The organism is Mesomycoplasma molare (genome assembly GCF_024918955.1).
Lineage (GTDB): Bacteria > Bacillota_I > Bacilli_A > Mycoplasmatales > Metamycoplasmataceae > Mesomycoplasma_A > Mesomycoplasma_A molare.
On record NZ_CP103423.1, the window covers coordinates 576,715 to 692,057 of the forward strand.

Here is a 115,343-nt window from a genome sequence, read left to right on the forward strand (position 1 = left end):
TCCATTACATAATCCAGGAGCATTGCAAGCAATTAATGCTATGTTAGATATTTTACCAAACGCTAAAATGAGCGCTACTTTTGACACAGCATTTCACACTACAATTCCTAGCATAAATTCTCAATATGGAATTAATAGAGAATTTGCTCAAAAATGAGGAATCAAAAAATACGGAATGCACGGAATTAGCCATAAATTCATTACACTTAAATTACAAGAAATCTTAAATAAAAACTCTGTTAACTTTGTTAATTTACACATCGGAAATGGTGCATCTCTTTGTGCGGTAAAAGATTCAAAATCATTTGATACTTCAATGGGATTTACTCCTTTAGCAGGAATAATGATGGGAACTAGAAGTGGTGATATCGATCCTGCAATACACGAATATGCTACTGAAGTTGCAGGAATGTCTTTAAAAGAATTCACTAATTTACTAAATAAAAACTCTGGATTATTAGGAGTTTCTGGTATTTCTTCTGACATGAGAGACTTAGTTAAAAGATATAAAGAAAATGATGAAAATGCAATTTTTACTTTAAATTTATATGCTCAAAAAATTGTTGATTATTTAGCTAACTATATAAATAAAGTTGGTAAAAAAATAGATGCATTAGTATTTACTGCAGGTATTGGTGAAAACTCTAGTTTTATTAGAGAATTAGTGATTGAAAAATTAGATTTACCTAATTTAAATATTGAATTAGATCAAAATAAGAACAATATTTCTCCTTCTGAAATAAAAGATTATTTATTAATTTCTTCTAATAATTCACAGATTCCCGTTTATGTAATTAGAACAAATGAAGAATTATTAATTGCACAAGATGCAGTCAAACTATATGAATAAAGCTATTTTCCCCGGAAGTTTTGACCCTTTTCATAGAGGACATTTATCAATTTTAGAAAAGGCTTTAAAATTATTTGATTTTGTATATTTAGTAATAACTTTAAATCCAGATAAAAATCAACGCTCTTCTTTTGAAAGTAAAAGAAAAATCGTTGAACAACAAATTAAGCACTTAAAAAATGTAGAAATTCTTATTAATCAAGACAAATTAACTGCTGAATTAGCTAAAGAATTAAATGTTAATTTTCTAATTAGATCTGCAAGAAATGATATTGATTTTAATTATGAAATAGAATTAGCTGTAGGTAATAAAGCAATTAATAATAGCTTAGAAACAATTTTATTCTTTCCTGATGAAAATAATATAAAAATTAGCTCAACTTTAGAAAGACATAAAAATTTCTACAAAAATAAAGGAAAATAATGTGAAAATTTTTAATTTCATCTTCTAATAAAGCTAATTGATTAAAACATGATAATAAAGAAATTTGTTTTATAGGACGTTCTAATGTTGGTAAATCTTCACTTATTAATGCTTTAGCAAATAATAAAATTGCCAAAACTTCTAATACACCCGGAAGAACACAACTCATTAATTTTTTTCAAAATCAAAATACAAATATTATAGTTGATTTACCAGGTTATGGATATGCCAAGATGTCTAAAAGCTTATCAGCTAAAATGTTTGATATGATTGAAGAATATTTTAGCTTACGAGAAAATTTATTAACTACTTTTTTACTTTTTGATTCAAGAATCGGTTTAACAGAGAAAGATTATCAAATGTTAGAATTTTTAGAATCTATAAATAGAAATGTGATTTTAGTTGCCACTAAAATCGATAAACTTAATCAGTCACAAATTTATAAAGTTAAAAAAGAAATAGAAATATTAAATAAATATGAATGTTTTTTTGTCTCCTCTGCAAAGAAAAAAAATATAAATATATTAAATCAAAAAATTAATGAATTATTTTTAAATGGTAAATAAAAAATCAAGATATTAAATAGGTACAATAAATTTAAGCCCTATTTAGTTCTTGATTTTTTTTATTATTTTATTTACCAAATTTAAATAAACAAATATCTCCGTCATTCATTTGATATGTTTTACCTTCTAGACGCATTTTGCCCATTTCACGGGCATTTTTTTCACCTTGGCTCTCAACGTAATCTTGATAACTTATAACTTCTGCCTTTATAAATTTCTTTTCAAAATCGCTATGAATAATTCCGGCACATTCTGGTGCGAACATTCCTTTTTTAAACGTTCAAGCTCTAACTTCTTTTACTCCAGCGGTAAAATAAGTAGCTAAATTTAATAAACTGAAAGCTTCTCTAGTTAATATTTCTAGACCAGAATACTCTAAGTTATATTCTTTTAAAAATAATTCTTTATCTTCTTCATCTAATTGACTTATTTCGTATTCTAAATGAATAGAAATAGGTAATAACAAATTATTATAAGAAGTCACTAATTCTTTTAAAGAATTATAATGTTTATTTTTATCTAAATTATTAATATCTTCTTGAGAAATATTTGCAACATATAAAATTGGTTTTAATGTTAGCAACTGATATCCTTTAACAATTTTAAGTTCTTCTTCACTTAAATCTACTTCTCTAGCGGCTTGATTGTTTTCGAAAGCTTTTTTTAGTTTTAATGCAACTTGATATTCTGCCTTTATATCTTTATCGTTAGTATTTAAAGCTTTTTTTTCAACTCTTTTAATAACATTTTCTATAACTTGTAAATCTGCTAATAATAATTCTAAATTTATAACTTCCACATCATTAACTGGATTTATTTCGTTTGAAACGTGTAAAATATCTTTATTTTCAAAACATCTAACAACCTGAATAATAGCATCTACTTCTCTTATATTTGATAAAAATTTATTTCCTAATCCTTCACCTTTAGATGCCCCAGATACTAAACCGGCTATATCTACAAATGTAAATGTAGCTGGAAGTATTCTTTCTGGTTTTACAAATTCTGCAATTTTTTCTAGTCTTTTATCTTTTAATTCTACAATTGAAATATTTGGTTCTATTGTAGTAAATGCATAGTTTGCTGATTCCGCTTGTGTTTTAGTTAAGGCTGAAAAAAGTGTTGATTTTCCAACATTAGGTAATCCAACTATTCCTGCTTTTAATGACATTTTTTCCTTTGTAATAATAAAAATCTTTAGAGAAATAATATATATCTCTAAAGATTAATTTTATTTTCTAATTCTTTCTGAAACGAATGGTAATAAAGCAATAATTCTTGCTCTTTTAATTGCAGTTGATAGTAATCTTTGATGTCTTGAACATGTTCCTGTCAATCTGGAAGGATTTATTTTTCCATGACTACTTGTAAATTTCTTCAATAATTCTGTTTCTTTATAATCAATATAATTCATTGATTCTAAACAAAAATAACATGGTCTCTTTTTAAATGGTTTTTTAACTTTACGATTATTCATTTTTCTCCTCTTATAAAAAACTTTCTATATTTCAATCAACTTCTTCATCTTCAGAAAGATCATCTTCATTTTCTTTCAAAGGTGAATCATTAATTTGATTTTTACTTACTGAAAAAGTCGGTGATGAATCATTATTTTCCATAATGTTTTTTTGAAAATGGGAAGAATTTGAATTATTTTTTCTTTTTTCAATTTCTGATTTTGATTCTAATATTGAAACATTATCAGCAGATACTTCATTAGATGAAATATTTTGTCCTTGACTATTAACAAAATTATTTGTAACAAAAGAACCTTCAACTGAAATTCTAGTTCCTTTAATAGCATTTTTAGCGAGGAATTCAGCAGTTCCTCTTCAACAAACTACAGGGATAAAATCAGTAACTTCACTACCATCATTTGAAGTGTATTTTCTTGTAACGGCAAGTGTTAATCTTAAAAAACTAATATTTGATTTAGTTTTATTTAATACTAAATCATTAGCAATTCTTCCTATTAATAAAACTTTATTCATCTTTACTTACCACCAATTATTTTTCTGTTTCAGTTTTTTTAACTCTAGGTTTTCTTACCTTAGACTCTTCTGTATTTTGTATTTTTTCAGAATTATTTAAATTATTTTCTTTTACAAATTGATTACTTTTAAATGAGTTAAGTTTACGTCTCTTAGGTTTAGTTTTTCTATTTAAACCTCTTTCAGAATCTAAATTAACTACTAAACTTCTTCATATTGTTTTTTCAATATTTGTTCTTCTTGTAAATTCCGCAACTATACTTTTTTCAGATTCAACATTAATTAAAACAAAAGTACCTGTTTTTGATTTATTTATTGGGTAAGCTAATTCTGTTCTTTCTAATTTTTCAACAGTTTTAACACCATCTTTAAATACTTCTTTAGCGATTTTTTCTGCTAAAGATACTTCTTCTGTTGGTGCTAAAATTAGCATAATTTCATATTTTGCCATTTTGGCTCCTTTCGGTCATCAGGATCTATTTAAAGATCAAGGAGTATATATTAAAAATTACTCTTTTGAATTATACAATATTTTTAAAATATTATTAGTTGATTTTTATTTTAAATTAAAACTTAGATAAATATTCTAACTTTAATTCTTTTTATTATTCTATCTCTTAAAATTCTGAAAATGAATGTTTCTATTTTAAAATTTTGCTTTATAAAATTGCAAACTTATTTGAATATTGAAAAACTTTTTTTAATATTTATCTTATTTTTAGTTATTTTCATTAAATTTATGGCTTAAATTTTTAGTTTCAAAATCAAAAAAGTTAAAAAAATGAATTTTTTTATTCTAAAATCTATTTTTTTAACTTTTTTTAATTTTAAATTTTATAATTAAAAACAAAAAGGAGGAAAAATGAAAAAATATGATGTAGTAGTTTTAGGAGGAGGACCGGGTGGTTACTCTCTTGCAGGAATACTTGCAAATAATGGCAAAAGTGTTGCTCTAATTGAAGAAAGGGATTTAGGCGGTACTTGTGTAAATAGAGGATGTATTTCTACTAAAACCTTAATAAAATCTGCTAAAGTATACGAAACAATAAAAAAATCTAACGAATTTGGTATTTATTCTAAAAATAAACACTTTCATCTACCTGAAATTCAAAAAAGAAGAAAAGATAATAAATCTTTATTAAATACAAATATAGAAAATTCTTTATTATCTAGTAATGTTACTATTTATAAAGAACATGGTGAAGTAATTGAAAGTAATACTATTCAATTAGAAAATGAACAAATAAAATTTGAAAAACTTGTATTAGCTACCGGTTCTAGAAATAGAAAATTAGATTTACCCGGTTTTGAAAAAGGAATTAGTGAAGGAAAAATTATTGATTCTGATAAAGCTTTAGAATTAGAAAAATTACCGGAAAGCATGACTATAATTGGTTCAGGTCCTATTTCGTTAGAATTTGCTTATTTTTACTCAACTTTAGGAGTTAAAATAACAATTTTAGAAGCTAGAAATTTCATGGGAAATTTTGATCTTGACTTACAAAAAAATGTAAAACAATATTTAATTGATAGAAATATCACTATTCATGAAAATGCTAGAATATTAGAGTATAAAAATAATGAATTATTAGTTGAAATAGATAATAAAATTCAATCATTTGATGATGAAATTATTTTAGTAGCAATAGGAAGAATAGCTAACAATGAATCATTTAAAAATTTAAATGTAGAATTAAATCAAAATGGATTTGTTAAAGTAAATGATAAAATGGAAACTAATGTCAAAAACGTTTATGCTTTAGGTGATTTAACTGGAATTATGTTATTATCTACTGTTGCATATAAAACAGGAGATATCGTCGCAAAAAATATCTTAAATAAAGAAATAAACGAAAAAATTAATCCTAAATTTGTTCCTTGATCTACTTACTTAAATCCGGAGTTTTCAGGAGTTGGTTATACAGAACAAGAATTAATTAATAATAAAATTGAATATAACGCTTTAATTATACCTGCTAAAGCTTTACCAAGAGCTCACGCTGATGGTTTAGATCTAAAAAACGGTTTTGTTAAATTCTTAATTGAAAAAAACACTAATAAAATTTTAGGTTCATTTATGTTTTTAAAAGGTTCACATTTAATTATTAATGAAATTGCTCATGCTATGCAAAATAACATTAGTTTTGATCAATTACAACAAAACTCTTATACGCATCCAACAATCATTGAATCAATTTATTATGCAACTAGAAATTTAGTGTTTAAAAAATAATAAATTTAAATTAAAAATATCATAATTACAAAATCACAAGAGCGAACTTGTGATTTTATTTATAAACCAATTTTTCTAATTTTCTTTTTACTTCTCTTTCTTTTTCGGAAGCTCTTTTATCAATTTTATTTTTTCCTTTAGCTAGTGCGATCTCTACTTTAATTTTACTTTTTTCATTTCAATAAATCATAGTAGGAATCAAAGTGTATCCTTGTTGTTTTTGTTTTAATGCAATTTTTAATAACTGATTTTTATGTAATAAAAGTTTTCTTTCTCTTAATTCATCGCCTTTTACTGCCATATATTGAGAAATTTGAAAGTTAGTTAAATAAAGCTCATTAGTCTTAAATGTAGCATAGGAATTTTTTAAATTACAATTATTTGCTCTTATTGATTTTACTTCTCATCCTTGTAATGAAATTCCACATTCATATTTTTCAAAAAGTTCATAATTAAAATTAGCAATTTTATTTTTTTGAATTATTTTCATTCGATTCCTTTAAAGTATAATAATAAAATTTTAACAAGTTTTTAAATAAAAAAATAGTAAAAATTTCTTTTTTTGTTAAAATTTATATATCTTATTATTATAGTTAATAAACTATATATATTTAATATTATTAGGAGGAGAAATGCCAAGAGAAGGTATCACTTTAAGATGTAGTGAGTGCAAAATGGAAAATTACATTACAACTAAAAACAAAAAAACTCAAACTGAAAAATTAGAAATGTCAAAACATTGTCATAGATGCAATAAACATACATCTCATAAAGAGAAAAAATAATATCTTTATTTTTTTATATTTTTTTTACTATACAAAAAGGAATAACATGAATAGAAAATATCTTGATTTAACACTAGAGAAAAATAATTTAGATGCAATTATTACTTTTTCACCACAAACTAGAATATGATTATCTTCCATCCAATCAACTGATGGTATAAGCATAATAGAAAAAAGTAATTCATATGTTTTTTTAGATATGCGTTATTACGAATATGCTCAAAAAGAAATTAAAAATGCAGAATTAATATTACTAAATCAAAGCAACTTAAAAAAATTTGCTCAAAACAAAATTTATAAAAGAATTGGTGTAGAAGCCGACTATACTACTTTAAGTGAATTGGAAAGAATTAAAAAAATGTTTCCAAATGCTGAAATAATTCAAATTTCAGGGCAAGAACTTAGAATTTTAAAAGATAAAAATGAAATAGAATTATTACAAAAAGCAATCGATATTTCTTTAGAAGCATATGAAGAATTAATTAAAGAACTTAAAGAAGGACAAACTGAAAGAGAATTAGATAGAAGACTAAATTTTTTAATGAAAGAAAAAGGTGCACAAATGGAATGTTTTGATTCTATTATAGCAACTGGTTCTAACTCAGCTATTCCTCATCATCATCCTACCGATAGAAAGATAAAATCAGGTGATTTATTAAAAATTGATTTTGGTGCAACATACAAAGGATATGGAGCTGATATTACTAGAACTTTTATTTTTAATCCTAAAAATGAAATTGTTGATCCTAAAAAAGAAGAAATTTTACAAATAGTAAAAGAAGCAGCGCAATTAGGTAGACAATTCATAAAACCAGGGATTAAAGCTTCAGATGTGGATAAAGTATGTAGAGATTATATTGCTTCAAAAGGGTATGGAGAATACTTTACTCACTCAACAGGTCATGGACTAGGTATTGATGTTCATGAATTACCAACTGTTTCCACAAATGGAAATACAATTTTAGAGCCAGGAATGGTCATTACAGTTGAACCAGGAATATACATAGAAGGTTTTGGTGGTGCCAGAATTGAAGATGATTTATTAGTAACAGAAACAGGTTCAATAACTCTTTCAAGAAAAAATGAAGTTAATGGAATTAAAAAATAAAAAGGAACTCTTAAAAATAAGAAGTTCCTTTTTTATTATATTTTTTTTGCATCTTAAATAATACCGGAATTAAAGAATAAAGCATTATAGTATATATAGGAATAGTTATTAAACCTTTTAGAATTATAGGAGTTAAATAAAAATAAAAGTATTGTTGAATTTCTCTGGTTTTATTAGTTTTTGAACCAATAAAACGATTGTAATATTGAATAAACGCAAAAGGTCCTCATAATCAACGTACTAATATTAAAATAATACAAATTGTAGCAAAAATAAATGCTAATAAGTAGTATATTTCTTTTTTACTTTTATAATAAAATATCAAAAATGTAGTGAAGACGATAGAACTAATAATAGAAAAAGTTATAATGATATACAACACTAATTGCTTTGTAAAATATTGTCTAATATCCTTACTTAAATTATCTATTCTTATAGTATTTTTATCATTACTAAATACTTCCATCACATATATTCCTATTAAGGTAAAAAATACGATTAGAAAAACTGCAGAAATAATTAATGTACTTAAATTATTTTTGAGTTTATACAAATAAAAGAATAATCAAGCAATAATAGCAGTTATGGGTGGTATTATAGCATATTCTCACATTCAGGTAGCTATTGAAGAAGTTATTAAAAGATTTAACGTATCTGCTATTAAAGCAATTAAGGCACCTTTAAAAGGACCTAATAATAGTCCAAAAATTATATTAAAAGGAATTTCAAAGCTAACATTTAATTTATTTGTTAAAAAAGTTAATCTTAACAAAAAACTTAGCCCTAGATATATAGCTAAAAATAGCGCGCTTAACGTAATATCATATGTAGTAATTTTAAATATTTTACTTTCTTTTATATAAGTAATAAAAGAAAATTTGCTTTTAGTTTTAAAATATGTTGTTGGAATAACACCTATTTATTTAATTTAAAGTGTTTTACTACATATTTTTTAACTGAATTATAATCTAATTTTATTTTTTCATAAACCAAATCACCTGGTCCTGAATATCCAAAGTCATCATGACCTATATTATGTCTTGCTACTTTTGATCATCCAAATGTAGAAGCAGCTTCTATTGAAATAGTTTTGGCTGGATGTCATAAAATTTTCGAATCTCAATTAGAAGCAGAAATTACATTTAAGTTTAATTCTTTACCAATTTTAAAAGCATTCGCTAATTCACTTCCTGTTGCTATTAAAGCAAATTCAGAATCAGTTTTATGAATAAAATAACTTCCTTTTTTAAATTTTTCTTTATCTGTAGTTTCTAAACTAGTAATATTTTGTCTTGTTAAAACTATTGCATGCGGTTTATTTTTAGAATTAATTGCTAATTCATAAGAACCCATCACTTCTTTTTCATCAGCTGGTCTTAAAACTGTTAATCCTGGTAATGATCTTAACATTGCAAGTTGTTCAATTGGTTGATGTGTAGGTCCATCTTCTCCCACAAAAACTGAATCATGTGTAAAAATATATGTTACTGGTAGTTTCATTAAAGCTGATAATCTCATAGCAGGTTTTACGTAGTCTGAGAAAACAAAAAATGTTGATACAAAAGGTTTTAAAACGGAATGCAATGCTAATCCATTAGCGATTGCTCCCATAGCAAATTCTCTAACACCGAATAAAATATTTCTACCTGAGCGATTTTTAACAGAATATACACCATCAGCTCCCCCGGCTTTTGTAGAAGCGACTAAATCAGCAGATCCTCCTATTCAATTAAAAGTATTTTCATTTAAATATTTTATTACAGAACCTGAAGAATTTCTTGTTGCATCATCTTTTTTAAGTTCTAAATTAATTTCAATTTTTTTTGTAGAACTTTCTAAATAAGATCTTAATTCTTCTGAAATAACAAAATTATCTTCAGCTTCTTGTCCTCTCTTGAATAAAGTATCTTGATAATATTGAATAACTTCTTCAGGTAATTCAAAATCATCATATGTTCAATTTAATTTCTCTTTTAAATTCTCAAAATCTTTACCCAAAGGAGATCCATGAACGTCGCTTGTCCCTTCTTTCGTAGCACCTTCTCCAATAACTGTTTTAACTTCTATAAATGAAGGCTTATTAGATTTTTTAGCTTTTGAAATTGCTTTCGAAATTTTTTCAAGATCATTTTTTACTAGTTGATAATAAAAGCCCATAGATTCCATTTTTAATCTTAAATCTTCTGAATTAACTTCATTTACTGGTGTATCTAATTGAATATCATTGGAATCGTGAATAACAATTAATTTACTTAATTGTCATTTACCAGCTAATGATAAAGCTTCGTTAGCTACTCCTTCTTGTAAATCCCCATCTCCACATAGAACATATGTAAAATGATTTACTTCTGGAAATTTAGCATTTAAGTGGCTTTCAGCTACAGCTAAACCAACTCCCATACCTATTCCTTGCCCTAAAGGACCAGTAGTAGCCTCTACTCCGATTGTATGACCAAATTCTGGATGACCCGGTGTTAAAGAACCTAATTGTCTAAAGTTTTTTAAGTCCTCTTCTTTAATTAAACCTAAAATTCTCAATTGCGCATACAATAGTGCTGATCCATGTCCTGCTGAGAGAATAAATCTATCACGATTAATTCATTCAGGTGACACAGGATTAAAAACTAAATGTCTTGTAAACAAAGTATGCATAATAGTAGAAGCTCCTAAAACAATACCAGGATGTCCTGAATTAGCTTTATTAATAGCTGCAACTCCATTTATCTTTAATGTATTAATAGAAAGTTTATCTAATTCTCTGTTATAATTCATATTTTTCCTTATTTAATTCTTTTTATTTGCGATCTTTCCTTTATATAGTAAAGAAATATTTTCCGGTTCTGTACCAATTAATAAATTTATAGTTTCCTTTAGTGAATTAATCAAATTATTAAAAATGGTTGTAAAGTCTTTTTTATTTTCTATTGTAAAAAAAGATAATATCATACTTATATTTGTGTTAGTACTATTAAATTTAATTTCAATATTATTTTCTAATTTAACATTAGGATTTTTCGAAAACACAGCCTTTATAGTTTGAATAAACGCTTGTTTATAAACTGTATAAACTTGATTTAATCCATAATTAACAATTACATAATTCACTTTTATTTACCAGCTCTTCCAACATATTTTCCAGTTTCGCTTGAAACTATAATAATTTCTCCTTCTTTTATAAACATAGGAGTTTCAACTTCAAATCCTGTTTCGACAATTACTTTTTTCTGTGGATTTGTTGTCGTATTTCCTTTAACAGCATCAGGAGCCTCTGTTACTTTTAATTCTATATTTATAGGTAATTCAATATCCAATATTTCTTCCTCAAATTTTCTTACCTTAACTTTTAGGCCATCTTTTAAAAAGTTTAATTCTCATTCTAACTTAGAAACATCAATTCCTATTTGTTCATAAGTTTCTTCGTCCATTAAAACTATTTGTGTTCCATCATTATATAAAAAGTTCATACCTACTGTTTCTATATGAGCTTTTTCAACTTTATCTCCACCTGTATAAGATTTTATAGTGGTTGCTCCAGTTCTTAAATTTTTAACTTTAGCTTTAACAGTAGCTTGACCTCTTCCTTGTTTAGAATGTTGTGATTCTAATACTACAAATAATTCACCATTCTCTTGAAAAGTTATCCCTGGTTTAAATTCATTAACATTAACCACATTTACCTCCTTTATTTTATATTAAATTATATATGATATTTCAAATATAAATAAAAAATGACATTAAAATTAAATGCCATTTTTTAAAATATTAACTATTAGTTATTTTAAATGTTATATTAACATTAGCACTGTCTACTACAGTTGAAAAAATTGGTATAACAGCTCCATTATTGACATCTAATTGAGTTCAAACACCTATAAATTTTAATTCTTTATTTAAAGGTGCATGCTCACCAGAATCTACTGACATAGGATTTATTTTATACTTAATTTCACGATTATTAGTTACTATATTTTTTGGATTACCGTCATCATCACCAGCAAAATATAAATTACCTTCATCGTCTTGAAATACAGCATAAGAAGCTATATTGGAATTTATTTCTCCATTATTTCTAAAATGTACTGTTAATTCCTTATTGTCATTGTTATATGAAGTACTATCTATCGCTATATGATTTCTAATTCATGAGGAATTAGTATTTATTCTAGGGATTGTTTTATTATTGAATGCTTGACTTGATACACCCACATCCTTACTTATAACGGAATTATATCTTCAATCAAATTGTGGAAATGAATAAGTAGAGGCAGTAGTACTAATGTCCTTTCTTAAAATAGTTGTTCCATCATTAACATCAGTTATGGCTTGATTTCCGGTAAGAGCATCAAAATTATTATTTCCACCTGTTAAATTTGAGTCTGCTACTGCTATTTTTAATAATGCAAATACACCATTTTCTTTTAATCTAACATTTTTTCTATACATTTTTGTTATATTGAAAGACTCTGAATTTGAATCTGATGCAGGTTTTGCTAAACCTAAATATGAAACTAATACATAATTACGATTATTAGAATCTCTTTTAGAATGAATAGCAACATTTCTTGGTTTAAACTCTGTTCAATTACCATTTTGATATTTTGAATATGATTGTTTTAATTTAAATCCTGATTGACTTTTTGTAATACCAGGAGTTATAAATTTACCATTATTTATTACAGAGTCATCAGAATTTTTATTTCATGCTTCATAAGCATCACTACCAAAACCATCTTGATATTCAAAGGTAGCAACACCAGGATATGGAGAATAAATAGATTCTCATACTCATTTAAAATCATAACCGCTTGACTCTTCAGATTCTCTTAATGAACGTTTTGGGTCAAAAACTCTAAATGAAAAACCTACTATAGGTGATGTATTATCACTATCACTACTATACATTACCGGAGATTGAATTCTTTCTATAAATAATTGAGAAATCGGAGAAGAGACTATTTCATTTCCTATAGAAGTTTCACTTATAGAATTTACAGTAACTAAATCACTTTTATCTAAACGGGAAGAATAAGATAAATTATTTATAACAAAAGTTAATTCTCTAGCTACTATTTCTCTAATATCATCGGATTTTATTTTAACAACTAAAACACTTTCTTCATTTTTTCTTGATAATTCTATTTTTGACGTGTCTATAGATGAATTACTTTCATCAGAATTTCTAGCCTTTCCAGAGATACTTACATTTCAATCAGAAAGATTATTTCATTTTATTGAGTTTTTAGGATCGATAAATTTTATTTCAAAGCTTGTGTCATATTTATATAATTCGTTTGTATTAGCATTAGATGGAATTTCTGATTTTAAAGCTGTAATGCTTTCTACTTTTGGTTGTTCTATTAAAGTTTCAAAATATATATCTCCATCTCAAGAAAAATTAATTCTTTCTGATGCTGGTGATAAATCGTTTATTTCTTTTATTTTATATTTAGTTCCTGGTTTTATATTATTAGCATTATCTGTAAAATTAAATGTTATTTGCCCAGTTTCACTTATTCTAGCATTTTGCGGAGAAACTATATTATTTCCTAATTCGGAGTTTTGTTCATCTACTTCAATATAAGTAATTGATACATTTTTATTTTTTGCAAATATAACATCATCGTTATTTACATTAAATTTAGCACTTGTACTATTTGTTGAAACATCACCATTATATTGATGAGAAATATATTCTAATCTACCATTTTGAGCTAAAGTTTTAAAGTTTCTTGAAGAAAATAATTCTTGACCTTCCTCAAAAATATTTTTATAAGGGATAACAACAGAAGAATTAGTTTCATCTGAAATAGTTTTTAAGGAATATTCAGTAAATTTATTTAAATTATTTAAATTAAATATAGCCACATGTGAAGAATTGATAGTTGAATTTACCTCTAATCTTTGAGCACCATTTCTTCTTGAACCAGTTTTACCTTCTACAGGTTCGATGATTAATTTAACTTCATTACCATTTAAAAAGCGACCTTCGTCTGCGAATGTTATTTCAATTCTTGCATTTGTTTCACTAGAAACATTTATGTTAATAGAAGAAATCTCTGGTTTTGTATAAAACTTATTAACATGAGCATTTTGTAATGTGTTAGAAATAGAGACTGATGCAGAAGAAGGTATTAATGTTCCTCCTATAATTTCATATCTTGACCCAGCTTCTAAATTATTTAAATTAATTCTAGCTGTTTTATCTTGAGAAATTTCAACTAAATTTGAGTTAAATGTTTCATTAGTACCTACTTTTCTATACAAAATAGAAACTTGTTGGTTTGTTTTAGTGAATTCATCCAAGAATGTTATCACTGCAATTGCGGAATTTCTTTCAATACTTTCGAAACTAATAGTAGAAACATCTGCACTTGTAGAAAGTGAAATGAATTTTCTTTTTGAATTTGTTACATCATTAATATTTGTATTGAATCTTATATTTTCTAATGGGGAAGCTTTTTTAATAGCTGTTATTTTATATTCTTTTCCCTTAACAAGATTTTCTAAATTAAACGTTACGCTAGTATTATTATTATTATTATTATTATTATTCACAATAACATTAGCTCTTGCAGTTCCTGAATGATTATTATTTTCAATAGGTTCTACTAGTTCGTATTCTATTATTAATTCGGTATTATTAATAATATCTAAATTAAAATTATCAAAATCAACTGTAACATTAGCTTGAGATTCTATACTAGAAATAAAACTAATTTCTTTTATTGAAGCTTTGGTATTAATTAAAGAATTTGGCTCATCATTATTTTGTATTCTAGCGATTACTTTCTCATCATTTTTTGTTAATGTTATATCCGTAATATGATATGTTTGTCCACCTGATAAATTTTCTATATTAAATGTCGCAGTTTTGTTTGAAATGTTTATAGGATTTATGTTATTAATTTTTCTTTCTATTCCATTTGTTACTTGATAAGAAATATTTACTTGTCAATTATCATTTAAATAATCATCGAATTGACCAAAATTTAGTGTGAATGCACCGCTAGTTTCTCTCTTATCGTTATTAGCAACTATAGAAACTTCTGCAGTTTTATAATTGGTTGTGAACTGTTTATTTCTTTCTGTATCATTAACTCTATTAAAATTAAATTCTATATTATCAATAGTTGCTTTTACTAATTCATAACTTGTATTTTTTTGTAAATTAGTTAATTCTACGTCTATTGAATTTTTATTAGAATAAGTAAACGAAGTATTTATCTCCTCTTCGCTTCCTACTTTTTTGTATGTTAAAATACCCATTTTATCAGAACCAGGCTCTACGATATCATTTAAATTAATAACTTCAATATTAAGTATAGCTTTGGTTTCAACATTTACATTTTTTGTAACATTTCCCAAGGCAGGTAAAGTTTTGATAACTTGATTTAAATTACTTGTAAAACTAAAAGTAATGTCATTATCTTCAGGAGTACCTGTTCTTTCTTGTAAAGAAATAATCTCATAAGTATCTCCAGGATCTAACTCTGTTAAATTAAAAGTAACTGAAGCACTATCATTTTGATAAATAACAGTCGCAGATGTACTTGTTTTAATAACTCCAGTATTTCTAGAAGAAATTAATAAATAAAGACTTTTAGCTGGTAAATTCGGATTAACGAAAGTACTTCCTCCTAAATATTTATCCATTGAATCAAAAGTTAAAGTTACTGTAGCCGCTTCTTTGGAAATAGCATTTTCATTTCCTGAAATAGAAACTACTTTGGCAGTTTTACCTACAGTACTAAAAACTTTAGATGCTTCATTAAAATTACTTTCAAAAGGAGTTTCTGAATTATTTATTAAAACTTTTTTTATTTTATAAGTATATGCTTTATCTAAATTTATTAAGTTAACAGTTGCTTCTGATTTTCCTTGTAATGAAGAAACTAATATTTCTGCTTCATTTGAGGTAATTTCATTATCTTCTTGATCTTCTCTATAATAAACAACTTTTAATCTAGAACCAACATATGTTTGAGAATTATCATTTACTCTTACCAACACTTCTGCTGTTGTTTCAGATCCTTTTGCTAATACTGAAGCAACATTCGTTGTTGTAGCGAAAGTTCTGTCATTTTTATTTACGTTATCTCCAAATACAATTCTTACACCATTAGGATTATTTGTATTTTTTTCACTTGAATTAGGTACATCTCCTTCAAAAATAACAGAAAGTATTTCATAAGAAGCTTGAAGAAAATTATCTGTTCCTACACTAAAATTAAATGTTGATTCTAAAGTTGAAGAATCAATTGTATTACTTTTAGTTATAACTTCTTCTTCACCTTTACGTCTATAATTAATTGTAATTCTATTATATTGTGATAAATAATTTCTGTCTTCATCTGAAAATTTTAATTTAAATGAAACTGTATCAGTTGTTCCTACTTTTTCTTTTATTTCTGTTATTGTTGCTATTTTAGGAATAACCTTAAATACTTTATCGTTATCATTGATTGTTGATTCTAAATCTAATGTTATTTCAGAAGTTGGATTATCAGATACTAATTTTATTTCTTTAACTTTATAGTTTACAAATTTTTCTAAATTATCTATTTTAACAATACTTCTATTAGAATTAATTTCAAATTCTTCAGACACTAAGTCAGTATTAACTTGTGTTTCTTTAAAATAAACTAATTTTATTTTTTTATTTTCTGAAGTTTCCTTTAAATCTTTTAATCTAACTTCTATATTTCAACTTGATTCTTCATCGTTTTTATAATTTTTAATTAATCTAACTGTAGGTATTGTGTTAAATTGTTTATCTTCATTAGAAATGCTTGATGCAAAACTTAATGAAACATCATCATTTGATTCTGTTTGAGCAGAAATTATTCTTACATTAGAACCATGCCCTAAATCTGTTAAATTAAAAGTATAAACAACTGAATCTCCTTCAATAATAGGAGAACTTAAAGCTGAAGTTAAATTATTACTATTTTCGGAAGAACGATAGTTTATTTTAATTTTTTTAGCCTTGGTATTTAAATATTCATCTGCTTCTTTTGAAAATTTAACTTTTACAGTTGAACTATTATTTCCTATATTTAAAAATTCTAATCCCGTAATTTGAGCAGTTTTTTCTACAACTGTAAATTTTTTATTCTCTTCAGTTACATCTGGCTTTAAAAAATTAAAAGCTGTTAAAACTGATGATAATTCTATACTTTTAGCATCATATTCTATTTTTTCAATGGTATATGATTTAGATTTCTTTAAATCATTAAGATTAAACACTATTCTAGAAATATTAATAATTGATTCTGAAGTTAACTTTTCACCTTGATTATCATCAGCAAAATATGTTATTTTTACTTTTTTACCATCAAATTTTCTATTGTCGTTAGAACCTGATAAAGGGTCTCTTATTATTGTGTTTACTTGATATGAAGTCTCTGATAAAGAAGAAATTAATAATCTAGAAATTATAGGAGTGGTTACAATTTGTTTTTCAGCATCTGTTAAATTTTGTCCAAATGCTGTTTTAGGAACTTTATCTATTTCAATACCACTTAAAACATAAATAGATCCTGCTTCTAAATTAGAAAAAGCTAAATCAGCTACTGGATTATTATCACTATTATCTACACTTAACCTAGCTGTAGCTGATTTTTCTTCTGTAGAACCTTGTTTTCTTATTTTTAATGTAATATTTTTATTTATTGTAAATCTATCTTGTTCACCTAATTTTAGTTTAACGATAGAACTATTTAAATCCGAAGTAGAACTAATTGATGTAATGGTTGAAGTTTCAGAAACTAATGTAAATATTTTATTATTTTTTTGATTTGGTATTGATAAAATATCTTTTTCATCTAATTTAGATAAATTATTTTCATTATTAATTTGATCACTAATAAAAAAACCATCTATTGTAAATGTTCCAGATTTTTCCAAACCATCAATTTCAAAAATAGCTCTTCCATTATTGATTGAAACTATATATGAATCATTTATATGATTTGAAAAATTGTTATTATGATATTTTATTTTTCCTTTAAAGTTTTCTTTAACTCTAGCAATATCTTCTATAGAAACTATTACTCTAGCTGATGTTTCTGAAATTTGAATAACTTCATAACTAGAAACTACTGTTTTTGTTACAAAAGTTCTATTTGTTATTAATGCATGTGAATTAGAACTAGAATCAAAATTAGATCTTAATTCATCAATTTTAAATCCTGTTATTTCATATCTTATTCCTTCTTTTAGATTAGAAATACTAAAATTAACGGAATTATTAGAAATAATCTCTCCTTCACCTTCTGTTTCTCTTATTTCTGAAGAATCCTGACCCCTAAATAATAATTTAACTTTTTTACCATTAACAAAAGTATCTTTATCAACAAAGGTCATTTGAACATTAGCACTAGTTCTTTCCACTTGACTAATAGATACACTATTAACTGTTGCGCTAGTTGCAATAACATTAAATACTTTAGAAACATTTAATGATGACTCTTGTTATACACCAAAAGGAATTTCTATATTGTAATTATTTCCATCATTACTTTCATAAATTCCAATAATTTCTAATATTTCTAATTTAGGTAAGTCATTTAAATCAAATATATATAATCCTGAATCTGAAGTTGTGATTGCTTCATACGTCTTAGCTGATGCATTTTCTTTTTCTGATTGTTTTTTAGCTACTATTTTTAGATTTTTATTTACTATATCTCTATTAGCATCATTAAATCTAACATAGACTTTGGCTTTTTCTTCTTCTGAAGTATTTATTGTTATGCTATTAATAGTAGCATTTGTAGCAAACTGTTTTTTTTCTTCAGATACATCGTCCTGGCTAATTTGAATATTATTTCCATCTTTTGAACCTAAAAATCCTATAGTGTAATATATAGAACCTTCTTTTAAATTAGAAAATGTAAATTTATATTTTTTAGTTACAGGATCTAAAATACCAACAATTGGTTCCTCATTATTCTCTGATCCACGACGTTTATAATTTAAGGTCAACATGTATTCGTTATTAGGGAAATACAAATCTTGATTATTAAATGAAACTAAAATTTCAGTAGAATTTTTTGTTTTCATTACTTCATTTACTTCTATATCAGAAATTTTAGCTGTTTGAGCTGAAGTTTTAAATATTTTCCCCTCTTCAGCTAATCTATTTGTTATTTCTAGATCTTTTTCAGAATCTCCATTAACAATTTTAACCTTTTTAATTTTATAACTTTCTAGTTTTTCTAAATTAGATAAATCAAATATAGCTTTACCATTTATTATTTCTGTTTTATCTGTTGTTATATCTTGAATATTATTACCTGTAGTCTTTGAGTAAACAATTTTAACTTGTTTATTCGAATATTCTGAATTAGAATCTGCAATAGATACAATTACTCTAGCTTTAGTCTCTATTGCTGTTCTAAATTCAAAAGATTTAACACCATTTGTGGTTCTAAAAATTTTATCTGTTTCTTGAATTTCAACAGCATCATAAACTATTTTAGTTAATGGTTTATTAACTGCATCTGCATCATTTCTTTTTACAGTTAAAGAGGTAATTAAATAATTAGTACCAATTTCTAAATCTTGAACATTATATGTTAATACTTTTTCGTTAACTACAGCTTCAATACTTTTTGAAGCTTCGGAAACGGAACTATTAGTTTTTCTATATTCCATTACTATAGTTCTACCATTTAAAAATGCAGAATTATCATCAAAAGTCAATTCAATATTTGAATTAGATTCGCTTTGAGGTCTATTTACTATATTTATAATGTTTGCCGATGTTGCGGTTGTGTAAAATAATCTTTCATTTTCTGTAATATTGGTAGAAACTTCTAATAAATTTCTAGTATTTTTAGATGTTTGATAATCATTTACCTCTATAGAAGTTATTTCAAAAGTTTTATTAGGAACTAAATTAAATAAATCTAGTACTATAAAATTAGCTTTAACTTTGGCTTGTTTTGATATTTCTTGAACAGAAGAAGAATCTCCTTCAACTTTTTCTTTATATTTTACAGTTACATCTTTATTTTCAAAAGTAGCATTTTCGGTGTTATAAGAGTTATTTAATGCTATAGTTAAGTTTACTGAAGTATCTGAATTAGTTGAATTAATGGATTTGATAATGGGTTTTGTTATAAATCTTCTTTTTCCACCTTCCATTTCAACGGAAAAATCTATTTTCAAACTATTTTCAGCAATATTTTTATTAGGATCTTCATCCATAGTCAATCCTAAAATAGAATAGTTTGTACCACCTATTAAATTATTTAAAGTAAATTCAGCTTCTAATTCTGTATTTTTCTTAGTTATAGTTACACCTTCAACATTTATATTTTCCTCGGTAGAAAGAGGATAAGTAATTTCGTCTTTAGAACCTAAAGTAGATAAAATTAACTTAACTTTTCTTCCTAAAATAAATTCTTGACCAGGTTCAAATTTGACAACGACTTTAGCAGATGACTCTTTTAATTCACTTTCAGTTACATCAATATCACTCACCATAATATTTGAAGCTGTAGGTATAAATTTTTTATCATTTTCTTTGAATTCATCTGCAAAACTTAATTTTTTCTCTATTTTTGGTTGTACAACTTTACCGTTTTCTATTACTTCAGGTTTCTCAACTATTATTTCTAAAATAGAATGTTCTAGTAAAGGTGGTAGATCCCTTAAATTAAATCTAATAAAATTACCTATAACGTTAGATTGAACTGTTTTTATTTTTTCTTCTTGTCCAATTTCTGAAGTTAATGAATATTTTAAATAAGCTTGTCAACCATTTTTTGTATATGAATCATCTTTTAAAGAAACTGTTATAAACGCTGATTTTTCTAAAGAAGTATTAGTACTTATTTTAGAAACAACCGGCTCTGTTGATAAAACTCACTTTTCATTCTCTTCTTGAGGCAATAATACATTAACTGCTAATAATGAATCGTCTGAATTAACGGAATTTATTCTTAAAATTTTATATGAAGTACCAGGATTTAAATCTTCAAGATTTAAACCCTGAATGCAAAATCAAGTGCACCACTATAATGTAAAATTAAAAAGTGGTTGCACTTGATTTTTTAAATAAAAAAACTACCTATAAAAATTTAAGACAACATACTTTTTATTGAAAGGATCATATGAATTATAATACAACAAAGCATTATTCGCATTTAAATGCTGAAAAAGATTTTTAATAGAGAAATTGTTTTATAAAAATATTCAATTAGACAAATTGCTAATTTTCTTAATGTCAATCACTCAACAGTGTCAAGAGAATTAAAAGAAATTCAAATTTTTACGGATTTTATGATCATTTAATAGCAAATGAAAAAGCCAAAATAAGACATAAACATAAAAGATTGTTTTTCTTTTCTCAAATGGATGATTATAAAGAATTTAGCAAACTTATTAAAGATAATTTTAACAAAGCAACATGCGGAATAAAAATGACTTACAACTTAATAAAAGAAGGTATTAAAAATATTAAAATCCCTTCGCTAAGGACTGTTTTTAATTGGATTAATACAGGAAAATGAGTATTAACTAATAAAGATAGATTAAGAAAGCACTATACAAAAGGCGGAAAAAGAAAAAATAACGTTATTGAAAGACTTGTGCAGTCAAATTATGTATTTCCTATTTGAGCTAGACCAAAACATATTGATTTAAGAGAAACATTTGGGCATTGAGAGGGTGATTTAGTTATAGGTAAAAAATCCGCAGGGCATTCTAGTCTTTTAACTTTAGTGGAAAGAAAAAGTAGGTTGGGAATAATTGTAAAAGTTTCAAGTAAGAACCCTTTTACATTAATAAAGTTCTTTATGAAAGAATAAATACACTAGAATTACCCGTTGAAAGTATTACTTTTGATAATGGAATTGAATTTAATGCGGTTGGAATATTAGCAAAAAATTAGGAATTAAAATTTATAAAACCGATAAATACGCTTCTTTTCAAAGAGGAACTAATGAAAATTTTAACGGACTTATAAGAAGAGTTTATAAAAAGGGACTGATTTTAATAAAGTCTCTCGAGAAGAAATATTAAATCTTGAAAAAGAATAAATTTTATGAATAGAGACATACTAGAAGGAAAATGCGCTTTTGACATATATGAAGAAGAAATAGAAAAATTAAATAAATATTAATTAAAACTATTAAAAATTACAAGATTATTACAAGAAAATAATGAAAGGGTCGAAAAATTTCGCCCCATAATTTTTATTAACTTCATTAATAAAAAACCGCTTTACAAGCGGAATTAAAAGAAGGGGGATATCCCCCTTCACTCCTTTAATAGTAAACAGGGAGTATAAAATATTATAAATTGTAGTACAATGTTTTTATAATAAAAACTACTGGTGCACTTCAATTTGCATTTTAGGTTTAAATCTTCAAGATTTAAATCTATTTTATAACTTTTTTCATCATTTTGCTCAATTCTTTTATCGCTAACAGTTTTAATATTTTTGTAACCTGTTATATCTCCATTTTCATTTTTTGTAATTTCTGCAAACGTAATGTTTACTCTTTTGTCTAATACATCAGAGTCTAAATTTTTTAAAATTAAAGCACCACTGCTGCTAGATTTGGTTTGTTCTTTTTGTTTTAATTCAGAAACTATTGTTTGTGGTATTGTGGTTTTAAAATCTAAATCTATGGAACTACTAAAACTTATATTCTCGTTGTCTATTAAAATACTTTCAATTTTATATATTGTATTTCTTTTTAATTCTTTTTGTGAATCTTCTTTTAAATATTCTCCACTTTCATCTATTAAATCATTTTTAGTTGAAGCAATAAAACCTATTTTTTCTTTTGCTATAACATCATTTCCTTTAGATGGAATGGATACCACTTTTCCTTTTAATCTTTTAATATCTCCATCTAAAGATCCTTCTTCTTTAAAAGAAACTATTATGTCTTTTCCTAATAAAATTTTTTCTTCATCAGAAAAAATAAATTCAAATGAAGCGTGCCTTTTATCTAGTATATATTCTAAAGAAGTTAGTTCTGGTTTTGTTATAATAAATCCTGAATTTGCATTTAAATCAAAAGTTAAATTTTCCAGACCCAAATCAATTACTTGTAAATTATAAATTTTACCTGGTTCTAATGAATTAATATCTAAAGTATATTCATCTTTTTCATTTTTAATGGCTTCTAAAGTATCTAAAATAATACTTGTATTAGCATCAATAATATTTACGTTTATTTTTTCTTTAGATTTTATTTCTTTTTCTGTTCTTTTATCTAAATTTTCTAAATCCAATCTAAATTTAATTGTTGCTCCATTTAAACCTACATTGCTTGTTTCAAAATCCACAACCTTAACTGTTTCAGCTTTTTTTGTTTGATTATTTCATAATAATGGTGAAATTGCGCCTGTTGCTCCTACAGAAGCTCCTAAAACAGCACCTAAAACTAATCCTTTTTTATTACCTATTTTTTTACTCATAATTTTCCTTTTGTATTTGTTTTTTTATTTTAATTATCTTTCTTTAATGTAAGGCATTATCCTTGATATATGAACATAATAATTCGGTTGTTTGCCTTTTTCAAAAACTATTCTAATAGATGTTACTTTTCTTTTAATAGAAATGGTATTTTTAGCATGAGGAATAGCTTTTAATGTTTCATGTTCCACTTTCTTAGTGTTAATATCTAAATCTTGTCATTCTCCACTTGTATTTTCTTTATACTCTATTTTATAGTAATTATCATCCTTATAATATCCTGAATAATTCATAAAAGTTAATTCCAAATCGTATATATAAATAGGAATATTATCTTTTTTATTAATTTCAAAATATATATCTATAGAATTATTTCTATTTCTATACCAATAATTTCTTCCTATTTTTCCACCATATCCAATATCATCAAAAACATATTCTTTTGCTCATCTTGAATCTTGATTTATCGCATCAATGTTTCACATTTGAATTCTTTTAGTATTTGTATTGTATTCTTCTTGTTTTATAATTTTATTAAATTTATTAAACTCTAAACTAAAAAAATCCATAACACTATTTTTTTGAACTGTAAATTCAATAATTATTTGACCAGTAAAATCATTTAAAATTTCGACGCGATTATAATAAATATATGCATCATTTTCTTTTATGTAAAGAACAAAACTTTCCTTATCTAATTCTAATTCACTAGGTATCTTTTCTAGATCCATCATATCTTCCAAAAGAGATTGATATTCATTTTTATTTAAAACTATTTCAGAAACAACATCTACATCTCTAATAAAATCTCAATTTATATTTTTTTGAATTTCTAAATTAAATTCGTTTATTGACAAGTTTAATAGTATATTCGCTGACCTAATTCCTGTTTCTTGATCTTCCACAACAGAAAAATCTTTTATACTATAATTTACTTCTTCATTAGGTTTTTGAATATTGAAATGTTCTTTTTTATATTTTGATAAAATTAAGTTTTTATAATCTTCTTCTACATTTAAAATAGTATTATTTGAAGTTAATTGCAATAAATCATTATAATATTTCTTTTCTGTTAAAAAACTATTAAAATCGTTTATTTGATATCTTTTAATTTTTTTATTTTTTTCTATAATAACATCAAAAATAATATTTTCTTTATCTTCGCTTAATTTAAATGATTCTATAAAATAATTTAAGTTTTTATTTTGATTCTCTAAATAAAAATGTTCTTTGGTTAAATATTGAAATCTTAAATTATTATTTATAACTTTTATTTTTAAAAAAGGAGCATTTTCTAATTCTTCATCAAAATCTAAAATTGACATGTTGCTAACATCACTTTTTTCATTGATCTCTTTTTTTTCTTCTTTTACTATATTATTATTTGCATTTTCATCGTGATGTTCTTCTTGTTTAGTATTATCGTCATTAAATGCAATATAAGTTATATTATCATTTTTTTTTAAAGTAAAATAATAAAAACTAGCAACGGAAGAAACAATTGCAATGCTTGATATAAATAAGGCTGAAAAAAGAAATTTCTTTCTATTATTCATAGATAACTCCATTTTTTTTAACAAAATTTATATTTTATATAAAATATAATATATTATAGCATTTTTTAGAGCAAAAATAAATTTATTATAAAATAAATTGATATTTTTATAATTTATAAAACTTAATTATATTTAAAATTAAAACTGGATCAGAGTCCAGTTTTAATTTTATTTTTTATAAACTATTTCCTTATAAGAATTGGATGTTTTTCCTCAATTTAATGGGAATAAAAACTTAGAATCAAAATATTGATAAGTTTTGATTGGGGAAGCAATTAAATTTACAAATCTTAATTTCTCATTATCTGCAGGTTTTTGATTTTCTAATATTCCGCTAGTTTTTAAGTTAAATTCAAAATATCCATTTCTAGAACCTAATTCATTGTCATTTAAGTCGTTATTTTCGAACTTAATATCTTTTGCAAAATTAAAAGGTTTTCCATTATCATCACCAAATAAGTATAATTCTCCTTTAGCGTTTATAAATAAAGCGTAAATTACAGCATTATATTCTTGTATAGCATAATTAAAAGTACTATTTTCATTGTGTCCATTTGGTAATTTAATTATTGTTTTAAAAATCCCTGATTCTTGATTGTAGTTAGAATCTCATAATACAGTACCTGAATTATCTGTTACCCCTGTTGTTGCATTAAAATTAGTACCTACAGTTCTTATTCCTGCGCTAGCAGTACCAAAGAAATTAGTTCCATTACCAGTTAAAAGAGGAGATTGATAATTTGTTCATATTTTACTTGAATTTTTAGCATATAAGGTTTTTTGATTTTGAATTTTAAAATCTTCCAAGTCAAAATTTAAAATCTTTGCTATTATATAATTTCTACCTGGCTGATTATTTAATGACCCGGATGTTATTCTCACTTTAATATCTACCATCCCATCATTTTGACTAGATCTATTAATTCATAATATCTCTTTTTTAATTGCTTTAGAAATATCTAATCAATCCTGAGATCCAGAGGTGAATTTTCATTTAGTTAAATTAGGCGTACCTGTGTTTCTACCGTATAAATTTGTATTTATAGGAGAACCGTCAGGATAAACATTAGCAGCATATCTACCAAGATTTTGTAATTGTCTTCTTTCTTCTGGTGTAACAGATTCTTCTTCATCATTTGGATTTGGATTATTTTGATAAAAATCAGTTCATTCACCACTTACACCAGTTAAGTTTAAAAGTGATTTTTTAGCCTTAATTCTATAACTTATAGAATTACCTGTTGTTTGCCTACTTAAATTTAATACATTTCTTGTAGAATCAGTATTAGTATAATTATAACCCCCGTTTTGTTGACCGAAGTTAGTTAATTTATTTAGAGGATCATAAATTTTTAAATTAAATTCAACATCATAACCAGTTGTCACAATTCCATTTAATGAAGTAGTAACAAAATCTTCACTTGTTTTAATTTCGATATCATTATTGTCTGATAATTGAGTAATTCATTCATCGTTACCGATTGAATTGGTTTTATTTAAATCATCAAAATAACTATACTTTATTTGAAGTTTATTAGTTACAACACCTCAATCCATTATATTACCTTTTATATATATAGTAATAGTAGTCTTACCAGTATCTTGACTTCTTGTAAACGAACGATTAACAAATTCTATATTAGAAACATCAGATTCATTACTTCCTGGTTTTGTATTTCTTAGTTTAAATTCTCATGAGTTTAATAAAGCTGTATTCAATGAATTATTAGGGTCATTAAAAATCATATCTACTCTTGATAAGTAGGTATTTTCTTGACCTTCATCATTTGTTGTATTAGTTAAAGAAGCGCTTTCTATAGTAGGTCTTGATACTTTAGTTTCGAAATATTGTGTTTCCGGAGAAGAAATAGTAATTATATTAGAAATATTAAAATTAATTTCTCTAGAAGAAGAATTTAATTTTGCCCCTACTACTTGATATCTTTTACCAGCTTCTAATTCTGAAGAAGTTAAATTAAAAGTAGCGGTTGCGATATCATCTTCTAAAATTACATTCGCAATTGTATTACTTTCGATATTCGGAGCAGATGGGTTATTCGAATCCTTAAATATTAATTTCAATTCTTTAGTATTTAAATATTTATCTTTGTTAGAAAATTTTATTTTTACATTTGCTGTATTTATTGTGTTATTTGAATTATTAGTAGATATTGAATTAATTGTTGCTGTTGTACCGGTTGTGCTGAATTGTTTTTGAACTTCTGCGCTAGAAGTATATCTAATTGTATTACCATCAATTCTAATTGTATCTATACTATATGTAGTTTCTTTTGCTAAATTTCTTATATTAAATGATGCACGACCATTAGTATTTATAGTTCCATAAAAATCATTATCAATACCATTAATTCTTATAATAACTAATTTTCCTATAATTCTTGAAATGTTTTTATCTTCAAAATCAACATTTACTATAACATCTTCTTCGTTAGGTGTATGACTTATACTTTTTACTATTACATATGAATCAAATTCCTTTAGGAGATTTTCGGTTAAATTGAATGAAATAGATTGTGATTCTCCGGCAACTACCGGATTATTAAATCCAATTATTCTATATTTTACTCCATTCTCTAAATTATTTAATCTAATAGTTGCTTTATTTTGGCTTATTGTAGCGTTTGATGAAGTGATTTCTGGGCCAGTTAATTCATTTCTTTCATCTAATTTTTGATACCTTACAGTTATACTCTTTCCATTAATGTATGAATCAATATTTCCTACACTTAAATCAACAGTTGCTTCTTGATTAACGATATTTGAAAATGTTATATTAGTAATAGTTGCTGTTGTACCAGTTGTGCTGAATTGTTTGTTAGTATCTGATATACCATTTTTTCAGTCATAACTTAAATCGCCTAAAGATAAAGACATAATTTGATAATTAGTATTTTTGTCTAAATTAGTTAAGGTAAATCTAATGGTTTTATTATTTGCATCAAAATTAATATCTTGTTGTGAATTAAATACACTTATGTCATCTCTATTTAGTGTTTTGGCGATGGTTAAATTCCCTGATAGATTTGCTAAATCAGAGACTTCACCTTGTAATCTAACCTCAACTTCAGCACTTCTTTCATTAATAGAACTTATTACTATTTGGTCAATAACCGGAGTTGTAGAAAACCTTTTAGAAATTGAAGAAGGTATTGTAGCATTATGTTCTAAACTTCTTATTAGATCTCCCTGTCTTCCTAATGAAGGAACAAATATAGAAACTATTTCATAATTTTCACCTTCTTCTAAATTATTAACTAAAATTTCTAACTTTTTAGTATCTGGATTGATTCTTGTTTCAGGAAGAGATGTACCATTTACATTTCTTGAGTCTCCTACTTTTCTATATTTTACAACTAGTGGTTTATTATTTCTTAATAAGTTTTCGTTTCCTGGTACAAAGTCAATAGATATTTTTGCACTATTCTTAGTTTTTTCTAGCAATTGAATAGAAGAAACAGTAGTTATATTCCCAGTTGTACTAAATTGTTCTTTCCCTCTTGGGTTTGTTGAACCTTCAAAATAATATAGAGGAGAAACTCTTACTTCTTGATTTTTAATAAGTGTTTCAAACGTTTGATATCTAGTTTCTTTTTTCAAATTACCTATAAATTTAACGGTTCAAACATTTTCTGTTTTTTTTCTAACTTCTGTAGCAGCAAAAGTCTCATATTTACCAGATGAAATATCATTAAATCTAATTTTTATATCTTCTAGCGGTAGTTGACTTAAATCTATCGGTGATGCATAATACCCTAAAATAGTTACTACTGTAGAATTTGCATCTTCCACCAAACCATTTGTAGGATGTACACGATAGTCAAACAAACCAACTGGTGTTTTTAATGTTTTATTATCATCTGTAATATTTGAAGCAAAATCTATTCTAATATTTTCAGTAGAATCTTTTGTCGTAATTGAGTTAATTATATAATTAGATCCTTGAATTAATCCTTTAAAAGAAGCTTGGATTCTTTCTGCGTTAGTATCATCTTGTTTATACCTTACAATGAATCTTTTATCTCCATTCACTCCGGTGTTATTGTTTATTTGTGCACCATTTGAATCTACTCTACCTTGAAGTAAAAATTGAATAGTTGAACCACTTACAATAACATCTTGTCCTTCATTTGTTTTAGAAATTACAAGTCTATCATCATTTCCATGAGCATAATTTAATCCTGTTCTGTAATATTCTAATTTTAGTGCTTTACCATTCATGAATGAATCTATATTTGAATCAAATGTCAAAATAGCATAGGCCTTGGTTCTTTCCTCATCCGCTCATCTAAAGTTTACTGAAGTTATTGTTGCTGTTGTTGGTTGTGTTTTAAAACTTTTTTCACTTTCTTGTATAGATGTTTCATATTCCAAAATTGTTGATTTTTTAGAACCAACACTAATACCATTAATATAAAATGTTTCATTTTTTGGTAAATTTATAACATTAAACGTTACTTCTCTAGAACTATTAAAATTATCTACTGACTCAAAATTATATTCAATACCTGTAGCATTTGAAGTTAGACTAATAAATCCTTTATAGTTTACTAAAGTATTATCGTTACTTTGAAGTCTAATTGTAACATTAGCTGAACTTTCTGTTTTGTTAGTAATATTTACGCTATTTATAGTAGATAAAGTACTAAAAGTTTTAATAACAGAACTATTTCCTAATTCTATAATTGTATTACTATCATTATTTTCAAAAATAATTATTTCTCTTAATGTATACCCATTACCGGCTTCTAGTTGTTTTTCATTCAATAATACTTCATTATTTAATAAGGCATTTATTATCCCTTCATCATTAATAGTGAAATTACCTGTAGTTTCAAATTCTTCATCATCTTTTACAAACTTAAACTTAACTTTTTTGTTAGATAAATATCAATCTTCGTTTATATCGAACGAAACTGCTAACAATACTGAATTTTTAGTTGATTCAACTACATTAATATTTTTAACAATAGCCTTTTTAGCAGTAGTCTTAAATTTTCTTTGTTCATTACTAATAGAATTTATAGAAGAAGCAAAATTAATACTTATACCATCTACTAAAATTTCCTCAATAACAAATTCACTATTTTTTTCTAAATTAGTTAAGTTAAATGACACTGAATTATTACTTATATTTTCTGATGCAGTATAAATAGTTTGACTTCCACTAGTTAAACTACTAATAGATATTTGCGCTCTCTTTGCATTTAATTTATTTAGTCCATCAGAAAATCTTAAAGTCAACCCTATTGATTTATCACTTGCACTATCATTTTGTGGAATAATTTTCTCTATAGAACTTAAAACTGGTAAAGTTGAAAATTCTTTTACAATAGAATTTTCAAAACTAATAGAAACCCCATCTATATTAATGCTTTTAACAACAAAACCTGCTCCTTGTTCTAAATTATTCAAATCAAAAGTTAATGCATTTGTAGATGAATTGACAACAGAAGAACTAGAAACTATATCAATATTTGAATTATTTTTGTTAGCGTAAGTTAAAGTAGCTCTTTTGTCTCCTAAGAATGAATCAATTATTCTATCAAATTGGAAAGTTACAGAAGCAGAATCAATTGTTTTAGAATTTTCATTTTCGGACATTGAAATAACTTTAGCACTTGTTGCAGAAGTAGTAAAGTTTCTTATTCTATCAGAAGTACCTTCTATAGTAAATTCCTTATCTAAATCTATTATTATATATTCGGTAGATAATTGCACTAATACATCTTGTAAAATGTATTTAGTATTTTTGTCTAATGAATCTAAATTAAACGAAACTGAATTATCATTAATTATTGCAGTGGCAGATCTTAATGTCCCATTAGCTTCTGAAACAAACCTAACAAGAGCACTCTTGTTATTAAATGTTCTATTTTCATCTTCGTTTTGGAATGTTATATTTACTCTTGCTGATTGTTCTTCTAAATTCGAAACAGAAACACCATTTACTACCCCTAAAGTACTAAATTGACTAGAATCATTTTCTATATTTTGAATATTTTCAATTTCTAATCCTTCAATTGTATATTTAGTACCTTCATCTAAACTTTCTAACTCAAAATCAGCATGCAAAATACCTAATGTGTTTTGGATATCTTTTGTTTGAGTTTCTAATAAGCCTCCCGCTTTTTTATATTTAATTGTTACATTTCTTCCTTTTAAATAACCATCTATATCATTGAAGGAATAAACTACTTTGGTTGAATTTTTAGTAATATTTTCTATAGAGATGGATTTTACGTGTACGTTTAAGGCAAGAGTTGAAAATGTTTTTTCAATTCCTGTTTTTAATGCAACATCTTCAAATACATTATTTCTTGAATCGACTTTTATACCAGTAATTTCGTAATTACTAAATTTACTCAATGACGATAACGGAATAGTTATAGAACTATTTTTTATCATTATAGGTTCAGACAAAATAGAAGTATTTATTTCATTTACTGTATTATCATTTTTATTTATATATGAAATAATAACGTGTTTATTATCATAATTATTTTGCGAATCAGCGAATTGTATAGTCACATTAGCTGTTGTTTCATTTATATCACTAAACACAAAACCATTAACTAGTGGTTTAGTATACACAAATCTTCTTTCTGAGGTTACAGAATCAGAGAAAGTAATGTTTATATTTTCTTCGTTATTTCCAGACATTCTTAAATTAACAATGTTATATTTTTTACCGGCTTCTAACTGGTTAGCTGTTATTCTCAATACACCATTATCGACAATTCCTGAAAATTCTTTATTAGAATTTTGTCCTTCTTCTTGAATTGAAACTATAACTTCTTTTGTATTCATAAAAGAATCTACAATATTATCGAAATTTAACTCAAAAATAACAGAAGTATCTTCATTAATAATTTGATTTAAAGACACCACTTTAGAACTAGTTGCAGAAGTTTTAAAATTATTTTTATTTTTTTCAAAATTTATAACTCTTGGAATTTCTATTCCATCTATTGTTATTTTATCAATAGTATAATTAGTAACCTTATTTAAATTTGATATATTAAATATTAACTTTTTAGAATTAAATTCTTCTTTTGTTATGTTTTTTTCTACAAAACTTGATACATTATCTGAGTTTGAATAATTTAATTTAAAAGTTTTGTTTGTATTAATAAAATTTAAATTTTCATTTGTAAATAAAACATGAACTTCAGCGCTATTTTCGCTTATATTTCTTATTTCAATATTATTTATTGCAGGCTTAGTAAAAAATGTTTTAAACAATTCCAATGAATTGGGAATAATGAAAGTATAATTACTTTTTTCTTTTTCTCCTGTTTCATTAATATGTGATTCTACTTTTGTTATAACATATTTTTTTCCTTCCAATAAATTAGAAATAGAAACTTTTGCAATACCTATTTCATCTACTGTAGCTTTAATTTTCATTTCGGAAGAATTAGGATTATTTGCTTCTTTGTAAAAAATATCTAAATTATTTCCTAATAAAATAATATCGCTAGGTAAATTGAAAGACACAGAAACATCAGCGGTTGTTTCTTCTATATTATCTATTTCTATAGATTTTATTTCAAATTCACTTGCTATTGTTGAAAATTTATTATCATTTCTTGAGCTAATTTGATTTCCATAAAAAGTAGGAAGTTCAATATCAAATTGAATACCTGTTATTTGATATTCAACTCCTTTTAATAAATTATTGAGTTCAAATACTACACCATTTTCTGTTATTTCTACTAGATCTGTGGAAATCGGTGAAGACTGTATTTGTTCTTGTCCTTCTTTTTGAGAATTAACTTGATAAATTAATTTAGCTTTTCTTCCTGAAGGACTTTTAACACCTTCTTTTGAAGTATTTTCTGTAATTGTTTTTAATACATCATTAAATGTAATTGCAATAGTTGCGCTTGTATTTCGTATATTTGAAGAAGTGATGGATTTAATTGTTGAAAATGTTGTAAATCTTTCATTACCTCCATTAGAAATTATTTTTGCACCTATACCTTGACTTTTTTCTAAGTCTTTAAATTCCACGCCAATTATTTCATATGTAGCTCCTGAATCTAATGGTAATTGATTTAATTTATTAGAATCGCTAGAAGAATCGGAAGTTTCTAATTCTGTTTTTTTAACAGAATCTCCCCCTAGATTAAATTCAATATTTAATCCGCTAGCAGTGGCTTGAGAAATGAATATTTCATCACTAGCAGGTTGAACTTTTTTATACTTTAAAATTATATCTTGACCACTTATAAAAGCATTTTCTGGATTATAAACCAAGTTTACTTTTGCTGAATTATGAGTAGTTTTCGCAAATCCTTGTATTGTAAACTCAGCAGATCCTATTATTGTTGTAAAAGATCTTTTATCTCTTTCTGTATAAAAGTTATTAAATAAAACATTTGACTCTTGACCTGATTTTGTTGTTAATTTAATTTGATTTATTGAATATGTAATTCCTTGTAACAAATCATTAGCAACAAATGTAGCTGTATAAACGTTATCGGTACCTGGTTTTTTAATTAATGTTTGTCTTTCGATAGAAATATCATTAAATGGTTCTAAAGATACTTCTATAGTAGAACCATCTAAATCATCTTTATTATCTTGCGAAATAAAATCTAAAGCAAAAGTCGCTTTTTTGTCTAAAACTTCTATTGTTCTTAATTCACTTAAAGCAAGTAAAGTTTCAAAAGTTTTTGCTGTTTCAGAATCTTGAATTTCCTTTTTAAATTCTACTTTTGAATCAGATACTTCAATTGAAACTATTTCGTATTTTGTTCCTTCTATTAATTTTGTTTTTTCATCCTTACTTCTAAATTCAAAAACCGCGGCATCTCCTACTATAGTAGACTCATTTTGCAATATTTTGTCAGTACCAGATATTTTATAATTTAAAACTGCTTTTTTACCTATTAAAGATAATTCTGGTTCACTATTAGATTTTAAAAACCCAACTATAATTTGACCTGAATTTGTTGAAATATTATTTTTTTCAATATTACTTACTTCTAGCTTTATACTGTCTGTAACAAAGGCATTATTAACACCTCCTTCATAATTAACCAGAACTTCTGAAGGAGAAATAATACCATTATCATCACTTTGATCTAAAAAGGCAACATATTCAATAACATATTTTCTAGAAGGTTGTAATCCCTTTATAGCAAATCTTGCAACACCATCTTTAATTTCCGCAGCTTGTTCAATAGAAACTTTTGTATCTTCATTTTTTATTTCAGAAAGTTCGTTATTTTCACCTTCTGTAATGTAATGATATTTCAATACTGCTTTTTTACCTTCTAATGACTTAATTTCATCCGCAAAGTTAACAATTATTTCTCTTTCTCTTGAGTTAGAAGCATTAAATTCAAAACTAGAAACATTCGCTTTAGTATAAACATACTTTTTATCTTCAATATTTTTTGTGTTAAAGTTTCTTTTTTCAGATAAAACATTACCTTGTTTTTTATTGAAAAGTACTTCGTATTTTTTACCTGCTTCTAGTTTTTCTGAAAGTTCATTTGAAGAAAATTGTCATTTTCTTAATGATTTAACATATTTAGCAACACCTTTCAAAACTTCTGATTTTGTAGAAGGATTCACTAAAGAAATAGAAATATCTGAATTTGCATTATTAATCAAGTTAATTGTTTGTTCATCATTAAATTCAAAAGAAAATACAACTGAGCTATCAGTAGATTGTTTTAAATCTTGTTGAAAATCAACAATATCATATTGAATTTCTTTTCAATTTTTAAAAACTAAAGGCGCTAAACCAACACTCCCTAATAGAGATCCTCCTAATGCTAATGTAATAATAGCAAGTAGTTTTTTACCTCTTTTTTTATTAACTTTATTTTCCATAAATTCTCCATATTTTTAGATTTGTTTGTTTTATTTAATTTAACTTATTTTATATAAATAATGAAATTTTACCATATTTTTTCTTTTAAATCATTTTATTTAAAAAAAGATAAATTAAAATATAAATAATATTAGTATATTTTAGTTTTTTTAAACCAAAAATAAAAATAAAATGTTAAAATTATTTAATTATGGAAATTGAAAAATATACCAATTATTTGATTGAATGATTAAAAGATGAAGTTAAAAAAGCTAATATGAAAGGCCTAATTGTAGGAATATCGGGAGGGATCGATTCAGCCTTAGTTTCAGTTTTAGCGCAAAAAGCATTCCCTAATAATTCTTTAGGATTAATCATGCCTATCAACAGCATGGAAAAAGATAAAGAAGATATTGAAAAATTAGTGAATAAATTTAATTTAAATGTAAAAACAATAAATCTAAAAAATGCCTATGATAACTTAGTAAGTACATATGAATTAGATAATAAATTAGCAATAGCTAATATTAAACCAAGACTAAGAATGACTACTTTATATGCTTTTGCTCAAGAATACAAATATTTAGTTTTAGGTACAGATAATTTTTCAGAAATGTTTTTAGGTTATTTTACAAAATATGGTGATGGAGGTGTAGATTTACTTCCCATAGTTCAACTAACTAAAAGCGAAGTAAGAAAAATGGCGAGCTATTTAGGAATACCCAAAACTATAATTAATAAAACCCCAACGGCAGGATTATGAGACAATCAAAGCGATGAAGAAGAATTGGGTTTTACATATAATGACTTAGAAATTTATTTAAAAGATAAAAATTTATTAAAACCAGAAATAATTAATTTAATAGAAAAACAGCATAAAATTACCCAACATAAAAGAGATCCCCTTCCAAGACCTAAACATTATAATGAACTGTAAAAAAATCAAGCACGATACTAATAAATGCTTGATTTTTTTTATACATAAAATAATTTATAGAAAATTACATTAATTTCTTTAATGGTTCAGCAAATTGTTCAAACGCTCCATAACCAACTATGTGTGAAACTAATTTACCGTCTTTATAAATAAAAGTTGTTGGTGTTCCAGATACTCCCATTTCTCTAGCAAATTCTCTATCTTGATCAACATCTACTTTATAAACTTCTATTTTTAATTCTTCAGCAACTTGTTTTAAAACAGGTGCTAACATTTTACATGGTCCACATCATGTAGCATGGAAATTTAATAGTTGAACACCCTTACCATTAGAAATACTTGTTCCTAATGTACTTTTTGTTACATCTTTTACTAACATTATGCCTCCTTTATTATTTTACCTAAATATTTTAAGATATTTCTTAGAAAAAATAACAAAAATCTATTTTTTTATTATAAAAAGGTCAAAATTTTAACTTTTTTCTTTCTTAATTAAAAATAAAATTTTTATTTAAATATTAAATTTCAAATTTTTTCCTTTATTTTTGTTTCATTTTTATTTAATATATGGATTAATATTTTTACTTCTTTTATTTTTAAAAACGCTTCTAAAATGACTGAATGTTTTAAAACCTTCATAACCGTGATATTTACCATTTCCCGATTCTTTTATTCCTCCAAATGGCAAAAAATAATTAGATAAAAACACTATTGTGTCATTTATGATTAAATTGCCAGAAGATATTTTTTTAGTAATTTCAATATTTTTTTTATTTTGAGTAAATAAATATAAAACTAAAGGATTATTATATAAACTCATTTTTTTAATTAAATCCTCATTGTCTTTAAAAGTAATAATAGGTAAAATAGGTCCAAAAATTTCTTCTTTCATAATTTTATCATCTAAACTGGATTTAAAAATAAAGGGGTATATCTTCATTTTATCAACATCATATCTTATATTTTCTTTTTCTCACTCAGGAACCAAATTTATTAACCTATCAAAATGATGTTTATTAATGATTTTATTATTCAATTTCATAAAATCTTTTTCTATTTTTAATTTTAATAAGTTAATAAACTTATCAGCATTTTTTTCATCTATAAAAATGAAATCATGAGCAATACAAATTTGTCCTGCATTGCTAAATTTACCAAAAAAAACATTATTAACTACTTTTTTTAAATTTGCATCTTCAAAAATGATAGTTGGCGATTTACCTCCAAGTTCTAAAACAACTGGAGTTAAATTTTCTGCAGCTTTTTTTGCAATAATTTTTCCTATTTTATTTGAACCTGTAAAAAAAATTAAATCAAAATTAAATTCATTAAATTCAACTAAATTTTTTTCTGAATTTTCAATACAGTATATTTCATTGTTTTGAAAATTTTCATTAATTAATCTTTTAATTAATTTTTCTGACTCTGTTGAATACTCTGAAATTTTTAACATTACTCTATTTCCGGCAGAAATGGCAGCTATTAAAGGATCTAAAGTTAAAAGAAAAGGGTAATTTCAAGTACTATATATCCCAACTACACCATATGCTTGAGGTTCGATATAACTTTTCGAAGGTCATAAAAATCATGGGGTATTTATTTTTTTCTTTTTACTTCATTTTTTTATAGATTTTATAGCTAAATTTATTGAATTAAATATTAATGCTAATTCTGAGTAAAAACTTTCCATAGGTGTTTTACCTAAATCTATATAAAGTGCTTCTTCTATTAAATTTTTATTACTTTTTAAGAGCATTTTTATTTTTTTTAAGATCCCTATTCTTCTTTCTATAGATAACGCTCCGTTAGATAAAAAATCTTGCTTTTGAGTTTGGAATATTTCTTTAATTTTTATATTCATAATATAAATATACAAGAGTTTTAACAAATTAAATTAAAAAGTCTATTATTTTTTAAAAATATGTTAATAACATTAAATAGTAAAAAAATAATTAAATTTATTCATTTTTTTTAATTGATCAAAAAGAAAAATTAATTTTTCTATTTTTTATAAAAAAAATAATATAATTAAAAAATAATTAAAGGAATAAAATGAATAAACAAATTAAAAAAATTGCTATACTAACTTCTGGAGGAGATGCTCCGGGTATGAATAACGCAGTTAGAGCTGTTGTTAAACATGCTTTAGCTAACCAAATTGAACCCTTTCTAGTTTTTGAAGGATATAAAGGTTTAGTAAATAAGAATATACTTCCTGCAACCCAATACGATGTAGATCAATATGTATCTAAAGGTGGAACATTCATATTTTCAGCAAGATTTCCTGAATTTAAAGATCCTAATGTAAGACTTCAAGCTAAAAAAAATCTAGAAGATATAGGAATAGATGCTCTTGTAGTTATAGGTGGGGATGGTTCTTACATGGGAGCGCAATTATTACATGAAATCGGAATTAAAACTATTGGTTTGCCAGGGACAATTGATAATGATATAACTTCTAGTGATTTTACAATTGGTTATGACACCGCTTTAAATACAATAGTTGATGCCGTTGATAAATTAAGAGATACTTCTAATTCTCATAATCGTTTTTTAATGTTAGAAGTAATGGGACATGGAGCGGGCGATTTAGCTCTTTACTCAGGTTTAGCCACTGGTGCAGAAATTATAATTACAAATGAGCATACCATGAATGAAGATGAAATTGCTAAGATAGTAAATCATCAAATTAAAATAATGAAAAAGAGAAGTGTTATTGCTATTGTTAGTGAATTTATTTATCCGAATCTAAAAGCAATAGCGAAATCTGTAGAAGAAAAAACTGGTATAGCATCTAGAGCTATGGCTTTAGAGCATGTCCAAAGAGGCGGAAATCCTTCTGCTCAAGAAAGAATATGAGCAACATTAATGGGAATTAAGGCAGTAGATTTATTAAAAGAAGGAAAATCAGGAATTGCTATTGGTATTTCAAAAGGTGATATTGTTTCAATTCCTATTTTAGAAGCATTACAAGCGCCGAGAAAAAGTAATAAGGAAAAAGCAATAAAATTTAATAAGTTAAATCAATCATAGTATAAAGGAGAAATGATGAGAAAAATTAGAAGAAAAGAAATGGCTGAAAGAAAAATAAAAAGAACTGAAAAGATAAGAAAAGAAGCCAAAAAAGCTGCAGCAAAAATGCAAGCTAAAAATAATTAAAAGAAGGTATAAAAACCTTCTTTTCCCTGAATGCAAAATCAAGTGCACCACTATAATGTAAAATTAAAAAGTGGTTGCACTTGATTTTTTAAATAAAAAAACTACCTATAAAAATTTAAGACAACATACTTTTTATTGAAAGGATCATATGAATTATAATACAACAAAGCATTATTCGCATTTAAATGCTGAAAAAGATTTTTAATAGAGAAATTGTTTTATAAAAATATTCAATTAGACAAATTGCTAATTTTCTTAATGTCAATCACTCAACAGTGTCAAGAGAATTAAAAAGAAATTCAAATTTTTACGGATTTTATGATCATTTAATAGCAAATGAAAAAGCTAAAATAAGACATAAACATAAAAGATTGTTTTTCTTTTCTCAAATGGATGATTATAAAGAATTTAGCAAACTTATTAAAGACAATTTTAACAAAGCAACATGTGGAATAAAAATGACTTACAACCTAATAAAAGAAGGAGTCAAAAACATTAAAATCCCTTCGCTAAGGACTGTTTTTAATTGGATTAATACAGGAAAATGAGTATTAACTAATAAAGATAGATTAAGAAAGCACTATACAAAAGGCGGAAAAAGAAAAAATAACGTTATTGAAAGACTTGTGCAGTCAAATTATGTATTTCCTATTTGAGCTAGACCAAAACATATTGATTTAAGAGAAACATTTGGGCATTGAGAGGGTGATTTAGTTATAGGTAAAAAATCCGCAGGGCATTCTAGTCTTTTAACTTTAGTGGAAAGAAAAAGTAGGTTGGGAATAATTGTAAAAGTTTCAAGTAAAAACCCTTTTTACATTAATAAAGTTCTTTATGAAAGAATAAATACACTAGAATTACCCGTTGAAAGTATTACTTTTGATAATGGAATTGAATTTAATGCGGTTGGAATATTAGCAAAAAATTAGGAATTAAAATTTATAAAACCGATAAATACGCTTCTTTTCAAAGAGGAACTAATGAAAATTTTAACGGACTTATAAGAAGAGTTTATAAAAAGGGACTGATTTTAATAAAGTCTCTCGAGAAGAAATATTAAATCTTGAAAAAGAATAAATTTTATGAATAGAGACATACTAGAAGGAAAATGCGCTTTTGACATATATGAAGAAGAAATAGAAAGATTAAATAAATATTAATTAAAACTATTAAAAATTACAAGATTATTACAAGAAAATAATGAAAGGGTCGAAAAATTTTGCCCCATAATTTTTATTAACTTCATTAATAAAAACCGCTTTACAAGCGGAATTAAAAGAAGGGGATATCCCCTTCACCCCCTTAATAGTAAATAGGGGGTATAAAATATTGTAAATTGTAGTACAATGTTTTTATAATAAAAACTACTGGTGCACTTCAATTTTCATTTTAGGAAAAGAAGGTATAAAAACCTTCTTTTAATTTGAAAACTATTCCAAAAATAAAAAATGAAAGTAAGTTTTTTATTTTTTATTGCTATTTTATGATTTTATATTTAAAAAAAACAATAAAAAAAATTTTTTATTTATAATTATAAATAAAGTAATAAGGAGATTTATGGATATAAATAAAATAAAAACCCTTGAAGATTTAAAAATTGAAAAAAATAAAATCTTTGGGGTTGATGGAGAAATAGCCAAATTAACCAAAAAACTTAAAAATGTTTCTAGTGAAGAAAAGGCTACCATTGGAAAAGAGATTAAAAAATTAAAAGAAGAGGCTGAATTATTTTTTCAAGAAGCTTCAAAAAAAATTGAAGAAATAAAGATCCAAGAAAAAATAAAAAATGAATGAATTGATATTAGTGAACCCTTGATTCAAAGTTCTTCTTTACACCCTTTAACATTGATTACAAATAGAATTAGAGAGTGATTTTTTCAAAATGGTTATTTTGAATATAAAGATTCAGAAATAGTTAGCGATGAATATAATTTTGAAAGATTGAATATAGGAAAAGATCATCCTGCTAGAGAAATGCAAGATTCCTTATACATCGATGAAAACACTTTATTAAGAACGCACAATACAGGAATAAGTGCTAAGATTCTAGAAATGTATAAAAATAAAGAATTTAGTCAATTTTCAATTGGGAAAGTTTATAGAAAAGATGAAGATGATCAAACCCACTCTCATCAGTTTACTCAACTAGATTTTATAAGCGTTGGTAATGTTAATTTTCCTAATTTAATTTGAACGTTAAAATCTTTTTTATCATACGTCTTAGAAGAAGAAGTTGAAATACGAATGAGACCTTCTTATTTTCCGTTCACAGAACCTTCAGTTGAGGTAGATGTATTTTACAAAAATAGGTGAATAGAAATTCTTGGTGCAGGTATGTTACATAAAAATGTTTTAAAAATGGCAGGTTACACCAATCAAATGAACGGTTTTGCTGCCGGAATAGGTTTGGAACGTATTGCTATGATTAAATATCAAATACAAGACATCAGAGAATTATACATAAATGATTTAAGAATCTTAAATCAATTCAGAAAGGAAAATTAATGCTTTTTTCATACAAAAAGTTAAAAGAAATAGCTAACTTAGATGATACGGTTTCTTTTAACGATGTTATTAATGCAATTAATTCTATTGGATTTGAGGTAGAAAATTATAAAAAATTAAATAACATTAGTGGAATTAAATTTGGAAAAGTTTTAAAAACTTATAAAAATCCTAATGGTGATAAATTAACCGTTTGTGAAATAGAATTTAACGATAAAATACGAACTATACAAACAACAGCTAAAAACGTTAAAGAAAACGACTTTTTAATGGCTTTTGTTCCAGGTTCAAGTAATGGAGAAATGATATTTACTGAAAAAAAATTACAAAATATTATTTCTGAAGGTATGCTTATTTCTTTAAATGAACTAGGATTTAATTCAGAGCTTGTATGGGATGAATATAAGGATGGCATTTTTACATTTAAAAAGGTAGATTTGAACCTTGATCCTATTGAATATTTTGAATTAAATGATTATATTATTGATATAAAAATTTTAACTAATCGCTCTGATGCTAATTCGTATATAATAATGGGAAAAGAATTAGCTGCATATTTTAAAACAAAACCTAAAAACTATAATTTAAAATCTGCAAATTTTAAAAGTGATTTTAAAATAACAGATAATAATAAAAATATTTTAACAGGAATAGAAGCAAAGGTTGATGAAGACTTTTCTTTATCTATACAAGATTCCTTGTTAATAGTTAAATCAGGTATTAAACTCATTTCTCCCATAGTAGATTTAACTAATTTAACTCTAATCTTAAGCGGTATGCCTAACCATGCATATAATAAAGATAATATTAAAAGCCCGATAAATCCAAAGATTTTTTCTTCAAATTTTGAAATAATAGGAGGAAAAACTATAAATTTTCAGAATGGTCTTGGTATAGTTGATGGAAATAACAATATTATTTCTTTAGCAGGTGTTATGGGAGGAGAAAAATATTCTGTAAATAAAGATACTAAAAATATAATTATTGAAATTGGAAATTTTTCTATCAAAGATGTGAGACACACTGCTAAACAACTAAAATTAGAATCTAATGCTTTTAAACAATCCTCTAAAAAAATTTCTTTAGGAACAATGCTATTAGGTCATATTGTTTTATCTAATTATCTTAATAATTTTTCAGAAATAATAAACTTTCCGGAGATAAAAGAAAAAGAAATTGAATTCGATATTGAATATATAAATAAAATCGCAGGAAGTCAAATAAGTACAACTAAAAGATTTAAAGAAGTAATAAGATCACTGGAAATTCTTGAATTCCGATTTAGTAACAATAAAATTATAATACCTTCTTATAGACACGACATTAATGATATTGATGATGTATTAGAGGAAATATTAAGATTTTATGGATTTGATAATTTAACTTTACATCAGCCAAGTATTAATAATTTTAAAATTAATTCTTTATCTAATTTTAAAGAAAACATTTCCGCTAATGGATTCCAAGAAGTAAGAACTTATACATTAATTTCTAAAGAGAGAAATATATTTAATCCTTTCAATTTCGAAAAAAATATAGAATTAGAAACTTATATTTCAAAAGAGAGAGAAGTTATTAGAAATTCCTTATCAATTTCTTTAGCTGAGGTTATAGATTATAATCAAAAAAGAAAAATAAATGATATTTCCATTTTTGAAATAGGTATGGTAAATAAATTAAACAGGGTACTAGCATTAGCAACAACTACAAAAACTTTTGTAGAACTAAAACAAATACTAATAAATACGTTTTCTAATGACTTAGAATTTAAAAGAGCAGAAGATATTAATCAATTTCACACCGGTGTTAGTGCTATCATTTATCAAAAAGATAAAATTGTTGGTTGAATCGGTAAAATTTCGCCATATTTAAATATTTCTGATGCTTATTTTGTGGAAGTTAATTTAGATGTAATTAAAAATAAAAAAAATAGTTTTAAACAATGTAATTCAAAACCTTTAAAAACTAGAGATATAACTTTTACGATAAATAAAAAAGAAAGTATTCAAGAAAAAATTCAGGAAATAAATAGCATTTATGACTCTATATTTTCTATAAAAGTAAAAGACATTTACGAAACTGAAGAAGTAAATAAAATTACATTAAATATCGTCTGCGATGAAAATGGTATGGAGTTAATCGACAAAAAATATAATAATCAGTAAAATTTCTCATGAAAAAGAAAACTAAAAAATTACTTTTATTAACATTTTCTATAATAACTACTAGTTCTGTAATTAGTAGTATTATTTTTTTTAATGAAAAAAATTCAAGAATTAATAAATTAAAACCTTATATCAACAATGAAGAATTGCTTTCAATAGAGTCGAGAATTCAATTTTATGACGATAATACTTTTAACAAAATTTTAAATTTTGTATTAAATAGACATAATTATTTCAATTCTTCTTTAATTCAATATGACAAAAAATATGAAAATAAATTAAAATTATATGATTTTCTTTCCTTTCAAGAAAGTGAGTTAAAAATCAAATCTTTCTTTAAAAGTACTTATTTTCAATTAGAAGAATTAAACGGTTTAGACAAAAATTTTTTTAGTGATTTATTAATAAAAAAGCAATATTTTAATAATTTAATGAAAGAGTTTGAATCTGAATTTTTAAAAATTGAAAAATTCATTAATGAATTAGATAATGATAATATAAAATTATTTTTTCAAAAAAATTTAATCAATTTAATTAGTAAAGGTACTTTTAAAGATAATTGAAATGATATTAATACTACTATAAAATTTTTTAATCAAATTCAGGAAACAAAAAACATGTACTTTAATTTAAATAATCCTAAATTAAATTCATTACTTTCAAATATAGATAATTTATTTAGTGCTAATGATTTTTATGATTTTAGAAAAAAAATTGAAGAACACTTTCAAAAAATTAAAACAACTGTTTTTGAGCAAAAATTATTGAATAATAATTTCAATTTTAGTAAAACAAAAGTATTAAAAAATATAGAAAATGAATCTAATATTAATATTTTCAAAAAAGATAATCTTTTAGAAACTATAGATACTTTATTTTTAAATAGTCAACTTCAGGAAATTAATATAAAAGATTTTCTACTAAATAATAGCATAATAGAAAGAAAAGAAAACAATCTTCGAATCATAAATTCTCTAGCTATTTCCGATAAAAATAAAGAAAATTTTTTATCAGAAAATAATTTTAAATTCGACTTAAAAGAAGTTGAAGAATTTCAAAATAAAATTGAAAATCTTAAAAAAAACATTCAACTTTTTAAAGAAAAATTTGATAGTATTGAAGCAAATAAAAACTCTTTAAACAATAATCAAAAATACTATTGAATTAATTTTTTATATAATATTAAAAAATTCTATAATCAAGAAGCTTTTGATTTTCCTGATTTTTGAATGCTAAAAGACGTTATTTTTTTTCTTGAAAATAAAATAAAAATAATCGAAGACATAAAAAATGTAAAAGATAAAAACGAATCTTTACTAACTATTTTTGAAAATGATATTAACAAAAACTTTATTTTTAATAAGCATAAAAATTTTGCTAAATATGATTTAGAATACTACTCTTTTTCAGCTTCTATTAATAAAGAAAATTTAATGCTAATTTTAGAAAAAAACAATTTATTAAATATACAGATGAAAATAGTTGATATTAAATTAGATTCCAATAATTTAAATTCTTTAAAAGTAACCCTAGAGTTTGAGCACAAATTAGATAAAACACTAAATATAAATAAAATATTTACATTAAACTTTACAAATGATATAAATCCAATTTTAAATAATATAAGTGATTTCTTGGATGATTATTGTTTGATTGACTATAATAAATTTTCTGATTTTAATGAAAGTGAATTCTTAAACTTAGAAAACTATGATCCTTTTATCATTAAACCTATAGAAAGTCAAAAAATAAATAACTTTTTTAAATTTAAGATAAAAAACTTTTATAAAGATAATGATGAGTGAAAAATAGAAACTGAAATTTTATATCATGATCAAATTATTAGAATAAAAACATTTAAACTTAAAAATATTCCTGTTTTTACAACTTTAACGCAAAATCAAAGAGATAAAAATAAAATTTTAGCTATAATCAATAATGACCACAATGCTAATAAACTATTTCAAAACATAAAACAAATTAACAACAAAAATCATAGCGAATATTTTGTAACAGAAATAGAACAAGCTTTTGAAGATAGTTACATTTTACCTCGATTAAATAACTATCAAATCTACCTGCATTCTATTAAGGAAATAAATTTTCAAGAGTCAAGTGCTAAAGTTTTCTTTTGATACAAAGAAAATGGAAAAATTATTGATCAACCAACTGAAGAACAAATAAATAACAATTATCTTATTATTAAAAATTTTAGACCTATTTCTTTTTTGATGAATAAATCTAAAAGTTCTTTTTTTCAATTGCATGATTTTAAAAATGGAAATGAATTTTTGGTTGAAGATGAATATTTTCAAATAGCTAATAAAATTGATGAAAGAATGTTTATTTTGGCTAAAAGCAGCGGAATAGTAAATTCAGAGAAAGACATTACTAAATTTAGTTCATTAAATGTTACAGATTTTATTGAACAACAAGCGTTTAATAAATTAAATTACTTTATAAGATGGAATATTGATAAAAATAGCAATCAAAAAATTAGTGAAAATTTTGAAAATGAATGATTTGTGCCATTTGATAGCTCTACAATTATTAAAGATTTTTCCGAAAATGAAAAGGTCGCTGTTAATAAATTATTAACAAACTATTTTGTTTATTATTATGATATAAAAAGAATAGAAGAAAAAACTTTAAGCTTTAAAATCGGCTTTATAAATAAATTTAATTCTAAAAAAAGATTTACAACTGAAAAAGAATATACAATCCATAATGTTAATAATCACTATCAGCAAACGCTTTATCCTGAAATTATTTTAAATAAAATAAAATATTCTGATCTAATTATAAACACAGAAGAAATAAATAAAAAAGATTTTGAATTTTGAAAAAATAATTTACATGAATTAAATAAATTTATCAAACTTAAATTAGCGGATAAAATCTTTTATAAAAATTTTTGAATTCCTAAAAATAATATAAAAGTTCATTCTTTAGTAATTAATGAAACTAGAGATCTTTTTATAAATTTTTCATTTCTAAATTTTGATAATAATATATTAATAGGTAATAATTACTACAAAATAGGTGAACTAAACTATAAATATGATATAAAATCAGAATGAATTAATAATTTTACTTTTACTAATGAAAACTTAAAAACTTTCTTTTTTTCATTTGATAGAGTAAAAAGAGAAAGAAAAATCGAACAAAACTATTTAGATTTAAAGATAAGTACTCTGAATGACAATTTATTGGAGTGAACTTTTAAACAAAAATATATTAAAAAAAGTTTTTTAAATAATGAATATAATATAAACAAAAACATAAATTTAGATATTCATTTTCATTTAGTAGAACAATTAAATTCTAGTTTTGATAATAATTCATACATTTTAGATCTTAAAATTGATTTTAATAAGTTATTTAAAGAAAAGATAATTTATCAACAAATTAAAAGAAAAATAAAAAATTATGAACTAATATTTAATACAGAAATAAAATTAGACGATAACAATAATGTAATTTTAAAATTATTTTCTAGAAATGAAAATTTTAAAATTATAAATAATTATAATAACATTGATTTTTCAACTAATTCTAATTTAAAATTTATAGTTTTTTCTCAATTTAATTCAATAGAGGCAAAAATTAGTTATACAAGTAGTAAAGAAGAGGAAATATATCAAAATGATACTAATCTTTTTGATTATAATAACGTTTGGTACAATCAGTTTAATGAACCTATATTATTTAATAATAAAATAGAAAAAATATTAAATGAAGATGAATACGATCCCAATCAAAATGTAAATTATATGTTACATGAAGGGTTTTTATTAGATAGAAATATAATAAAAAAAGAATGAATAGAAAACGAAACTATCAATAACATTTATAATCGTTCTATTAATTTTAATAAAGGAAGCGCTAGTATTTTATCTAAAGTAAATGATGATCCTAACGATCTAAGATTTTATATTTTAACTAACTTTCACATAGAAGGTCAAAAAGATGGAATTGAAAATATTAGCGATATACAAAGAGAAAATTTATTAAAAAAAGAAGTAAATAATCAAAATAAATCAATTTCGATTTATCATAAATTTTTGTACAATAATTTAGAAAATGGTTTTAAAGTCGTTAATAGAAATGGCCAACAAAAAGATTTTTTCACTTTAGGAATTAACAATGTTGATTCAAATATAATTTGGATAGGTAAAAACCAAATAAATAATTCAAATGAAATTGCACCTTTTTTTGATGCAACTATAACTATTATTGATTTTAATAAAAAAATAGATGATATTATTAACAATCAAGCCATTGCTTTTATTTCTTTTTTAAATAACTTAAAAGAAATTAAACCTGTAAATTTAAATTTTAATTTTAATGCAAGTAAAATTAATTTATCTCATTATAAAAATACTATTTATAGCGGTTTTCCTTTATTAAATAATGTTGGATATATAACCCATAGAAGTGAACAAGATGAAAATAAAATCATAATTAGAACTAATAAAAATTATGTGCAATCTTGAATAAATGGAGGTAATTCAGGAACTAATATTTTTGATACTAAAAGTAATTTAGTTGCACTTTGAAATTCCGGTATTGCTATGAATTATTCAGTTGCTTGAAATTATATAAGAGAAAATATTAATTATTTTGGTATTAATTCAGAAAATCAACATCCATTAGATTCTGAAAATATTAATTCTTTGTTTGCTCAAATATTGAGAGCAAATTTAACTAAACCTAATTTTATCTCTATACCTTGATTCACAAATAAAAAATTTTAATAAAAAGACATTCTTGTTAGAATGTCTTTTTATTTTGAAATAAAGTTTTTAACTTTTTCTACTAATGTTTTAGTATTAAATCCATTATGTTCATAGACAAAAGGTCCTGGCGCACTATGACCAAAATCTTTTGCTAAATGGGCATCAAATTTATTATATTTAGAAAGTTTATATCACATAGAATCATTTGAAGATTAGATTGCAAATAATGGTTTTTTATCTAATTTTAATTCTTTAATTAAAACTTCATCTTCTAATAATAGTTGTAATGAAGGAACAGAAACCACGTTTGCTTTAATATTTTCTTTCATAAGTTCATTAGCTACATTATAAGCTAATTCAACTTCTGAACCAGAAGCTAAAAGTGTTAAATCAAATTCTTTTTCTTCTTTGATAAAGTATCCTGCTTTAAATTCATTTCCTTGTTTGTTGAATGATTTAATTTCTTGACGACAAGCGATTATTGCACTAGGAGTTTTTTGTAAATTAAGTGCATATTTAAATGAATTTAACATTTCGTTTTCATCTGCAGGTCTAAATACTAAATAATTAGGAATGGAACGTAACATTGTTAATTGTTCAACAGGCTGATGTGTAGGACCATCTCCTCCTACTTGATAAGAATCGTGAGTAAAGATAGAAACACCAGGTATTTCCATTAATGCACCCAATCTTAAAGCTGATTTAGCATAATCTGAAAATACTAAAAAAGTTGAAGCTAGGGTTTTTAGTCCTGAATGAAGATAAATACCATTATTGATTGCAATCATTGCAAATTCTCTAATTCCGTATTTAATATTTTTATTATCGTTAAATCCTACTTTAGTTGCGGCTCTTAAATCTGCTGAACCACCTATGATAGTGTAATAATTTTTATCTAAATAATCAACAATCTCACCAACATAGTTTCTTGTTGCTACATTTGATTGTTTAAATTTTAAATCTGAAAAAGTAAATTTCTCATTTTGATGATTAATTATTTTTTCTAACTCAGCTGCTAAAATTGGGAATTTTTCTTTATAAATTAAGAATTTAGCTTCTCATTTTTTATATGACGCATTTTTTGTATGCATCATTTTATTACCAAGTTCATATGCTTTACTATCATATTCAAAAGGTATCAAAGTAGATAAAGAAAGTTTTTTCTTAAATTCAATTGTTTCTGTTTCATTTAAAATACCGTTATGACCTTTAGAAAGATTAGCCATTGGTGTAGCAAAAGCGATGGTTGTAGGCACTTGAATATAAGTTGGCCTCATATTTCTTTTTGCTCTTGTTATAGCTTTTTCTATTTCTTCTGGATCATTACTTTTTAAAATAATTACATTAAAATTATTAGATTTAAAGAAATTAGCAAAATCGATATTATTAACTTCTGAAGCCTTTGAATCAATTTGTACATTATTAAAATCATGAATTAAAATTAATTTGTTTAATTTATTTGTACCCGCAAATTGAATGGCTTCTAACGCTACTCCCTCTTGTAAATCACCATCTCCACATAAAGCAAAAACAGAGTGATTTAATATTTTAAAATCAAATTGATTAAATTTTTCAGCTAGATGGTGAGCACTTCACGCCATACCAACAGCCATAGCCACACCTTGTCCTAAAGGACCAGTAGAAGCATCAACATAATCTAATTTATCAATTTCAGGGTGAGAAGGAGTTTTTGAATTAAATTCTTTGTGATTTTTAATATCTTCTATTGATAGTAAACCAAGTAAATGATAAAGTGAATATAACCCCATTGAGCCATGTCCTGCAGATAATACAAAACGATCTCTATCTATTCATTTAGGATTTAATGATGAAAAATGCATTTTTTTAGCAACAAGTGAATAAAATATTTCACTCGCCCCCAAAGCCATACCTATATGACCTTGTTTTGCCTTATTAATTCCATCTATAGCAATAGCTCTCATAGTAGAAATAAAGTTTTTATTGTCATTTCTGACAGTTTTTTTTGCCATTTTAGTTAGCTAATTTTCCCTCTTTATTTTTAAATTTTTTTAAAAGTCCATCAACGACTAATCCGATATATGCAACTAATGAAGCACCAAATACTACTCATTTTCCTGCTTGTGGTATTAATCCTAAAATACCTGGAATAAATCCGATAAAGTAGTCAGTATCTCCTCAGTTTAAAGTAATAACATTTTTAGCATCTGCTGCATTTGATGAAATTAACAATACTCCTAATGCGTTTGTTGTTGTTGGTGTTCAATTTCCTAATACAAAGAATACAGGAACGAAGGTAATAATTAATCCTCCAACAAATGGACCAACAATAGCACCTCAAATTCCACCTTTAACATTTCCAAATACTCCGGCAGTTGCTCCTAAGAAGAAGTGAGGAACTAATCCTGGTAAGATAACAGCTGGAATTAAGTTTCCATATCCTAAACCAACAGTTATTAACATTCCTAAAATACCTGCTAAGAATGAAGAAATAAATCCAATAATAACTGCATTTGGTGCATAAGGGAATACAACTGGACAGTCAACTGCTACTCTAGCATTTTTAATTAATTTGTCACTAATTCCTTTAAACATAGGAACTAATTCTCCAACAAATAATCTAACTCCTGCTAAAATAATTTCAACTCCGGCTGTAAAAGTAAATGCTTGAACTATCATTGTAATAATTCAGTTACCATTTGATAAAACTCCATGAGCAGGTGATCCTGCTTCTATTTTACCAAGTTCATACATTATTCCTGCAGGAATAAATGCAAACATATAGAAAACAAAAACAGTTAATGAAATTGACACTAATGTATTTCTAAAGAAATATAATGATTGTGGGAATTTAATTTCTTCTGTTGAAAGAACTTTCCCTTTAGATAATTTAGCAATACCTTCACCGATTAAACCGGATAAAGCATAACCAAATCCTCCTGTATTTCCTAAAGCTATTTCATCTGTTCCAACAATTTGTCTCATGTATCTTTGTTGAACAGCTGGAGAAATAACCATATATATTGCAAGAACAATAGCTCCCGCTACTAGTGCAAGTGTAAAATCTAATGCACTATTATTAAAATCAAATCCAACTACGTACATAACTGCAGCTAACATTAATGAGCTATAGTATAGAACGTGTCCTGATAAATAAACGTATTTAAATCTTGAAGTTAAAGCTAAAGCAATATTTAATAACATTGCCACTAACATAATTAGTGATCCTAATGTAGCAATTTCAGGAAGTGCTTTTGATAAAGCTCCTGCAAATGCATCGTTGTTAGGAATAACTCCACTTAAATTGTAAACTTGTTGGAAAACAGGTTGGAAGTTATTTAGTGAACCTACCAGCACACCAGCTCCTCCACCTAAAATAAGAAATCCAACAATAACTTTGAATGTACTAATAATAACTTGTGATGCTTTTTTTCTTAAAACAAGTGCACCAATTAGTGTAAAGATACCAACTAATAAAGCAGGTGTACCTACAAATGCCTTAAGAAATGTTAACATTCAATTAAGAAATGCCATATTCTTATCCTTTCTATTTTTAAATTTTTAATGTTTCTTTTAATTTTTGCTCTAATTCATCTTTTGATAAGATATTTAATAAAACAATCATTCTTTCTTTTGGAAAGTCTAATGTTGGAGCAACATCTGCTCCAACAACTACATAATCAACTCCATTTTTAGAAAATGAAGAAATATTTGTATGTTCTACAGAGTCGTATTCAACTCCTAATTTATCTAAAACAGATTTTACATTCATTTCTAATAGCAGACTTGAACCTAAACCTGAACCACAAACACATTTAACGTTCATTATTTAACCTCATATTTTTTTATTAATTCTAAAAATTCACTCATTGATTCTACTTTTAATGCTTGTTGTTTAAATTCTTCATTCATAAAATAATTACCAAATTGTTGAATAAATCCTATATGAGAAGTACTATCAGGTGCAGAAAGGGTAATAATTATTCTAGCTGTTTTATCTTCTTGGTTATTAAAAACTACTTCATCTTTTAAAATTAAAGTAGATGTCGCCGCTTCTAAGCAATGATCTCCAGCAGGTCCATGAACTAAAGCTATTCCTTTTTCTAAAACGTAATAAGCTCCATATTGACTAGTTGATTCTAAAATTTTATTTTCTAATTCTCAAGTAGCTTTTTTTTCTTTAACCAATAATTCAACACCTTTATGAACAATTTCTTTTCAATCCTTTTTTTCCTCTACTCACTCCATCATATTTTCATCAAATAACTTCATCTTTTCTCCCTTTGACTTATTTTAAATTAATAATTGCTAGTACAAAAAATAAAACTAAAACCAAAAGTAGAGTTAAAACAAAAAAAGCAAATATTAATTTTCCACCTTTTTCTGATGTTTTTGTTTCTACCTCTTTTGGAACTGGTAAACCTTTAACATAAAAAAACTTATTTGGATTTTTAAGTAATGATAATTCTTCTTTTTCTTTTTTTAAATATATTTCTTCTAATTGATTGAAATCTAAACTTTCTAAATACTTTAAGTCTAATTCATATTTATGATTTAAGATCTCAATCAATTCTTCTCTTCTTTTATCTTTCATTTAAACCCCAGTTTTTAAAACTCAAAATCAATTGTTTAAATACTTCGATATAAAAAGTTGAATATTTATTTAAAACATCAAATTTTTTATATTTCAAATAACTAAAAATAAAATTTAAATATTGATCATTGTATTTTTCAATAAAGTAATTTTTAGTTTTTATGTAAATATTTTTTTGGACTCTATGGTTAATTATTAGATCTGTAATAATAATTATTATTGCGATACTAATAAAAGAAATACTATAGTAAATTAAATTCAATGTCATTAAAACTATAAAAGTTGTTATAGAAATTAAAAAAACAATTTTAAATACTAAATTTATTTTTTCTTTTTTTTCACTTGTTTCTTCTAAATAAAATTTTAAAAAAATTAAATTTACAAAAGAAAATATTGTGTCATTTAAAAATTCTTCATTTACATAAAAAATATTCTTTTTATAATCTATTTTTTTATGAAAATAGTTTTCCTTTAAACTAATATTAAATGTTTTGTTTTTTTCTTTTTTTTGAATATCATTTTTAATTATTTCTAAAGGTTTTTCTTTAGAAATTAAGTGAAATTTTTGATACTTGATTCTTAAATTTACTTTATATATAAAAAAAATGAAAATTTGAAAAAGTAATAATAATACAAAAAAGAATATACCTAAAATATTAAATTTAATCATTTATTTTTCCTTTAAATTTGTTATTTCTTAAAAATATATTTGCTATATTTTTTGGATTATAATTAATTTCTCTTTCCAACTTTATTTCATCATTTAGTTCATAAATATTAGTAACTCTATAGTCAGTATGATTTATTATGTTCTGTTTATCGATAGTTTCATCTATTAAAATAAGAACTTCTATTGGTTGATCCGTTTTCTTTTCCAATCATCTAGTTTGTTCTTTAAGTCATCTAGTTTCTCAAAGTTCTTTTTTGGTTTTTTTATTGTCTTTAACAAAAAAACAACCTTCATCGTTAATTTCAACTTTTTCTTTTTTAGTTGATAATATTAAATCACTTAAAACATAAATTTTTTCTTTAGTTATAACAACACCACAAAAAAGTGAAAAACCATTTTTAGCCAAGTTGTTTTTAACTAAAATATTAGTTAGTACCAAAGAATCATTAAATGAATTGAATATTTTTAATTTTTCAATTGTTATTTTATTTATATGACCAATTTTATTTTGTTTAAAATCAATACTTTTTCCTTTTATCTTTTCGTAAATTCTAAATAAAATTACACCTAATAAAATGAGTCCTAGAATAGAACCCAAAACTATAACTGCAATATTAAGCATATTTTTTATTTCATCATTCTGAAAAATCTTTAATTGTTTCAAATGATCAAATAATTGATCCTCCTACAGCAACATCGATTTTATTGTTATAAAAAGAATCAGTATTTTCTTGTCTTAAACCACCGTCAGAATAAATCAATATTTCTGGGTTTATTTTTTTAATTTCTTCTACCTTTTTAAATAAATTTTCATCTAATTTTTGACCAGTTCCGCCAATTTTATTTATTGTCATTAAAAGTATTTTTTTAGAATTTAAAACAATGTCTCTAAAATCATTTGGATCGTTATTAGCTTCAAGCATAATACCGAAAAAAACGTTTGGATAATTTTGAGAAATTTTATCAAATTCTTCTTTATTTATTTCTTTTGCAGGTAAAAAAATTGTTTCAAAACCAACTTGAACCAATCTTTCTATTAATCTTAAAGGATTTTTAACCATTAAGTGTGCATCAAAATTAACATTTGGGTATCGTTTAATTAAAAATTCAGCAGCTTCAAAAGAAACACCAAAATTAGGTACATAAAAACTATCCATAAAATCAACATGAATATGTTTCATTCCGTTCTTTACTAACTCATCAATTGTTTCTAATGAAGTATAACTATTAATTGCACAAATACTTTGAGAATATTTCATAAAACTCCTAATTCTTTTAAATTATCCATGATATATTTTATTATAATTTTTTCATTTTTTTACTTTTTTTATGAACTTTTATAATAAATATTAAATATTATTCTTTTATATTATTCTTTTAAGAATTTATTTATCATTTTAAAAATATTTTTATAACATTACAGCCACAACACAAATCAATCACCAACTTGAATGCAAGAATTAAAATAAGCAAACTTTAACTTTCAAGGCGAAAGCAATTAATTTACTTACTATAATTTAATAAATTAATAAAATAGATAACGATGTCTTTATTATTTTTAATTTTTATAAAAATATAAAAAAGCGCTTTAGCACCAAAAGATACATAACAAAATAAAAGACCAACAACAACAAAAGCAACGCTTTTTCCATATTACAATCTAAAAAAGAGCAGAAAAGATAAGTCCGCAAGAACGCGGACTTTTTATTATTCTATTAATTTATTATTTAATACACTGAAGCACATAAAAAGAGTATTTTAAGGCACATAAATAAGCGATAGAATATTTTAAAAGAAAAGCGCCCAAAGGCGCTAAATTAATGTTATATATTTAATAATATTGCTTATCTATAAAACTATATAAATAAACAGACGCTAAAAATTTATTTAAAAACTTTTTTTCTAATAAATGTAATTATACCAAAATTTATTATGCACTAAAAAAAGCGCATCCAAAAACGAACGAAATGCGGGGGTGAAGAAAACCCCCAATAAAATATTAGCATATTAATAAAAAGTTCATAGAACAAAATAATAATATTTAGAATTTAAAAATAACTATATAAATATACCAATAATAAAAAAAGGCTATAAGCCTTTAGTTAAATAAATCCAATAATTTTTTTAGTTTTAATTCTTTTGTTGAAGTTAATATAAGATCCGCTATTTCTCAGTTTTCTTTTTCATTGTGAGTTATAGCTACAGTTTTAATATTAGCTTCTTTTAAACCTTTTACTCCAGCAATTGCATCTTCAAAACCAATAACTTCTTCTGGTTTTAACTTTAACCCTTCAGTTGCTTTTAAAAATATTTCAGGATTAGGTTTACCTTTTTTAACAGTAGCTGGATCAACTATAAAATCAAAATAATCATATAGACCTATTTTTTTTAAAATTAAAGGAGCGTTAAAAGAACTAGAAGCAATAGCTAATTTTAAATTATGTTTTTTAGCATGATCTAAAAATTCTTTAATATTAGGCAAAATATCTTTACTATCAATATCTGTTTCTAATAATGATTTGTAGTATTTATTTTTATTGTCAGCCATTTCTAAAATTTTTTCTTCACTTAAATTTACATTGAATAATTTTAAAATAGCTTTCAATGTATCAATTCTATTTAAACCTTTTAAAGCACTATTTTGTTCTTCTGTGAAGTCTAAGCCAATTTTAGCTACTTCTTTTTTTCAAGATTTGTAGTGTAATGATGCAGTTTCTGTTATTACTCCATCTAAATCAAATACTAATCCTTTTATCATTTTTCTACAACCTCAAATTTAGATTTTTTGCTTGTAATTAATGTTGGAACTTCATTTACAAAAACCTCAATGTTATTACCTGATAATTTTTCAATTGTAAATGTTTTTTGGTTAACAACAACTTTTAATTTAGTTCCTTTAACAGTTATAGAATAAGATAATCTTTTTCACTCTTTTGGAAGAATTGGAGAAATGAAAGTTTTTTTATCTAAAAATCTAAATCCACCATAACCATAAACTATACTTTGTCAAATAGCCGCTAAAGATCCTGCATGAATTCCTGCATCTGCTGAATGGAAATTTGGTCCCATGTCAATATTTAAAGAGTATTTAAATAATTTATATGCAATATCCATTTTTCTTAAATCAACCGCTTTAATAGCATATGTTGTGGGACTTAAAGAAGAATCGTGTGTTGTGATAGGTTCATAATAATCAAAATTAGCTGCTGCTACTTCTTTAGAGAAAAGCTCACCTAAAACAAATGTTGAAAGAACAACATCAGCTTGTTTTACTAATTGTGATCCTAATCTTTTATGACCTTCTGTAGTATTAAATAATTTTTTACCTGCATCACCTAATAATTGGAAAGGTGTAACATCTATTAAAGGTAATTTTCTAAATTCATCATTTTCAGAAATAATATTGTTTTTATCAGGTAATTGTTGAACTAAATTATCCCTTACCTCTTTCATTAAATCTAAGTTTCATTTATAAGGTAATTTTGATGCGATTTTTTCTAAAATTTCTTTTCCTTTTGACTCTTGTGATAATTCATTAATATAGTTAATTGCTAATTCTAAGTTTCTTTTTGCAATTAAGTTAATAAAGTTATTATTTGTTATATTACCTTTATATTCATTAGGTCCCATAACGTCACTTATATGATATTCTTTTCCTTTTTTCTCAACACGAGAAGTTCAGAAAATAGCAGTATCTATAATCATTTCATAACCCATTTGTTCCATAAAATCTAAATCTTTAGTAACTTGGTAATATTGATCTACAGCAAACGCAACATCTCCTGGAACGTGAATTTCTTGTTCTCTAGAAGCAATAGGAACTTGTTTTCCAGTAACCACATCCGGTTGACCTCAGTAAGGAGTAACTTCTCCTTCTGTAGGTCAAGCCATTTCTCATGGAAATTGTGCACCAATCATGTTTTTTTCAGCTGCTTTTTTTCTAGCTCCTTCTATTCCTTTATAACGATATTCTAAAAGATTTCTAGCAACATTTGGTTTTGTAAATAAATAATTTGGTACGATAAAAAATTCTGTATCTCAATAACAGTGTCCTTGATATCCTTCTCCAGAAAGGCCTTTTGCCCCTACGGACATATTAGATGAGTGTGTCGGAACAAAGGAATTCATATGATAAATTCCGAATTTTAATGCTAGTGCATCATATTTTGCATCAATTCCACCTTCAATTTTAACTTCAAATTGATCGTAAATTTTAGAGTAATCTAATGAGTTTTGTTTTTCGATTTCTTTAAAATCAATTTTTTCAATTTTCTTTGCTAGTTTATCTGCATTTTCTTTTACTTGTTCGAAAGAAAGTAGTTCATCACTATCTACAGTTGTAGACACAGACATTATTTTTTCTAATTTCAATGATTTTTTTGTAGAAACTTCTGTTTTAATTTCATAACCTACTTGTCTTCTAGCCATTTTTAAAACATAATCATCATTACCACTTTCTAATAATTTATCACCAGAATAAGCATTAATTTTCATGTTATGAATTACTCATCTTTTTGATTCATTAGTTTGTTCTTGATATTGTAGTAAAGATTTTCCAACTAATAATTTTTTACCTTCATCAAAATGTTGAATTCCATGATTTGTTGTCTGACCATTAATTAACGGAATAATTTTAACATTAGTTTTATCACCAGAAATTTGTTTTAACTCAATTGTTTGAGCGTAAATATTCTTATTTTTTTGAGAAACTAAACGTTTAAATACTAAAACGAATTTCTTATTGTTTTTAGAAAAAGAAATTTCTCTAGTTAATAAACCGTTTTTTAAATCTAATGATTTTTTATAATTCATTCTTTTGTTAAGCATGAAAATTTCATTATCAATAAATATCGATGTTTGGATTAAATCTGCTAAATTTGCTATTTCGGAAACTTCAGTAGAATCACCTTTGTTAAAAATACCGTTAACAAAAAAATCTTCTTTGTTAAAATAACTTCTTTCTTCATCTACTGCTCTTATCCCTAAGTAACCATTACCTTGAGCAAAAATAGACTCTGTTTTCTTTGTTAATAAAGGATCAAATCCTTTTTGTGTGATAACTAAATTTTTAGTATCGTAAAATAATTTTGCCATTTTATTTTTCTAAAAACATTATAGACTGATAAGGTCTTAAAATGTTTTCAATTCCTTTCTTATCAGAGTAAGTATTAAGTAAAATTTCTCTATTATTAAATGAATCTATTGTTTTTTCTTTATTAGTAAGATTTATTAATGAAACTATTTTTTGATCATTACTAAATCTAGTAACTTTTATAACTTCGTTTTCTAATAATTCCATCTGTGCTTCTCCATCAATTAAAACTGAAGAGAATTTTTTTCTTAATTTAATTATATTTTTATAAAAGTTCAATATAGAATCTTCTTTTCTTTCTTGTTCTTCAACAGAAGAATTTAAATAATATCCAGATTTTTTAATTCAAGTTTTTTTACCTTCATTAAAACCGAAGTTTTCTTTTTTATTTCAAACCATAGGAATTCTAGAGTTATCTCTACTATTAATATTATGGAATCTTGTCATTTCTTGTTCAGTATATTTTTTCTTTTCATCCACAAAAATTCTATAAGCATTTAAAGCATCTACATCTCTAAAATCTTTTCTAGAGTGGAAAATTGGATTTTTTAAACCTATTTCCTCTCCATATAGAACTGTTTGAATTCCTTTAAGACTAAATTGATATAAAGCTAATGATTTTGCTGATTCTTCTCAAAATAATTTTTCATCTCCTCATCTAGAAATTGATCTAGCTGTATCATGGGATGACATAAAGTTCGTAATCATATAATTTTTAATTTCTTTATTGTTTTGGTATTCTAAAATAGCCGGATTTGCAAAGTCACTAATTTTTCAATTTGCATCATAACCATTTCTTCCTGTTTCTTTTCCTCAACCAATTCATCAAGAACCAAAATTATAAAAATTATCTGCGATTTTATCTTTTCCTTGAGCATATTTTAACACTGTATTTGGTTGAATTCCTGAAGCTTCACCAATAAAAAATACATCTTTTTTAGTTTCGTAAATTTTGTTTTCAAATTTTTGAAGATACTCAACCATTTTAGAACCAAATGAATGAGAAAAGTTTCCATTATTTGTTTCTTTGTGTACGTGTTGTATAGCATCTAGTCTAAAACCTCTTACTCCAAGGTTATATCAAAAATCTATTACATCAACCATTGCGTCAATTGTAAAATCAGATTCTCAATTTAAATCAACTTGTTCTTTAGCAAACAAGTGGAAATAGTATTTATTTAATGAAGGCACATATTCTCAAGCACTTCCACCAAAAATAGATTCTTCATCTCCTGGTTTATCTGTTCAAATATAATAATTATGTTCTTTATTTTTTTCAGATTCAATTGCTTTTAAAAATCATTGATGTTTATTAGAAGTATGATTTAAAACAATGTCCATTATAATTTCTATATTTCTTTTTTTCGCTTCTTCTACTAAAAATTTAAAATCTTCTATTGTTCCAAAGGTGGATCATATTTTTTTATAATCTAATACATCATATCCAGCATCAGCAAATTCCGTTTCATATACAGGACATAATCAAATTGCATCAATTCCTAGATTTTCTAAATAATCTAATTTAGAAATTATCCCTCTAAGATCTCCGTTCCCGTCATTATTAGAATCTTTAAAAGATCTTGGGAAAATTTGATATATAACTTTATTTGCTCAATTTAGTATATTTTCTTTCATTATAACCTCAATATCATTAATATTAATATTCATTTTTATGAATATATTTTAATGCAAAAAAAAATTTTTTTTATAAAAATAGTGAAAAAAACGAAAATGCTATGCTTATCATTTGTTATAACATATTTTTACTTGACTGCCTTAAAATGTGTTGTTTTATCAATATTCTAAAAAAGCGTAGAAAAAAGTTGCCAAGGCAACTTCTTATTAAATTATTTTTCTAAAAAAATTATTGATGTATGTGCTGGTATTATTTGTTCTTTGATTTCTTCTTTTGTTATAGCTCTAGAACTTATTTTTATTTTTAGATTTTTATAGTCAAAATCATTGACTGCAAAATTATTAAAATTATGTGCAACGTAAATTTTATCGTTTTTATCAATTATAGAATAAACTACAAAATTACTTTTAATCGATATGAATTTAACTTTTTTATTTATTTCTTTTGTTGTCTTTAGTCTGAAAAAGTTTGTAGAATTTCTAAACTTAAAAAGTTTTTTAGTAAACTCGAAAACTTTATTTTTTATTTCATCATTTGATAAATGATTTCATTTCATTCCATTAGTATAATCTGTAGTTTTATAAGAATTGTCTACAACTGATTCATTTTTATCAATACTTAAATTGTTTTCCTCATTTAATATATTTAAAAACCTATTATCATGTTGACCACTTAAATCTGTTGGTTTTGTTTGTAATAATTCTGTACCAGCTAAAATTAATTGTCTTCCTTGGGAAGTTATTTGCATCATTAAAGCTTGGTTATTTAAAGCGATATTTTCTTCAAATTTTTCTTCTGAAGTAACTGCTATTTTATCTCATAAAGTAAAACCATCATGACAGGCTGCATATTGTAATGAAATATTTGGTTCATTAGCAAAAACATTGTAATTATTTATTTTAATGAAATCACTTGTTGGGTAATTATATTCTTTCACATTTCCAACTATAGATACTAAAAAATCTCCATAATTGTCATAATTACCTTGAATTAACCCTTTTTGATTTTCTTCAATACTATCAGAACCTTTAATAGAATTTCTAATAGTATCATTAAAATAAGCAAATTTTATATCATTATCATTTGTTCCTTTAGTAAAAGAATTTTCAAAATCTAAATCACTAAAAGGTCATGCTTCACCATGTAAAATAATATTTTTATTTATCTTTTTCAATTCTTTGTGCGCCAATAATAAGGTGTCTTTATCGGTGAATGTGGACAAATCAAATCTAAAACCATCTACTCCAAAATATTTTGCAAAATAAACTAAAGAATCAATTATCATTTTTCTTACCATTCTAGCTTCAGAATTAATAGCAGGATCGGAAACTGGAGTTATTTCACTATTATTTCTAAAATAATAATTAGGCGCTATAGATTCAAATAGTTGATTAGTCATCATGTGGTTAAACACAACATCCATAATGATACCTATGCCATTTTTATGAGCTTCATTTACAAAATTTTTAAATTCTCTAATTCTAATACTTCCTTCTGTAGGATCGGATGAATATCATCCAGCAATTGAAAAATAGTTTAGAGGGTCATAGCCTCAATTATAATTAGTGGTTCACCCTGAACCTTGACCTTTATTTAAAATTTTTAATTTTTTATCATTTAAAGTATAAATAGATTGAATTGGTAATAATTGTAAATGAGTAATATTTAAATCTTTTAAGTATTTAAAAATATTGTTTTCTAGTGCCGCATTAAATGTTCCTAATCTGTTTTGGAAGTTTTTTTGATCTAATAAAGAAGTAAAATCTCTGATATGTAATTCATATATCAAAGGATCAACTCCATTATCTCATTTACTTTTTAAAGGGATATTAGGAATATCTTTTGTTAATATTTTTTCTCAGTCTACAATAACAGATAAAGGGATTTTATTAGTTTTTCCTTCTCAATCAAATGGCGCAAAAGCTTTTGAATATGGATCTATAACATATTCAAAAGGGAAATTTTTCTTTCTCTTTACCTTAAATAAATAATAGTAACCTTCATAAATTTCAGAAACTTTTACTGTTCATAAATCATTATATTGCTTAAAACTATATGTTGCTAGTCTTTGCATTTTATCATCTTTGGCAAAAATATCTATATAAACTTCTTCAACATCTGGAATTCAAAATCTAAAGTAAAAAAAATTATTTTTTTTGCTAATTCCTAAATTACTAATTTTATTAGCTAGTTTATAATCTAATCTGTCTACATTTTTAAAAACATCTTCATAATTTCCTTTATATTTATACATTCAAAACCTCTCTTTTCTATATAATAATTTACCACAAAAAAAATCTTTTTTCTCAAAAAAGAAAAGTCTGTATATATTTTTTGTTATAACAAATCTATAATCAATAATATTATTAGCAATTAAAATAAAAAAATACCCATAAGGGTATTTTGGACAATTTCTTGAAATGGTACGCCCTAGAGGATTCGAACCTCTGACCCAATGGTTAAAAGCCATTTGCTCTACCTTCTGAGCTAAGGGCGCATACTGGTGCTCGAGACTGGACTTGAACCAGCACGGTATTGCTACCGAGGGATTTTAAGTCCCTTGCGTCTACCTATTCCGCCACTCGAGCGAGTGCTTAATGTAACTAAATAATTATAATATTTTTTTTAAAAAAACAAAATATTTTTTTTATTTTTTTAAAAATTATTTTTTAATCACTTTAACAAAAATATTTTACATTATTTTTTTAAAAAATAAAATAAAATGTATAATAAAAATATGAATTTTGTAAAAATATTTGAATTCCAAAAAGAACTGGATAAAAAATTTGAAGACGCTAGAATTGAAAGAAAAATGTCAAAAGACAAATTCGACTGAAAATTACAAATTTCTTTAGCAATAATTGTTGAAATTGCTGAATTTGCAAATGAATTACAATCATTTAAATTTTGAAAAAACAATAAAAATATAGATAAAAACAAATTATTGGAAGAGTGAGCTGATATTATACATTTTCTTAGTTCTTGCGCTAATTTTTTAAATTTAGAACCTTTAATTGAACCACAAGTTTTTTCTAAAGATATTAATTTACAACTACAAGAAGTTTTTCAATCTTCTATAATATTTCAAAAACATTTTAATAAAGAGAGTTTAAAAAAATTGTATTCCTTAATTTTAGGTTTTTTAGACATTCTTGAAATAAACGAAAATCAACTAACTGATGCATATTTTAAAAAGGCGGAAATAAATTTAAAAAGAATTCATGATAAATATTAAAAATATGGTAAAATATATTCCGGTATGGTTCCGTAGCTCAGCTGGATAGAGCACAAGCCTTCTAAGCTTGTTGTCAGAGGTTCGAATCCTCTCGGGATCGCCATTTTTTTATTTCTTTTTTTTAATTTTATATAAAAAACTACTTTTTAACAATTCAAAAAGTAGTGTTATCTGATATTTCTTTTACTAGTTTATTTTCTTGGAAGTTTTTATCTCTATTTACTATATCTAATATTTTAAAATTTTTACTTGTTAGAATTGTCACTAATTCTTCTTTAGAATATAAATGTAAAAAATCGCAGACATAATCTTCATTTACAAAAATAAAATCACCATACTTTTCAAAAATAAATTCACTAGAACATTTTTCTAAACTATTTTTATAATATTTTAAATATTCAATTTCTTCACGATCATGTGCTGTAAAAATAAAAATACCATCTTCTTTTAATAACCTAAAAATTTCTTCTAAAGCTTTTAAGCGAAATTTTTCTGATGGAATCCCTGTTCAGCCATTAAAGGAAAAAAGAATATAATCAAAGCTTTTATCTTTAAATGGTAATTCTGTCGCATCTCCTACTTGAAAAAGTATATTTTTATTTAAATTTAAATTTATTTTTTTTGCTTCTTCAATCATTCTAAAAGAAATATCAACACCTACAATGTTTTTATATCCTAGTTCAAAAATTCCGAATGTGGTTCTTCCTAGGCCACAACCTAAATCTAAAATTTGTCCATCTTTATTTACAAAATATTTATTAATTAAACTTTTCTCGGAATTCCACAACTTTACATTATCAAAGTCTTTTTTATATCTTTTTATTGTTTTTTCTTCTAAAAAAACTTTTTTATTATTTTTATTATAAATCATTAATTTTTACTCTTATAAACTCTTTAGTTCATTCTATTTCTTCAGCAGAAGAATGAGAAGAGGTAAAATCACTAATTGTAGAAGAAACATAAGGGAGGAAAGAAAAATCCACATCTACAATAAGTTCATTTTCATCACTATTGTCTTTTTTTGATATATAGAAACGAATGTTTTTTATTAAATTAGAACTTAATGTTGTTACAAAAGGATAAATACTTTGCTTGTCTTTTCTACCTATCAATTTACTTATTCTTGTATCGTTATCAATTCAATTATATACTTCATCATTTTCACCAGAAAAAATATTTACTAATAATTTATTAAAAATTGCATTCTTTAAAATATTAATCTTTTCTCTAATTATTTTATCTGTAACTTCAAATTTTTCTTCATTAGATGCTAATTTGTTAATTTCTGATTCTAATACATCTTTTATTCTTATTTTTTTAATAGCTTCTTTTTTTTCTATTAAAAGCATATAAAAATCAATTATTGTAGGTAATATTTTTTGATTTTCATCTCTTTTAAATTTTTTAAAACCTGAAAAATTAAAAACTTTTCTTTTTTCATCATTTATTCCTTTTTCTTGATCTGATAATCTAAAAATGGAAACTTCAATACTTAATGTACCCTCTAAATCATTAGCTTTAGCACCACTTATTTTATAATTGAATTTAAGTTCATCATCACTTAATTCTTTATCAGTTCTTTCGAAAAAGAAATTTCTTAAAATTAAAGGGGTTAAATTAATCCCAGAATTAGGTCTAAAAAGTTCTTCTAAAAATTCTCTATTTATCAAATTATCATAGTTTATAATAGTCTCATTTTCATCCTGACTTCTATTTTGTAGATCAGTAAATAAACTAGAATTCGAATTAAAAACCAACATACTTGCTACAAAAGAAGGGAAAAGTTTGCTAATATTACTTTCTTTTATGTTTTTTTGAATTAAAAGATTGTCTCTTTCATCAATATTTTCTTTGTCTTTGACAAGAAATCCTGATAAAGTAATTTTAAATACTTTATTTTTATTATTTTTGACAAAAACTAATTTAATATTTTTTATTAATCCATTTTTATTATCAATATTATTAAAATCATCATCAAAACTCGCTTGAATTTCAAACTCTTCTCAAATACTTGGTTTAATCTTAATAAATCCAATTAATGTATTTTGATTATTCTTTATTTTTTCATAAAAAGATAAAGCGTCATGATCTTTATAAAAATCAACAACTTCAAGTTTAGTATCAAAATTTTCTAAAGATTTAAAATCATTAGTTTCTAGTTTATTCTCTGAAGTATTAACATTATCTGAATCGCTATTATTTTTATTATTTAAATTATTATTTTCTATTTTTTTATCACCAACTTGATTATTACATGATATTAAACTTAAAGGTGTAAAAAATGAATTCAGTAGAATATTAAAATAAAATATCTTTTTTTTCATAATTACGAATTTTATCATTTATTTTATTTTTCTTATAAAAAATAACAAAAAACAAGCACTATTTAGTGCTTGAAATTAACGTTTGGATTTATCATAAGGTTGCCCAACCGCGGCTGGAGCAATTGATTTTTTAGAAGTAAAAATTAAAATAAATATTGTAAATACAAAAGGAACTGCTATTAATAAATCACCATATGTTTTAATTGAATGTAATGCCGCTTCTTGTGTTCCTTGTAAATATAAAGCGGATCCGTAAATCGCAGAAAACACAAAACCAATTATTAATATTCATTGTGGTTTTCATTGTCCCATAATTAAAATGGTTAATGCTAAGAATCCAAATCCTTCTGCTGAACCTCCAAATACTAATCCTTTTCATTGATAGAATATACCACCAGCTATTCCTGCTAGTATTCCAGAAATAATAACTCCTTGTCATTTGTAAGAATTAACATTAATCCCAGCAACGTCAGCAGCTTGTGGATTTTCACCTATTGATTTTAATCTTAATCCTCATTTAGTTTTATATAAAAGAATTATTATTGCAACAAATGCAATTATGATGAAAAGACTTTTTAATGATACTAAGTTTAATAAATCACTGTTAAAATTTTGAGATAATGACAATTCATTTGTATATTTATTGAATCTATTTCCATCACCTAATAATTTTAATAAGAAAATACTAATAGCTGGAGCTAGTAAATTAATTGCAACCCCAGAAATGATGTGATCTCCTTTTAACTTTATAGTTACAAAACCATGTAACATAGAAAATAAACCAGTGATTGAGGCTGATATTATAAATAAAGGTATTTGCATTCAAGGGCTTTTTATTTTTAATAAATGATTAAAAAGTCCATAGAATGTAGCACCAATGATTATCATCCCTTCTATTCCGATATTAACTATTCCTACTCTTTCGCTAAACATACCAGAAAGAGCTGCAAAAGAAAGAATTATGAAAGAAATAATTGAAAGCATTAATATTCCAATAAAAATTTGCATATTAATTTACCTCCATTTTTAATCATTGATAGTCTTTTTTAATATTTGATACTATCATTTCTTTTTCTTTATTATAGTTTGATTTTAATTCAATTTTATTTGCTTTATATTGATCTTTTCAAACTTTAAGATCATAAAATCCACTTTCAGATAATTGTTTATTAACTTCTCTTCTTTTATCTGATATTTCTTTAAATAATTCAACTTTTTGTTCATCTGTCATTTCTTTATTATTTAAAGATTTTTTGAAAAAGTCTGCTTTTAAAGATTCTTTTAATTCTTTTCATAATGGTTCGTTTTCTTTATTGGATAGTTTAATAACTTTTATAGAAAGTTTATTATTTTTAGCCATTATTTTTTTGCTAATTCAATATGCTTTAAAAATACTTACTTTATGTTCTTTAGAAAGAAGTTGTAATTTATTAATAAATTGAGTATTTATTAATAATATTTTTTCTAAATATTTAATATCATTAGTTTTATTTAAATTTTCGTTAAATTGATAATTAGTTATAAAATCATTAAGATGATTTTTATAATTTTTTTGTTCTTTTTCTAAAAGAGCCTCTTTGTTAAAATGTTTTTCTTTTAAATGTTTAATATGTTTATCTAAAACTACTAATCTTTCTTTTCATAAAACCTTTTGAGCTTCATCTTTTGTAGTCTTAATTAATTTCACAATGTTTTTTCTAGTTTTTAAATATCCTTCAATTTCTTTTGTTTCTCTGAAAAATATTTTACTTTTATATAAAAAGTATACTTTAAATGCTTTTTGAATAGGTCTTATTTTCGTAAATACAACTGAAATAGCTGCTAAGTAAATAATAATACCCGAAATCATTTGTACAGCTTGCGCATCTAGCTTAGGGTTAATAAGTTGTAAAGTGTTTGACCCTGTTGTTAGAAAAGCATAAAAAATTGACGTAAATATTATTCCAATCGGAGAGTTAAAAGCAAGTAAAGAAATTGCAATAGAATCAAAACCAATTGGTTCTGGAGATATATCTATTGACATTTTATTTTGTGAATATGTATATCATAAAAATCCTGCTATTCCAGCTAATAATCCTGAAATAGCCATAATAGAAATAATTAATGTTTTTTCGTTTGTTCCAGAATATTTAGAAGCATTTTTATTAAATCCGGTCATTTTAATTTTATAACCAATTGATGTTTTTTTAATAATAAATCAAACTAAAACGGCAAAAATTATAGCCATTACAACTATTAAAATTGCAAATCCTGTTGTTGTAAAAAAACTATTTGAAAAAACAATTTGTTTTGTTGTTGGTCTATCGACACTACCACTAGGTGTTTCAAATCTATATCCATTTGTTCCGTTTAATAATTGTTTAGAAATATAAAAAACTATTCAATTTAAAAGGATTGTTGTAATAACTTCGTTAATATTAAAATAAGCTTTTAATAACCCTGCTATTAAACCAACTAATAAAGCTGATAAAATTCCTGCTAGAAATCCTACTAGCATAGATATAGCAGTAACTTCTATGGTATTTTTTGTAATTGTCCCTAAATAACTCATGACAACAATGGAAACTATACCCGATGCCATCATTTGACCAGGTATACCAATGTTAAACATAGATGATTTAAATCCGACACCAACAGCGACCGAACTAAAAATAAATACAGATATTATAATTAAAAATTTATATACGAAATATTGACTTAAAGAAGATCTAACTATTTCAGAATAGACTTGAAAAGGGTTAGATCCCAATGAAGAAATAAAAATAGAAGCTATTAAAATTCCGATAACTAAAGCTCAAAGTGAACTAAATATTTTTTTTCTAGCTGATACATTTTCTTCTTCAAAAAAGAAATTAGAAAATTTTTTAAACATAGAAATATTTGTTTTTATTTTATTCATGTTTTACTCCTGCCATTAATAGTCCAATTTCGTTTCTTGTTATATTTTTAACATCTCTTTTTTCTGAAATCTGTCCTTTGTTAATAACAACAACAGAATCAGCTAATGCGAATATTTCATCTAATTCATAGGAAATTAATAGAATAATTTTTCCTGCTTTTTTCTCTTCTAATATTTTGTTATGAATTATGTTGATAGCTCCAACATCAAGCCCCCTTGTTGGTTGAACAATAATTATAAAATCATGTTCAGTTAGCATTTCCCTTCCAACAATAGCTTTTTGTTGATTTCCACCTGATAAAGATCTGGCTTTAGATTTTCCATCTCTACCACCACGAACATCATATTTTTCTTCAATTTCTTTGTAAAATTTATTTATTTCTTTTGTAGATAGTACACTAAATTTATTAAACGTTTTATCATCTAATCTTCTGATAATTGAGTTTTCAGATATATTAAAATCTAATACTAGACCATATTTATGTCTATCTCCTGGAATATAAGAAATTCCTTCTTTTTTCTTTTTATGAACAGATAATTTTGTAATATCTTTTTCTGTAATATTTCCTTCATTATCTTTTTTATAAAATATAACTTTACCATTTGTAGGTTTTAATAAACCAGAAGCTACAAACTCTATTTCTTCTTGACCATTTCCTTCAACTCCAGCAATAGCCAAAATTTCGCCACGATTTATAGTAAAAGAAACGTCTTGAATTCCTTTTAAATGTTTAGCGGAAACGTTTTGAAACTCAATTCCTTTTTCTTCTTCTAAATTGTTTTCAAAAGAATTTTTTGGCATCACAACTTTTTTACCAACCATAGCTTCTGATATTTCACTAATGGATACATTTTCTAAAGAATCGAAATGTCCTACCACTTCACCATGTCTAATAACAGTTGCTTCATCAGAAACAGATTTAACTTCATTTAGCTTATGAGAAATAAAAATTATCGTTTTTCCACTTTCTCTAAATATTTTCATAGTTTCTAATAAACCATCAATTTCTTGAGGATTTAAAACAGCTGTAGGTTCATCAAAAACTAAAATTTCCGCATCTCTATAAAGCATTTTCATTATTTCAACTTTTTGCTGAGTAGAAACCGTAGCATCACCTGTTTTTTGATTTAAATCAAAATTTAAATTATATTTTTTTTGTATTGTTTCAATTTTTTGTCTAGCTATTTTTTTATCTAAAAATCCTTTATGAGTAAATTCACTACCTAAAATAATATTTTCTAAGTTTGTATAAGCATCAACCAATTTAAAATGTTGATGAACCATACCAATCCCTAAGTCTGTAGCCTGATTAGGATCTTTTATATACATACTATGTCCGTTGATTTTGATCTGGCCACTTGTAGGAGTATATAAACCAAAAAGTATAGACATTAAAGTACTTTTTCCAGCACCATTTTCACCAATTAAAGCATGAACAGTACCTTTTTTAATAGTTATATTAATATTTTTATTAGCTATTATTGATCCAAATTGCTTTGTAATATTAATAAACTCTATAGCATTTTCTTTTGTTTTTATATTTTCCATGTTTCTCTTTTCAATTACACTAAATATAAATAATTAAAAAATAACCTTATGAGTTATTTTTTAATCAAATATTTTTTTATTAACTTCTGCTTTCTGATGATTCGCTGGTTGATGTTGTGGCTTCAGTTGAAGAAGAAGTGGTTTTTCCTGTTTGTTTATTAATTTCTTTTACAATATTTTCTAATTTTTCTTTATTACCTTCCCCTAAAGCACTTAAAGAAGGTATTTCCAAAATGGTTTTAACATTTGATTTGTTTTCTACAGTAACTAATTCTTTAAATTTATCTTCTGCTTTTTTAAGAGAAGCATCAGCCGCCACTTTATCCTCAATAGAAGAAGGAGAAACTCCAACAAATCCATCATGATATCCTAATTTTAGATGAGCATTTGTTTTTCCAAACTCAAACCCAGAAATAATATCTGATTTATTTCCTTTTTTAACAAATAAATCTGTAATTACTCTATATAAAGTATTTCCTAATCTTTTCTCAATAGAAGTAAAGAAAAGATTTTTATCTTTCTCAAAAGCTTTTGATTGGTCAGTATCAACACCGATTATTAATTGTGATTTATTTGCAGTTTTAATATGATTTAATGTGTTACTTGTTAAACTCCCTGCAACTGGTAAAATAACTTTAGCACCTGTGGCTACAACTCCATTTACTATTGCGTCTGACTTAGAATCTGAAGAAACAAATCCTGCATTTAATTCTAAATTATCTGTATGTAATTTTGTTACTTTAGAATTTTCAGAATTGTATTTTTTAATACCTGATAAGTATCCTGCTATAAAATCAGTTACCCCAGCTCCAGCTCCTCCAGCAAATGTAACAACTTTTCTATTTTCATCATTAGTTTCTTTTGTTGCTAAATAATCAGCAATAGCATAACCAGCTATTCATCCTGCTTCATCTGTATTGTAATTTAATGAAATAAATTTACCCGCAGGAACTTTTGAATCTTCTGCATCTCAGTCTATAGCAATAACAATAATTCCTTTTTTATCGAAGTTTTCTTTGTTTTTAGCATATCATGGAGCAAATTGATCTCCGTGTTGGAAACCTGTTAAAACTCAAACATTAGAATCTTGTGACATTAAAGCATTGTAGCTATCTTCTAATTTGGATGAATTTCCTAAAATATATTTATTATCTTTTCTATCTGCTTGTGATGAATGTTGAGATATAGCTTCTCATAATGATTGATTAAATGATTTATCATTTACATTACCACCAGCAGTTAATAAAGTAATTTTTAAATCTTGAATTTCTTTTTTCTCAACTGCTTGTTTAACTTCTGTATCTCTTGTAGACACATAAGCCTTAATTCCAGAATAATCTGTTACAGAATCTTGAGCACATGAAATAACTGTAGCTATTGAAGCTAATCCTGTTAAAGAACTTCCTAGTCCCAATAATAGTTTTTTGCTAAATTTCATACCTATCCTTTTTTAATTAAATATCTTTTTCTAATAATATTAAAATATTATTACTATTATATTACAACAAAAACCGAGAAATGCAAAGAAACTTACAAAAATAAATGAAAATTATAGCGCAAAGGTAAAAAAATGAAAAAACTGGAATTAATAGTTAGAGAATTAAAAAGATTAGAAACATTAAAATTAACAAAATGAAATCAATTAAGCATCAAAGAGCAAAATAGAATTACTAAAGAGCTAAAAAGCGAAATGAAGCTAATAGAAGCGGAAGCACTAAAAATAGACCAAGAAAACAAATCAAAATTTACTAAACAAATAAACAGACTTTTTGATGTTACATATAACTGAACACCCGAATTAATAGAAAGCGCAATTGACAATATCGAAGCAACAGAAATAACAACACCTAGAGAAGTTTTCGCGCTTTTGAAAGATATGAATAGAGAATTTAGAAGATAAAAAAATAAATGAAAATAAAGGATATAAAAATGAAAACAATAGATTTAACAAATTACAACAACTTTTATAAAAATGAAAATGAATTAGAAACTTTAAAAAGAGAATTATACGAAATGGCAAACGAACAAGAGTGAACATATTTTTATAACGCAGATGAGAAAGAATTTAATGAATTTTTTAACCATAATGAAGACACAGGCGAAACCTGAATAAAAAATAGTTTAACAATAGAACAATTAATGTATTTTGTAGAAAAAACAAAAGGTTACTATTATAGTTTTTGAACCTTTGCTGAATATAACGAAAAAACAAATGAATTTTTTGAACGCCCAAAGTTTAATGGATTTATTACAGAACTTTATGGCAAATACAACAAAGAACTTAGTTTAGCAAAAAACTTTGAAGTTACAAGTGAATAATAATTTTTTTAGATAAAGGTTGAATAATGAAAAAAATAGAAATAATTTTAGAGCAAATGCACGAATATTACGACTTGAAGTATTACAAAGAAAAACGAGAAAGTGGAGAAATAGCATGAAAAGAAGCGAGCAAAAAATTACAGCAAGTGTGGGCAAGAATGATAAAAAACAGCAATGAAGCAAGCGAGCAAAAAGATAAAGAAAAATTTAGAGACATATTAAATACGCATGGGCAAATATTAAGAGAATGAAACCCCGCAACAATAAAAGTGGCAATTAATTTAATAGAGAACCAACAATTAAAAACACCTGAACAAGTTACTAAATTTTTACAAGAAATAGAAGCTAATAGACTAAAAACAGAACAAGAACAAGCGCAAGAATAAAAATTAAGGGCATAAAATGAAAAGAAGCGAAATATCAAAAGAAATTTTAAATTTAGAAGTTATGATGCAAGAAACAGAAGAAAAAACCGCAAAGTATAAAATAGAAGTATTAAGAGAAATTTTAGAATTAGAAATTAAGGTGAAAGAAACAAAAGAAAAAGAAGCAAATTATGAAATAAACCTCGGCGAACAATATCATATATGAGAGAAATTAAACCAAAAAGAACGAGATTTATTTAGCGAAGCGGCAACAACTTTAAAAGACTATGAACATTTTGAAAAATTAATATATGAAGAACAAGAAATTATAAAGTTTTGGAACTTATCAACATTAAGAGAAGTGCGAGAAATAATAAATGTTTCAGACTTTAAAGAACCAAGCAAACTAATGAATTTTATACGAGAAAAAGATAAAAAAACAATAAGAAGAAGGGTTGAATTCTAAAAACTTATAGAGACAAAACAAACAGAAAGGAGCGAAATTTTGAAAACTTTGAAGGAGCTAAATTTATTAAATTTAATAGAGATTTTTGATATAGATAACATATCATACGTCCAGCCCGTAGAAAAGGGCGTGTATTATACAGTACAAAAAAGCATCAATAGAAAAAAAGAAGCACCGGACAACCTTAATTATTTAAAGCGGGTGGAGATAAAATTAGACTATGAATGAAGCAATAGAACGCTCGGAGATGTAATACAAAATAAAGCAAGCATTAATTTTTTCAATGTAGAAAAACAAGTTCAAAAAGAATTTTTAGCAGTATTAAAACAAAGACTAGGTAGCAGTTATGCAATTTTAAAACATAAACTTTTTAACGACTTATTTTATATAGAATACAGAAAATTAGGACTAGCAAACTAAAACACATTTAAAAGAAACAAAAAGACACCAACAAGACCTTTAAATTAAAAAGATATAAAAATATACATAAATAAAAAAAGAGCGCCACAACGCCCTTAAATAGAATTTAAACGCAATAAGAAAGATTGTAAAAATGGAATGCTCGAAAAGATATCAATATTAACCGTTATAAATTTTTCTTTGATAAAAAAGGCGATAAGAACATTCTCTAATTTTTCAACCATAGAGAACTCTAAATTCTTTTCAATAAAATAAAAGTTATAACTTTGGCCAACATTTTCAAAACGTGAAACAATCTCTTTTGCGCTATTAAAAACCAAGGAAGAACCAAAGGCAGAATTAAAAAAGATTTTTACAGTTTTAGAATTATTAACCTTTTGACTTTTTAGCGCCTTAAAAAATGCTGATTTAGAACCGTGGCAACGAATACATAAAGTTCTTAAATTATTTTCATTTAAAAAAAGATTTTCGTTATTTTGATGCTCGACGATATGGTCGACATGGAGATTTAAAGTGCTAAAGCACTGAATACAATAAGGCTCTTTATTTAAATGAATATCACGCAACTTTAGTCATTCTTTAGACGAATAAGGAAATTTTCAATTTATCATATTTTAATTATAGCGATTATCTTTGATATATCAAAATAAAAGAAAAGGAAACAAAATGAATAAAAAAATAAGATTAGAAAAATTAGAATTATGAAGTTACAGAAGTTTTAACCACTTTTTAATGGACTTTAAAGAAAACCCAAGACAACATAACGACTTGACAATTATAGAGAAAGCAAACGGAACAGGTAAAACAACGCTATTAGAAAGCATTAGTTATCTTATTAATTTAAAAAAAGATTTAAACAATAAACTAATTAAAAATATGATATCTAATGGTCGAGAAAGTTTTAGAATATTAGGACTTTTTAAAATAAGCGAAGCAGCAGTGGAAAAACTAAAACACTTTTCAATTAGGGGAGCAAGCGACAAAGAAAACAATTACCAAATAGACTTTGGGGAAACTAATTTAAAAGAATATAAAAAAGAATTAAACAACTGAATATTACCAACCAACATAGCTCCACTTTTCTTTTCACCCGACTTTTTCAATAACGCAACCAAGAGAGAACAGCGTGGATACTTATTTTTGGCATTAGAGAATAAGATTAAATTTTTTGAAAATATCTGAAAACTGATAAACGAGAACGAAATATTTAAAAACGCAGACTTTTTAGAAATTTATAACAGCATCAAAGACGAAACAAACGACGTCGTAAAATACGACAAACTAGTGGACAAAATAAAGGATGCACTAAAGTTTTTTACTGAAGCGCATAAAATAGCAGAGATAAAATACAACTTTTTAATAGATAAAAAAATAGAAAGCGTTATCGTAGAAAATACACTAAAAAGAGAGATAAACGAGCACCAACAAAAAATTCTATTATTTAAGTTATTATTGGCAAAATTTGAAAAAATAGAAACAGAGAGCGCGCTAAAACTAAACGAGATTTTTAAGGAACAAAATTTTAATTTTAGAATAGAGACCAAAGAAACGGAAAATGGCAAGTGAGATTTAGAAATAGAAAGAGACGGGGTGCCCTTTAATTCTTTAAATACAGCATCCAAACTTTTAGCAAGTATTAAATTATCTTTATTCTTTCAAAAAATGCACGGCATCGAATGTTTTATTTTATTAGATAATGCTGAAAGATTAGATTTTAAAAGTTTTCAAGCATTAGAAAAAATATCATTAACAAGGCAAGTTATCGCAACTTTTGTAAAAGGCATAAGATAAATGTATATAAAAAGTTACGGTTCGAGCAGCAAAGGGAACGCTTATTATATAGTTACAAACCAAGCAAAAAGAATAATAATAGATTTAGGTCTTGACGTATTAAAGAATAAACAGTCGCCGCATTACGAACACCTTTTAAATGTAGATTATGTTTTTATATCGCACGAGCACGTAGACCATACTAGACACTTAAAAAAGTTTTTAGAAAATAATTTAAAGGCAAAGGTTCATATCGCCCAAGAAAGCTTTGAAAAACTATGCTCTAAAGATAAATGATTTTGACTAAATAAAGCAAGATTTTTTTGAACACCATTAGAAAAAGCAGGAGCAATTTGAACGAATAAAGATTTTCAAGTTACAAGCATTAAGGTGGAGCATAACAGCAAGGCAAACTTTGGATATTTTATAGATTTCTATAACGGAGAGAATATTCTTTATATTACTGATTGCGGGTCAATAAATTTAGGACAATTTAAAAATTTAGATTTTAAAGATTTAAAAACAATAATGATTGAAAGTAATTATGATGATGAAAGAGAACCAACCGCCTTTAGCATCAAGGAAGAAACGCAAAGAAGCATGGTAGGGCACTTTTCTTATAAGCAAAGCATGAAATTAATAAGTTTTATTTTTAACAAGATAAAAGACGACGCCAAAAATTATGGAATTAAAGACGCTTCAATAATAGAGAAATTATTATCATTAAACGTTTTTTTAATACATACAAGTGCCAAAGATTTTAATAGTTTAAAAAACAAGGACATAAAACAAAATTTAAATTTTATAAGAATAGCAGAAAAAGGGGGTGAATATAACGCAAACTATTACAGAAAAAGAAGTTGAGACAAGACTAAAGAATTTATTAAAGCACCATAATATATCATATAGAAAAAACCATGGGAACATTTTTCAAGAGAGTGGCATGGCAGATATATTAGTTTTTAATAAATACAATACATACGCTATAGAACTAAAGCGAGACTTTAAAATAAACCCCATTAAACAGTTACAAGTTTTGGAAGCGCTGAAATATAAGGACGACTTAATTTATTTATTTTTAGACAATACAAACTTTAATTTTATAACTAAACATTTAATTAATAATGATAAAGAAATTTTAAAACACTATGGAAAGGTTCAGATTAATTTTTGAATGGAATACTATAAAAGGAAAAAGCGAAAAGAAAATGAAACAACTTTATAAATACCAACAAGACGCATTAAATAAGGCGCTTTTATACGACCGTTATTTATTAGCATTAGACATGGGACTAGGTAAAACTTTTACGGCGCTTAAATGATTAGAAAAAATTAAGCAAACAAACAACTATAACACCATTATTTTGGTAGACAGTAAAAAAGTTTTAGACTGAAAGGAAGAAAGCGAGAACGTAGGACTAGAAAATATAGAAGCATTTTTAAACACTAAAGACAACGAAAAATTTTTAGACTTTAACCAAGAAAGAAACAAAATTTATATTTTAAGTTACGCAAGATTTAGAAGTATTTTGAAGCAAAATAAAAATTTTAATATCGAATATTTTTTTAACTTAATAGTTGACGAGAGCCAAGTTTTAAAAGACAGCAAGTCGCAATTGACAAAAATATTATTAAGTAAAACAAACCTTATTAATAAATTATTACTTTTAAGCGGAGACCCGATAAGCACTGGATACCATAACCTTTACTCCCAAATGAAGTTACTAAATATTTTTGAAAATGAATTTAAATACAGTGACTTTCAATACCATTTTTGCAAGATTTTTACAATACCAAAAAAATATATACCAATAATAACGGGATATAAAAATGTAGATAAATTACTGGACTTATTAAAGAGCAGAGCGCACTTTCTAAAAACAGAGGAAGCAGTAGATCTGCCGCAGAAAAGAGCGCACCAAAGAATAGTAAAAATAAATAAGCATTATTTAAATTTTAAAAAAGACCATGCGCTAATAGAGCAAGAGTGAAGCGCAAGCGGAAATACCACCATAAAATACTTTCATAACTTAAGACAATTAGCAAGCGGGGTCATAAAAACCGAGAGTGGCGAATATAAGAAAGTGGACGACGCTAAATTTGACGAACTAAAAGATTTAATAGAAAGCAGCACCTTTAATTTTTCGCTTTTTTACAACTATAAAGCAGAGCTTCATTTTATTAAAAAATTATTAGAAGAATTAAAGATTAAATATTTTGAAATAAACGGGCAAAAGAACGAATTAAAGGATGCTTTAAATTATGATGGTCGCTTTATTATTCTAATACAATACGCAAGCGGAAGCAGGGGCATAGACGGATTACAAAATAAAATTTTTAACCAGATTTATTTTTCTTTAACATACAGTGGCGAGATGTATAAGCAGTCGCTAAAAAGAATACATAGATTAGGACAAGAAAACAAGGTGAATTATTACTTTCTATTGGCAGAAAATAGCATAGAAAAAAACATTTTAGATTGCTTAAAAAACAGCCAAGATTACACCCAAGAAATATTTAAAAAAGAATTTAACATACAAGACAACCAAGAAACAAAAGAAAAAGGAGATTATGAATGAAATTAAGAACAAAATACCAAGTAGTTTTTGATGATGAAACAAACGATGTTTATTTAATAGATTTTAAAGCGCATCGAACTTATAGCGAATTAAACGGAGTGGCGGAAATATACAAAATAGATAAAAACGCCATAATAACAGAAATTAAAACATTAGACAAGCAATTTTTAGCAGCAAGCAACATAGCAGCAAAAAGCGGACTTAGATTATCAATATTAGAAGAATTAGTAAAAGAAAGAGAAGGAGAATAAAAATATGTTTACATTTAACAAAGACTGAGAACAAAGAGCAAAAGAATTAGATGAGAAATATAAAAAAATACCTGATGGAGAATATAAAGGAATAGTAAAAAGCGCCTCTTTAACAAGAAGCCAAGCAGGATATGAAGTGGTGGACATTATGGTAGAAATTACAGACAACCAAGAATTAAGCGGAGCAACAACCAACAAACTTTATTACATAGACAATAACTACCCGCATAAAAAGAAATTAGATTTAGACGGAAAACTTTTGGACAAACTTTTATTAAGTTTTAATTTGAAATATGCAAGCAAGGAGGAATTTGTAATAGCGTTATTAAAATTAAGCGAAAAACCAGTGAGCATAAAAATAAAAAGAACAACAGGCGCAGACGGTAAAACATACATAACAAGATATATTGAACCTTTAACTGAAGCTGAAGCAAAAGACGGAAACGACGAGAACTGAGATATGAATAGTTTTATTTAATTTTAAGGAGAAGTCATGGAGATAACAAAAAAGAAAAAGACCTTGATGGATATAACCAACGAATGATTTAAAGCGCAAAATAAACCCGCGGATAAAGTGAAATTAGAACAAGCAAAAGTAAAAAGAGCGGACGAATTTTACACCCCTTATGAATTAATAGAAAAAGAGATGGAATTACACCAAGAAAGTTTTGAAAATAAAACGTTATATTTGCCAGCGGACGACCTTTATTTATTAGAAGAATACTTCGACGACCCTGAAAGCAGAGCATCGCAATTTTGAGTATACTTTCATAAAAATTTTAAGCGCTTAAAACTGAAAAAACTAATAGCAACTTCAATGAAAAGGAGCGGGAATGCTTTTGCTTATATTTATCAAGGTGGAGACGATAACAACATAGAAGAATACGAAAAAGAAGAATTAAACAATAATGGAGACTTTAGAAATTTAGATAACTTTAAATTTTTCGAACAAGCAGATATTATAGTGACCAACCCACCTTTTTCAATTTTTAAGGACTTTTGAAAAATAATACAAGCAAGTGGTAAACAATTCTTAATTTTGGGTGGACTTTTAACTTTTGCCAACGTTTTATTTATGAAGGATTTAATAGATAAAAAATATCATTTTGGATACACTGAACCGCATTATTTTTACGACTATAACAAAGACGAATTTGGGAATGTAAAAACTATAAAAAGCACCGTGCCCACTTTATGATATACAAACCTGCCAAAGAAACACGGTAGAGCAGTTTTACAAAGAAAATTAGACGGAGAAAAACAAGAATATAAATGGCATTATGTAGATGCAGAAACTATACATATAAGCAGTTCAAAATACTGAAGCGACGTGCAAGAACTAAAAGCGAAATATTACCTTGTGCCAATAACTTTAATTTTTAAATTAGATATAGACAACGAGTGAGACATTTTAGGAACAGATGAAAATAACATATTAAATAAAAAATTTGGCGAAATTAGAGTGAATGGGAAAGAAGTTTTTAGAAGATTACTAATTAGAAAGAGAGAAAATAAAAATGAATAAAACAAAAAAATTTATAAGCGCAGAAGCAGTAGGGATTGGACACCCTGATAAAATAGCGGACAAAATTAGCGACGTGGTGGCGGACTATTTAATAGAAAAAGCGGATAACAAACAAGAAGCAAGAACAGCCATTGAAACACTAATAAGTGGGGACGATATTATAGTGCGTGGAGAATTTAAGGCAGAAAGTGAAGCGAATAAAAATTTAGATAAAAAAGAATATTGAAAGAGCTTATATTGGAATTTAAAGAATGAAATTATAGATAAAGTTTTCAAACCTTTACGAGATAAAAAATGCTATAACTTTAATATTAAACTTTCAGAACAAAGCGAAGACATAGCGCAAGCAGTAGACAAAGAAAACCAAGAGATCGGCGCAGGAGACCAAGGCATCGTTTATGGATATGCAACGAATGAGAGTGAGAACTTTTTACCTATTGCCTTTAATATAGCAACAAGAATTCTGCAAGAAGTGGAAGAAAGAATAAGAAATAAAACGCTTTTAAATGCAGGATATGATATGAAGTCCCAAGTTATTTTAGAAAAGACAAAAGATAATTATAAGGTTCATACAGTTATATTAAGCGTTCAACATTCTAAAAATTATGATGAATTTGAATTTAAAACAAAATTAAGCGAATTAATAAAAAAGGCGGCAAAAGTATTTTTACCAAACATAAATTACGACTTTAATATTTTAATAAATTCTAGCGGGCAATTTATCAAGGGCGGAGCAGAAGCAGACGCAGGCGTAACCGGTAGAAAATTAATGGTTGATACATACGGAACAATAGCGCACCATGGGGGCGGAGCATTTAGCGGAAAAGATTTTACAAAAGTAGATAGAAGCGGCGCATATATAGCAAGATACATAGCAAAAAATTTAGTAAAAGCGCAATTAGTAGACAAAGCAGAAGTTCAATTAACATGAGCCATTGGCAAACCAACCCCACTTTCTATTAATATAAACACCTTTAAAACAAACAAGGTACCTGTGAATTTATTAATTAGATCAGTAAGAAAATTTGCACCTTTAAAAGTAAAAGACATTATAGAAAAATTTAATAAGCAAGAAATAAAATTTAGCGCAATTACTAATTATGGACACTTTAACAACCAAAATACTCCATGAGAACAAACAGACATAGCAAACAAAATGAAAAGATACGTTTTAGCGCAATTAAAGAAAAGAAAAAAATAAATTTGATATAACAAGAAAAATAGAAAGGGACGATGTTTAAAGAAAATTTAGAAAAAGCAAAGCAACTGCCATTAGATATTTGAATATATGATGTTGAAGTATTTAAGCAGTATTGATGCGTTACATTTTTTAATGTAAAAACAGCCGAAACCATAGTGGTGGAGCAAAATTACATGGAACTAAAAAATATTCTTTTAAAGCGCCTTAAAAATGCTTTTGTGGGCGGATATAACAATATACGTTACGACGACTATATTTTAAAAGAACTTTTAAACAACAAAAACCCTTTTGAACTTTCAAACAAAATAATAAATGAAAACTTAAAACCCTGAACCATAGAAAGAATTAAAAGAACTAAATTACCATTTTTCACTTTCGATATTATGGATTTAGTAGGCGTTGGAAGAATGAGCCTTAAAAAATATGAAGCATTTTTAGGACTGGTGATACAAGAAAGCGACGTTCCTTTTGACTTTGAGAATGAACTAGATGAGAAACAAAAAAATAGCGTAAAGCAATACAATTTACACGACGTAAAAGCGAGCGCTTTTTTATTTATAAAATTTATAGACCAATTTATTATTAAACTGAAATTAATAAGCGATTACAACCTAAATTCTTTCAATTTATCAAAAAGTGGGTCGCAATTAACCGCCATAATTTTCAAGGCAAGAAAAGAACTGCTCCCTTTCTATAAAGAATATAACTATGAAGTGCCTGAAAACATTAAAGAATTCTATAGAGAATATGCTAAAGAATTTTACTGATTAATAGAAAAATTAGAAGCGCAAAAATTTTATACTGAATTTAGCGAAAACTATTCTAAAGAGCAGATTAATTTAAGCTTTAATTTTGGCGGGCTGGATTATGAATTTAAAAGTGGTGGATTACACGCAGCTAAAAAAATAACCATAGAAGAAAAAGCGAACATTATAAATAAAGATATCATAAGCAACTATCCCCACTTAATTAAATTATATAAATACGGTTCTCGCAGAGCGCCTGATATGGAAACAAAGATTGGCGAATTACTGGAAGCAAGAAAGAAAGCAAAGCGAGAAAAAGACAGAATAAAAAGCGACGCAATTAAAGAATTAATAGTAAGACCATTTGGCGCTATGGAATATAAATTTAACGACTTATGGGACGCAAAAATGCGAATGAGTATTTGCTTAACTGGTGAATTAATAATTTTTATTTTAAGTTATATAATAGCGCCTTATGTAGAACTTTTACAAGTGAATACAGATGGTATTATGTTTAGACTTTTAAAACCTGAATACGAGCAAGAAGTAGAAAAATTATGCTCCTTATGAGAACAAAGAACATTGATGACTTTAGAAACTGAAAAATATGAAAGACTATGGCAAAAAGATGTGAACAATTACGTAGTAACCAAAGGCGATAATATCAAAGCAAAAGGCGGAATGGTGAAGTATTTTGATAAGCAGTTTAATAATGAAGACTATAACATAGTGCGTGGAACCGCTAATAATAATTTAAGCGCATTAGACAGTGCCGTGGTGAATTATTTTGTATACAACAAACCTGTAATGGAGACCTTGAAAGAAATAAAAGAATTAATACGTTTTCAATTTGTTTTTGAAGTAAAGGGAAATTTTAGCGATACTTTTTATGGTGAAAAATTACTGCCAAGACGGAAAGTGTGAAGGATTTTTTATACAAAACAAGGGGAGCCCGTTTTTAAAGCATATAAAGTAGGCGAGAACTGAAAAAAAGACAAGGTGCCAAACAGCAGCGAAAAAAATACAATTATAAATATCGATATAAGAAATAAAACAACCGACTTTTTAGATTTAGATTATGAATATTACGAACAACTAGCATTGGCAAGAATAGAACAGTATTTAAACAATGAAATATCAAACAAAAAAGAAAAATTTAACATTCTTTACCCTGGCGAAAGTTACGAGTGCGCTTTTTGTGGAGCATCCTTAATGAATGAAAAAGTAGTGCGTTATGCTTTAGAAATGGAAGTGTGCAAAAAATGTTATTTTAAGGAAAAGGAATAAAAATGAATGAAAAGGAAAAAAATTTAATTGATAAAGAAGCTTTAAATAACTTTTTTAATAATGAGTGCGAATTTATTATTTTGAATAATGATAAAACCCCTAAACATAGTTTTAAAGGCGGAAAAAATTTATATCGTTTTGAAGAAGTAAAGAGCGAACAAAATTTAGGAATATATCTGCAAGATAACTGAGTAGTTTTAGATATAGATAACAAAGATAACCCTTTAAGTAGTAAAAAATTAATTGAAATTATTGATGATTTTGGGTGGCAATGTAACATAATGAAAACAGACAGGGGGCACCACCTTTGATTTAAATTAGCTAATGAATTAAAAAACGCGGTTGATATTGTTTTACCATTTGGAATAAAGGCGGACGTAAAAGCAAGTAAAAACAACGGATACGTAGTTATTAAGAAAGATGGAAGTTTTAGGCAGTGAATAAGATTTTTTAAGAGTGTAGATTTATTGCCAAGTGAATTAACCCCTTTAGATAACAAAGATGCCTTTAAAGATTTAGCGTCCCCAGTTTTATTAGAAGAAGGGTCGAGACGAGATAACCTTTTTCAAAGAATTAAAACTTTTGCTTTAGCAGGATGAGACAGAACAAGAACCTTTAACGTTTTGAGCGCCATAAATAAATTTTTATTTTTAAAACCTTTGGACGAATACGAAGTTGAAAATTGCTTTTTAGGAAGTGAGCAGTTTTTCGAAAAATATAAAAATAGATATGTTTTTCATAATGGAAGAGAATTTTTACATTTAAACTTTATAAATTTTTTAATTGAAGAATATAAACTAAAAAGATATAGTAAACAATTGTTCGTTTTTGATAAGGAAGAAGAAATATACAAAAGAGCAGACGATAACTTTTTAATGGGGCTGATGCTGAAAGAAAACAAAATGCTAAAAAAGGCGCAACTAAGCGAAGTATTGAACCATTTGAAAGTTACGACCGCTATACCTGAAAAAGAACCAGAAAAGAATATCGTAGCGCTAAAAAATACTTATTATAATTTAGAAACTTATAGAAAAATAAAACCGGACGATAAGTATTTTGTTATTAGTAAAATAAACGTGGAATATAACCGCAGATATTTAAGAACTGAAACCATAGATAAGTTTTTTAATAATATAACCTTAAACGATAAACAGCTAATAAATATTTTATATGAATACATTGGCTATTGCTTAACACCTGATACAAGATATCAAAAAAGCTTATTATTATACGGACCGACGGCAAGTAACGGAAAGAGTACGTTTTTAGAAGTTTTAACAAACTTTTTTAGCGTAGAGAATGTTAGTTTTTTATCATTTGAAGAATTAAATGGGCGTTTTTCAACGAGCACCCTTATTGATAAAATGGTGAACATTGGAGCGGATATATCAACCGACCATATCAAAGACCCTTCAAAATTTAAAAAGCTTTCAAGCGGAGACAACGTAGAAGCGGAATTTAAAGGAAAAGATATGTTCTCTTTCAAAAACAAAGCTAAATTAATTTTTGCCGCTAATAAGCTGCCAACAACAAGCGAGAAAAGTTATGGATATTTTAGACGTTTTTTAATTGTGCCTTTTGATGCTGAATTTAAAGGAAATAACGACGATAAAAACGTTTTAGATAAGTTATTAACAAAAAATAATATGAACGTTTTATTTAATTATGCTATTGAAGGACTAAAGCGCCTAAGAGAAAAAGGCGGATTTACTGAAAGCGACAAAGTGAACGACATTTTAACTGAATATGAAAGAAATAATAATAGCGTCGTTTTATATTTAGAAAATAGCGTGCAGCATAGCGAAGAAGAAATAAAAGCAGGATTAAATATACATGATAAAGCTATTTTTGAACTTTATTTAGATTATAAGCAGTATTGCGGTGACTTTGGATATAAAGCGCTTTCATTAGTGAAATTTAAGGAAGAAATAATGCTTTATTATAAAAAAATAAGATTGACAACCATAAGAATTTTAGAGAATGGAATATTTAAAGAAAAATTTTTAGTAACAGGAGGAAAACATAAGAAAGATTAAATTATTTGAAACATTTAGTGGATTAGGGATGCAAACAAAAGCACTAAAAGAATTAGAGCAAAAATTAAATTTTAAATTAGATAATGTAGGAAGCGTAGAGTGGGACGTTTTCGCCAACATTGCGCATAAATTATTAAATTATAACGAGTCCATTAATATTGATAAAGATACACCTTTAAGCGAGATATTGGAGAAACTGAAAGAATTAGAAATATCAAGTGATACAAACAGCAAAATAAAAAGTAATTATTTTAAAACTTTAGGGGAGAATAAAACCAGAATAATATATTCTTTTCTAAAAAATATCATAGAAACAAAACAAAAATTAAAACAAGGGCAAAAATTAGAAAAAGTAGATTGAGACGATATATCAACATTAAATTATATACCTGAAAAAATAGATATTTTTACATACAGCTTCCCGTGCCAAGATATATCAACCATGGGATATGGTAAAGGTATAAACGAAAATACAAGGTCGGGATTACTTTGAGAATTAAAAAGAATATTTAAGAATAATAAAGATAAATTGCCAAAAGTTTTAGTTATGGAGAACGTAAAAAATTTAGTAAGCAAAAACTTTATTAAGGACTTTGAAAAATGATTAGAATATTTAGAAACTTTAGGATACAAAACAGAATATAAAACATTAAATGCGATTGATTATGGCTCTATGCAGAACAGAGAAAGAGTTTTTGCGATAAGCTGGTTAGATAAAAATAAAGAATTTAAGTGACCTTCAAAAATAAAGCATAACGCCAAAATTAGAGATATTGTAGAATTTGAAAGAATAAGCGAAAAAGATTTAGAGCGTGGCGCGAGATTTTTAAATGCTAAAAGTGGAGAATGAAAGTATAACAAACAAAATAACAAAATGTGGCGTAAAATAGAATTAAAGGGATATTTAGAAAGCGATAAAATTATTGTTCACCCTGATTACTGGGGACAAACTTTAATGAAAAGCGCAGGGATAAAATTAAAAGTAGAATTAGAAACTGAAAAATGGGGCAAAATTGTTAAGTTATTGAACGGTCGAGAAAGTTTAATGTATATGGGATTAAGTAAAAACGACGTGGACAAAATAGATAATAATATTCTATTGACTGAAAATAAACTTAAAATGTTAGCAGGTAATTCTATTGAACTAAATACGCTAAAAGCACTTTTTGAAAATATTATAAAATACCTTTTAAATTAAAGTGCGATACACTGAAAAAGTTGTTTGCTTTATATAACTTTTAATGATATATCAAAATAAAATATATAAAAATAAGCACCCATTATATTGTGGTGCTTTTAATATTGAAAAAATAATTTTTTATATGTTTCTAATTCTTCGTCTCTGCTTTTTTGTAAATATCTAAAGGTTGTATTTATATCATTGTGCCCTAATAGTTTCATAATAATTTTGGGGTCTGCGTTGTTCTTAAACATATGAGTGGCAAAACTTCTACGTAATGAGTGGCACGCGTATTTATCGCCAAAAAGTGCCTTTATTTTGCGTCTTATTGCTTGGATGTTAATTTCTTTTTTATACATTCATTTAAATTTTAATAAATTAGAATAAGTTTCTGGATTGAAAAATATTTCCCGCCTTTTGTTTCCTTTTCCCATAACGTATAACTTTTTATCATCTTGAGTGATTTTGTTGACTTCACTTATTCTTATTCCTGTTTCAAAAATAAAGCGGATTATGGTTCTAAATGTGTCTTCCTTGAGATATCCAGTTAATTCTGTTTTTTCTATAATTTCTTCTCTTGTTAAAACTTCTCTAAAAGTATTTTTGTTTTCGCGTTTTTCTTGGAGTTCTTTTACTATTTCTATTTCATCATATCTTTTACAAAATTTTAAATATGATTGAAAAACTTTCTTATGAAAAGTCTGAGATGATGCTTTCAATTCATCTCTTATTATTCTTTTTATTATTTCTTCGAAAGGTAATTCTTCCACTTTCAATGAGCTTTCTAAAATTCATTTATACATTCTTATTGTGTCTTTTGAGTAATTTAATAATTCTAATTTTTTAATGTATTGTGCTACGTTCATATTCTGCGTTCCTTTGCCAAATAAGTTTTTAAAAGTCTAGTAATATTATTACTTTAGTTTTTTAATTTCGCAGCACTGCTAAGTTCATTATATCTTGGATTATTGAAAAAACATAGAAAAAAGCGCTCTTTGGCGCTTCATAGATAAATAGAATAAAAATAAATTATAACATATTTAGATAGTTTTATATCTGTTTTAATGCTCTTGAGATTAATGGATTCTCGGTGTTAATTCCATAGTTATTTAATTCTGTTTTTATCTTTTCTATTTTGTTTCTTCTGTTTTCATTAATATTTTCTAAAACTTCTCTAATTGTGAAAATGATTGCGCCCCTTAAAGGTTCTTTTATTTCTATACAAGCATTTATTATTTTATTTAAAGTTGCCTCTACGTATTGTTCGTGTTGTTTAAATGTTAATTTCATATTCCCTCTTTCGTTACATGATATGTCAATTCCTTTTTTGAGCATTTCGCTTTCAAATGCTCTTTTTTTCTTTTTGTATAAAATTGTATCCATCACCCTTAATGTTAAATTTCAAATTATGAGCATCCAGGTTAAGCTTCCTAAAAGTAATTGTATGATGGTTTTACTATTTCATTTTTTATTGTAAAATTCGTCAATAATGTTTTCAATTGCGCTTCCGTCTTTAAATGGTAAAAATAAAATAATGAGCGTCGAGATAAAGAAAGCAAAGAATATAGCGCTAAAAACTATTATACGTTTGTGGATTGCTTTTAATGGCCTTTGCTTAATTATAAACTTATCTAAAAAGTGCACTTATTTATTCTCCTTTTTCTGTTTCTATTTCTTCCAATTTAGCGTTTAATAATGCTGGGTCGATTGTTAAATTTATCTGTTTTGCTTGGTTTCTTTCGCTTTTCTTTAATAGCTCCATGATTGGATCGTATGTTGCTTGGTCTATAACGTTTTCATGGTATAAACTGGTTAAACGAACCATTACTTCTCTTAAAGTTGTATAGGTTAAACTACTTAAAAACATAAAACAAATAAACATTAATAAAATCATTGCTAAATTAAAACTGGCGAACCCTATAGTATTTTGTTTCTCTACTGTTATATAAAACGTATCGCCAAAAATATCTCTTAATTTTTCTATATGTTCTGCGCCTAATTTCTGTTCTTGTGCGTATCTTAAGAATTCTTTTCATCTTTCGTCTTCCACTGGTTGCTTTTCGTAAAATATAAATATTTTTGCAAATTCATTTATTCCATCGTGCGCTATGGCGCTAATTAATAAAGATAAGGCGAGAATAAATAAAAGAGAGAAAACGATAAAAAGAATGCTTTTAGTTTTATTACTTAATTTCTGTATCCATCTAAACATTCTTATTTTTGCCCCTTGTTATTTTGTTTCGCTTGTTGCTTGTGGTTGCTTATTGTTTTCTTGTGTTGTTGGTTGTTCTTTTGCTTCTTTTTTTTCTTTGTTTTTTTCCTTGAGTTTGTTATAAATATTTTTTCCGTTTTCTACTGCTTTACAACTAATAATTGTTGGCGCTAATAATGTTATTGCTCCTATTGATGTTGTTAATAATAAAAATTTATTTTTTGCCATTGTTATTCTCCTTTTTAGCTATTTTTTTAAAATAAAATTTTTCTTCTTTTTTGGTTAATATGATGTTGTTTTCTAGTTTGTATTTTATTGCTTTGATTATTTCTGCATCGTGTATACTTCTATTTCTAATTCTTTCAAATTTTTTAGATAAATAGATTGGCAGATATTTTAATAAAAGCGTAAATTCTATTGCGCCTTCGATTGCTAAAACTAGCCAAAATACCGCCTTATTAAGTTTTCCGAGCGTATCAAAGAAAGAATAGACCCCTAATTCTTGTAATGCGTGGATTGTTTTTATATCTTCTATTTTTGGTAATAAATCTGCTAAACGTTCCGCGCTTGCGTCTACTGTTGTTAATATCCAAATTATCAATGCTGTTATCATGTTACGTTATCCTCCTTATTTTTGCCGTTACACTTACCTTAAAACGCATTGTAAAATTAGGGATTGCCGTTCCGTTATAAATTGTATTGGTTGATGCCTTAAGCATAAAGCCGCCACTTTCTGGATTGATTAAAATATTAGTTATTGTATGGTCTCTGTCTGTTGCGTTTACTACCGCTATACATTGAGTTTCTGGCGTATCGTTAAAAATCTGCGAACTGTTATTTCTTTCGATTGGTTCAAAGATAAATCTGGCGGTTGCATTCTTGCTATATCCACCAAAGTCGCTTCTTTCTTTTATCTGAGGCGTTACTGCTATTAAATAATAGTCTATGCTCTCTCCTGTTGAAAGTGAAGGAGCGCTAAAATTTATCATATAATTTCCACCATTGTTGGAGGTTCTTAAGTCGTATGTTTGAAAACTAACTTCTCTGTCTGTGATTATTCTTTGGTATCTTATACTTAAAGTTGGACGGTTACTGCTTGAGTTGTTTCTATTTTCTAAACTTTGTATTCTGTCGGTGAGGGTTGTTATTGTTTGTTTTAAGGTGTTTATTTCGTTTGTTTTAGTTGTTAAGCTGTTTATACTACCATTTAAAGAATTTAGGCGTTCGTTGTGGTCGTTTGCTTGAGATTCTGCGTATGTTTTTAAATTAGCTAAAGTTGTTTCGTTATCGTTTACAACGCTTTTTATTTCATTGATATTTTCTGCGGTTATGATCTGGTCTAATTCTTCTCCCCTAAATGTCTCTGTTGTAAAATTTCTTTTATTATTGAAGGTTATTTTTGCCATCTTATCTTTCTCCCTGTATTTCTATTTCTAAAGGTAAAATTAATTCCCAGATTCTGCTTTCTTGGTTTGCTTCTAATATTAAAGGTTCCCAGTCTGGTATTTCCGTTCATATGTTTAAATCGTTATCCCCATAATAAAATGAGTGGTATTTTTTCCAGTATGGCGCTTCTTTTAAAATTAGGTAAATTGGTATATATAAAGAATTTTCTATTATTCTAATGTGGTCGTGGGTTACGTTTAGAATTTTTGTTTTGATTGTTCCGTTTTCATCTTCAAAAGTGAATTTAATATGAGAGCGTCTAAAAATATCTATATTAGATTGATCTATAAAAAGCTTTGCAAATTCTCTTGCTAAATGGTCGTTATCTTTTTTGTCCTTATCATCTTGTCAGCTTACGTTTAAATGATAATTTAGTTGGATGTTTTCATTTTTGCCCTTGATAAAGTTATCTTGGTATCTAAAGGCAATGTTACCGTTATTGTCCATCCATTGTATTTCGTTTATTTTTTTGTTGTCTTGGTTGATATTTAAGGCGTTGCTTTTGATATGAGAACTAAATGTTATTTTGTTATCTAATACATTAATATCTCTTGTTCTTCCATTTCAAAAAAGATTATTAGATTGAGCGCTTGATATATTAAAACTTTGATTGATTAAATTGATATCTTGGTATCTTTTATATAAAAACGGCTGATTGTTTGAGTTAAAAGGTTTTCCATCATATTTAATATTTAAAAAGTTAAAAGTTGATTGGTTGCCTTCTTGTTTAAAAAATAATAATTTAAAAATATTTTGTTCTTTATGTCCACTGGCGTAACTGTGGTCGAAAAAGCAGTCGTTTTCTAAATAACTTCAAAATTCTAAAGGTTGGTTGTGATGCGTATTATAACTAAAGATTATTGCCTTATTTTGATTAATTAAAGCTATAAGCGATGCCTTGCTTGTTTCTGTCTCTTTTATTCCTAAAAGTGTTATTTTTTCCACTCCATATCCTAATGTTCCTGTTTCTTTTGCTGGAGTTGGTATTATTAAATTATCCTCGCTTAATTGTGTTTTATTATCAAAAAGATAAATTTTTCATTGCCCACGTTGTTTTACTGGCAAGTATACTTCATTATTTTCTAATACTAATGCTTCTTTAGTGTCTTGGATGTTTTGTATTACTTTATCTTTTTCAAAGATTATTTTGTTTGGGGTTTCTTCAAAGTCTCTTATAACTATTTTATACACTTCGCTTTGTCCTTGTTTTGTAAGTTGTGTATATGCTATGTTTGATGCCACTTCTATGTATTCTGTTGTTACTTCGAATTCTTCTCCTGTTTTGGTTTCTTCTCTTGCGTTTAATTCTGCCAGCTTAAAGTTTGCTATTTCATGCTTAATTATTTCGTCTGCTATATATACTTTTATTCTGTTATCTTCATATACTACTCTAAAACTGTTTTCGTGTAATAAGTTTGGGTTTTCTAAAATTAGTCTTTTAGTTCTTTCAAAATCTAAATTAATTTCTATAAATTGTTCTTGTTCTGCAGGTCTTTTGTATGTCGCGAGATATCCAAGAGTATTTATTCCTGCTCCACTTCCGGTTTGATATTTTAGAGTGTGGTGGTTCTTGGTTTTTATTTTTATTTTTGTGTTTCCGCTTATAAAGTTTATATTGCTGTTTGGTTGCTTGATTGTGCTAAAAGCGGTTTCGAATGCTTGTTTAAGATTATAGTTATTTTTGCCGCCTGTTTCTATTACCGTTTCGAATTTTTGAGTTTCGTTTTCGCTTTGATTAATTGAGGATGTTTCATTAGTTGCCACCACTATGTTTCCGAAAAAATGTTTCTTTTTATTGATTGTTTTACTTAAGGTGGTTATTGTTAAATTATTTATTCCGCTAAAGATAGTTGGGTTGGTACTACTTGTTATTGCTCCCGTCTCTGCATCTATGCTTCCACTTCATTTATTTAAACGAATATATCCTGTATTTTTCCATTCTCCTTGAGATTGCCCCACCAGTGCGCTATTTAGTTGTCCGTATCATAAAAGGTTGTCGGTTGTGCTTATTATTATGTCAATTAAGTTTTCGTCGCTATAACTTTCATTAAAATCTATTTTATTTATTTTATTTAGTCAGTTTCATTGTTCTATTTCTTGTTTAAATTGAAAAATTATTCTGTCTAATTGTCCGTTTTCTGTTGGTCTTATGTCGTTTAATTTTATAAAGTAATTTTTACTTTTTCCCCTGTCTTTTCCGCTGGTTCAGTTTTGTTTTACCATTAAAAAGTAATAGCCAGTTCTTAGTCTTTTTACTTTCAAAATTTCTAAAGAATAATTTTTACTTTGCCCTTTGTTTTCTATGCTTTCGTCGAATGCGTAATTAAATTTAGGATTGTCGCTAAAAGGGTTTGAGATTAATTCTATAAATGAAAAACGTTCCTCCCTTGTTCTTCCATTTGCGCTTTCGGTTTGAAGGTTGATTGTATAGAATGTTATAATGCTGTCGTTATTAAAATATCTCCCCTTAATTTCTAAATTGTTTTCAAGGTTTCTTTCTATGTCTAAAATTCTTGCGTTTTTTCCTTGAATATCTATTTCACTATGTTTTAGTGCTTCGATAAAAAGGGGTGTATTTATTTTTTTAAATTTTGCTTCTTGGTAATTTTCTTTTGGATGATATCTTTCAATTCTTCCTTCGTATCACCTTGAATAAGGCCAAGCGTGTATTGAACTATATTTATTTTTTTCTTTGGTTGGTGCTGTTATGTAATAGAAAAACGATTCCACCCATGGTAATGTATTTGGGTGTTTGTTTGTTGCGTTTATTATTTCTTCTCTGCTTCTTGCCATTTATACTTTCTCCTTTATCTGTAATTTGGTATAATTTATTTATGAAAAAATTTTTAAAATTATTAGAAAATAAAAAGTTTAGATTATTAATTATTAGTGGTTTATCTTTGATTATTGCATTCTCTTTTTTAATTCCTTGAATTCTTGTGAATATTAAAGATACGGCACTTTATAATGAGTATCATTTCGGTAATTTAAAAAATAAATATGTTCTCGAATTACTAGACCCCTTTTCTTCTAGTGTGCTTAATAATAGAGATTATTTTGAAAGTGAATTGCCTAATTTAATTTCCTCTATACTTAATAATAAAAGTAATAAAATATCTGCGGATGATATTACAAAACTTCAAAGCCTTAAAAATATACCTTTTGAAAAATTTAATAATTATGCTAAAGATGCCGATAATTATTTCTTAAAACTTATTGAATACCTTGAAAATGCGCGTATAAATTTGATTAATGGATTGTTGGGGTCTTTCTTTAGTGTATCCTTGTCGGTTTCTTTGGTTTCTGGTGGTATATTATTAAAAAACTATAAAATAGTGGCGAGATAATTTTTAAGGTGCTTATGCGCCTTTTTTTATTCTTCTGATAATAATAAATTATTGAACGTTTCTTTCTTTGAATATTCTAATACTTCTTGTTCTACTATTTCTTTTTTATATACATAAGGCAAAGCGGTTACCATTTTTGCTTTCTCTCTTGTTGATAAAGTCCTAAAATCTTTGTTATCGTTTAGTTTGTTTTTAATTGCTAAATGATTGCTTTTGTCTCTATATTTATATAAAATAGTTTCTTGGTTTTCTTCAAAGAATGGATTAATTTTATAGTCTGTGCTGTCGTAAAAGTTTATTAAGGTATCGCCGTTCAGTCCATTTCTTAAAGTGTAATTTATTAATGTTTCTCCGGTTGAACCTGTATATGTTCCTTCGTATGCTATAACTATATAACGTCCATCTATTTTTGGTATATCATAATTTAAAATTATAACGTCACCCAGGTTTAATATTGTTTTAGCGCTTGAAAGTTTTAATTCCCGCCTTGGTGTTGAATTAATTAGTAATTGCCCTTCTGCTTGTTTAAATAAGTCGCTAAAAGTTGAGATGTCGTTATTTTGTTCGTATTTGTATACATCCCCGCTAAAAGTATTTAAAGCGTTTATTCTGCTTATTTCTTGTGTATTTTCTAAAGTTATTGCTTGCTTATTCTTGGAGTAATAAGAAAAATAAATTCCTACGCTTTCTCTGTCCCATTCTGGATTTATAACTAGTTCATTGTCTCCCCTTTTATAATAAAGGTGAAAGTCTTTGCCCTTTGAATAGTCTTTTTTCTCTAATACGATTAGCTCTTTTTCTTTGTTTGAGTTCTCTATATTAAAATACGTATTTTTGTATCCTTGTTCTTTAATTACTACTTTTTCCACTGGTTCGCTGGTTCATATGCTTTTGGTTGTATTACTAATTGTGAAGTATTCTTCTAATGGTTTATTAGCTATTATGTTTTCGCTTTCTAGTCTTACTTTATTAAAATAGTTATCTGTATTTTCTTCTATAACTAAATCTAAAATTTTATGTTCGCTCCAGTTATTTTCTGTTATTTCTATTGCTTCTTTGCTTTTAAAGTCGTGTTCGCTTTCAAAATTAATTAATAAGTCTCCGCTTTCATTTTGAGAAAAATATAAAAATGATCTTGTTTGAGTTGCTATAATATCTTTCAAAATTGAGTATGGACTTTTACTTGTTGTATCGTATGCGGTTATATTTGTATTATTTGAAAAACTTAATTTTCCTGCTTTAATTTTTGGTTCTTCTAAAGCATCTATAAATAATTGAAGCGCTCTTGCTGGTGGTATGTTCTTAAATACTATATCTGCAGGGGTCTTTTTATTAAGTCAATAACGTATATCTACTATTTCTATACTGCTGTCTTTTATCTTTTTTGGGTTCAAAGAATAACGTCCCTGACTGCTTATTATTCCAGTAAAAACTGGTTTATCGTTGCTGGTTATAGTTGCCAAAGAAAAGGTGTCTATGTTTGAAAGATAAGGGTGGTTTATAAAATGAGAGTTTTCTTCCAAAATGTCTTTGTGTATAACGTTATGAATAATAACTTTGCTATAGTTTGTAACGTGATAAGAAAAATGAATTTTATTATTAAACGCCCATCTGTCGTCCCCGTTGATTATCAATTTTAAATTCTTGCTTAATTTTCTAACGTCCATTTAGTCGTCCCGTATTGCTTCCATTTCTCTCTGTTATTTGGTTTCCAAAGCGGTCGCTTGTAATATTAATTTCTATGGGTTGTGCGCTTATTGTTGGCGCTTGTGGTATTTCTTGTTTGCCTCCTGTATTTGATAAAGCATTTCCAGCAATTATACTTGTTCCCAGTAATGCTCCGATAGATGCGAGTCCCCCTACCGCTACCACTCCTGCTCCGATTAGTCCAAAAAGTCCGCCTTGTGCTATTGCTTTGGACATCCCTATTGCTATGTTTGAAAGGATTATTCCAGTTCTATAACTTACCATAGCGGCAAGCGCTAATTTCATGGCGTTACTTACTCCGCCTAACATATTTATCACGCCGCTTAATGCTTGCATAAATCCTTGACCAATTGCTTTTTGCGCATCTTCTGTGTTCTTTCTTAATTCCACCATGGTTCTAATACTTTCTGGCATTGCGTCTTGTTGCTCTTTTAATTTGTTGTTTCCTTGAGAAAGTATCCAGTTTAGTCTTTCTTGCGCGTCTGCTGCTGCTAAAGTGCTTTTGGTCTTATTATCTAAATAAATTCCTATACTTTGTAATGTTGTTGCTTTTCCGGTTGTTATAAATTGCGTGAAGCTGTCGTTTGCTGCGTCTGCGCTATATCCGAGTTTTTCAAAGTTATTTGATAAAGTAAAAAGTTTTTCGCTTAATTCTCTCCCGAATCCTTGTTCGTTTAAGTTGGCGATTGTCCGCATCTTTGCGCTGTATTCTTGTATCATTTTATCTGCTCCGGCAAAGATATAACTTCCGAGTTTTGCCGCAACCATAAAGTCTTTAATTGAGCGCATCCTGTTTTGAATTGTTCGCTGTATTTGGTTTAGTTTTTTATTTATATCTTTTGCTTTTAGTCCTATTCCAATTTGTGCGTTTAATACTTTTGCTGCCATCTACTTTCTCCTTTCTAAAATATGTTTTGAAAACTGCGCTATTGCGTTATTGTTGTATTCTTCCCTTGATATATTATCTAAATTATATTCCCGCTTTAGTGCTAATTGCTCCATGCTTAATTCTGCGTCTGGTGTTTGCCTGAGTTTAATAACTTTAGAGAGCATAGTATCCTCGCTTATATCCTTAAAATAAGCAAAAAATAGTTTTGTGGGCATCTTTAGTAATTCCTGGGGGTTTATGTTAAAAGTCTTTTTAAAGGCGCTTAAAATCATTTCTAAATCATTATTAAAATCTATATAACTTGTTACTTTTTTTTATCTTCTTCCGGCGCTTTAGTTGTATCAATTTGTCCTATAGTTTCTTCTAGTCAAAAGTCTATTAATTGATGCATAACTAATTGTGCTTGCGGTAAAGGGAGTTTATAAATAACTTTTTCTAAAAAGTTGTCTACGTTATCTTCTCCCAAAATAATTTCTAAAAGTCTCCAGTCTGCTGCGTCGCTTAATGTTGGCGTTGGTTGTGTATATTCCGGGTTTGCCTTCATAAAGTTTTGAAAGCTAAAAAGTGCTCTAACATTTGCCTGGATGTTAAATTTTAATTTTTCTCCAACCTTAAATACCTTCTCGGTTTCTAAGTCTATTAATTCTTCTATATTTTTTATTTTCATATTTTCTCCCTTAATTTATTTTTTTATCTGTTTTCTTCTGCTGTTGTTCAGTTGTCGTCTTGAGGCATCAAGTCTAATTGTAATTTTTGTATTTCGTTTGGGTTACCGCTTGGGAAGTGGTTCTTAAAGTTGATTGTGCACTTTCCACTTATTACTATTTTTTTATTTTCTGTTTCTCCTGGTAAAGAAAGTAATTCCAATCTGATATATTGCCCGTTTAAATTTTGAGCGTCTCCTAATAATAGTTTTAAAAGATATTTATGGAGTGTGTTCTTATCGTCAAAATCGATTGTAATACTTAAAGAATGAGTTGCTCCAGTTGTAATACTTGTGGTGTTCCCTTTATTGTGAAAGTAATTTCTGTCCTCTTTGTTGTTGCTATAGTTGTATTTTAGTTCGCTTATAAATTTTAATTCTTCATAAGTTAATTGTGTGCTTACGTTTCAAGGGTCTATTGCTATAAAAAGCTTATTCCCTGCGTTTGTTTTCAACATTGTTTTACTCCTTTTCTGTTTCTTTTCTTTCGATTAAAATATCAAAATCTAAATAATAACTTTGCCCTTCGTTGTCTATTGTTGGTTCGTCTATTTCTATTTGAAAACTTTTATCCACCCCTTCATCTGTTACAACTCCATTTATTTTTTTAGTAATAAAATTTGCGTTTTCTACTGCTCTAATTTTTTGAAGGTATATTACTAATTGTTCTAATTGCTTGAGTTGTTCGATATGTTGGTTTTTGTTTCTAATTAAATAAATACGATAATTTATGTATTTAAAATTTTCATTAGAAAAATATGGTTGTCTTTCTTGCTTTCTTGTTTGCATAAATAATAAGGCGTCGTTATTGTTGCTATTTTCTTCTATAACTTGATATCAAAATTGCGGTAATGTTTTAATTTGCTTTTTTAGATAGTTGTATATTTTAAAAGCCATTTCATTTTCTAAAGTTGTATTATGTATCATTTGTCTCTATCCCCTTTTCGTTAAATTGTTTCTTTAATATTTTTTTATATACTTCATTTAAAAAGTTCGCTTGTTCTTTGCTTTGGTCGTATGTTTCTTTTTTTGCTTTATATAGTGCCTGTCTTTTTGCTCCAGGTTTACTATATCTAAAATAAGGTGTCCTGCTCTTTGCTTTTATATTTAAATCTCTATTAAATAAGTTTACTCGTCTGTATCCCACTAAAACTGCTGCGTATATTTGTCTGTCTTTTCTGCTGGTTTTTGTCCAGTCTATTCCATAGAAAAAAGTTCTATAGGCGTTATTGCTAATTTTTGGGTTTTCAAAAATGGTGGTTTGTTTTATTAATTTGTTATGGGTTCTTTTGTTGTTTCGCTTCCAGTTTCCATAACTTCCATCCGGTGTTAATTCGTCCGCCCTTCTTTTAATTTTTTCTATTTTGCTTCTAAATCATTTTGTGCTTTCGCTGCTGTTTATTGCTTTTTGTAAATTAATGAGTTTGAAAGGAGTGGCAATATTACTTTCAAAAAAATCTTTTGCTTCATTTTCGTCAAAGTCTAATTTTAAAAGTTCGTTGTTATCTGCCATTTTTTAGTTCTTTAATTTCGTCTTGTAATTCTTTGATTAATTGCTCGTGTTTTTCTAAAGTTGCTTGCATTAAATTTAAAACTTTAAAATCTTTATTTAATGCGTCGTTTTCTATTCCGTCAATATATTCTTTTAAGTCGTTATCTTCTTCATAATTACTTAAAAATGTCGCTATTACTTTTTGCTCTTGCTTATTAAATTGATCGCTGTCAATAGAATTTATTATGTATATTTTTTTATTTCTATACACCATATCATTTATATTAATAGCAAAGTCTGTTTTTAAAAATTTAATAGATAGTTTTTCGTTGTCGCTTCTTGTTTCTCCTTGAATGGTTTGGTTGTTGTCTTGTATGATTGAAGCGTATATTAATTTAGAATAATAATGTTTTTTAGATAACATTCCCATAGCGTTTTGTTCTTTTACCTTGATTAATAAAAAGGGTTCTTTATAGTTTCTGCTATTTATTCTGTTCATTCTGTGCATAACTAATTCTGCCCCCTAGTATTCTGTATAACATTCTTTCGTCGATAACGTCTTTTGCTTGGTTGGTTGTGTCTGGGTTTGAAAAATATATTGCCGCCAGGTGTAATGTTGCTAATTTAGTTTTTAAATCATAAGCCCACGGGTGTTCTTTTGGTATTTGTCCATAGTCGTCTAATTTTAGTTCGTAATATTGCGTTCATATGTTTTCATGCGCTATTTCGATATAGTCTAATAAAATTTCGTCTCTTTGATTATCTGCTATAGATAAATTTATTTTTATTTGATCCAGTCAATCGTATATTTCTTCGCTTGGGTACATATATTCTCCCTTCTAAAGTTACTAAAAATAGAAAAATAGAGGGTTATTTTACCTCTATAAATCTTGAGTTAATATAAGGGTCTATTAATTTAATTTCTCCCCTTGTTTTTACATATCTATTTGTTGCGTCTTTGCTTAAGTCTGTGTATTGGTCTTCATTGATAACGAAAGAAAGTCCATAAACGCACACGCTTGCTTTATTAAATAATAAGGCTGGTTTTTTTCCTTTAGTTATTTCTTTGTCTGTATATTCTGTGCTTGTTAAAATTTGGAGTCCTCTGTATTTTTTAGTAATTGGGTTATATACCGCATTAATAAATGAAGCGGTTGTATTATTTAAAAACGGTTTTTCTAATTTTGCTAAAGTATCTGGGTGCATTGCTAAAATAAATCCGTCAAGTGCTCCTTCTCCATATTGTCCTTCTACGCTTTTTACTAAATTATCGATATCGTTGAAAGTAAAGGCGTTTGTGTTTTCTGTTAAGAATTTAGCTTCTTGTGTTACACCACCAGTATATGTTCCGTCTGTAGGCATTGCTGTTCCTGCGTGTGTAAAAATGCCTGCATAGAATTTTTTACGTAAAGCTCTAATAATTCCGTTTTTAGCATCTTGGATCTGTTTCAATCATAATTCATCTCCATGAGATAAGGCGTTGTTTTGTGTCAATTTTACACTGTATCTTTCTGGTCTTAATTTTACTTTAAAAGTTTGCCCACCAAAGTCTGTTGATTCTGCGTTTTCTGCGATGCTTGTTATAACTCTTTTATCTGCCACGTAAACTGCTTTTGTAATTTCGTCAAGTCCTGTTAAAGTAAACTTTTGCGCTGCTTCTGTATATTCTGGGAACACCGCGTTTCATTCGCTTAAAATTCCAGGTATATCGTGTGTTTCGATTAATGCCAGCCCTTTTAGGTTTGTTGTTCCGTCAAGCGCTCTTTTTTCTAATGTTCTTGCCACTTCTCTGTCGATAACTTCTATTTCTTTAATGGTGTCGTTGTTTAAGTGTTCTAATGTTTCGTTGTATAAATTTATTTTTTCTCTTTCGTTTAATGTTTTACCATTTTTCATTTTGGCTCTTAATTCGCTTAAGTCTTGTTTTGGTTCATTGTTGATTGTTTTTAGGTTTTCGTTTTTAATGTGTTCCATCATTTTCTCTCTTTCTTTTAATTCTTTTTCTTGCTTGTCTTTTAGTTCTAAATTTTCTTCTTTAATAGTTGCAAGTTCTTTTTCTAATTCTTTCAATCTTGCTTCGTTGTTTTGGTTGTTTTCCATGGTCTTAATTAATTCTTGTTCTAATTCTTTTTCTCTTTCGGTTTCTGTTTTTGGTTTTGCCACTCTTTCTTCTAATTGTTCCACTTGTTCTTGTTTTGTTTCTTGTGTCATCTCTTGTTTCCTTTCTTCCATAATTTCTAAAATGTTTTTGTTGTCTTTGCTATAAACTCTGCATTTGTCTTGCGGGTAGAACCCTTCATATACTGGGTCAATGCTAATTAGTTTTGCCTTCTTGTATATAAATTCCAAGTCTACGTCTTTGTCTTCTGGTGTTTCGTTTATAGAATAGTCTAAAGATTGAAAAATAAAACTATTGCTTTCTATTACACCTTGTTCTATTAAATCCGCCACCCTTCTTAAATTTTTGTTCTTTTCGTCCACTTCTATTGTTGCGATTATTCTATTGTTTTCCTTGCGCACGTTCATTGTTTTATTTTTTGTGCTTGCTAAAAGGTGCTCGATGCTTACTTTATGGTCTAAATAAGAATTTATGTTTTGTAATTCTATAGGTGTTTCAAAGTCAAAAATGTTTGCGTCTAATTTTTCTCTGTATTTTATTCCCGCTTTTTCATAAACTGGCGACCAACTTTCGAGTTCAATACTTAATTCTAATGTTCTCTTTTTTCTTGCTCCTTGCGGGTTTTCTTCTACCGTTGGTTTTGTCCTTGATAAAATTAAAAATTCCATTTAGTCTCCTTTCGTTATTTTTTGTTTTTTAGGGGTTTTAGTTGTTTCTGGTGTATTTGTATCTCTTTCGCTTTCTTGTTGCTTTAAAGGGGGTTTTTGTTGCTCTGGTGGGTTATTATATTGTGCTTGTAATACTTTTACTGGGGTTAAGGTTCCATTTGCTAGTAAAAAGTCGCCATCAGGGTGTTTATCTAGTCCAATTAGTGCTCTTATTTCGTTTGCCGTTGCGTATCCGTTATTAATTGCGCTCGATGCGAATTCTTGGATGCTCTTTAAATCTATACTTAATAAGTCCAAAGTTTTAAAAGTTATTATTTCTTGCTCGTTTTCTAAAAGCGAATAAGTGAAGCGTTGTGTTATGTTGGTTAAAAGCGGTTTTAAAGAGTTGTCGATATATGCCCGGTTTAGTTCTGCGCTGCTGTTGTATTTGTTCGGGTCGTCTATTCCTAGTTTTGCTGGTGGTATTCCCAAAGATGCTGCGAATTCTCTTCCTAAAGCGTTTCGGGTTTGAAAGTCAATCCGCATGTTTACTATTTCGCTTGCTTTTCCCATTTCCCATTTTTCGTCGATAACTATTCCAAAGGAACCGTTTTTCTTATGGTTTTCGAGCATCTGTTTTAGCGCTTGGTTTGCTAATTCTCTTTGGCTTTGATTGGTTGCGTCTCTTATTTTGATAAAGGCACTATAACTGACGTCGTTTTTAATAGCGTTTATCATAGCGAGCTCGTTTTCTTTTACTTTTGATATGGTGCTTTTAAAAAGTGTTCTAATACTTAAATTTTCGTATCCTTGTATTAGTTCGTACGATATGTATATAACGTCCTTTTCTCTTAAAAGAATTGCCGGATTGCTTCCGCTTTTAAATACGTAACTAATTATGCCGTTCTCTTCTTGTTTGGTGATATAGTCCGGATAGATAGGTATTAATTCCTTAATTTTTTCGCTTTCGTCTCTAATAATGAAAATTGGAGCATTTCCATAAAGTAATAAATTTCATATTAATATTTTTTTAAATTCCCACGGCGTTAAAGTTGCGGTTGGTCTTTTGTTTAGAATTTTAGCAATCTCGCTTTCTTGGATGTTTTCATATTCTCCATGCTTGTTTGCTTTTAAATGTCTGAAGTTGACCTTTCCTATATCGTTTGCTATTAATTGAACCGCTCTTACTAATAGTCCAAAAGTTAAAAATTCTTGCTCATTTAATGTTTTAATGGTGTTGGTTAAAGTTGAATAATTTAGAGAATTGTTAAAATCCCGAAAGCCATTAATGTTTCCGGTTGTATTTCTTGGTTTAAATAATTTTTTTATGTTATCTATTACCTTACTCAAAAATTCCTCTGTCTTGTATTATTCTTTGCTATATCATTAATAAATATATTATAACATAAATAAATTAAAAAAATAAAAAAGGAGCATTTTTGCTCCCCTGAAAATAATATATAAATGAAACTAATATTGTTTAGTTGAAAAAAGGTTATTAATTTAAAGATAAATGAAAAACAAAATTACTTCATTAAAATAAAAATGTTTAGTCTATGAAAGGTTTTATCCTAACTAATGTAAAAAATTGAAAAAAAATTTTGATAGTTGCAGGGTTTTATTCCTGCTTTCATATTATATCATAAATTAAATTGTTATTATATCAAATGTTGTTTCTACTTCTTTACTTGCCACGTTATGCCTTTCGCTTATGGTATTAAGCGCCGCGATAAAAGCATCTATTCTAAAATTCTCATTTACTTTTCTAATGAAAAATGTTCCGCTTCCGCTGGTCGTGTTTTTAATTTCTACGTTTAAGGTATGGTTTATTAAAATTCCATTATTATCTAAAAAATAAATTTCTTTATTCCGTAACTTTACCTCGAATTGCTGAAAGGCGGGGTTTAAATAAACACCTTGCTTTACTTCCTGAATTTCGCTCTCATGAAAAATATTAGTTTTTAAAAGGTGTTCCTTAATTGTAAAAAATCTCCATTTATCATAAAGAAGCTTTTCTATTTTGTAATTATCTTTCCACTCTCTTAATTTATTGACCACCATTGAATAGTCTATTACGTCGCCCTTTGATATTGATAAATGCCCTTGCTTATGTCACTCTCTATATCGCGCCTTATCGCTTAATTCTTTCTTTTCTATAGCATTTTCTGGTATAAAGTTATGCGCCTTAAAAACATAAATGGTGCCGCTTCCGTCTTGCTTTGGTATTTCAAAATTTAAAACTAGAGCGGTTGTATCATTTATACCACTTAAGTCTAATCCAACAAGCGCGTTTAATTCCTTAATGTTGTTTTTTGATAGGTATTCTTCAACCCATTTTTTGTTTGCTTCTTGGCTTTCTGCTATTAATGAATAATCAAAATAAGCGAATCCCGTATTTACTCAAATTCCTAAACGTTTTATTTTAAATTCTGCTTGCGCTTGTAATGAAGTTATTTTGCTATGCTCGTCTTTTAAGTCGTCTAAACTAACTGTAATGCCTAGTCCAGGGTTTGCTTTCTTTCAAAGGTCGGGGTTGTCTCATTGCTCTCAGTCTTCTTCGTCTAATTCTGCGCAAAATAAAAAAATAGAATAATTTTTATGAATAGTTTCCGGGTTTTCTATCTGCTGTTCTAAAAAATGCTTATAGTCTTGTTCTCTATAAAAGCAGGCGCTTTCTCGGTTGCTTCCTTTGGTTGTATCGTAAACGATAAGTTGGTTTTTCCTTGAAAGGTTTTTAGATGATTTCGCACTCTCTTGCATCGTATCGTCTTTATGAAGGTGGTATTCTGTCAAAATTACTAAACTTGGGTTCTTCCCTTCTATTCCTGCCTTATCAAAAGGGAGCGCTTTTATTTCTCCCTGCTTGGTGCTGACTATTCTTATACTGTTCGCTCTTTCGAACATTTTCTTAAGTTCTTTGCTCTTTTTGATATATCCAAGCGCTATGTTATATGGTATTTTGCTACTGTCTTTATGCGGTCCGCAAAAATAAACTTCACTTTTTCCGTCTTTTAATAGTCCGCGGGTTGTTGCTAGCGCTATCATTGCTCAATAACTGCTTTTTCATTGTTTCCGTGCTTCCACGTCAAAAACTTCATTAGTTATTAAACTGTCGGTGTCGTCTTTGAAAGTTCAGCCAAAAACAAAGCCGCTTATAAATTTTCTAAAATCTGTAAAAATAAAGGGGCGGTTTATTTCCGGGATGATAATTTTTGAAGCGAATTTTTGTAACTTTTCAAATGTTTCTGGTTGATATATGAAAGGGAAGGTTTCTTCTGTTTTAGAGCGATATAAAAATAAAAGATGCCTTGCGGTTGCGTATATCACCATTTTACTTGCCAAAATCTCGCCATTAAATACTTTTAGGGCGTATTGCGTTGGTTCGTCTCAGTTGGTATTAGCTTTGAAAAAGTTTTTTACTTTATCCCAATAAGGCGTATTAAAAATCTGCATCTTCTTCTTGGTCGAGTGCGTTTTCTAAAATTACTTGTCTTAAACGTTCTTTACTAATACTTACTTGAATAGTTCCCAAAATCTCGTTTCTAATGTTTTGGTATATCTCGTTAAGTCCTTGGTCGCTCACGGTTATTTTACCATTTCCATCAATGCTTATTGTTCCGTTGTTGCTTTCCAATGATGCTTTCTCGCTTATAAGTGCGTGGTATCGCTTGTAAAGTAATCCAATTGCGTTTTGCGATGCGTTTATGGTTCGTTTTAGAGTTGTATAAAAATACTTATCGTTTTGTTCACTCTCTGCTATGTTGTTATATTCCGGCGCTTTTAGTATTTCGTACTCATTTTCCAAAAGTTCTTTAGAATTTTTTATTTCTTGCTCTAAAAATTTTTGCTCCGCTTTCAAAGTTGCTAAACGTTGCGGTTTTACTTTTTTTTCTCAAATTGAAAGGATGTTTTCTAAATGCTTAAGTTTTGTAATATGTCCGTCTATACTTGCGAACATTAAGCTTTGCGTAAAGTCGTTGTAATCTATCTCGGGGTTTTTCTTTTTTAGTTCGTTACGTAATGCTTCTATTTCAATTTTGTTTTTGTATTCCATCAACTGCTCCATTGTATTTTTTCTTGGTATATCTAACACTGTCTAATTTAAGCATATCACAAATTTTCAATGGTTGCTAGCAAATGTTAAAAAATTTTTTCTGGTTTTTTGGAGCATGGTTTTTTTTGCTGCTTTAATGATATCGTGGATTTTTGAAAGTTGGTAGCAAAAGTTTAAAAAATTTTTGAAGGGCGTTTGAAAGTTGGTTATGCTTGAAAGTCGTGGCGCGCTGCCGCCCTTGGTTTGAATGCTGTTTTTGTTCTCTGTCTTAAATTGCGAATTTTTGAAAGTTTGAATTAAAAGTCCATAAATGTTCATTAAAAAAATTTTTGAATTTAATTTTTTATTTTATTTTTTTATCTTAATTTTTTTATTTTTAAAATTATTTTATAAATTTTTTATATAATTTACTTATAGTTATTTTTATAAATATATATTTTTATATATAAATATTAATAAATAAAAAATAAAATAATGAATAATTATGAACATTTAATGAATAATTATGAACTTTTAAATTGTAAAAAATAAGAAAAAATAAAAATATAAATAACAAAAATGCCTTAAAATAGGCAAAAAAAGTAATATTTTATTAAATGAACATTTATGAACATTTAGAATTTAAAAATTAGTGAAAAAATGACAAAATTTGGCAACATTAGAATTTTAAGGGGTAAAATAACAACATTAGCTGAAAAATGTTGGCAAAAATTAGAACGATTTCGTAAAAAACTAGAACGATTGAGCGAAAAACTAGAACGATTTCTTAAAAAACTAGAACATTTTTTCTCTGTTATTTTTTGATTTGTATGTATAGTATGTATTATGAAAATTTTTTAGATTTTAAAAATAATGTTCTAATTTAGGGGTAAAAACGTTCTAATTTTTATGTAAAATGTTCTGGATTTTGGCTAAAACGTTCTAGTTTTTGGGTCTAATGTTCTAATTTAGGGGTCTAAAGTTCAGGTTTTTTAGCAATTTTAGGGGTTTTCAGTCGTAATAATGGTGAAGTTGGTAAAAAGTTTGAACAATTTAAAGAAAAACAATGAACTTTTATGAACAATTATGAACATTTAAATAAAAAGTATAATTTAGGGTGATTTTTTGCCCTTTTTTAATGTTTTTGAAGTATATAGTTTATTCTATTTTTGAATTTTTGAATATTTCAATAAATTAGCAAACAACGGTTTTGGGTGTATCGAATTTTGAATTTTAAGACCTTAAATTTTCAGAAAAAATGCGTGATCGGGTAGGGCGTGTGGGGTAGACTGTTTATTTAAATTTTTTTATAACACCCCCCCCTATATATTATGTTTTTTAAGAATTTATTTTTCATTTTAAAAAAAATATTTTCATATCATTACGACTACCGGCATAAAACTTTAATAATATAATAGAACTGCCAACAATTTTCAACAACTTAAAACAACAACTACCTGCAGAGAATATCAACACCAACAGAACAACCACCAGCATAAGACCTTAAAAGCAACAAATCAACCTCCAACTTTCAAGGCAAAAGCAATTAATTTTTCTCGGTATAATTTAATAAAAGTTATAAAAGGAGTTTTAAAATGGAAGATCAATCAAAAAAAATGACTTTAACAGAATTTTTTGAAGCAATAGACAAAGAAAGTAAACCAATTGATGAATTGCTGAAAGAAAATGGCGATTGAGATGAATTAGTTAGAGTTATGAATGCTTTAGCTAAATTATAAAAATATAACGAGCATCAAAACATTTTTTTTTTTTTTTTTTTGAAACATTTAAAAATACTTTGCTATAATTATTAAGTAATAAAAAATTAAAACTTATTAGTTTAAAGACCTTAGAAAAGGCGCTAAAGTTTATTAATATAATAAACAGCGAATAACCTTTAAAGCGCTAAATTATTAGTGTAAAATCTTTTTGCGGTAAGTAAATTTTTTATATAATTTTTTTAACTTTTTGCTTGACTTTATTTTTTGTGGAGTTATAATATTAGTATGTATGATACATATTATACATATAAAAAAATGAAAGGAATGAAAAGCAAAATGACAGTAAGAAAAACTATTACATTATCAGAAGAAGATTACGACTTAATTAAAATAAACGCGCAAGAGCGTGGACAAAGTTTTTCAGAATTCTTAAGAGAAAGTACACTAATAAGAATAAGAGAAGATGATAAATTAGATTTAGCGCAATATTTAGAAAAATACATCGGTCCGATTGACGAAGAAGAAGAAAAAGAATATGAAGAATTATACGCAAGCGGAAAATTAGATATTAGCGACGAAGAAATAGAAAGAATAAAAAAAGAAAATGGGCTTTAATGTTATCTATTTAAAAGACGCTAAAAAATTTATTAGAAAAAACGGAGCATATGGCCTAAGATTTATGAAACTTTTTGAAAGATTAGCAGAAAACAAAAAGAACTTAGCGTCCAAAAAATTTGACGTCAAACTTTTAACTAAATGCAAGAAAAAAGCATATAGAGCAAGAATTGGTAATTATAGAGCAGTTTTTAAAGTAATAGAAAACGATTTATTAATTATGGTTGTTGATATAGACAGTCGCGGCGAAATATACAAAAATTTAGAAAATAAATTATAAGCACCAACAACGGTGCTTTTTCTATACTATAATTTAGAAGGAAAAACAGTAAAAAAGATAGCCCGCAAGAGAGCGGACTTTTTATTATTCTATTAATTTATTAATTATTGCGCTAAAGCACCAAAAAGAGCATTTTAAGGCGCATAAATAAGCGAGATAATAATTTTATTAATAAGAAAAAAGAAAAGCGCCCTAAAGGCGCTAAAATTAATGTTATATATTTAATAATATTGCTTATCTATAAAACTATATAAATAAACAGACGCTAAAAATTTATTTAAAAACTTTTTTTTCTAATAAATGTAATTATACCAAAATTTATTACGCACTAAAAAAGCGCATCCAAAAACGAACGAGATGCGGGGGTGAAGAAAACCCCCAATAAAATATTAGCACATTAATAGAAAGTTCATAGAACAAAATAATAATATTTAGAATTTAAAAATAACTATATAAATATATCAATAAAAAAAATAAAAATATTTTTAAAAATTTACTTGACTTAATTTTTTTTAACGGTAAAATATACTTGTAAGTTAGCGAATAAGAGCGCTAAAAAAACTCTCGCCGTGATATATTATTACTATATTATTTTACATTAAATTGAAATATATTTTTTAAAGTTATAAAAAATAAAGTGTGTTTTTTCACAAAACACACTATTTTATTATTTTTTTAAAACTTCTAATTCATTATAAGAAAAACGAGTAGGTGTTTTTCTTCCAAATACTTCTATTTCTACCCAAGCCTCTAATTTTTTGTCATCATTTTCTAAAACAATTCCTTCTGTTCCAGAAAATTTACCATCTACTACTTCAACTAGTGCACCGACTGTAAAAGGTGAGTCTATTATTCCTGCATCGTATTTTGCCCAAGCCTTTTTCTCTGCTTCGAACATTTTTTTGATTTCTCTTGTAGAAACCGGAGTCGGTTTTGCTCCTTTTCCAGAAGAACCTACTAATCCTGTTACATACTGTGTATTACGAACAATAAATCAAGCTTCGTCAGTCATTAACATTTTTGCGAAAATATAACCTTTGTATAAATTTTCTTTTTTTAGAACGAATGATTGTCCTTTTATTTTCTTTTCTATTTCTTTTTGAGTTAGATGAGGTGCTTCGAATATTTTTATTTCTTCGAATAAATGATCTAAAAAATCAGATTTTATTCTATTGTTTAAAGACTCTATAACATTTTCTTCTTTTCCGGAAATAGTCGAAATCATATATCATTTAAAATTTTCTTTATTATCCATTATTAAATTCCTACTCCTATTAAATTTCAAATTCAAGTTGCAACGAAAGAAATTAGTAAAAATATTATTGAACAAATAGTAACAAATAAAAGAATTAAATAAAAATTATTTGTAGCATCTTTTTGAGACGGCCATTTTATTCTTTTAATTTCTTTCATTCAATTTCTAAAATAATATTTTTTTAATTTGTTTTTTTTAAGTTTTTTTTCTTTCATTATTTTTCTTCCTTGTGTAAAGTTTGAACATTACATTTTTTACAAAATTTTTTCACAAATAATCTTTCTGTAATTGATTTGTTTTTTACGTAATTTTTTGCTTTACAAATTTCACAAGCCAATGTAATCTTTTCTTTAGACATAGTAATAAATATTATATATTATTTTTTTGTTATTTAAAATAATCATTAGCTTCTTGAACTACAGAATTCAAAAAATTTTTAATTTTAAAGGAACTTGTAAAATACTTTTTAGAAATATCTTTAACAGAATTCTTTTCTATAAAGTATAAATTCATAATATCTAATTCTTTAGGATTATATTTTTTAAAAAACTTTTCGCAATCTTCTTTATAAAATAATTCCTTATTATTTTCGTTAGAAATTTTTGTCAAAATTCCATCTTCAAAATCTATGGAATAATTCAAGATTTTATTGTTATTAGTTGTAAAACTTTTAGCATAAGCCATTAGTTTATTAAACATAATAGAATAAACTAGGCCATTAATATGATGAGTATTATCGTTCTTGAGTGCAATTTTGATAACATCATCTATTATCGATAAGCCATATAAATAAATATCTTCTCAAGTTAAAGGTATTGCATTAAATTTTCTATATACATTTTTAGATGCTGCAATAATTACTTCTTGAAATTTTATAAATTTTATTTTATCTAGATCCATTTTCTCCTTATTTAAGTTTAAATAAAATAATTCCCGTTGCTACCGAAACATTTAATGATTGAACAGTACCTTTTAATGGAATGTATATGTTTTGATCAGTCATTTTTTCAACGCTTTTTGAAATACCATTCGATTCAGAACCCATTATAATTGCTAATGGGTAATTAAAATTTACTTTATCGATTTCAATAGAATTTTTACTAAGAGTTGTTCCGTAAATTCAAAAGTGCTCTTTTCTTAATCTTGTAATAAAGGCGCTTATAGAATTAACTTTAATAAATTTCATATTTACAAATCCACCAGAAGACACTTTTAAAACTGTATCTGTTAAATCAACTGAACGATCTTTTGGAATTATTATATGTTTTAAACCACTAGCATTTGCTGTTCTTATTATCGCTCCAAAGTTATGTGGGTCTTTTATATGATCAAGTATTAATATTTTTTCTGCTTTATCTCTAAAAATAGTTTCAATATCATAATATTCTATTTTTTGTATTTCTGCTACAAAACCTTGGTGATTCTCTTTAACAAGATTATTTAAAAATACTTCATTTACTTTATTTATTTTAATACTTTTTGTAATCTTTAAAATTTCTTCTGGTCTTGATGTAAAAATCTCAATTATTGGAACATTATTATTTATTGCATCAATTACAGAATTCTTCCCACATATAAATCTTCTCATTTTTCCCTTTCTAATCATTGCTGAAAAAATTAATTTTTGCTATATTTTTCCTTTATATTAACCCTTTTTGAACAAGAATTTGTCTTAACTCATCTGCTTTTTGAAAATCTTTATTTTCTCTATATTTTTGCCATTGATAATACATATTTAAATCTTCTTTTTCTATTTTCTCATTAACAAAAGAAAAACCTAATATTTTATGAACTTCAATTAAATTTGCATAATCTTTTTCTTTTAATAAAGTATTTAGTTCTTTATTAAAAGCTGAATTCTTTTTATCTAATATTAGTTTTATTAATTCTTTTATTTTTATTTGATTAATTTCTTTTTCTATATTTGTTTGTTTTGTATGTAATAAAAAATTGATTTTTCTTAATTGTTTAATTTTATCTTCATTTGTTTTTATTATATCGTTTGTTAAATCAATTGGATAAGTAATATTTGTAGTTAAAATAATTTGTCTAAAAGTGTCTGGATGAAATTTTGTAATAAAATCTTTAGCTAGCAAAATATTTCCAATGGATTTTGACATTTTAGTTCCATCTTTATTTAAAAAACCTGAATGAATTCATTTTTTTGTTATTTTAGAATTGGTTAATGAAAAATGTTGTGCATTTTCGTTTTCATGGTGTGGAAATATTAGATCTATTCCTCCAGCATGTATATCTATAGTTTTTTTATCAAAGTAATAATAAATCATAGCCGCACACTCTGTGTGTCAACCTGGTCTACCTTTTCCAAATGGAGTTTCGAATTTAATACCTAAATTAGTTTCTTTTCATAAAGCAAAATCTTGAATATTTTTTTTATCATATTCATTTACTTCTTCATTTTTCATATCTTCTAATTTTCTATTAGAAATTTCGCCGTATTTTGGATTTTTAGTTACATCGAAAAATACATTATTATTTTTTTTATAAGCTATTTTTTTATCTAAAAGTTCTTGAATATAATTAATTATTCAATCTATTTTTTCAGTAACTTTTATAATTTTTGTTGGAAAATTAATGTTATATAAACTAAACAATTTTATATATTCTTGATAGTAAAATTCACTAATTTCCTTTTCAGTTTTATTTTCTTCTATAGCTTTATTTATTATTTTATCATCTATATCTGTAATATTATGAAGATAATTAACTTCAATTCCATTAAATAATTTAACTCTGTTTAAAATATCAAAATACATTAAAGATCTCATGTTCCCAATATGAACATGATTATAAACAGTAGGTCCACATAAATATAAAGTTTCTTTTATCATATTAATTAAAAACTCCAAAATATAATTTATTTGAGTATAGTTCGTATTTTTCTTTTGAAACATAATTATAAAGTTTATTTCAAAAATCTTTTTTATGATGAGGAAAAAAACAATGAACTAATTCATGATAAATTATAGAATCAATTATTTCTTGAGAAAAAGGAAAAAGTCTAGAAGCATATTCAATTGTGTTTTGTGTGAAACTATTTCTGCCTCAATATGAATTAAATTTTTTTAAAATTATTTTATTTCTCTTCTCAACTTTTAAAAGATTTTCTAATTCAGTAGTTCTATAAATTAAGTATCTAAAAAGCCTTTGTTCGCAAAAATTTTTAATAAATCTTTCTAGTAATTTTAACGAATTAAAACTTTTTTCTAAAACATCTATTTTTTCACAATTAAAAATAAACTCATTAATCTTTTCAATTATTTCAAAATTAATTTTTTCTCCAAATAAGTAAAAATGCTTATTTTTTATATCTATTGCTTCACCTGAATAATTTAAACAAAAATCTTTATTTTTTCTAAAATAAGTTTTTAATTCTTCTTGCCATGAATTGTCTTCTATGCTTTTCTTTGTAGGATGGAATTCTATTATCCCTTCTTTTCATCTAATATTATTTTCTAATACAAGAGCTGGATATAGTTTAAATTTTACCTCTATACCATCTATAACTATTGACTCGATTTTTAACATTAATACTCATTTCCAAAAGATTTAAGTGTTAAATAATCTTTTTTATCATTAGTTCTAAAATCTTCTATTGTTCTTTTAATTTCTAACAGAGTTTTTTTGTCTATTTTTTCTTCTAAAGAAGTATTAATATCAAATAATATTTGATTTAGGTTGTTTTCTTTCGTAATTATTACGTGAGAAATATTATTCTCTATTTCTAATTTTTCAGCTCTATCTGAAAAAATTATTAAAGATAAAATAGGTAATTTATAATTTAACATTTGGGTTATATGATAAATATGTTTATCATTTTGATAAACAGGATTAGTTATAGTAAAAGTTTTTTTTCCTAAAGTTTTAGTTCAATTATTTTCTTCTGCATTTCCTGTTATTATTCCGTTTATTGATTTGATTTCAACTACTATTATTGCTTTGTTTGTTAGTAATATTCCATCAACTTCAAATAATTTATTTTCTCCATACTTATATAAACTACTTTCTATAAAGAAAAAATTATTTTGGTTAGCTCAATTTTTTAAAAATAAATTAATGTTTTTTTCAGCTTCTATACCTATCTGTTCTTGTTTGGATATTTTATTTATATATTTAAACTTAACAAATATACTAAAAGCAATAATAGAGATTATTAATGATAGACTTATAATAATTCCAACTAAAATAATTACTTCTTTTTGCGACATTTAAACTCCTTTATAATTTTTAATTATACTTGTATTTTATTAAAAAAAAAATAACAGACAATATTCTGTTATTTCTATATTTTATTTTACCTAAATAACTACATATAAATAATTTTTAATTTATTATTTTTTTAGTTCTACTACTTGATCACCAAATTTAAGTGATGAGATACCTAGTGATTCTAAATTTAATGTTTTATTTTCTACTTCTGTTTTAGAGAATGCAAATTCATAGTGAACAGGGAATGAAAATGTTCTTGTAGGAATTTCAACACTCGCTTCCTTGTCATTTGTTTGTGTAGTGTCTGAAAATTGACCTTTTGCAGTTTTTCCTTCAACTGTTTTTGTCTCTGTTCCGACAAATTTAGAAGTTGTTGTGAATGTTTTTCCATTTGCTTTTAAGTAACCATTTTCATCTAATTCTTTTACTTCTAATGAAAATGTTTTTGCATTATCAGAAAGTTCTACATAATTTCCAGCTTCGTCTTTCAAGTATAAAGAAATTACAAATTCTTTTGCAGAAACTTTCTCTTTTTCAAATTCTAATGTATATTTTGAAAAATCTGTTTCTTTTTTATCAGTTGAATTATCTGTTAAAGGTTTTGTGTTATCTCCACAAGAAATAGCAAAAGCCATTCCTGATAATACTGTTGTTGTAGTTCCTAAAGATAATAATAAATTTTTTATTTTTTTAGTCATAATATACTCCTTATATTGTATTATGTTATGTAAATTATACAATTTTTTATTTTTTTCGGTAATTTAGCTTATTTTTATTCAAAAACAAGCGTAAAAAGCTAAAAAAATACATTTTTTGGATTTTTATAGCTTTTTTCTATTTTTAAAAATATTATTAATTATTTTATTTTCCTAATCTATTTGTTAATATTTTACCCACAATTGTTCCGTCACTTGTCGCTGTTGCAATTTGTCTAATTTCTTTAACAATAACATCACCAATTGCATAAATACCTTTTTCTTTTGTTTCTTTAAATTCATCAACTTTTAATAATCCATTAGGCTCTAAAATGTTTAGGTCTTTCAAGAAAGCTGTAGCAGGTATAAATCCAATATAAGGGAATAATGAAGCAGCTTCAATTTCTTGTTCTTTTCCATCAATTTCTACCAATGCTTTTTCTAATGAATTTGTTCCCATTAATTTTAATACTTTAGAATTAAAATGAACTTTTACATTTTTCTTATTCATTAATTCCTCTACTAAACGTGGTTCAGCATTAAATTTATCATCTCTAACAAAAACATGTACTTCTGAAGCGATTGAAGATAAAAAAGCTCCTTCTTCAACAGCTGAATTACCACCACCAATTATAATTGAAGGGTTTTTACCAAATAAAGGACCGTCACAAATAGCACAATATGATACACCTCTATGTTCGAAATCCAAAATACCTTCTACATCCATTGGTTTTCTCTCGTTCATTCCAGAAGCAACAACAACAGATTTAGCTTTAATAATTTTATTGTTTTTTAAATGAACTTCTTTTTCAAATTCTGAAATAGAAACAACTTTTTCTACTTCTCCATATAAATGTTCTGCTCCATATTCTAAAGCGTGTTCATACATTCTCAGTGCTAAATCAGCCCCCATAACTACTTTGTCACCTGGTCAGTTTTCAATTTTTGATTGCATAACCATTTTACCCCCAGGAGCTCCTTTTTCAATTATGGCAACACTTAAATTACCTCTAGAAGCATATATAGCTGCAGTAAGTCCAGCAGGACCTGCTCCTATAATTACAACATCATATACTTTTTCCATTTTTCCTTCCTTTTACAAGTTTTGAACTGTTGTACTAACAGTTTCTACTCTTTGATATTTTTTTCAAGTAATTTTCATAAATTTTTCTTTACTTACTTGATATCTTACTACTTTTTCAATTTTTAATTTATTATTCACTATAAGGTATTTAAAATTTGCAAAAAATTGGAAATAAATAGCTAAGATAACTCCTAAAAATATATAAATTAAAGCTAATATAAAATAAAATAGATAAGCTTCTTGTCTTAAAAATTCCATCGATGCACGAACTATACCATATCAAATTAAATACATCGCACCAGTAACACCCGGTTTAAATCAATTAAATAAATTAAAGACTCAAACCAATAATAAATAACCAATAAGAGATGTTAAAAACTCATAGAAAAATAAAGGCACTCTTAAAGCTCCATCTTGATTTACGCTATCAGAAATAAACAT

The 115,343-nt window shown here is 26.2% G+C and carries 103 protein-coding genes and 3 tRNA genes (2 of these 106 only partly in view); 37 read left to right on the plus strand and 69 right to left on the minus strand.

Features of this window, described 5'->3' with window-relative positions; all coding sequences use genetic code 4:
- The 3 genes in view from NX772_RS02630 to yihA are tightly spaced (each overlapping or abutting the next) and all read left to right on the plus strand, a layout consistent with a single transcriptional unit that may run on beyond the window.
- A protein-coding gene (locus NX772_RS02630; protein WP_027123382.1) for an acetate/propionate family kinase crosses the window boundary here: on the plus strand, positions 1-850 show its 3' portion. The gene continues 356 nt to the left of window position 1, outside the view; only the last 850 of its 1,206 coding nucleotides appear in the window; the start codon falls outside the window, past its left edge; its stop codon occupies positions 848-850.
- The gene (gene coaD, locus NX772_RS02635) at positions 828-1,274 is read left to right on the plus strand and encodes a pantetheine-phosphate adenylyltransferase (RefSeq protein ID WP_259429351.1); all 447 of its coding nucleotides are present in this window, start codon (positions 828-830) and stop codon (positions 1,272-1,274) included. The genes NX772_RS02630 and coaD overlap by 23 nt, the downstream gene beginning before the upstream one ends.
- The gene (gene yihA, locus NX772_RS02640) at positions 1,274-1,840 is read left to right on the plus strand and encodes a ribosome biogenesis GTP-binding protein YihA/YsxC (RefSeq protein ID WP_027123384.1); all 567 of its coding nucleotides are present in this window, start codon (positions 1,274-1,276) and stop codon (positions 1,838-1,840) included. The genes coaD and yihA overlap by 1 nt, the downstream gene beginning before the upstream one ends.
- Positions 1,841-1,907: 67 nt before the next feature.
- On the opposite strand, the gene ychF is transcribed toward yihA, so the two are convergent.
- From ychF to rpsF, 4 genes are read right to left on the minus strand one after another with little or no spacing between them, the layout of a single operon-like run.
- Positions 1,908-3,011, minus strand: a complete 1,104-nt coding sequence (gene ychF / locus NX772_RS02645; RefSeq protein WP_027123385.1) for a redox-regulated ATPase YchF — start codon at positions 3,009-3,011, stop codon at positions 1,908-1,910.
- A 60-nt stretch (positions 3,012-3,071) separates the two neighbouring features.
- Positions 3,072-3,317, minus strand: coding sequence for a 30S ribosomal protein S18 (gene rpsR / locus NX772_RS02650; RefSeq protein WP_027123386.1), 246 nt, complete (start codon positions 3,315-3,317; stop codon positions 3,072-3,074).
- A 10-nt stretch (positions 3,318-3,327) separates the two neighbouring features.
- Complete coding sequence (locus NX772_RS02655) at positions 3,328-3,831, minus strand: single-stranded DNA-binding protein (protein WP_051542176.1); 504 nt, start codon at positions 3,829-3,831, stop codon at positions 3,328-3,330.
- A 16-nt stretch (positions 3,832-3,847) separates the two neighbouring features.
- Positions 3,848-4,282, minus strand: coding sequence for a 30S ribosomal protein S6 (gene rpsF, locus NX772_RS02660; RefSeq protein ID WP_036450217.1), 435 nt, complete (start codon positions 4,280-4,282; stop codon positions 3,848-3,850).
- A 411-nt stretch (positions 4,283-4,693) separates the two neighbouring features.
- Here rpsF and NX772_RS02665 point away from each other — a divergent pair, with 411 nt between their 5' ends.
- Positions 4,694-6,064 (plus strand): dihydrolipoyl dehydrogenase, encoded by a 1,371-nt coding sequence (locus NX772_RS02665; protein ID WP_027123387.1) that lies wholly within the window; start codon positions 4,694-4,696, stop codon positions 6,062-6,064.
- 55 nt (positions 6,065-6,119) lie between these two features.
- Here the strand turns inward: NX772_RS02665 and smpB are convergent, their stop codons facing one another.
- The gene (gene smpB, locus NX772_RS02670) at positions 6,120-6,554 is read right to left on the minus strand and encodes an SsrA-binding protein (protein WP_027123388.1); all 435 of its coding nucleotides are present in this window, start codon (positions 6,552-6,554) and stop codon (positions 6,120-6,122) included.
- Between the two features lie 142 nt (positions 6,555-6,696).
- Here smpB and rpmG (NX772_RS02675) point away from each other — a divergent pair, with 142 nt between their 5' ends.
- On the plus strand, positions 6,697-6,849 hold the full coding sequence (rpmG, locus tag NX772_RS02675) for a 50S ribosomal protein L33 (protein ID WP_027123389.1): 153 nt from the start codon (positions 6,697-6,699) through the stop codon (positions 6,847-6,849).
- Between the two features lie 46 nt (positions 6,850-6,895).
- A complete protein-coding gene (locus tag NX772_RS02680; protein ID WP_027123390.1) occupies positions 6,896-7,957 on the plus strand; it encodes an aminopeptidase P family protein in 1,062 nt (353 codons plus the stop codon).
- A 10-nt stretch (positions 7,958-7,967) separates the two neighbouring features.
- Here NX772_RS02680 and NX772_RS02685 read toward each other — a convergent pair whose 3' ends face one another.
- Positions 7,968-8,423: a hypothetical protein gene (locus tag NX772_RS02685; RefSeq protein WP_027123391.1), complete on the minus strand. Its 456-nt coding sequence runs from the start codon at positions 8,421-8,423 to the stop codon at positions 7,968-7,970.
- Positions 8,424-8,541: 118 nt separating this feature from the next.
- On the opposite strand from NX772_RS02685, the gene NX772_RS02690 reads away from it, so the two are divergent.
- The gene (locus tag NX772_RS02690) at positions 8,542-8,820 is read left to right on the plus strand and encodes a hypothetical protein (RefSeq protein WP_027123392.1); all 279 of its coding nucleotides are present in this window, start codon (positions 8,542-8,544) and stop codon (positions 8,818-8,820) included.
- A gap of 52 nt (positions 8,821-8,872) precedes the next feature.
- Here NX772_RS02690 and NX772_RS02695 read toward each other — a convergent pair whose 3' ends face one another.
- The 5 genes from NX772_RS02695 to NX772_RS02715 form a co-directional block, all read right to left on the minus strand.
- Complete coding sequence (locus NX772_RS02695) at positions 8,873-10,729, minus strand: transketolase (protein ID WP_027123393.1); 1,857 nt, start codon at positions 10,727-10,729, stop codon at positions 8,873-8,875.
- A gap of 12 nt (positions 10,730-10,741) precedes the next feature.
- Positions 10,742-11,062 carry an MMB_0454 family protein gene (locus tag NX772_RS02700; protein WP_027123394.1) on the minus strand — a complete coding sequence of 107 codons (321 nt, stop codon included), beginning with the start codon at positions 11,060-11,062 and terminating at the stop codon, positions 10,742-10,744.
- Between the two features lie 2 nt (positions 11,063-11,064).
- Positions 11,065-11,628 carry an elongation factor P gene (efp, locus tag NX772_RS02705; protein WP_027123395.1) on the minus strand — a complete coding sequence of 188 codons (564 nt, stop codon included), beginning with the start codon at positions 11,626-11,628 and terminating at the stop codon, positions 11,065-11,067.
- Positions 11,629-11,719: 91 nt separating this feature from the next.
- Positions 11,720-18,349 carry a hypothetical protein gene (locus tag NX772_RS02710; RefSeq protein WP_259429352.1) on the minus strand — a complete coding sequence of 2,210 codons (6,630 nt, stop codon included), beginning with the start codon at positions 18,347-18,349 and terminating at the stop codon, positions 11,720-11,722.
- 81 nt (positions 18,350-18,430) lie between these two features.
- Positions 18,431-20,857, minus strand: a complete 2,427-nt coding sequence (locus NX772_RS02715; RefSeq protein WP_259429353.1) for a hypothetical protein — start codon at positions 20,855-20,857, stop codon at positions 18,431-18,433.
- A 315-nt stretch (positions 20,858-21,172) separates the two neighbouring features.
- Between NX772_RS02715 and NX772_RS04015 the strand changes: the two genes are divergently transcribed.
- Together NX772_RS04015 and NX772_RS02720 are read left to right on the plus strand one after the other, a co-directional pair.
- Positions 21,173-21,259: a hypothetical protein gene (locus NX772_RS04015; RefSeq protein WP_465223510.1), complete on the plus strand. Its 87-nt coding sequence runs from the start codon at positions 21,173-21,175 to the stop codon at positions 21,257-21,259.
- A gap of 59 nt (positions 21,260-21,318) precedes the next feature.
- Positions 21,319-21,774: a hypothetical protein gene (locus NX772_RS02720; protein WP_259429354.1), complete on the plus strand. Its 456-nt coding sequence runs from the start codon at positions 21,319-21,321 to the stop codon at positions 21,772-21,774.
- Between the two features lie 427 nt (positions 21,775-22,201).
- Here NX772_RS02720 and NX772_RS02725 read toward each other — a convergent pair whose 3' ends face one another.
- From NX772_RS02725 to NX772_RS02735, 3 genes are all read right to left on the minus strand, one after another.
- On the minus strand, positions 22,202-23,398 hold the full coding sequence (locus NX772_RS02725; RefSeq protein WP_259429355.1) for a hypothetical protein: 1,197 nt from the start codon (positions 23,396-23,398) through the stop codon (positions 22,202-22,204).
- A 33-nt stretch (positions 23,399-23,431) separates the two neighbouring features.
- Positions 23,432-24,952, minus strand: a complete 1,521-nt coding sequence (locus NX772_RS02730; RefSeq protein ID WP_027123521.1) for a hypothetical protein — start codon at positions 24,950-24,952, stop codon at positions 23,432-23,434.
- Between the two features lie 168 nt (positions 24,953-25,120).
- Positions 25,121-34,819 carry a hypothetical protein gene (locus NX772_RS02735; protein WP_027123522.1) on the minus strand — a complete coding sequence of 3,233 codons (9,699 nt, stop codon included), beginning with the start codon at positions 34,817-34,819 and terminating at the stop codon, positions 25,121-25,123.
- Between the two features lie 191 nt (positions 34,820-35,010).
- Between NX772_RS02735 and nadE the strand changes: the two genes are divergently transcribed.
- Positions 35,011-35,736 carry an NAD(+) synthase gene (nadE, locus tag NX772_RS02740; RefSeq protein ID WP_051542199.1) on the plus strand — a complete coding sequence of 242 codons (726 nt, stop codon included), beginning with the start codon at positions 35,011-35,013 and terminating at the stop codon, positions 35,734-35,736.
- Between the two features lie 64 nt (positions 35,737-35,800).
- On the opposite strand, the gene NX772_RS02745 is transcribed toward nadE, so the two are convergent.
- Together NX772_RS02745 and NX772_RS02750 are read right to left on the minus strand one after the other, a co-directional pair.
- Entirely contained in the window at positions 35,801-36,115 is a 315-nt protein-coding gene (locus tag NX772_RS02745; protein ID WP_051542201.1) for a thioredoxin family protein, read from the minus strand.
- Positions 36,116-36,292: 177 nt separating this feature from the next.
- Positions 36,293-37,597, minus strand: a complete 1,305-nt coding sequence (locus NX772_RS02750) for an aldehyde dehydrogenase family protein (RefSeq protein WP_240532012.1) — start codon at positions 37,595-37,597, stop codon at positions 36,293-36,295.
- 191 nt (positions 37,598-37,788) lie between these two features.
- Here NX772_RS02750 and pfkA point away from each other — a divergent pair, with 191 nt between their 5' ends.
- The 5 genes from pfkA to NX772_RS02775 all read left to right on the plus strand — a co-directional run bounded on the left by pfkA (position 37,789) and on the right by NX772_RS02775 (position 48,322).
- Positions 37,789-38,769: a 6-phosphofructokinase gene (gene pfkA / locus NX772_RS02755; protein ID WP_036450282.1), complete on the plus strand. Its 981-nt coding sequence runs from the start codon at positions 37,789-37,791 to the stop codon at positions 38,767-38,769.
- A gap of 401 nt (positions 38,770-39,170) precedes the next feature.
- Complete coding sequence (locus NX772_RS02760) at positions 39,171-39,824, plus strand: IS30 family transposase (protein WP_465223501.1); 654 nt, start codon at positions 39,171-39,173, stop codon at positions 39,822-39,824.
- Positions 39,825-40,452: 628 nt separating this feature from the next.
- Complete coding sequence (pheS, locus tag NX772_RS02765) at positions 40,453-41,400, plus strand: phenylalanine--tRNA ligase subunit alpha (RefSeq protein ID WP_027123034.1); 948 nt, start codon at positions 40,453-40,455, stop codon at positions 41,398-41,400.
- Entirely contained in the window at positions 41,400-43,565 is a 2,166-nt protein-coding gene (locus NX772_RS02770; RefSeq protein ID WP_027123035.1) for a phenylalanine--tRNA ligase subunit beta, read from the plus strand. The genes pheS and NX772_RS02770 overlap by 1 nt, the downstream gene beginning before the upstream one ends.
- 8 nt (positions 43,566-43,573) lie before the next feature.
- Entirely contained in the window at positions 43,574-48,322 is a 4,749-nt protein-coding gene (locus tag NX772_RS02775; RefSeq protein ID WP_036449948.1) for an MGA_1079 family surface serine endopeptidase, read from the plus strand.
- A 29-nt stretch (positions 48,323-48,351) separates the two neighbouring features.
- Here the strand turns inward: NX772_RS02775 and NX772_RS03955 are convergent, their stop codons facing one another.
- From NX772_RS03955 to NX772_RS02845, 15 genes are all read right to left on the minus strand, one after another.
- A complete protein-coding gene (locus NX772_RS03955) occupies positions 48,352-48,501 on the minus strand; it encodes a hypothetical protein (protein ID WP_310794918.1) in 150 nt (49 codons plus the stop codon).
- A gap of 15 nt (positions 48,502-48,516) precedes the next feature.
- On the minus strand, positions 48,517-50,295 hold the full coding sequence (locus NX772_RS02780) for a transketolase (protein ID WP_310794919.1): 1,779 nt from the start codon (positions 50,293-50,295) through the stop codon (positions 48,517-48,519).
- Position 50,296: 1 nt separating this feature from the next.
- Positions 50,297-51,817 carry a PTS sugar transporter subunit IIC gene (locus NX772_RS02785; protein ID WP_259429356.1) on the minus strand — a complete coding sequence of 507 codons (1,521 nt, stop codon included), beginning with the start codon at positions 51,815-51,817 and terminating at the stop codon, positions 50,297-50,299.
- A gap of 19 nt (positions 51,818-51,836) precedes the next feature.
- Positions 51,837-52,109 (minus strand): PTS sugar transporter subunit IIB, encoded by a 273-nt coding sequence (locus tag NX772_RS02790; protein ID WP_027123038.1) that lies wholly within the window; start codon positions 52,107-52,109, stop codon positions 51,837-51,839.
- Entirely contained in the window at positions 52,109-52,555 is a 447-nt protein-coding gene (locus NX772_RS02795; protein WP_027123039.1) for a PTS sugar transporter subunit IIA, read from the minus strand. The genes NX772_RS02790 and NX772_RS02795 overlap by 1 nt, the downstream gene beginning before the upstream one ends.
- 16 nt (positions 52,556-52,571) lie before the next feature.
- Positions 52,572-52,877, minus strand: coding sequence for a hypothetical protein (locus NX772_RS02800; protein WP_027123040.1), 306 nt, complete (start codon positions 52,875-52,877; stop codon positions 52,572-52,574).
- Positions 52,867-53,547, minus strand: a complete 681-nt coding sequence (locus tag NX772_RS02805) for a hypothetical protein (RefSeq protein ID WP_027123041.1) — start codon at positions 53,545-53,547, stop codon at positions 52,867-52,869. The genes NX772_RS02800 and NX772_RS02805 overlap by 11 nt, the downstream gene beginning before the upstream one ends.
- The gene (locus tag NX772_RS02810; RefSeq protein WP_156925603.1) at positions 53,540-54,169 is read right to left on the minus strand and encodes a hypothetical protein; all 630 of its coding nucleotides are present in this window, start codon (positions 54,167-54,169) and stop codon (positions 53,540-53,542) included. The genes NX772_RS02805 and NX772_RS02810 overlap by 8 nt, the downstream gene beginning before the upstream one ends.
- Complete coding sequence (locus NX772_RS02815; RefSeq protein WP_027123043.1) at positions 54,162-54,806, minus strand: beta/alpha barrel domain-containing protein; 645 nt, start codon at positions 54,804-54,806, stop codon at positions 54,162-54,164. The genes NX772_RS02810 and NX772_RS02815 overlap by 8 nt, the downstream gene beginning before the upstream one ends.
- Before the next feature lie 839 nt (positions 54,807-55,645).
- A complete protein-coding gene (pgmB, locus tag NX772_RS02820) occupies positions 55,646-56,305 on the minus strand; it encodes a beta-phosphoglucomutase (RefSeq protein ID WP_027123044.1) in 660 nt (219 codons plus the stop codon).
- Positions 56,299-58,641, minus strand: coding sequence for a glycosyl hydrolase family 65 domain-containing protein (locus NX772_RS02825; protein WP_027123045.1), 2,343 nt, complete (start codon positions 58,639-58,641; stop codon positions 56,299-56,301). Before NX772_RS02825 ends, pgmB begins: the two co-directional genes overlap by 7 nt.
- Position 58,642: 1 nt before the next feature.
- The gene (locus tag NX772_RS02830) at positions 58,643-60,307 is read right to left on the minus strand and encodes an alpha-amylase family glycosyl hydrolase (protein ID WP_240532000.1); all 1,665 of its coding nucleotides are present in this window, start codon (positions 60,305-60,307) and stop codon (positions 58,643-58,645) included.
- A 179-nt stretch (positions 60,308-60,486) separates the two neighbouring features.
- Positions 60,487-62,529 carry an alpha-amylase family glycosyl hydrolase gene (locus tag NX772_RS02835; RefSeq protein ID WP_051542128.1) on the minus strand — a complete coding sequence of 681 codons (2,043 nt, stop codon included), beginning with the start codon at positions 62,527-62,529 and terminating at the stop codon, positions 60,487-60,489.
- Positions 62,530-62,696: 167 nt separating this feature from the next.
- A tRNA-Lys gene (locus tag NX772_RS02840) sits at positions 62,697-62,772 on the minus strand.
- Positions 62,773-62,776: 4 nt separating this feature from the next.
- A tRNA-Leu gene (locus NX772_RS02845) sits at positions 62,777-62,863 on the minus strand.
- Between the two features lie 134 nt (positions 62,864-62,997).
- On the opposite strand from NX772_RS02845, the gene NX772_RS02850 reads away from it, so the two are divergent.
- Positions 62,998-63,510, plus strand: coding sequence for a dUTP diphosphatase (locus NX772_RS02850; protein WP_051542096.1), 513 nt, complete (start codon positions 62,998-63,000; stop codon positions 63,508-63,510).
- Between the two features lie 26 nt (positions 63,511-63,536).
- Positions 63,537-63,613, plus strand: a tRNA-Arg gene (locus NX772_RS02855).
- Between the two features lie 36 nt (positions 63,614-63,649).
- Here the strand turns inward: NX772_RS02855 and NX772_RS02860 are convergent.
- From NX772_RS02860 to NX772_RS02885, 6 genes are all read right to left on the minus strand, one after another.
- Positions 63,650-64,381 (minus strand): class I SAM-dependent methyltransferase, encoded by a 732-nt coding sequence (locus NX772_RS02860; protein WP_240532001.1) that lies wholly within the window; start codon positions 64,379-64,381, stop codon positions 63,650-63,652.
- Positions 64,371-65,834: an LppA-related lipoprotein gene (locus NX772_RS02865; RefSeq protein ID WP_027123050.1), complete on the minus strand. Its 1,464-nt coding sequence runs from the start codon at positions 65,832-65,834 to the stop codon at positions 64,371-64,373. Before NX772_RS02865 ends, NX772_RS02860 begins: the two co-directional genes overlap by 11 nt.
- A 75-nt stretch (positions 65,835-65,909) precedes the next feature.
- Positions 65,910-66,842: an ABC transporter permease gene (locus NX772_RS02870; RefSeq protein WP_027123051.1), complete on the minus strand. Its 933-nt coding sequence runs from the start codon at positions 66,840-66,842 to the stop codon at positions 65,910-65,912.
- Between the two features lies 1 nt (position 66,843).
- Positions 66,844-68,733 carry an ABC transporter permease subunit gene (locus NX772_RS02875; protein ID WP_027123052.1) on the minus strand — a complete coding sequence of 630 codons (1,890 nt, stop codon included), beginning with the start codon at positions 68,731-68,733 and terminating at the stop codon, positions 66,844-66,846.
- Positions 68,726-70,282, minus strand: coding sequence for an ABC transporter ATP-binding protein (locus tag NX772_RS02880; RefSeq protein ID WP_036449951.1), 1,557 nt, complete (start codon positions 70,280-70,282; stop codon positions 68,726-68,728). The genes NX772_RS02875 and NX772_RS02880 overlap by 8 nt, the downstream gene beginning before the upstream one ends.
- 79 nt (positions 70,283-70,361) lie before the next feature.
- Positions 70,362-71,720 carry a BMP family ABC transporter substrate-binding protein gene (locus NX772_RS02885; RefSeq protein WP_051542098.1) on the minus strand — a complete coding sequence of 453 codons (1,359 nt, stop codon included), beginning with the start codon at positions 71,718-71,720 and terminating at the stop codon, positions 70,362-70,364.
- Between the two features lie 132 nt (positions 71,721-71,852).
- On the opposite strand from NX772_RS02885, the gene NX772_RS02890 reads away from it, so the two are divergent.
- From NX772_RS02890 to NX772_RS02910, 5 genes are all read left to right on the plus strand, one after another.
- Entirely contained in the window at positions 71,853-72,182 is a 330-nt protein-coding gene (locus NX772_RS02890) for a hypothetical protein (RefSeq protein WP_027123054.1), read from the plus strand.
- A 29-nt stretch (positions 72,183-72,211) separates the two neighbouring features.
- Positions 72,212-72,601, plus strand: a complete 390-nt coding sequence (locus NX772_RS02895) for a hypothetical protein (protein ID WP_259429357.1) — start codon at positions 72,212-72,214, stop codon at positions 72,599-72,601.
- A gap of 26 nt (positions 72,602-72,627) precedes the next feature.
- Entirely contained in the window at positions 72,628-72,987 is a 360-nt protein-coding gene (locus tag NX772_RS02900) for a hypothetical protein (RefSeq protein ID WP_027123056.1), read from the plus strand.
- Positions 72,988-73,003: 16 nt separating this feature from the next.
- The gene (locus NX772_RS02905) at positions 73,004-73,432 is read left to right on the plus strand and encodes a hypothetical protein (RefSeq protein WP_027123057.1); all 429 of its coding nucleotides are present in this window, start codon (positions 73,004-73,006) and stop codon (positions 73,430-73,432) included.
- Between the two features lie 129 nt (positions 73,433-73,561).
- Entirely contained in the window at positions 73,562-73,852 is a 291-nt protein-coding gene (locus NX772_RS02910) for a hypothetical protein (protein ID WP_259429358.1), read from the plus strand.
- Positions 73,853-73,947: 95 nt separating this feature from the next.
- Here NX772_RS02910 and NX772_RS02915 read toward each other — a convergent pair whose 3' ends face one another.
- Positions 73,948-74,463 (minus strand): HNH endonuclease, encoded by a 516-nt coding sequence (locus NX772_RS02915; protein ID WP_084477557.1) that lies wholly within the window; start codon positions 74,461-74,463, stop codon positions 73,948-73,950.
- A 55-nt stretch (positions 74,464-74,518) separates the two neighbouring features.
- On the opposite strand from NX772_RS02915, the gene NX772_RS02920 reads away from it, so the two are divergent.
- The 11 genes from NX772_RS02920 to dcm are packed head-to-tail and all read left to right on the plus strand — an operon-like array spanning position 74,519 to position 86,445.
- Positions 74,519-75,643, plus strand: a complete 1,125-nt coding sequence (locus tag NX772_RS02920; protein WP_027123059.1) for a DNA replication/repair protein RecF — start codon at positions 74,519-74,521, stop codon at positions 75,641-75,643.
- On the plus strand, positions 75,644-76,519 hold the full coding sequence (locus tag NX772_RS02925) for an MBL fold metallo-hydrolase (RefSeq protein ID WP_027123060.1): 876 nt from the start codon (positions 75,644-75,646) through the stop codon (positions 76,517-76,519).
- A gap of 46 nt (positions 76,520-76,565) precedes the next feature.
- Positions 76,566-76,847: a hypothetical protein gene (locus NX772_RS02930; RefSeq protein ID WP_036449959.1), complete on the plus strand. Its 282-nt coding sequence runs from the start codon at positions 76,566-76,568 to the stop codon at positions 76,845-76,847.
- The gene (locus tag NX772_RS02935; protein WP_051542102.1) at positions 76,831-78,207 is read left to right on the plus strand and encodes an SNF2-related protein; all 1,377 of its coding nucleotides are present in this window, start codon (positions 76,831-76,833) and stop codon (positions 78,205-78,207) included. The genes NX772_RS02930 and NX772_RS02935 overlap by 17 nt, the downstream gene beginning before the upstream one ends.
- Positions 78,198-78,452 carry a hypothetical protein gene (locus NX772_RS02940; RefSeq protein ID WP_027123062.1) on the plus strand — a complete coding sequence of 85 codons (255 nt, stop codon included), beginning with the start codon at positions 78,198-78,200 and terminating at the stop codon, positions 78,450-78,452. The genes NX772_RS02935 and NX772_RS02940 overlap by 10 nt, the downstream gene beginning before the upstream one ends.
- 4 nt (positions 78,453-78,456) lie before the next feature.
- A complete protein-coding gene (locus NX772_RS02945) occupies positions 78,457-78,930 on the plus strand; it encodes a DUF669 domain-containing protein (protein WP_027123063.1) in 474 nt (157 codons plus the stop codon).
- A gap of 15 nt (positions 78,931-78,945) precedes the next feature.
- The gene (locus tag NX772_RS02950; protein ID WP_027123064.1) at positions 78,946-79,977 is read left to right on the plus strand and encodes an adenine-specific methyltransferase EcoRI family protein; all 1,032 of its coding nucleotides are present in this window, start codon (positions 78,946-78,948) and stop codon (positions 79,975-79,977) included.
- Positions 79,970-81,178, plus strand: a complete 1,209-nt coding sequence (metK, locus tag NX772_RS02955; protein ID WP_027123065.1) for a methionine adenosyltransferase — start codon at positions 79,970-79,972, stop codon at positions 81,176-81,178. Before NX772_RS02950 ends, metK begins: the two co-directional genes overlap by 8 nt.
- A gap of 32 nt (positions 81,179-81,210) precedes the next feature.
- Positions 81,211-83,211, plus strand: a complete 2,001-nt coding sequence (locus NX772_RS02960) for a hypothetical protein (protein WP_027123066.1) — start codon at positions 81,211-81,213, stop codon at positions 83,209-83,211.
- Positions 83,212-83,213: 2 nt separating this feature from the next.
- Positions 83,214-85,247, plus strand: coding sequence for a DNA primase family protein (locus NX772_RS02965; protein ID WP_036449963.1), 2,034 nt, complete (start codon positions 83,214-83,216; stop codon positions 85,245-85,247).
- Positions 85,248-85,275: 28 nt separating this feature from the next.
- Entirely contained in the window at positions 85,276-86,445 is a 1,170-nt protein-coding gene (dcm, locus tag NX772_RS02970; RefSeq protein ID WP_051542104.1) for a DNA (cytosine-5-)-methyltransferase, read from the plus strand.
- 98 nt (positions 86,446-86,543) lie between these two features.
- Here the strand turns inward: dcm and NX772_RS02975 are convergent, their stop codons facing one another.
- From NX772_RS02975 to NX772_RS03005, 7 genes are all read right to left on the minus strand, one after another.
- A complete protein-coding gene (locus tag NX772_RS02975; protein ID WP_027123069.1) occupies positions 86,544-87,293 on the minus strand; it encodes a tyrosine-type recombinase/integrase in 750 nt (249 codons plus the stop codon).
- 184 nt (positions 87,294-87,477) lie between these two features.
- Positions 87,478-88,071 carry a hypothetical protein gene (locus NX772_RS02980; RefSeq protein WP_027123070.1) on the minus strand — a complete coding sequence of 198 codons (594 nt, stop codon included), beginning with the start codon at positions 88,069-88,071 and terminating at the stop codon, positions 87,478-87,480.
- A gap of 4 nt (positions 88,072-88,075) precedes the next feature.
- Positions 88,076-88,639 carry a hypothetical protein gene (locus NX772_RS02985; protein WP_027123071.1) on the minus strand — a complete coding sequence of 188 codons (564 nt, stop codon included), beginning with the start codon at positions 88,637-88,639 and terminating at the stop codon, positions 88,076-88,078.
- An 18-nt stretch (positions 88,640-88,657) separates the two neighbouring features.
- On the minus strand, positions 88,658-88,867 hold the full coding sequence (locus tag NX772_RS02990; protein WP_027123072.1) for a hypothetical protein: 210 nt from the start codon (positions 88,865-88,867) through the stop codon (positions 88,658-88,660).
- Positions 88,854-89,252: a hypothetical protein gene (locus tag NX772_RS02995; protein ID WP_027123073.1), complete on the minus strand. Its 399-nt coding sequence runs from the start codon at positions 89,250-89,252 to the stop codon at positions 88,854-88,856. The genes NX772_RS02990 and NX772_RS02995 overlap by 14 nt, the downstream gene beginning before the upstream one ends.
- Position 89,253: 1 nt before the next feature.
- A complete protein-coding gene (locus NX772_RS03000; protein ID WP_027123074.1) occupies positions 89,254-90,045 on the minus strand; it encodes a YhgE/Pip domain-containing protein in 792 nt (263 codons plus the stop codon).
- A 1-nt stretch (position 90,046) separates the two neighbouring features.
- Complete coding sequence (locus NX772_RS03005; protein WP_027123075.1) at positions 90,047-92,878, minus strand: hypothetical protein; 2,832 nt, start codon at positions 92,876-92,878, stop codon at positions 90,047-90,049.
- Between the two features lie 41 nt (positions 92,879-92,919).
- Here NX772_RS03005 and NX772_RS03010 point away from each other — a divergent pair, with 41 nt between their 5' ends.
- Positions 92,920-93,432 (plus strand): hypothetical protein, encoded by a 513-nt coding sequence (locus NX772_RS03010; RefSeq protein WP_027123076.1) that lies wholly within the window; start codon positions 92,920-92,922, stop codon positions 93,430-93,432.
- A 26-nt stretch (positions 93,433-93,458) separates the two neighbouring features.
- On the opposite strand, the gene NX772_RS03015 is transcribed toward NX772_RS03010, so the two are convergent.
- The 13 genes from NX772_RS03015 to NX772_RS03075 all read right to left on the minus strand — a co-directional run bounded on the left by NX772_RS03015 (position 93,459) and on the right by NX772_RS03075 (position 105,082).
- Positions 93,459-95,099, minus strand: coding sequence for a hypothetical protein (locus NX772_RS03015; protein ID WP_051542106.1), 1,641 nt, complete (start codon positions 95,097-95,099; stop codon positions 93,459-93,461).
- Positions 95,089-96,027 carry a hypothetical protein gene (locus NX772_RS03020; RefSeq protein WP_027123077.1) on the minus strand — a complete coding sequence of 313 codons (939 nt, stop codon included), beginning with the start codon at positions 96,025-96,027 and terminating at the stop codon, positions 95,089-95,091. The genes NX772_RS03015 and NX772_RS03020 overlap by 11 nt, the downstream gene beginning before the upstream one ends.
- Positions 96,028-96,324 carry a Gp15 family bacteriophage protein gene (locus NX772_RS03025; protein ID WP_259429421.1) on the minus strand — a complete coding sequence of 99 codons (297 nt, stop codon included), beginning with the start codon at positions 96,322-96,324 and terminating at the stop codon, positions 96,028-96,030. It lies immediately after the preceding gene.
- Positions 96,325-96,332: 8 nt separating this feature from the next.
- Positions 96,333-96,695 (minus strand): hypothetical protein, encoded by a 363-nt coding sequence (locus NX772_RS03030; protein ID WP_027123079.1) that lies wholly within the window; start codon positions 96,693-96,695, stop codon positions 96,333-96,335.
- 23 nt (positions 96,696-96,718) lie between these two features.
- Positions 96,719-97,189, minus strand: coding sequence for a phage tail tube protein (locus NX772_RS03035; protein ID WP_036449969.1), 471 nt, complete (start codon positions 97,187-97,189; stop codon positions 96,719-96,721).
- Positions 97,190-97,193: 4 nt separating this feature from the next.
- Positions 97,194-97,658, minus strand: coding sequence for a hypothetical protein (locus NX772_RS03040; protein ID WP_027123081.1), 465 nt, complete (start codon positions 97,656-97,658; stop codon positions 97,194-97,196).
- A complete protein-coding gene (locus tag NX772_RS03045; RefSeq protein ID WP_027123082.1) occupies positions 97,648-98,244 on the minus strand; it encodes a hypothetical protein in 597 nt (198 codons plus the stop codon). Before NX772_RS03045 ends, NX772_RS03040 begins: the two co-directional genes overlap by 11 nt.
- On the minus strand, positions 98,234-98,731 hold the full coding sequence (locus NX772_RS03050) for a hypothetical protein (RefSeq protein ID WP_156925604.1): 498 nt from the start codon (positions 98,729-98,731) through the stop codon (positions 98,234-98,236). Before NX772_RS03050 ends, NX772_RS03045 begins: the two co-directional genes overlap by 11 nt.
- Complete coding sequence (locus NX772_RS03055; RefSeq protein WP_027123084.1) at positions 98,706-99,050, minus strand: phage head-tail connector protein; 345 nt, start codon at positions 99,048-99,050, stop codon at positions 98,706-98,708. Before NX772_RS03055 ends, NX772_RS03050 begins: the two co-directional genes overlap by 26 nt.
- A gap of 43 nt (positions 99,051-99,093) precedes the next feature.
- The gene (locus tag NX772_RS03060; protein ID WP_027123085.1) at positions 99,094-101,010 is read right to left on the minus strand and encodes an HK97 family phage prohead protease; all 1,917 of its coding nucleotides are present in this window, start codon (positions 101,008-101,010) and stop codon (positions 99,094-99,096) included.
- Entirely contained in the window at positions 101,011-102,339 is a 1,329-nt protein-coding gene (locus tag NX772_RS03065) for a phage portal protein (protein WP_084477558.1), read from the minus strand.
- A 297-nt stretch (positions 102,340-102,636) separates the two neighbouring features.
- Entirely contained in the window at positions 102,637-104,442 is a 1,806-nt protein-coding gene (locus NX772_RS03070; protein ID WP_027123086.1) for a terminase TerL endonuclease subunit, read from the minus strand.
- Complete coding sequence (locus NX772_RS03075) at positions 104,429-105,082, minus strand: hypothetical protein (RefSeq protein WP_156925605.1); 654 nt, start codon at positions 105,080-105,082, stop codon at positions 104,429-104,431. Before NX772_RS03075 ends, NX772_RS03070 begins: the two co-directional genes overlap by 14 nt.
- A 1,535-nt stretch (positions 105,083-106,617) precedes the next feature.
- Here NX772_RS03075 and NX772_RS03080 point away from each other — a divergent pair.
- The 3 genes from NX772_RS03080 to NX772_RS03090 all read left to right on the plus strand — a co-directional run bounded on the left by NX772_RS03080 (position 106,618) and on the right by NX772_RS03090 (position 107,638).
- Positions 106,618-106,761, plus strand: a complete 144-nt coding sequence (locus NX772_RS03080; protein WP_156925606.1) for a hypothetical protein — start codon at positions 106,618-106,620, stop codon at positions 106,759-106,761.
- 267 nt (positions 106,762-107,028) lie between these two features.
- On the plus strand, positions 107,029-107,358 hold the full coding sequence (locus NX772_RS03085) for a plasmid mobilization protein (RefSeq protein ID WP_027123089.1): 330 nt from the start codon (positions 107,029-107,031) through the stop codon (positions 107,356-107,358).
- Positions 107,348-107,638 (plus strand): type II toxin-antitoxin system RelE family toxin, encoded by a 291-nt coding sequence (locus tag NX772_RS03090; RefSeq protein ID WP_027123090.1) that lies wholly within the window; start codon positions 107,348-107,350, stop codon positions 107,636-107,638. Before NX772_RS03085 ends, NX772_RS03090 begins: the two co-directional genes overlap by 11 nt.
- Before the next feature lie 667 nt (positions 107,639-108,305).
- On the opposite strand, the gene nusG is transcribed toward NX772_RS03090, so the two are convergent.
- The 11 genes from nusG to lgt form a co-directional block, all read right to left on the minus strand.
- Positions 108,306-108,893 carry a transcription termination/antitermination protein NusG gene (nusG, locus tag NX772_RS03095; RefSeq protein WP_027123091.1) on the minus strand — a complete coding sequence of 196 codons (588 nt, stop codon included), beginning with the start codon at positions 108,891-108,893 and terminating at the stop codon, positions 108,306-108,308.
- A 2-nt stretch (positions 108,894-108,895) separates the two neighbouring features.
- On the minus strand, positions 108,896-109,108 hold the full coding sequence (gene secE, locus NX772_RS03100) for a preprotein translocase subunit SecE (RefSeq protein WP_027123092.1): 213 nt from the start codon (positions 109,106-109,108) through the stop codon (positions 108,896-108,898).
- The gene (rpmG, locus tag NX772_RS03105) at positions 109,108-109,251 is read right to left on the minus strand and encodes a 50S ribosomal protein L33 (RefSeq protein ID WP_027123093.1); all 144 of its coding nucleotides are present in this window, start codon (positions 109,249-109,251) and stop codon (positions 109,108-109,110) included. The genes secE and rpmG (NX772_RS03105) overlap by 1 nt, the downstream gene beginning before the upstream one ends.
- Before the next feature lie 29 nt (positions 109,252-109,280).
- Entirely contained in the window at positions 109,281-109,793 is a 513-nt protein-coding gene (locus NX772_RS03110) for a hypothetical protein (protein ID WP_027123094.1), read from the minus strand.
- A 7-nt stretch (positions 109,794-109,800) separates the two neighbouring features.
- Positions 109,801-110,481 carry a 23S rRNA (guanosine(2251)-2'-O)-methyltransferase RlmB gene (rlmB, locus tag NX772_RS03115; RefSeq protein WP_027123095.1) on the minus strand — a complete coding sequence of 227 codons (681 nt, stop codon included), beginning with the start codon at positions 110,479-110,481 and terminating at the stop codon, positions 109,801-109,803.
- Positions 110,482-110,533: 52 nt separating this feature from the next.
- Entirely contained in the window at positions 110,534-111,745 is a 1,212-nt protein-coding gene (gene cysS / locus NX772_RS03120; protein ID WP_036450021.1) for a cysteine--tRNA ligase, read from the minus strand.
- A gap of 1 nt (position 111,746) precedes the next feature.
- Positions 111,747-112,442: a YgjP-like metallopeptidase domain-containing protein gene (locus NX772_RS03125; RefSeq protein WP_027123097.1), complete on the minus strand. Its 696-nt coding sequence runs from the start codon at positions 112,440-112,442 to the stop codon at positions 111,747-111,749.
- A complete protein-coding gene (locus NX772_RS03130; protein ID WP_027123098.1) occupies positions 112,442-113,122 on the minus strand; it encodes a nuclease-related domain-containing protein in 681 nt (226 codons plus the stop codon). The genes NX772_RS03125 and NX772_RS03130 overlap by 1 nt, the downstream gene beginning before the upstream one ends.
- Positions 113,123-113,245: 123 nt before the next feature.
- Positions 113,246-113,821 (minus strand): hypothetical protein, encoded by a 576-nt coding sequence (locus tag NX772_RS03135; protein ID WP_027123099.1) that lies wholly within the window; start codon positions 113,819-113,821, stop codon positions 113,246-113,248.
- A gap of 163 nt (positions 113,822-113,984) precedes the next feature.
- Positions 113,985-114,902 (minus strand): NAD(P)/FAD-dependent oxidoreductase, encoded by a 918-nt coding sequence (locus NX772_RS03140; protein WP_027123100.1) that lies wholly within the window; start codon positions 114,900-114,902, stop codon positions 113,985-113,987.
- 12 nt (positions 114,903-114,914) lie between these two features.
- Positions 114,915-115,343, minus strand: the 3' end of a protein-coding gene (gene lgt, locus NX772_RS03145; RefSeq protein WP_027123101.1) for a prolipoprotein diacylglyceryl transferase. It continues 549 nt past the right edge of the window; the window shows 429 of its 978 coding nt (coding positions 550-978); the start codon falls outside the window, past its right edge — the gene reads right to left on this strand; its stop codon occupies positions 114,915-114,917.